The following is a 113,545-nucleotide window of genomic DNA, read 5'->3' as shown; positions in this document are numbered from 1 at the left end:
CGGCGGCAGGAGCCGGTGCCGGCTCTTCCTTCTTGCCGCAGCCGGCCAGGGCGGCCGCTGCCACGGCGGTCAGTGCCGCCATCTTGAACATCGAACGCTTGTGCAGATCAGTCATGGTTCATCCTAGATAAATGCAATGGAGGCATCAGGCGGCCCGGCGATCCGGCGGCCCGGCGTTCCGGCGGCCCGGCGATCCGGCGCGCCAATGGCTGGGCACGCCCTTGCCCTACACGGAATGTGTCAGCAAGTAACGTGCCCGCGCCGCATCACTTGTTGGCGCCCGGCACGGTGCCGTCGATGCCGGCCACGTAGAAGTTGATGCCGCTGAGGAAGGCATGGTCGCCGTTGGCGCCTTCGGCCAGCAGTTGCTTGCCGGTGTTGTCCTTGAGCGGGCCCTTCCAGATGTGGAAGCTGCCGTCCTTGAGGCCGGCCTTGGCGGCGGCGACCTTGTCCTTGAGCTCCTGCGGCACGTCGTCGGCAATGCTCACCAGGTCCATCGCGCCTTCCTTCACGCCCCACCAGTCCTGGCCCGTGCTCCAGGTGCCGGCCAGCGTGTCCTGCGTGATCTTGCGATAGTAGGGCAGCCAGTTGATCTCGGCCGAAGCCAGATGCGCCTTGGGCGCGTAGGCGCTCATGTCGGAGTCCTTGCCGAAAGCGCGCACGCCGCGCTCCTGGGCGGTCTTGAGCACCGCGGGGGAATTGGTGTTCTGGTAGAGCACGTCCGCGCCGCCGTTGATCAGCGTCGTGGCGGCTTCGGATTCCTTGGGCGGGCTGAACCATTCGTTGACCCAGACCACGCGCGCCGTGATCTTCGGGTTCACGCTTTGCGCGCCCAGCACATAGCTGTTGATGTTGCGCAGCACTTCGGGGATCGGCACCGAGGCCACGACGCCGATCTGGCCGGACTTGCTCATGCCGCCGGCAATGATGCCCGCGAGGTACGCGCCTTCATAGGTGCGCGCGTCGTAGGTGCGCACGTTGTCCGCGGTCTTGTAGCCGGTGGCATGCTCAAACTTCACGTCCTTGGCCTCGGCGGCCACCTTCTGCACCGGCTCCATGTAGCCGAAGCTGGTGGCGAACACCAGCTTGTTGCCCTGGCCGACCATGTCGCGCAGCACGCGCTCGGCGTCCGGGCCCTCGGGCACGCTCTCGACCAGCGAGGTCTCGATCTTGCCTGCGAACTCGGCCTGCAGCGCCTGGCGCGCCTTCTCGTGCTGGAAGGTCCAGCCGCCGTCGCCCACCGGGCTCACGTACATGAAGCCGATCTTCAGCGGCTCGGCCGCGGCAGCGGCTTCGGGCGCAGGCGCGGCTGCGGGCGCAGCGGCTTCTTCCTTCTTGCCGCAGGCCACCAGCGCGGCCAGGGCCACCGCCGACAGCGCGGCGGCCTTGAGAAGGGAGCGTTTGTGCAGATTCGTCATTCTGGTTTCTCGTTTGTTTTTGATGGAAAGGGGCGCGCGTCAGGAGCCTGGATGGAAGGGCTTGCCGAGCGAGGCCGGCATGTTCGCACGAATCCAGGCCGGATTGCGCGAGATCAGCACCAGCACGACGATGGTCGCGACATAGGGCAGCATGCTCAGCAGCTGGCTGGCCAGCTGCACGCCGGAGGCCTGCAGGTGGAACTGCAGCATGGTCACGCCGCCGAACAGGTAGGCGCCGAGCAGGATGCGCGCCGGGCGCCAGGTGGCGAAGGTGGTGAGCGCCAGCGCGATCCAGCCGCGCCCGGCCACCATGCCCTCGACCCACAGCGGGGTGTACACGGTGGAGATGAACGCGCCGGCCAGGCCGCACATCGCGCCGCCGAACATCACGGCCGCCAGGCGGATGCCGCGCACGTTGTAGCCCAGTGCATGCGCCGACTCGGGCGACTCGCCCACCGCGCGCAGCACCAGGCCGGCACGCGAGCGGTAGAGGAACCAGACCATGGCAATGGCCAGCAGCACCACGATGTAGACCAGCGGGTGGTGGCGAAACAGCGCGGGCCCCAGCAGCGGAATGTCGGCCAGGCCGGGAATCGCGTACTTCGGCAGCTCGGGCAGCTTGGCCTGCACATAGCCCAGGCCAGCAAACGCCGAGAAGCCCGCGCCGAACAGCGTCAGCGCCAGGCCCGTGGCCTGCTGGTTGGTGTTGAGCCAGATGACCAGCAGTCCGAACAGGCCCGCCAGCAGCGCCCCGACGGCCATGCCGGCGCCGAAACCCGCCCAGGTGTTGCCGGTGTGCACCACGGCCGCGAACCCGGCAATGGCGGCGCACAGCATCATGCCCTCGGCGCCCAGGTTGATGATGCCGGCCTTCTCGTTGATCAGCAGCCCGAGCGCGGCCAGCGCCAGCACCGTGCCGGCGCTCAGCGTGGAGCCGAAAAGCAATGCATACGACTCCATCACGCACCTCCCTTGATTGCGGGAGCGGCGCGGCGCCAGCGCAGGCGGTAGGCCACCAGCGTGTCGCAGGCCAGCAGCGCGAACAGCAGCAGGCCCTGGAACACGCCGGTGAGGGACTTGGGCAGGCCCAGGCGCGACTGCGCCAGCTCGCCGCCGATATAGAACATGCTCATGAGAATGGCGGAAAAGATCATGCCCACGGGGTGCAGGCGTCCGACAAAGGCCACGATGATCGCGGCGAAACCGTAGCCCGCGGGAACGTAGGGCGTGAGCTGGCCCATCGGGCCGGCGACTTCCAGCGCCCCGGCCAGGCCGGCCGCGCCGCCCGAGACCAGCAGCGCCGTCCACAGCGCGCGGCGCGAGGAAAAGCCGGCGTACAGCGCGGCTGCCGGCGCCAGGCCGCTGACCTGCTGCGCGAAGCCGGCGCGCGTGCGCGCCAGGAAGATCCACAGCGCGCCCGCGCCCAGCAGCGCGAGGATCACGCCGATATTCATGCGCATGCCGTCGATCAGCTTCGGAATCTGCGTCACGCGCTCGAAGGTCTTGCTCTGCGGGAAGTTGTAGCCCATCGGGTCCTTCCACGGGCCGTAGACCAGGTAACCCAGCACCAGGATCGCGACATAGACCAGCATCAGGCTGACCAGCGTCTCGTTGGCGTTGAAACGGTCGCGCAGGAAGGCGACGATCGCCGCCCAGAGCATGCCCCCGATGACCCCGGCCGCCAGGATCGCGGGCACGATCCAAGGCCCGGTGTCCTTGTCCGCCAGCAGCGCAATGCCGCCGGCGCACACCGCGCCAATGACGAACTGCCCTTCGGCGCCGATGTTCCAGACATTGGAGCGAAAGCACACCGCCAGGCCCAGCGCCACCAGCAGCAGCGGCGTGGCCTTCATGACCAGTTCGCCCAGCGCGTAGCCCGACTTGATCGGCTCCCAGAAGAAGGCCTGCAGCCCGCGCACCGGGTCCTTGCCCAGCAGCACGAACAGCGCGACGCCGATCAGCACGGTGATGGCCAGCGCCAGCACCGGCGAGGCATAGGTCCAGAGTTTCGAGACCTGGGGACGCGGTTCAAGCCTGAGCATGCTGCGCTCCTGCCGCGCCGGCCGGCGCCTCGTCATGCCACAGCCCGCTCATCCATTCGCCGATGCGCTGCACCGTGGCCTCGGCCCGGGGCACGGAGGGCGACAGCTGGCCCTTGGCCACCACATGCAGCCGGTCACAGATTTCAAACAATTCGTCCAACTCCTCACTGAGCACGAGCACCGCGCAGCCCGCGTCGCGCAGCGCCAGGATCTCGCCGCGGATCTGCGCCGCGGCGCCCACGTCCACGCCCCAGGTGGGCTGCGAGATGATCAGCAGCCGCGGCTTGGCTTCGATCTCGCGTCCCACGATGAATTTCTGCAGGTTGCCGCCCGACAGCGACTTCGCCACCGCCTGCGGCCCGCCGGCCTTGACCTGGAAGCGCTCGATGATCGCGCGCGCCTGCTGCTGCAGGGCATCCATGCGCAGCCAGCCGCCGCGGCCCACGGCGTCGTCGCGCGTGAGCAGCAAATTGTGCGCCAGGCTCATGGTCGGCACCGCGCCGCGGCCCAGCCGCTCCTCGGGCACGAAGTGCAGGCCCAGCGCGCGGCGCTGGCGCGGCGACATGCGCCCGGCATGATGGCCGGCCATCTGCACCATGCCCGGCGCCGCGCGCCGGTCCTCGCCCGAGAGGCTGTAGAGCAATTCCTTCTGGCCGTTGCCCGACACGCCGGCAATGCCCACGACCTCGCCCGCGCGCACCTCGAAATCGATGCCTTCCAGGTCCACCCCGAACTGGTCGGTGCGCGTCAGCCACAGGTCCTGCACGCGCAGCACCGTCTCCCCGGCTGCGACTTCGCGGTGCGTCAGCGCCGGCGGCTCGGCGCCGATCATCAGCCGTGACAGCGAGGCATTCGACTCCTCGCGCGGATCGCACACGCCCGTCACCTTGCCGCCGCGCAGCACCGTGCAGGTGTTGCACAGCGCGCGGATCTCATGCAGCTTGTGGCTGATATAGAGGATGCTGCAGCCTTCGGAAGCGAGCTTGCGCAGCACCACGAACAGCTTGTCGACGGCCTGCGGCGTCAGCACCGAAGTGGGTTCGTCGAGAATCAGCAGGCGCGGGCGCGTGAGCAGCGCGCGGATGATCTCGACGCGCTGCATCTCGCCCACGGACAGGGTGTGGACCGGGCGCTGCGGGTCGATGTCCATGCCGTAGACCTGCGCGGTTTCCTCGATGCGGCGCACGACCTCGGCCAGCGCGATCTGCTTGTCCAGGCCCAGCCAGACGTTCTCCGCCACGGTGAGCGTGTCGAACAGGCTGAAATGCTGAAACACCATGGCAATGCCCAGCTGGCGCGCTTCCTGGGGATTGCGCACCTGCACTTCCTTGCCATCGACCCGCAGCAGGCCCTCGTCGGGCTTGACCGAGCCGTAGATGATCTTCATCAGGGTCGACTTGCCCGCGCCGTTCTCGCCCAGCACGGCATGCACCTCGCCGGGCTGCACTGTCAGCGAGACGCCACTGTTGGCCACGACGGCCGGATAACGTTTGGTGATGCCCGTCAGTTGCAAGCGCGGCGGCGGGTGGCCGGGCGCGGAATTTGTTTCAGGGGGATTCATGGGCGCGATTGTCTCTCAATTGCCAAATACCTGATCCAAGAGATCCTGCAACGGCTTGACTGGCCTTGCCAACAAGCTCCCAAGTTGATAGCAGCAAAGCCTCGCTAGGCATTGTTCGGCGCAAGCTCCCAGCCCGCACGAGCAGGCTTTGTGAATCAGCCCTGCACCCTGGAGCATGCAGGAATGCAACGCCTGCGCGTGTCGGCGAATGCCCTGCAGCCGTGGGCAGCACCAGCCGGCGCCACCCGCACCAGCGCTCCACCCTGGCGCAGGGGCAGTCCCCCGCATGCTGGACGCGCGCCGCAGTCCGCATGAAAATTGCTACGCAGCTCTGTCGCCGGCAGTCCCACGGGAGCGCCGGCCGGCCCTGCCAATTCCCTATGAACAGCTGCTTCCACGATCACCCATGACCCTGCCAGTTCTGCAATTCGTCCGCCGCGGCCAGACCGTGACACTGCGCGATGTGCCGCCCGAGCGCACGCTTCTCGAAGTCCTGCGCGAAGACCTGGGCTGCACCGGCACCAAGGAAGGCTGCGCCGAGGGCGACTGCGGCGCCTGCACCGTGGTGGTGGGCGAGCCCGAGGGAGACACGCTGCGTTACTCGGCCGTCAACAGCTGCATCCGCCTGGCGCACTCGGTGCAGGGCCTGGCGCTGTGGACCGTCGAGGACCTGGCGCGCGACCCCCTGATCGAGCGCGAGGCGCCGGCCGTCATCCATCCGGCGCAGGCCGCCATGGTCAGCTGCCACGGCTCGCAGTGCGGCTTCTGCACGCCGGGCTTCGTCATGAGCCTGTTCGGCATGTACCAGAACCGCGTATGCCAGGGCCAGAGCGTCACGCGCGAGCTGGCGCAGCACGACCTGTCGGGCAATCTGTGCCGCTGCACCGGCTACCGGCCTATTCTCGACGCGGCCCAGCAGATGGAGCAATTGCCGCGCGCGCAGGTGAACGAGGCCGCGGTACTGGCGCAGCTGCAATCGCTGAAGCCGCCAGTGCTCGGAGATGCCGCCTATCTTGCGCCGCGCAGCCTGGCCGAACTGCTGCAGGCGCGCGCCGCGCACCCCCAGGCGCAGATCGTGGCCGGCGGCACCGATGTGGGCCTGTGGGTCACCAAGCAGTTCCGTGAATTCGGCCGGGTGCTGGATGTGACGCGCGTGGCCGAGCTGCGCGAGATCAGCGACCAGGGCGAGCATCTTGCGATTGGCGCGGCCGCCACGCTGACCCAGGCCTTCGAGGCGCTCCTGGCGCTGTGGCCGCAGCTCGATGAATTCGCCGCGCGCTTCGCCGGCCTGCCGGTGCGCAATGCGGGCACGCTGGGCGGCAACGTCGCCAACGGCTCGCCGATCGGCGACTCGATGCCGCTGCTGATCGCGCTGCGCGCGCAGGTGGTGCTGGCCAGCCTGCGCGGCGAGCGCCGCCTGCCGCTGGAAGAGTTCTATACCGGCTACCGCCAGAACCAGCTGGCGGCCGACGAACTGCTGGTGCGCATCGAAGTGCCCAAGCCGCGCGCCGGTGATCTGCTGCGCGTGTACAAGGTTTCCAAGCGCACGGACGACGACATCTCCGCGGTCTGCCTGGCGATCCAGCTGACGCTGCAGGGTGGCCAAGTGCAGGCGGCGTCGATTGGCGTGGGCGGCGTGGCCGCCACGCCGGTGCGCGCGCGCGCCACCGAGGCCGTGCTGACGGGCGCTGCCTGGAACGAGACCAGCGTCGTGCGCGCCGCCGATACGCTGCGCGGCGAATTCCAGCCGCTGTCCGACATGCGCGCCAGCAGCGACTACCGGCGCGCGCTGTTGGCCCATCTGCTCGAGCGCTACTGGCGCGAGAGCACCGATACCGCAAGCCAGCTGGCCACCCTTCGCCCCCTGGCGCAAGCTGCTGCCGTTCAGAAAGCCCTGGCATGAAATCCCTCCCCTCGCTCTTTCCCGAAGCCGCTGCCGCACTGGCGGCGGCCAGCCCCGTGCCGGCCATGGGCCAGTCGCATATCCATGAGAGCGCCCAGGCCCAGGTGCTGGGCACCGCCAACTACATCGACGACCTGCCCGAACTCAAGGGCACGCTGTATGCGGCGCCGATCCTGTCGCCCGTGGCCCATGGCCGGCTGCGCGGCGTCGACAGCCAGGCGGCCGAGGCGCTGCCGGGCGTGCGCGGCGTGGTGCTGGCGGCCGATGTGCCGGGCGACCCGATCCTTGCCGCCTTCGGCCATGACGAGCCGGTGTTCGCCATCGACAGCGTGCAGCATGTGGGCCAGGTCATCGGCCTGGCCGTGGCCGACAGCCCGCGCCTGGCGCGCCGCGCCGCGCGGCTGGTGGCCTGCGACATCGAGGCGCTGCCCGCGGTGCTGGACGTGCACACCGCGCATGCGCAGCAAAGCTATGTGCTGCCACCGGTGTTCGTGCGCCGCGGCGATGCCCAGGGCGCGCTGCTGCGCAGCCCGCACCGGCTCGAAGGACGCATGGAAGTCGGCGGCCAGGAGCACTTCTATCTGGAGGGGCAGATCGCCTACGCGCTGCCGCTCGAGCAGCGCCAGTGGCATGTCTACTCCAGCACCCAGCATCCCGGCGAGGTGCAGCACTGGGTCGCGCACGCGCTGGGGCTGGACAACCACGCGGTCAAGGTCGAATGCCGGCGCATGGGCGGCGGCTTCGGCGGCAAGGAAACCCAGGCCGGGCATCTGGCCGTCTGGGCCTGCCTTGCGGCGCACAAATTCGGCGCCCCGGTCAAGCTGCGCCTTGACCGCGACGACGACTTCATGGTCACCGGCAAGCGCCACCCCTTTGCCTATGAATACGACGTGGGCTTCGACGACACCGGCCTGATCACCGGCCTGCGCCTGGAGATGCTGGCCAACTGCGGCTTCTCCGCCGACCTCTCGGGTCCGGTGGCTGACCGTGCGATCTTCCATGCCGACAACGCCTATTTCCTCAGCGACGTGGAGATCGCTTCCTACCGCTGCAAGACCAACACCCAGAGCCATACGGCCTTCCGCGGCTTTGGCGGACCGCAGGGCGTGATCGTCATCGAGGCCATCATCGGCGACATCGCGCGCCAGCTGGGCCTCGATGCGCTCGAAGTGCGCATGCGCAATCTCTATGACGCCGACCCGCAAGGCCCGCGCAGCCTCACGCACTACCAGATGCGCGTCGAGGACAACATCCTGCACGAACTGCTGCCGGCACTCGCGTCCTCGGCCGACTACCACGCGCGCCAGGCTCACATCACCGAGTGGAATGCCGGGCAGCCGATCATCAAGCGCGGGCTGGCGATGACGCCCGTGAAGTTCGGCATCAGCTTCACCGCCACGCTGTTCAACCAGGCCGGCGCGCTGGTGCATGTCTATACCGACGGCAGCGTGCAGGTGAACCATGGCGGCGCCGAGATGGGCCAGGGCCTGAACACCAAGGTGGCGCAGATCGTGGCCGACGAGCTGGGCGTGCCGCTGGCGCGCGTGCTGGTGACGGCCAGCGACACCAGCAAGATCCCGAATGCCAGCGCCACCGCGGCCTCGAGCGGCACCGACCTCAATGGCCGCGCCGCGCAGTACGCGGCGCGCACCGTGCGCAACAACCTGGCAGCCTTCGTTGCCGGGCTCGACCATTGCGGCGCGGGCGCGGTGGACTTCGCCGGCGGCTGGGTGCGCACCCCCAAGGGTGAGCGCCGCTGGGAGGAAGTGGTGGGCGAGGCCTATGCCAACCGCATCCAGCTGTGGAGCGACGGCTTCTACCGCACGCCCAAGATCCACTACGACAAGCACACGCTGACCGGCCGCCCCTTCTATTACTTCGCCTATGGCGCGGCCTGCACCGAGGTCGCGGTGGACACGCTCACGGGCGAGAGCCGCGTGCTGCGCGTGGACATCCTGCACGACGTGGGCCACAGCATCAACCCGGCGCTCGACATCGGCCAGATCGAGGGCGGCTTCGTGCAGGGCATGGGCTGGCTCACGACCGAGCAGCTGGTGTGGAACGACAAGGGCCTGCTGACGACCCACGCGCCCAGCACCTACAAGATCCCGACGGCGGGCGACATACCCGCGCATTTCCGGGTGGACCTGTGGCACGAGGCCAACCGCGAGGACAACGTCGGCGGCAGCAAGGCCGTGGGCGAGCCGCCGTTCATGCTGGCCATCAGCATATATGAGGCGCTGCGCAATGCGGTGGCGGCCAGCCGGCCGGCGGAATTGGCGCGGCAGCCGCTGGTGTTGACTGCGCCGGCGACTGCGGAGAATCTGCTGCGGGCGATGGGCAGGGTTTGAGCCTGGGACGAACGGACAGTGCAAGTGTCAACCTGAGGGCGGCCGTTCATCCTTCGACGGGCTCAGGACGAACGGATAACCCCCGTTTGCCCCGAGCCTCACCCGCCGTTCGTGCCAAGCCTCACCCGCCGTTCGTGCCGAGCCTCACCCTCCGTTCGTGCTGAGCCTGCCTGGGCGGCCCCGTCGGGGCATGAACGGCCAAGCTCAAGAGAATGGGCGCAGCATGGGTTTGTCCACGGATCTCCTATCTGCATTTCATTCCGAGGCGATCTTCTCGACAACCTCGCAATGCTCATGCACCCCGCCCCTTCCCTGCCGCTTGGCCTCATAGCACGCCATGTCGGCCGCATGCAGCAAGGCCCCCACGCTGCTTTGCGCATCCAGCACCACCAGGCCGATGCTCACGCCCAGCCAGAAGCGCTGGCCGTGGTATGACGCCTCCCAGGCACTGACCGCGGCGCACAATTGTTCGGCCTGGGCGCGGCCCTCGCGCGCGCTGGCGTCGGGCAGCAGCACCGCGAACTCGTCGCCGCCCAGGCGCGCCACCGAGCCGGGCGGCGGCACCAGGGTCTCGAGCAGCCGCGCGAAATGGCGCAGCAGCGCGTCGCCCGCGTCATGCCCGGCCATGTCGTTGACGCTGGCGAAATGGTCCAGATCCAGGAACAGCAGCACCCCGCCCTCGCCCGGCGCCTTCCGGCGTTCGTCCATCCACTGCTGCAGCCGCAGCGCAAAGGCTTCGCGGTTGGGCAGCTGCGTCAGCGCGTCGTGCCGGGCCTGCCACTGGGGGTGGGTGCGCGCCTTGCGCTGGTCGGTCACGTCGCGCACCATCCAGACCATGGTCATGCCCGCGCCCTCGCGCGGCAGCGGCCAAGCCACGCGCCGGCCCTGCATGCGCAGCCAGGCGGAGCTGCCGTCCTTGCGCATCAAACAGACCTCGCCATTGAACTGGCCGTAGGCGCGCATCTCGCCATGGATGCGTTCCATCAGCCGGAGGTACTCGGCATCGCCCGCGCAGAGCTGGCGCACGGGATAGCCCTGCAGCTCGTGCGGCGCATAGCCCAGCAGCCGCGCAGCCTGCAGGCCCAGCAGCTGTACCCGGTCGTGGCGCGTGACCACGATGGCCACCGGGGCCTCCTCCAGGATGGTCATGGTCTGGGCCTGGAAACGCGCAGCGCGCCGGGCCTGGGTATCGCGCTGGCGCGACAGCGCATGCAGCGCGCGCCACAGCACCGCGACTTCGCCCCAGGCCTGCGGCAGCGCCGGCAGGCTGGCTGGCCGGGCCGCGTCAGGCCGGGCCGCGCCAGGCCCGGCCGGGCCGCGCTGCAGCAGCTGCGCGGCGCGCGCCGTGAGTTCCATCCAGGGATGGGCCAGCAGCACCATGGCCCCGGCCGCCAGCAGCGCCAGCAGGGCCGCGCCCAGCAGCGCTGCACTGCCCAATCCGGAAACGCCCCACAGCGGCGGCGCGTCGAGCGGCGTCACGCGCACCACGAACCACTGCGGCAGCGGCATGCCGGCCAGCGTGTAGAGATAGCCGTCGCGTGTCTCGCTGGTGCCGCGCAGCTGCACCGGCAACTGCTGCTGCAGCAGGCGCAGGAAGGGCAGCCCCAGGCCGGCCTCGTCGCGCACATGGCCCAGCCAGCGTGCGGGGCTGGAGTGGGCCATGATGCCGCCATCGGGCGCCACCAGCATCAGCCGGCTCGCGGACCAGCCGTCGGCGGGCGCGGGCGGCAGCAGCGCCTGCGACGACAGGCGCATGCCACCGGCCAAGACGCCCACCACCTCGCCCGCGGCGGTGCGCAGCGGCGCGGTGAACAGCAGCCGCAGATCGTTTTCCGCCGCCTGCAGCACGGTGCCCACCAGCGGCTTGCCGCCCGAGAGCGTGCGCCGCAGCAGGTCGCGTTCGCTGGGATCGAGCGACTCCAGCGGCAGGTCCTTGCCGGCGCGCGCGTAGGCCATGACGCGGCCGTCGGCCAGCGCCACGCTCAGCGAATCGAACCAGTCGGCCAGCGGCAATTCCCGGTGCAGCGCCCGGGACAGGCCTTCGCGGTCCTGCAGGCGGATGAGCGGAATGGCATCGGCCAGCGCCAGCAGCGCTTTTTGCTGCTGCTCGACGCGCGCCGCCAGCAGGCGCGCCACGAGCTCGACCTCCTCGGCCTGCTGCGCGCCGGCGCGCGCCTGCAGCTCCTGCGCCATGCCGCGCTGCACATACCAGGCGCTGCCCGCGCCGGCCAGAAGCACGGCCAGCACCAGCAGCAGCAACAGGCTGCGCAGCACGGGCCCGATGCGGGCACGCGGCGGTGGGGGGCCCTCTTCGGAGAAGCCAAGATCGGCGTCAGGGGCCATGGGGATGGAGCAAAGCCAAAGTGCTGCCAATATAAACAGCCGCCGCTGGCCTGCCCTAGGGGTTGAACCCCAGGGATGGAGGAAACGGTTTGTAAGCCCTGCGGGCCGCGCCCGTGCGCGGCGTCAGGAAGGCTGCGGCGCGTCGGCGCCAAGGATCAGCAGCGCACGGAAGTCATTCACATTGGTGAAGGTCGGCCCGCTGATCACGAGATCGTCCAGGCCGTCGAAGTAGCTCCACGCATCGTTGCGGTCCAGATGGTCCTGCACCGACAGGCCTTGCGCCTGCGCGCGCGCCAGCGTGTCGGGCGCGACCAGTGCGCCGGCATTGTTCTCCACGCCGTCGATGCCATCGGTGTCGGCCGCCAGTGCCCAGACGCCCGGCTGGCCCTGCAGCGCCTGCGCCAGGCCCAGGCAGAACTCGCCCGCGCGCCCGCCCCGGCCCCGGGCGGCACCCGGCGCGCGCGGGCGCACCGTCACGGTGGTCTCGCCGCCGCTGAGCAGCACGCAGGGTGCCGCGAAGGGCTGGCCGCGGCGCGCCACGGCGCGCCCCAGCGCCGCGTGCACGCGCCCGACTTCGCGCGACTCGCCCTCGATCTCGTCGCTGAGCACATACGCATCGATGCCGGCGGCGCGGGCGCGGGCCGCGGCCGCCTCCAATGCCTGCTGCGGCGCCGAGATCACCGCCAACGCATGGCCTTCGAAACAGGCGCTGCCGGGCTTGGGCGTTTCCAGCGCGCCGCTTTGCAACTGCGCGCGCACCGCCTCGGGCAATTCGATGCCCAGCCGGTCGATGATCGCCAGCGCGTCGGCGCAGCTGCCGGCGTCGGCCACCGTGGGCCCGCTGGCAATCGTTGCGGGGTCGTCGCCCGGCACATCGCTGATCGTCAGCGTCACCACCTGCGCCGGCGCGCAGGCCGCGGCCAGGCGCCCGCCCTTGATGCGCGACAGGTGCTTGCGCACGCAATTCATCTCGGCGATGTCGGCGCCGCTTTCCAGCAGCTGGCGGTTGATGCGCTGCTTGTCCTCCAGCGACAGGCCCTCGGCGGGCAGCGTCAGCAGCGAGGAGCCGCCGCCCGAGATCAGGCACAGCACCAGATCGTCGGCCGTCAGCCCCTGCACCAGTCCCAGGATGCGCCCGGCAGCCTGCATGCCGGCCGCGTCGGGCACGGGATGCGCGGCCTCGACCACCTCGATGCGCTGCGCCAGGCCCGCGGGGCGCTCGGGCACGTGGTGATAGCGCGTGACGACCAGGCCGCTCAGCGGCGCATCGGCCGGCCACAGCGCCTCGACCGCCTGCGCCATGGAGGCGCCGGCCTTGCCCGCACCGATCACCACCGTGCGCCCGCGCGGCGGCGCCGGCAGGTGCGCGGCCATCGCATGCAGCGGCAGCGCGCTGCGCACCGCCGTGGCAAAGAGGTCATGAAGGAAGGCGCGCGGCGCGCGGTGCGGATCGGGCTGCGCGCTTGTCTCTGGAGGATTTGTTGTAGTCATGGCCGGTGATTGTGCATGGGTTGCGGCCATGGGTCATCACCGCACGGGAGCGCCACCCTCGTACCAGCGCTTGACCAGATCGCGTTCCTCGTCGCTGAGCGCGCCCGGGTTGCCAAAGGGCATCTTGCGCAGCACCACGACCTGCTGGTGGATCTGCGCCGCATGGCTCTTGACCTCCTCGGGCGTGTCGAGCAAAACGTTCTTCTGTGCCATCGTCGCCGTGCTGTGGCAGACCACGCAGTGCTGGGTCAGCAGCTTGCCCATCGCGTCATAGCCAGGAACGCCGGCGGCAGGCGCGGCGCCGGCCGTGGCAGCGGCCGGGGCTGCGGCAGCCGGAGCCGCGGCAGCCGGGGCTGCGGCTGCTGGAGCCGCCCTTCCGGGCGCTGCCGCGGGCCTGAGCCAGATGGCCGTGGCGATCAGCACCAGCACGCCGGCCAGCGCATAGGGCCAGGGATGGGGGTTGCGTCCGAGCTTGAAGCCATGGCGCATGACGAAGAACTGGCGGATGGCCGCGCCGGCGAACATCATCAGTATCAGCACCAGCCAGTTCTGTTCGTGGCTGTGCAGCCAGCCATAGTGGTTGGACAGCATGGCAAACAGCACCGGCAGCGTGAAATAGGTGTTGTGCACGCTGCGCTGCTTGCCGCGCTTGCCGTGGATCGGGTCGACCGGGCGGCCTGCTTTGAGATCCTTCACCATGGTGCGCTGGCCGGGAATGATCCAGAAGAACACGTTCGCGGTCATGGTGGTGGCCAGCATCGCGCCCGTCAGCAGGAAGGCTGCCTGGCCCGGGAAGATATGGCAGGCCAGCCAGGCCGCGATGCAGACCAGCACCAGCACCAGCGCGCCGACGATGGCATCGCCACGTTCGCGCTGGCCGAAGACGCGGCAGATGCCGTCATACAGCAGCCAGAACACTACCAGGAACGCCAGCGCCGCGGCAATCGCCGCGTGCGGATGCGGCGCATTGGGGTTGGAGGGGTCGACCAGGTAGATATTGGCGTTCCACAGATAGGACACCGTGAGCAGCGCGAAACCGCTGAGCCAGGTCGTATAGCTTTCCCAATAGAACCAGTGCAGATGGCCGGGCAGCTTCGGTGGCGACACCGCGAATTTGACCGGGTGGTAGAAGCCGCCACCATGCACCGCCCAGAGCTCGCCGCTCACGCCCTGCTTCTTCAGTTCCTCGTCCTCGGGCGGCGTGAGGCTGCTGTCGAGGAACACGAAATAAAACGAGGAACCGATCCAGGCAATGGCGGTAATGACATGCAGCCACCGCAGCAGCAGATTGGCCCAATCGAGAAAGTAGCTTTCCATCGCTCTCAACCCTGGCAGCGTGGGCTGCCCTGAAGGTCCACTGCCCACCACTGCGGGCGCTCTGGGCAGAAGAAGATCGCGCACCGGCGGTGGCTGAGCCACCGGCATGGGCACCGCTGCGACCAAGTCTGTACTGCACCAAGTGTATACAAAAAGTCACGAAGTGCCGTTGCACCAGCCCGGAGCGATAGGCCCGGGCTTGGTGCAGCCGGACGCATCATATTGGTGCGCATAAAGGAGAATCGCCATCCCACCAAACAACAACCGACAGTAGGTGCTTACATCATTCCTGGAGGCAACTGCCAATAATAGCTTTTCGCTATTGAATGAAGAGACGTTCATCAGTCAAATTCAATGCCGCGCAGCCCTGGTTTTCATGCCTTTCCCGTATCATTAACGAAAATACCGAACGTAGTTCCAAAAAATCGAACAGAGACATCCCCATGAGTATTCTGGAAAACGTGCAGCGCCTGTTGACGGTGTATGCCCAGGGCGTCACCGACCTGAGCTTCAGCGAGGTGGCCGAGCAGCTCGACCTGCCCAAGAGCTCCGCTTCGCACCTGCTCAACCAGATGCACCGTTTCGGCCTGCTCGAGCAGAACCCGCAGACGCGGCGCTACCGCACCAGCGCGCTGCTGGCGCAGGCATCGCATGCCCACAACCACAGCAGCTCCTGGGACGCGCAATGCTGGCAGGTGCTGGAGCAGCTGTCCGAGCGCACCGGGCTCACCGCCTATCTCTCGACCCTCAGCGGTGCGCAGACCATGGTCATCCAGCGCCTCGACGGCCGCTCGCCGGTGCAGGTGGTGTCGCCGCCCGGCTCGCTGCGCGCCGCTGGCGACACGGCCATGGGCCGCGCCCTGCTCTCGCGCCTCACGGCTGCCGAGTTCGAGCTGCTCTACGGCAGCGATGCGCAGCAGTTGCTCGAGCCGCCCAGCCAGGCCGGCCTGGCAAATACCGGTGCGCTGGCCGAGGAGGTGGCGCTGGCCCGGCGCCAGCAGCATGCGGTGCTGGTCGATGCGGCGCTGCCCGGCGTCGGTGCGATTGCCGCCGCGGTGCGCCATCCGGTCAGCGGCGAGCTGCGCGGCTTCTGCCTGTCTTTCGTCGCCGGTGTCCATGCGCCCATGGATGCGCCCTCTCTCAACCAGTACCGCCAGCTGATGCTCGACGAGGTCGGCGCACTGGGGCGCCGCGTCAGCGACCGCTACTGGAGCGAACCCGCACTGCCTGCCGCGCAGTGGTCCACTTCCCTGTGAAGCCTTTCACCATGCAACTTCTTCTTCTGAGCAACTCCAGCAGCCCGCAGGGCTTCCTGACCCACGCGCTGCCCGACATCCGGCAATGGGCCGGCCCCGCGCCCGAGAACGCCAGCGTGCTGTTCGTGCCCTATGCCGGCGTCACGCGCACCTGGGACGAATACGAGACCCTGGTCGCCGATGCGCTGCGCCCCACGGGCCTGGCCGTGCGCTCGCTGCACCGCGAAGCTGCGCCCCTGGCGGCCATTGCCGGCGCCACGCATATCGTGGTGGGCGGCGGCAATACCTTCGCCCTGGTGCGCCAGCTGCGCCAGACCGGCCAGCTGGCCGCCATTGCCGAGCGCGTGCGTTCGGGCGGCGCACGCTACCTGGGCTGGAGCGCCGGCGCCAACCTCGCCTGCCCGCGCCTTTGCACCAGCAACGACATGCCGATCGTCGATCCGCTGGGCTTCGACACGCTGGGCCTGGTGCCATTCCAGATCAACCCGCACTACACCGAAGCCCACCCCGAAGGCCACCGCGGCGAGACCCGCCAGCAGCGGCTGCGCGAATTCGCGCTGCTCAACCCGGGTGTTCCGGTGCTGGGCCTGCCCGAAGGCACCGGCGTGCGCATCGACGGCGACAGCCGCACCCTGCTGGGTGACCCGCAGACCCCCGCCCGCTGGTTCACCGGCGTGCAAGCCCCGGCGCTGCTGCCCATGGGCTCCTGGAAATCCTGAAATCCTGAAGATCCGATCCATGAAATACGTCTCCCAATTCATCGACCTGCTGTCCAGCCCCCAGGTCAGCGGCGAAAGCATTGCCGAATACCTGCGCGGCTTCGGCATCGGCAGCATCACCGTCACTCCGGTCAGCCAGGACGGCCTGTCCACCGACTTCATCCACATCGAGATCCCCGGCAGCAACCCCGAGGCGCCGCGCCTGGGCATTGTCGGCCGCCTGGGCGGCGTGGGCGCGCGCCCGAGCGTCACCGGCCTGGTCTCGGACAGCGACGGTGCCGTCGTGGCGCTGGCGGCCGCCGCGCATCTGATGGAGATGCACAACCGCGGCGACGTGCTGGAAGGCACCGTGGTCGTCACCACCCATATCTGCCCGCGCGCCGGCACCCGCCCGCACCACCCGGTGCCGATGATGAAGTCGCCCTTCGCGATGCGCGAAATGATGCGCCATGAGGTCAGCGCGCGCATGGACGCGATCCTGGCCGTGGACACCACGCGCGGCAACCGCCTGGTGAACCAGCGCGGCGTGGCGCTGACGCCCGTCGCCAAGCAGGGCTACCTGCTGCCCATCCCCGATCTGATGCTGGACCTGATGGGCTGGGTCAGCGGCGAGCTGCCGCTGACGCTGCCGCTGACCACGCAGGACATCACGCCCTATGAAAACGGCCTGCCGCATGTGAACTCGATCATGCAGCCGACCATTGCCACCGATGCCCCCGTGGTCGGCGTGGCGCTCACGGCCCAGACCACCGTGCCGGGCTGCGCCACCGGCGTGACCAATGCCTGGGACACCGATGTCGCGATGCGCTTTTGCATCGAGGTGGCGAAGATGTTCGGCGCGGGCAAGCTGCCTTTCGTGCATGCCGAGCACTGGGCGCAGCTGCAGGCGCGCTACGGCTCGCTGGCGCACCTGCAGACCGTCGGCAATGCGCCGGCCGGCGCCTGAGGAGAGCGCGATGTCCCGCCGCATTGCCTTCTTCACCATCGGCGAATCGCCGCGCTCCGATGTCGTGCCCGAGATGGCGCGCTGCCTGGGCGAGCATGTGCACATCGACGAGTTCGGCGTGCTGGACGGCCTGGACGAGGCGCAGCGCGCCGAGCTCGCGCCGCGCGCCGGCAGCCACCGCTTCGCGACGCGGCTGCGCAGCGGCGCGCAGATCGAGCTCGATCACCACAAGACCGAGGCCAGGCTGGCAGCGCTGATGCAGCAGGCCGACGACAAGGGCTATGACGTGCTGGTGCCGCTGTGCACCGGCACCCTGATCCCGCGCATGCGCAGCCTGGTGGTCGAGCCGCAGCAGGTGGTGGACCACCATGTGGCGGCGCTGTCGGCGCACTGCACGACGCTGGGCCTGATCGTGCCGCTGGCCGCCCAGGTCGAGACCTTCCACCTGGCCCAGCCCGTGGCCTGCGCGGTACAGACCGTGCATGCCTCGCCTTACGAATCCGACCCCGTGGCCGCGGCCGCAGCGTTCGACGCCGCCGGCCGCGCGCTGGCCGGCTGCGACCTGATCGTCATGCACTGCATGGGCTACAGCCAGGCCATGCGCGAACGCGTGGCCCGGGCCAGCGGCCGGCCGACGCTGCTATCCAACCGCATCGTGGCGGATGCGCTGGGGCAGCTGCTGGCTTGAGCAAAACGTTCGTGGTGAGCCTGTCGAACCATGAAGGGCCTGGTTTCCTTGAGAGCCGGCCTTTCATCCTTCGACAAGCTCAGGACGAACGGACCAAAACGTTCGTGGTGAGCTTCGTCGAAACGGAAAAGGCCCGCACTCTTGAGAGCCGGCCCTTCATCCTTCGACAGGCTCAGGACGAACGGACCAAAACGTTCGTGGTGAGCTTCGTCGAAACAGGAAAGGCCCGCACTCTTGAGAGCCGGCCCTTCATCTTCGGCAAGCTCAGGGCGAACGGATGAAAACGTTCGTGGTGAGCCTGTCGAACCATGAAGGGCCTGCACTCATGAAAGCGCGCCCTTCATGCATCGACAGGTGAGGACGAACACATTTCCCCCTGTTTTTTCACTGTGAGCCTTGAGGAATTCCTTATGTCGATTCGTCCCCTGATCCACGCCGGCGTCTGCGCCCTGACCCTGGCCACCACCGCCCTGGGTTCCACCGCGGCCCTGGCCCAATGGAAGCCAGAGCGGCCCGTCAAGCTGCTGGTCGGTTTCGCACCGGGCGGCTCCGCCGACACGCTGGCGCGCCTGATCGCCGATCCGCTGAGCCGCAAGCTGGGCCAGCCGGTGGTGGTCGAGAACATTCCCGGTGCGGGCGGCAACATCATGGCCCAGCGCCTGTCCACCGCGCCCGCCGACGGCTACACCCTGGGCATGGGCGCCGCGGGTTCGATGTCGGTGACCTTCCACCTGAACCCCTCGGCCACCAAGTACAAGCCCGAGAGCTTCGCACCCGTGACGCTGCTGGCGACCCAGCCGAACGTGGTCATCGTCAACAACAACGTGCCCGCAACGAACATCAACGAGCTCAAGAGCTACATCCAGAAGAACCCGCAGGCCAGCTATGGCATTGCCGGCATCGGCATCTCCAACCACCTGATCGCCGAGTCGATGCTCAGCCGCATGGGCGTGAAGATGGAAGCCGTGGCCTACAAGGGCGCCGCCCCCGTGATCACCGACCTGCTGGGCGGCCACATCGCCATGACCGTCGACAACATCACCACCGCGGCTGCCCTGGTCAAGGAAGGCAAGGTCAAGGCCGTGGGCGTGACCACCGCCAAGCGCGCGCCCCAACTGCCCAGCGTGCCCACGCTGCAGGAGCAGGGCATCGCCAACTTCGACATGCCGACCTGGCAAGGCCTGTTCGCGCCCGCCGGCCTGCCTGCGGACGTGATGAAGACCTACTACCAGGCCGTGCAGGAAGTGCTCAAGGACCCCGCCACGCATGAAAAGATGGCGCTGCTGGGCTCCGAGCCCGTGCCTGGCGTGTCTTCGGCGGACTTCGTGAAATATCTGGCGAAGGACCGCCAGCAGTGGGCGCAGACCATCAAGGCCGCCAACATCCAGCCCCAGTGATCGTCAAGACTGCGAGCAAAAACCGTTCGTGGTGCGCTTGTCGAACCATGGACGGCCTAGTCTCAAAATAGACCACAGGCCCTTCATGCTTCGACCGGGCCGCGCAGGCAGGCTCGGCACGAACGGATATCAGGGGCTATTAGTTCGGTCGCCGCTGCAATAGCTGCGCTGCCACCGCCACCGCGATCACCTCCGGCTCCTTGCCCGTGATTCCCGGCAGGCCGATCGGGCAGGTGACCTGATCGAGTTCCTGTTCGGTGAAGCCGCGCTGCGCCAGGCGGCGGCGGAATACCGCCCATTTGGTGGCGCTGCCGATCAGGCCGATGAAATCCAGGTCGGCGCGTTGGCGCTGGCGCTGCAGGCAGGCGGCCACCACCTCCAGGTCCTCGGCATGGCTGAAGCTCATGATCAGCACCTGCGAATGCGGTGCAAGGCCGGCCACCGCGCCTTCCACGGGCGCCGAATGCTCGCAGGCCACGCCGCTGCCCTCCTGCAGCCAGCGCGGCGCGAACACCGCGTCGCGGCTGTCGATCCACATCAGGCGGCAGGGCAGCCGCGCCAGCAGTTCCACCAGGGCATGGCCCACATGGCCGGCGCCGAACAGCGCCACCTGCAGCGCGGGCGCCAGGCGTTCGGCACTGCGTGACGCCAGCGCGCGCAACGCGCCGGTACCGCCCTGCGCCAGCGGCGTGAAGCGCAACCACACCACGCCGCCGCAGCACTGGCCCAGGCTCGGGCCCAGCGCAAAGCGCTGCTCGAAGCCATCCCCGCCCTGGGCCACCAGCGCACGCGCCTGCGCCGTGGCGTCGAATTCCAGATGCCCGCCGCCGATCGTGCCGGCCAGCGCGTCGGCCGTCACCAGCATCCAGGTCCCGGCCTCGCGCGGCACCGAGCCTTCGGTGCGGATGACCTCGACCCAGCAGCCGGATGCTTTGGCCAGATGTTCGCAGGCTGTATTCAATGTACTCAACTGAAAATCCTTCCCGGCTTTGCCAGCGCGGTGCATGGTCTTGCCTGACTTTGCCCTGGACTGCCAGGCTTTCAGGATAACCTTGCAGCATGCCCGATCAGCGTTCCTCTTCTTCGCCCTCCTCCCCACGCAAGCGCCCCTGGCTCTGGGGCAGCCTGATGGCCGCCGTCGCCTCGCTGGTGGCCGGCTGCAAGTCGCCCTCCGCGCCGCGCGCGCCTGCGCCAAGCCCCGCGCAACAGGGCCAGGCCAGCGGCCGGCCCGCGCCTTCCGATGCCGCCACGCCGCGCGCCTATCGCCAGGATGGCGCCAGGCACCTGTATGCGCTCAACGCGCAGCGCATCTACAAGGGCCAGCTGCCGCCGGTCCTGTATGCCGTGGGCACGCTGGAAATCGACATCGACCGCCAGGGCCGCGTGCAGCGCCTGCACTGGCTGCGCGCGCCGCGCCACGCGCCGGAGGTGATTGCCGAGATCGAGCGCACGGCGCGCGCCGCCGCGCCCTATCCGGTGCCGGCACGGCTGGGCAAGGTCACTTATATCGATACCTGGCTTTGGGACAAGTCGGGGAAGTTCCAGCTGGATACGCTGACGGAGGGGCAACTCTAGAGGACAGGACGCTCACCCTTCGATCCTTCGACAGGCTCAGGATCAGGGCGAACGGTGTCTTATCCGTTCGTCCTGAGCCTGTCGAAGGATGGACGGCCCCACCTCAAGAAAATACTGGGCGCCAATCAAAGCCCTCAGTACATCTCAGATCACGACCCCCTGTAAGTCGAGTAACTCCACGGACTCACCAGCAGCGGCACATGGTAATGCTGGTCCACATGCGCCACGCCGAAATCCAGGCTCACACGGTCCAGAAAACTCGGCTCCGGCAGCGCCACGCCGCGCGCCTTGAAATACGCGCCCACATCGAAACTCAAGCGGTAGGTGCCGGCTTCCAGGCTGGCGTTGTCCACCAGTGGCCCCTCGGTGCGCCCATCGGCGTTGAGCACGAACTGGCGCAGCAGCGTCGCCTGCTCGCCCTCGGTGCGGTAGAAGGAAACGGCCATGCCGGCTGCCGGGCAGCCATGCATGGTGTCGAGAACGTGGGTGCTCAGGCCCATGGGAATCTCCAGAAAGGCAAAGGCCCTGCCGGTCGGCGGCCCGCTGCGCAAAATTGTATACAATTTTCCCATGCCATCCACGCCCACCCTCAGCATCGCGCAGGCGCTGACCCGCGCCATCGTGGAGCACCGCCTGCGTCCCGGCATGAAGCTCGGCGAACAGAAGCTGGCCGACCACTTCGGCGTGTCGCGCACGCTGGTGCGCCAGGCGCTGTTCCAGCTCACGCAGAACCGGCTGGTCACGCTGGAGCCGGCGCGCGGCGCCTTTGTCTCCACGCCCTCGGTGCAGGAGGCGCACGAGGTGTTTGCCGTGCGCCGCATGCTCGAGAGCGAAATGACACGCGCCTTCGTCGCCGATGTCACGCCCGCGAAGATCGCCGCGCTGCGCGCCCATGTGGCGGCGGAGCAGACAGCGCTCGATGGCAGCGATGCCAGCGAGCGCACCGAGCTGCTGGGCGACTTCCACGTGCGCATGGCCGAGCTCATGGGCAACGAGGTGCTGGCGCAGTTGCTGGGCGACCTGAATTCGCGCTGCGCGCTGATCATGCTGATGTACCAGTCGGCCTCGGCCGCCGCGCACTCGCACGAGGAGCATGCGCAGATCGTCGAGGCGCTGGCGGCGCGCGACGCCGACCTGGCCGTGCGCCTGATGCAGGAACATTTATTGCATGTCGAGGCCGGCCTGGCCTTCGACCACGAACTGCCGGCCAGCGACCTGCCCCTGTCCTCTCTTTTGCCCTGAACGCATGCTGTACGACGCCACCGCCCCCTATCCCCGTGACCTTGTGGGCTACGGCCGCAAGCCGCTCCATGCCCAGTGGCCGGGCCAGGCCCGCATCGCGGTGCAGTTCGTGCTGAACTACGAGGAAGGCGGCGAGAACAGCGTGCTGCATGGCGACCCGGCCAGCGAGCAGTTCCTGTCGGAAATGTTCAATCCCGCCGCCTATCCCGAGCGCCACATGAGCATGGAGGGCATCTACGAATACGGCTCGCGCGCCGGCGTGTGGCGGCTGCTGCGCGAGTTCGAGAAGCGCGGCCTGCCTTTGACGGTGTTCGGCGTGGCCAGCGCGCTGCAGCGCCACCCGGACGTGACCCAGGCCTTTGTCGAATTGGGCCACGAGGTGGCCTGCCACGGCCTCAAGTGGATCCACTACCAGGGCGTGCCCGAGGAGATCGAGCGTGCCCATCTGCGGCAGGCGATGGAGATCTTCCAGCAGCTGTTCGGCAGCCGCGCCGAACACGGCCTGGGCTGGTACACCGGGCGCGACAGCCCCAACACCCACCGCCTGGTGGCCGATTTCGGCGGCTTTGCCTACGACAGCGACTACTACGGCGACGACCTGCCGTTCTGGATGAAAGTCGCCAAAAGCGACGGCAGCACGGCGCGCCAGCTGATCGTGCCCTACACGCTGGACTGCAACGACATGCGCTTTGCGCTGCCCCAGGGCTACTCGCATGCCGACCCGTTCTTCCAATACCTCAAGGACAGCTTCGACGTGCTCTATGCCGAAGGCGACCCCGAGGGCGACAACGCGCCGAAGATGATGAGCATCGGCATGCACTGCCGGCTGCTGGGCCGCCCCGGGCGCATCACGGCGCTGCAGCGCTTTCTCGACCATATACAGCAGCACCGGAACGTCTGGGTCTGCCGCCGCATCGACATCGCCCGCCACTGGGTCCAGGCCCACCCTTGCCAAGATTGAATCTCATGCCCCTGACGCTGGAACAACTGAACCAGGCCGATCCCGCTTCGGCCCTTGCATTGCTCGACGGCCTGTACGAGCACTCGCCCTGGATTGCCGCGGCGGCGCTGGCCGAGCGGCCCTTCCGCTCGCTGGAGCATCTGAAGCACAGCATGGCCCAGGTGCTGGCGGCCGCGTCGCCGCAGGCGAAGCTGGAACTGATCCGCGCCCACCCCGAGCTGGCGGGCAAGGCCATGGTCGCGCGCAGCCTCACGGCCGAATCGACCAATGAGCAGAACCGCGCCGGGCTCACGCAATGCTCGCTGGAGGAATTCACGCGCATCCAGCAGCTCAATGCCGACTACAACGCGCGCTTCGGCTTTCCCTTCATCCTGGCGGTGCGCGGCCCGCGCGGCCAGGGGCTGCGCAAGCAGGAGATCATCGACACCTTTGCGCGGCGCCTGCAGCACCACCCGGACTTCGAGCGCGAGGAGGCGCTGCGCAATATCCACCGCATCGCCGAGATCCGCCTGAACGACAAGTTCGGCGCCGAGCCCGTGCTGGGCAACGATGTCTGGGACTGGCAGGAAGCGCTGGCCGAATACTCCGACCCTGGCTTTGCCGAAAAGGGCCAGCTCACCGTCACCTATCTCACCGACGCGCACCGCGCCTGCGCCGAGCGCATCGCCGGCTGGATGCGCGACTGCGGCTTCGACGAGGTCGGCATCGACGCCGTGGGCAATGTCGTGGGCCGCTACCACCCCAGCAGCGCGGACGGCCGCTATCTGCTCACCGGCAGCCATTACGACACCGTGCGCAACGGCGGCAAGTACGACGGCCGCCTGGGCATCGTGGTGCCCATGGCCTGCGTGCGCGCGCTGCACCGCCAGGGCCGGCGGCTGCCCATCGGCATCGAGGTCGTGGCGTTCTCCGAGGAGGAAGGCCAGCGCTACAAGGCCACCTTCCTGGCCTCGAGCGCGCTGATCGGTGCCTTCAAAGCCGAATGGCTGGAACAAAAGGATGCCGACGGCATCACCATGCGCGCGGCCATGCTGCACGCGGGCCTGAACCCCGACGACATTCCCGCGCTGCGGCGCGATCCGGCGCACTACCTGGGTTTTGTCGAAGTGCATATCGAACAGGGCCCGGTGCTCACCGAGCTGGACCTGCCGCTGGGCGTCGTCACCTCGATCAACGGCGGCGTGCGCTATCTGTGCGAGATGACCGGCATGGCCAGCCATGCGGGCACCACGCCGATGAACCGTCGGCGCGACGCGGCCGTGGGGGTGGCGGAACTCGCGCTCTATGCCGAGCAGCGCGCCGCGCGCGACGGCGACTCGGTCGCCACCATCGGCCAGCTGCAGGTGCCCAATGGCTCGATCAATGTCGTGCCGGGGCGCTGCCTGTTCAGCCTGGACATGCGCGCCCCCACGGACGCGCAGCGCGATGCGCTGGTGGCCGACATCCTGGCCGAGATGGAGTCCATCGCCGCGCGCCGCGGCCTGCGCAGCAGCTGCGAGCGCGCGATGGCCGTGGCCGCGGCGCCCAGCGATCCGGGCCTGCAGCAGCACTGGGAGCGCGCCGTCGAGGCGCTGGGTCTGCCGGTGTTCCGCATGCCCAGCGGAGCCGGCCACGACGCGATGAAGCTGCATGAAATCATGCCCCAGGCCATGCTGTTCGTGCGCGGCCTCAATGGCGGCATCAGCCACAACCCGCTGGAAAGCACGACGGCCAACGACATGCAGCTGGCGGTCGATGCCTTCACCCATGTTCTCGAACAACTGAGCCAGGAAGCCCCATGAGCCACGCCACGACCTACGCCGCACTCGACGCCTGGATCGACCAGCATTTCGACGAGCAGGTGCGGTTCCTGCAGGCGCTGGTGCAGGTGCCCACCGACACCCCGCCCGGCAACAACGCGCCGCATGCCGAGCGCACCGCCGAGCTGCTGCAGGACTTCGGAATGCAGGCCGAGAAGCACGCCGTGCCGGCCGAGGAAGTCGAGGCCTATGGCATGCAGTCGATCACCAATCTGATCGTGCGCCGGCCCTACGGCCCCGAAGGCTCGGGCCGCACGATTGCGCTCAATGCGCATGGCGATGTGGTGCCGCCGGGCGAAGGCTGGAGCCGCGATCCCTATGGCGCGCAGATCGAGGACGGCAGGCTCTATGGCCGCGCCGCCGCTGTCAGCAAGAGCGATTTCGCCAGCTTCACCTATGCGGTGCGCGCGCTGGAGGCCGTGGCCCGGCCGCCCAAGGGCACCGTGGAGCTGCACTTCACCTATGACGAGGAATTCGGCGGCGAACTGGGCCCTGGGTGGCTTTTGAAGAATCAGCTCACCAAACCCGATCTAATGATTGCCGCAGGCTTCAGCTACGAGGTGGTGACGGCGCACAACGGCTGCCTGCAGATGGAAGTCACGGTGCACGGCAAGATGGCGCACGCCGCCGTGCCGCATACCGGCGTCGATGCGCTGCAGGCCGCGGTGGCCTTGATGAACGCGCTGTATGCCGAGAATGCGAAATACAAGCAGATCACGTCTGCCGTGCCAGGCATCACCCATCCCTATCTGAACATCGGGCGCATCGAGGGCGGGACCAATACCAATGTCGTGCCGGGGAAGGTCCAGCTCAAGCTCGACCGGCGCATGATTCCCGAGGAGAACCCGCAGGAAGTCGAGGCCAGCATCCGCGCGGTGATGGTCCGGGCCGTGGCCGATTTCAACCAGTTGCAGGGCCTCGAAGGCGAGGATGCCGTGCGCATCGATATCAAGCGCCTGCTGCTGGCCCAGGCTATGACGCCTCTGGCGGGCAACCAGCCGCTGGTCGACGCGCTGCAGCAGCATGGCGAGGCCGTGTTCGGCGAGAAGCCTCCCGCCGTGGGCACGCCGCTCTATACCGATGTGCGCCTGTATGTCGCACATGGCATTCCCGGCGTGATCTATGGCGCCGGGCCGCGCACGGTGCTGGAATCGCACGCCAAGCGCGCGGACGAGCGCCTGGAGCTTGAGGATCTGCGCGGAGCGACCAAGGTCATTGCGCGCAGCTTGCACGATCTGTTGGGGTAAGAGTGCAGCAGGCCAGGGCACTGGCCATCCCATCTAGGCGGGCGCAGTGCCGCGCCTGCCGTGGTCAGTGCTCTATATACCACGCCCTGCGGCACGCGCTGGAATCTACGGTTTCCTAGGCTCGATAGCTGTTATCTCAGTGTATTCGCACGCTTCCTATCAATCCGCCCCGGCTTGGTTTCGCGCAGCCATCCATTCAAGCCTCATTCGGATATAGAACCTTTCTTCTATCTTCCTCTTGCTTTGAAACAAGAGCATCCAACTCCTTACACGCTGATTTCAGCGCTTCAAGTGAAGCTGCCTTTGAATTATCGGCAGAATCGGCTTTTTCATTGGATGTATTCATCCACTTCGCAGACCAATCCTGCAACTCGGCTCTTTGTTCTGTTATCAACCCTGCGACCTTAGCATACTCATCACTCGTCAATCTATCGTATCTTCCATTCATCAATACATAACCCGATGGAATATTCAAGTTATCCATCAACGTTTTTGCAATATCTTTCGTAATTTCCAGCTTACCGCCTTCCCTCCTTTTAATCTTTTCATAGGTGCTTACCGGATCAGGAATCTTCACATTTTCTGCCGAAGAAATCTTTACATCCACTCCGTCGAACTGCCTTTCCATATCAGCGATCTTTTTCTCCACCAAAGCGATCGTTCTTTCATTGCTTCCTATATTCTCCCAATTCGGAAGTACGGATTTCTGGCTTGACGCCGGGGCAAATTGATTCGCCTGAATTGATGGACCGGACGATGAAATCAAGCTCATGATGGAACTCCTTCAAAAAAATTTCAAATCCTGGAAATAATCCTTCGAGCAGTATTTTTTGATACGTTCCCATTGGAATGCCTGGCCATACGGTATTGAACATCCTGCTCGATCGCACGCATCCTTTGCGCGGCATTCGCCTCGATCCTGGCAATCTGTTCATCCGATATCCGGTCTGCCAGTAACGCGCTGGCATTTTCCGGGTTCAATCCACTGCCTTGAAGCAAACTGCGCCTTTCCTCCTCCAGCTTGCGCAACTCCTCCTTGTATTCCTCCAGCATCCTGGACAAATGAAGTTTCCTTGAATCGCTCATGGCAGGTTCCTCAATGGACGGGAAGCTGCGGGATGAGCTTCCAATACGTTTCGTAACAATCGGTCAGATGCAGTTCCAAGACGAGGAATTGGAAAAAGGGCTATCGAACGTGCCATCGGCAGGTATGACAATGATTCACAGTGCGAGTGCATGCTCCAGATCGCCACTGTCTGGGCTGCCGACAGACGTTGCGCGCGCAACGCAAGGCACGGGAGATGAGACCCCGTCATCGCAATATGGCATTCCAGGGCGTAGGACGCGGCGCCATCAGTTAAGCTCGCACAAAGCCATTTGTTGACGAGACTTTTCGCATGACCCAGAACCTGTCCACCGCCGAGCAAGCCCTGCGCGATGCTGCGCGCGAATACCACCGCAGCCCGAACAAGGGCAAGATCTCGGTGACCCCGACCAAGCCGCTGTCCAACCAGCGCGACCTCTCGCTGGCCTACTCCCCGGGCGTGGCCTATCCCTGCCTGGACATCGAGGCCGATCCCTCGCTGGCCGCCGAGTTCACGGCGCGCGGCAACCTGGTCGGCGTGGTCACCAACGGCACCGCGGTGCTGGGCCTGGGCGACATCGGCCCGCTGGCCAGCAAGCCGGTGATGGAGGGCAAGGGCTGCCTGTTCAAGAAGTTCGCCGGCGTCGACGTGTTCGACATCGAACTGGCCGAGCGCGATCCGGACAAGCTGATCGAGATCATCGCCGCGCTCGAGCCCACGCTCGGCGGCATCAATCTCGAGGACATCAAGGCGCCGGAGTGCTTCTATATTGAGCAGGAGCTGTCCAAGCGCATGAACATTCCGGTGTTCCATGACGACCAGCACGGCACCGCCATCATCTCCAGCGCCGCGCTGCTCAACGGCCTGGAACTGGTGGGCAAGGAGATCGACAAGGTCAAGATCGCGGTGTCGGGCGCCGGCGCCGCGGCCATTGCCTGCGTCAACGTGATGATCGGCCTGGGCGTGAAGCGCGAGAACGTGTTCATGTGCGACTCCAAGGGCCTGATCTACGAAGGCCGCCCCGGCGGCTTCGACGCCTCCAAGGCACAGTACGCGCAGAAGACCGAAGGCCGCACGCTGGCCGACGCCGTCAACGGCGCCGACGTGTTCCTGGGTTGCTCGGCTCCGGGCGTGCTCACGGCCGAGATGGTCAAGACCATGGCCGACAAGCCGATCATCCTGGCGCTGGCCAACCCCGAGCCGGAAATCCGCCCCGAGCTGGCCAAGGCCATCCGCCCCGACTGCATCATCGCCACCGGCCGCTCGGATTATCCGAACCAGGTGAACAACGTGCTGTGCTTCCCCTACATCTTTCGCGGCGCGCTCGATTGCGGCGCGACCAAGATCACCGAGGAGATGAAGCTGGCCTGCGTGCGCGAGATCGCCAACCTGGCCAAGGCCGAGATGAGCGACGAAGTCGCCGCCGCCTACCAGGGCCAGGAGCTGGCCTTCGGCCCCGACTACATCATCCCGACGCCCTTCGACGTGCGCCTGATCCTGCGCATCGCGCCGGCCGTGGCGCGCGCCGCCGAAGCCTCGGGCGTGGCCACGCGCCCGATCGCCGACTACGACGCCTACCGCGAAAGCCTCTCGCGCTTCGTCTACTCGACCAGCATGTTCATGCGCCCGGTGTTTGCCGCCGCCAAGCAGAAGCTGCAGCGCGTGGCGTATGCAGAGGGCGAAGACGAGCGCGTGCTGCGCGCAGTGCAGGTGGCCGTGGACGACGGCCTGGCGCTGCCGATCCTGATCGGCCGCCCCGCCGTCATCGCGGCGCGCATCGCCAAGGCCGGCCTGCGCCTGCAGCCGGGCAAGGACGTCGAGGTCTGCAACCCCGAGGACGACCCGCGCTTCCGCCAGTACTGGGAGACCTACCACCAGCTGATGGGCCGCAACGGCGTCACGCCCGAGAACGCCAAGGCCGCGGTGCGCCGCTCCAACACGCTGATCGCCGCGCTGATGGTGCATCTGGGCGATGCCGATGCGATGCTCTGCGGGCTGGTCGGCCGCTTCGACGGCCACCTCGAGCACATCGAGAGCGTGCTGGGCCTCAAGGACGGCGCGCCGGGCTTCGCCACGGTGAACGCGCTGATGCTGGAAAGCCGCACGCTGTTCATCGCCGACACCTACATCAACGACAACCCCGACGCCGAGCTGCTGGCCAGCATCGCGCAGATGGCGGCCGAGGAAGTGCAGCGCTTCGGCCTGCCGCCGAAGGTGGCCTTCCTGTCGCACTCGAACTACGGCACATCGACACGCCCCTCGGCGCTGAAGATGCGCGCCGCGCGCGAGCAGTTCGCGAAGAACGTGCCGAACGTCGAATGCGACGGCGAGATGCACGGCGACGCCGCGCTGTCGCCCGAAGTGCGCGCCCGTGCGCTGCTCGACAGCCCGCTCAACGGCGAGGCCAACGTGCTGATCTGCCCTAACCTCGACGCGGCGAACATCCTGTTCAACGTGCTCAAGACCACGGCCGCGCATGGCACCACCATCGGCCCGATGCTGCTGGGCTGCTCGGCCGCCGCGCATGTGCTCACGCCTTCGAGCACGGTGCGCCGCGTGGTGAACATGACGGCGCTGGCTGCGGCGCAGGCGCAGACGGTGCACGCTGGTTGATCGACCCGATCACCGCTGCAGGAAGCACGCCCTAGGGCGTGCTTTTTTTGTGTACGACACATGGTCGAACCATGAGGGATCCGCTCTCATGGCTTGAGTGCGGGACGTTCATCCTTCGACAAGCTCAGGACGAACGGTGATGCCGACAAGCTCAGCGCACGCCGCCAATCCGTTCGTGGTGAGCCTGTCGAACCATGAACGGCCTGCCCTCAAAAACCGTGTCCTGCTCCCACCCATCCACACGCTCGGTGTGAATGGCACCTGAGCTTAAATCTCATCGATCGCCGTACTCGCCTGCGCTGCCTGGGTCTGCTCCGCCGTGATCGCAAACCGGTCCCGGCAAGTCACATAGAAGCTCGCCCCGAAGCGCCCCACGGGAAAATAATCCTGCAGCGACACCCGCCACTTCTCGGTGTCCACCAGCCCGTCGCGCACCGCGAGCCAGACCACGCGGCCAATGAACACATAGCGGCTGTCGGTTTCCATGACTTCGTGCAGCTGGCACTCGAAGGCCACCGGCGCCTGCGCGATGCGCGGCGGCTTGACGCTGCGCGAAGGCACGGCGTCGAGCCCCACGTGCACCAATTCGCTCTCTGTCACTAGCAACCGGTCACCACAGCGGTGCATGGCTTCGGCAATCGCCTCGTCGGCGATGTGCACCACGAATTCGCGCGAGCGCAGGATATGCGCGGCCGTGTCCTTGAGATGGCCGTCGCTGAGCTTGTTGATGCTGACCATGACGATGGGCGGGTCCTCGCCCACCATGTTGAACATGCTGAAGGGCGCGGCATTGACGGTGCCGTCCTCGGCCAGCGTGGTGATCAGCGCGATCGGGCGCGGCACGATCAGGCTGGCCATCAGCTTGTAGCGGGCGTAGCTGTCTATCTGGGTGAAATCGATCTCGGTCATGGCGCGGGCCCTGCAATGCGGAAACTCAAAAGGCCGCGCCGGGATGGGCGCGGCAGCTGCGGGGATTTTTGCAATAAGCATGCCGCGGGCAGCCGCTGCCAGGCCACGCAGGCGCACCAACTCGGCGCAGCGCCACGGGGCGCCTGCGGGGCACGCCGGCGCGCGCACCGCATCGGTGCAGGCGTCGCCGCACAGCGGCCCGTCCCGGCCTTTGCAAGCTGGCATTGTTTTTGCGCTGTCATGTGCATTACCTGCCAATCCTCTCAAGGACCTCCATGCAAAAGCGTTTCTTCCTGAAGGCCGGCGCGGCCGCCCTGGCCCTGTCGTGCGTTGCCGCCCATGCGGCCGACACGCCGATCAAGTTCCAGCTGGACTGGCGCTTCGAAGGCCCGGCGGCATTCTTCCTGCACCCCGTGGCCAAGGGCCACTTCAAGGCCGAAGGCCTGGACGTGCAGGTCGATGCCGGCAGTGGCTCGGGCGGCGCGGTGCAGCGCGTGGCTTCGGGCACCTACGACATGGGCTTTGCCGACCTGGCGTCGGTGATGGAATTCCACGCCAACAATCCCGATGCGCCGAACAAGCCCGTCGCGGTGATGGTGGTCTACAACAACACGCCATCCTCGGTGATGGCGCTGAAGAAGAGCGGCATCAAGACGGCTGCCGACCTGTCGGGCAAGAAGCTGGGCGCGCCGGTGTTCGATGCCGGGCGCAAGGCCTTCCCGCTATTCGCGGCCGCCAACAAGATCAGCAACGTCACCTGGACGACGATGGATCCGCCGCTGCGCGAGACCATGCTGGTGCGCGGTGACATCGACGCGATCGCCGGCTTCACCTTCACCTCGCTGCTCAACCTCGAGGCGCGCGGCGTCAAGCCCCAGGACGTGGTGGTGATGCAGTACGCCGACCATGGCGTGAAGCTCTACGGCAACGTGATCATCGCCAGCAGCAAGCTGATCCAGGAGAACCCCGAAGCGGTGCGCAAATTCCTGCGCGGCTTCGCCAAGGGCGCCAAGGAAGTGATCGCCAAGCCCGCCGATGCGATCGCCGCCGTCAAGGCGCGCGACGGCATCGTCAACGTGCCGCTGGAAACGCGCCGCCTGCAGCTGGCCATCGACACCGTCGTCAACAGCCCCGACGCGCGCGCCGAAGGCTTCGGCCAGGTCAATGCCGCGCGCCTTTCGCTGATGGCTTCGCAGGTATCGGACGTCTACGGCACCAAGCAGCGCGTGCAGCCCAACGTCGTCTGGAACGGCAGCTTCCTGCCTGCCGCCGCCGCGCTCGACGTCCTGCCGCGCAAGTAAGCGCTGCGCGCCGCCCCAACCTACCTGGAACTTCCCGTGATCAAACGCTCCTTCCTGCAGACCGCCCTTGCCGTGGCGTCGCTGACCGCCTCCGCCTGGAGCATCGCCGCAACGCCCGCGCTGACGCCGCTGAAGTTCCAGCTGGACTGGCGCTTCGAAGGCCCGGCGGCCTTCTTCGTGCACCCCGGCGCCAAGGGCTACTTCCGGGAGCGCGGCCTCGACGTGACGGTGGAGGCGGCCAGCGGCGCGGGCGCGATCCAGCGCGTGGCCTCGGGCACCCATGACCTGGGCTTCGCCGATCTCGCGGCACTGATGGAGTTCCACGCCAACAACCCCGATGCGCCGATCAAGCCGGTGGCCGTGATGGTGATCTACAACACCACGCCGGCCTCGGTGATGGCGCTGAAGAAAAGCGGCATCAGGACGGCTGCCGATCTCACGGGCAGGAAGCTCGGCGCGCCGGTGTTCGACGCGGGCCGCCGCACCTTCCCGATCTTCGCGCAGGCCAATGGCGTGGGCGAGGTGCAATGGACCACGATGGACCCGCCGCTGCGCGAGACCATGCTGGTGCGCGGCGACCTCGATGCCGTGACCGGCTACACCTTCACCAGCCTGCTCAACCTGGAGGCGCGCGGCGTCAAGCGCGAAGACATCGTCGTGCTGCCCTATGCCACCCACGGCGTGAAGCTCTACGGCAACGTCATCATTGCCAGCCCCAAGCTGATCGCCGAGAAGCCCGAGGCGCTGCGCGCTTTTCTGCAGGCCTTTGCCAAGGGCGCCAGCGAAGTGATCGCCGATCCCGCGGCCGCGATCGCCTCGCTCAAGGCCAGGGATGGCCTGGTCAACACCGAGGTGGAGATCAAGCGCCTGCAGCTGACCATCGAGACCGCCATCGACAGCCCCGGCGCGCGCGAGGAAGGCTTCGGCCAACTGCGCCTGCCGCGGCTGCAATTGATGGCCGAACAGGTGGCCAAGGCCTACGGCACGAAGAACCCGGTGCCGGCCAGCGCCGTCTGGAACGGCAGCTTCCTGCCCCCGGCCGCCGCGCTCGACGTGCTGCCCAAGAAGTGATCCCCAAGGAAATGAACCGCATGACGGACACCGCTCCTCCCTTTGTCGACTTCCGCAATGTCTGGCTGGCCTACAACGACGAGCTGCGCGCGAAGAACCACTTTGCCGTCGAAGCCATCGACCTGCAGCTCACGCGCGGCGAGTTCATTGCCATCGTCGGGCCCTCGGGCTGCGGCAAGTCGACGTTCATGAAGCTGGCCACGGGCCTGCGCATGCCGTCCATCGGCCGCATCCTGATCGACGGCGAGCCCGTCACCGGCCCGCTGAAGATCTCCGGCATGGCCTTCCAGGCGCCCTCGCTGCTGCCCTGGCGCACCACCGTGGAGAACGTGCTGCTGCCGCTGGAGATCGTCGAGCCGCACCGCAGCCAGTTCAAGGCGCGCCGCGCCGAGTACGAGGAGCGCGCGCGCCGGCTGCTGCAGAAGGTCGGCCTGGCGGGCTATGAAGACAAGTTCCCCTGGCAGCTGTCGGGCGGCATGCAGCAGCGCGCCAGCATCTGCCGCGCGCTGATCCACGAGCCCCAGCTGCTGCTGCTCGACGAGCCTTTCGGCGCGCTCGATGCCTTCACGCGCGAGGAGCTGTGGTGCATCCTGCGCGACCTGTGGACCGAGCAGAAATTCAATGTGATCCTGGTCACGCACGACCTGCGCGAGTCGGTGTTCCTGGCCGACACGGTCTATGTGATGAGCAAGAGCCCGGGGCGTTTCGTCGTCAAGCGCGAGATCGAACTGCCGCGCCCGCGCGAGCTGGAACTGACCTACACCAAGGAATTCAGCGACATCGTGCATGAGCTGCGCGGGCACATTGGCGCGCTGCGCCACGCTGCGCCCAGCACGGCAGCAGCCGCCTGAGTACGCCATCGCAAGAAAGCCGATCCATGAAAGTCACCCCCCGTTTCCAGCGCTGGTCCCCCTGGCTGCTGATGCTGGCCATCGTCATCCTGTGGCAGGTCATCTGCATGGCCTTCCAGGTGTCGGAATTCATCTTTCCCAGCCCCTGGCTGATCCTCACCCAGTTCATCGAGTTCGCCGGCGTGATCGGCATGCACGCCTGGCGCACCTACTGGGTGACCATGGCCGGCTTCGGCCTGGCGATCGTGGTGGGCGTGCTGCTGGGCTTCCTGATCGGCAGCTCGCGATTGGCCTATGCCGCGCTGTACCCGCTGATGACGGCCTTCAACGCGCTGCCCAAGGCGGCGTTCGTGCCGATTCTCGTCGTGTGGTTCGGCATCGGCGCGGGCCCGGCCATCCTCACGGCCTTCCTGATCAGCTTCTTCCCGATCATGGTCAACATCGCCACCGGCCTGGCCACGCTCGAGCCCGAGCTCGAGGACGTGCTGCGCGTGCTGGGCGCCAAGCGCTGGGACGTGCTGACCAAGGTCGGCCTGCCGCGCTCGCTGCCCTACTTCTACGGCTCGCTGAAAGTCGCCATCACGCTGGCCTTCGTCGGCACCACGGTGTCGGAAATGACCGCTGCCAACGAAGGCATCGGCTATCTGCTGATCTCGGCCGGCTCCTCGATGCAGATGGGCCTGGCGTTTGCCGGGCTGCTGGTGGTGGGCGCGATGGCCATGGCCATGTACGAGCTGTTCAGCTGGATCGAGAAGCGCACCACCGCCTGGGCGCACCGCGGCGCGCAGAACCACTGATGCCTGTCCGGGGAGACACGACTTGACGCTGCCCAGCCACGGCCCCCATTCCGGGGCACCACTGCCCGCGCCTGCATTGCAGGCCAGGGATACAGACTGGCTGCGGCTGGCGATCCAGTGGGCGGCCACGGCGCGCGCGCGCGGCAACCGGCCGTTCGGCGCGGTGATCGTCTCCTCGGACGGGCTGCTGCTGGCCGAGGCCTACTGCAACACCAGCGAAAGCGGCGACTGCACGGGCCACCCCGAGATCAATGCGCTGCGCCAGCTGCGCACCCCGGCGCAGCTCGAATGCCTGCCGCATGCCACGCTCTATACATCGGCCGAGCCCTGCATGATGTGCGCCGGCGCGATCCTGTGCAGCGGCATCCGGCGCGTGGTCTTCGGCATCTCCAACGACCGGCTGCGCCAGCTCTGCGGCCAGCGCATCGACGCTTTTCGCAGCAGCGTGGCCGCCGTGGAGCTGCTGGCGCTCGCGCCCCAGCCCATTGCCTGCGTCGGTCCGCTGCTGACCGACGAAGCGCTCGAGGCGCATGCCGGCTACTGGGGCCATTGAGCTTCGCCTGCGGCAGGCGTACCTGCGCGCAGGCATATCCCTGAATCCATTGGAATCCGCCGCATGGCCTGGCTTGCAAGACTTGAAATGGACTATGCCGTCTCGCACGGCCGCAGCGTGGTGCATCACCGCCACGACGGGCCGCTGCGCGTGCTGCGCAGCCTCTACCCCGAGGGCGGCGCGGTCTGCCACAACGTGCTGGTGCATCCGCCGGGCGGCCTGGTGGGAGGCGATACGCTGGACATCCGCGCGCATGTGGCGGCTGGCGCGCATGCGCTGGTGACCACGCCCGGCGCCACGCGCTTTTATCGCGCCGAGGGCGCTTCAGCCGTGCAGCAGACGCAATTGACGCTGGAAACCGGGGCGCGCATGGAATGGCTGCCGCTGGAGACCATTGCCTACAGCGGCTGCGAGGCGCACAACCGGCTGGAACTGCAGCTGGCGCCCGGCGCCGAGCTGATCGGGTGGGACGTCACCGCGCTGGGCTTGCCGCATGCAGGCCTGCCCTTTGTCGCAGGCAGCTATAGCCAGCACATGGCGCTGCCCGGCGTGTGGCTCGAGCAGGGCCGCATTGCCGCGGGCGATACCTGGCTCATGGACGGGCCGCTCGGCCTGGACGGCCAGCGCTGCCTGGCTTCGCTGTTCTTCGTGACCGGCAGTCCAATGGCGCGCGAACGCCGCGACGCGGCACTGGAGCTGACGCGCGCGCTGCTCGAGGCCCACCCGCTGGGCGCGCGCTGCGGCGTGACCAGCCCGCAGGAGCAGGTACTCGTGCTGCGCGCCATCGCGCCTCTGGTCGAGCCGGTGATGCAGCTGTGGCAGCAGGTCTGGCACCTGTGGCGCGCGCATTTCTGGGGCCTGCCCGCGGTCGCGCCGCGGATCTGGTCCATGTAGCCGCCCGGCGCCTCAATGGGCGCCTGCCCGGGGGCTTTGCAGGTAGCTGTTCAGCTCGGCGCACTTGGCATCGAGCCGGCGCTTGGCCTCATCCACCCGGGCCTGCGCTGTGCTCGACAGGAGCATCTCGTCGCGGCGCGCGCCCTGGTCCAGCGCCATCAGCACGATCCGCGAATCCTCGGCATTGCGCGCGATCAGCTGCTCGATATGGGTTTTCTTCAACTGGCTGATTTCCCCATTGAGCTTCTTGATGCGGTGCGCCACCTCCAGCACCTGGCGGATTTCCGCCGCCATCAGGGGCTGGCTGCTGTTGGTGACTGCACCGCCGAGCCGCAGCGCGTGCGCGGCGCTGTCCTGGCCCAGGTAGAGCTCGAGCGCAGCCTGGAAGGCGCCGCGCGTGGCCTGGTTGATGTCGCTGGCTGAAATCCTCAGCAAGCCCAGGCGCTGGGTTTCACATTGCCGTACCGGCGCGGCCCTGAGCCTGCCGCCTCTGAGCGCCACCGCTTCTGCTTTATCCATCAGGCCACCGAAATCGACAATGCTGGGCGCTGATCTCTGAATGCCAAACATCGCATGCTCCTTGAAACTGCGTTAAGACAGCGTTGACTGCAGCCAGGCGCTCTTGCGCTATACAGCGGAGGCGCCTGCAAGCTTTCGCCTCACATGGAATCTTCCCTGTTGCTGTCGGAAAAAGCCGCGAACCACGGAAGTCCATGCCCGTATGTAACGACGGGTTCATGGGGGTTCCGAAAAATCCCATCGCTGTTACAAACGCAGCGTCTGGGAGAGAATGCAGCTCCTTTCCCATCCATTTGCCATGCGCCCTCACTCCCACAAGATGCGCGTCGCCCTGCTGACCGGCGGCGGCGACTGTCCCGGCCTCAATGCGGTGATCCGCGCCGTGACCAAATCATTGATCCACCACGGCCATGCCGAGGTGCTGGGCATCGCCGACGGCTTCGAAGGCCTGATGGGCGAGAACCCGCGCGTCAAGGCGCTGGCCTGGGACGAGGTGTCGGGCATCCTGCACCAGGGCGGCACCATTCTCGGCACCAGCAACAGCGCCAACCCGCTGCGCGACGCGGCCACGCTGGCGCAGACCGGCGAGAACATCCGGCGCCTGGGCCTGGATGTGGTCGTGGCGATCGGCGGCGACGGCACCATGAGCCTGGCGCATGGCCTGGAGCAAGTGGGATTGCGCTGCGTGGGCGTGCCCAAGACCATCGACAACGACATCGCCAACTGCGATCGCAGCTTCGGCTTCGACACCGCCGTGGCCACCGTCACCGAGGGGCTGCGCCGCATCGAGAGCACGGCCATGAGCCACCACCGCGTGATGATCGTCGAGACCATGGGCCGCCATGCGGGCTGGCTGGCGCTCGAGTCGGGCATTGCGGGCGCGGCCGACATCATCCTGCTGCCCGAGATCGACTACGACCTCCAGGCCATCATCGACGTCTGCCGCGCGCGCGAGGCGCGCCAGCGTTACACCATCATCTGCATCGGCGAGGGCGCCAAGGAAAGCGGTGCCAGCCAGACGGTGCGCGAGCATGTGGCGCACAGCCCCGACCCGGTGCGCCTGGGCGGCGTGGGCCATGTGCTGCGCGAGCGGCTGCAGCCGCATCTCAGGAGCGAGGTGCGCACGACGGTGCTGGGGCATCTGCAGCGCGGCGGTGACCCTACGCCCTTTGATCGCGTGCTGGCCACGCGCTTCGGGCACCACGCGGCGCAGTTGGTGATCCGCGGGGAGTTCGGGCGCATGGTGACGCTGCAGGGCGGAGAGATCGGGAGCGTGGAGATTTCGCGCGTGGCGAATGTGCAGCGGACCATTGGGTTGGATAACGGGCTGCTGGTGATGGCGAGGGATATTGGAATTTCGCTGGGGGAGGCGGTTTGATGGGGACATGACCGCCATTGACGGTTTTTGCGTCATGCCTTTGCCGCGGGCAGGAGCCGGGTTTCGGCCCGGCAGCCGACCTCCTTTCTTGTCTCGCAACAAGAAAGGAGGCAAAGAAATGCGGCCCAGCTGTCTGCGACCCTTCGCTGCGCTCCGGGCAACCTGCCGTGCTCGGTCCGGGGCTGCACCGCGGAACTCGCTACGCGCTTACAGCGCTCCGCTCGGACAACCGCGGTGAGTCAGATTACGAAGCCTCCGTGTCCTTCGGCACTCCGGCCAGCCCCGGCCCTGTGCGCGGCAGGCGCAGCCAGATGGGCGGGGACCGGGGCCCAAATACCGGACACCGGATACCGGATACCGGAATAGCTTCCTTGGGACGTGAAAGATATTTACGTGATCTCTAACGCGCCCTTGCGGGTCCAATGACCGTTGGTAAACCGTTCGTCCTGAGCTTGCCTGGGCGGCCCCGTCGAAGGATGGACGTCCACCCTCCAATGGAGTGACACGGCTTTAAAGCCCTAAAGAAGCTATCCCGCTCCCGGCCCCGCCCTTCTGGCTGCGCCTGCGACGCGCGAGGCCCGGGCTGGCAGGTGTGCCGAAGGACACACCTGCTTCGTAAACTGACTCACCGCGGTTGTCCGAGCGCAGCGGCGAAGCCGCGTAGCGAGTTCCGCGGTGCAGCCCGGGACTTGTGCGGCGCAGGTTGCCCGCAGCGCAGCGGAGGGTCGCAGACAGTAGGGCCGCTTTCTTTTGCTTCGTTTTCTTGTGCGTACAAGAAAATGAAGTCGGCTGCCGGGCCGAGACCCGGCCCCTGCCCGTGGCAACGGCATGCAGCAAAGATCGTTAAGCCACCCTAAATCGCCACCAGATCCCGAATCCCCTTCTCCTTCATTTCCGAACCAGGACCTTGCGCAATCACAGCCCCGCGCTGCATCACCAAATATTGATCGGCAAGCTCCTCCGCAAAATCGTAATACTGCTCACAAAGCAGCACCGCCATCCCCCTCTCCCGCGCCAGCATCCGGATCACCCGCCCGATATCCTTGATGATGCTCGGTTGGATCCCTTCAGTGGGCTCGTCGAGGATCAGCAGCTTCGGACCAGGAGCCAAGGCACGTGCAATGGCCAGCTGCTGCTGCTGCCCACCGGACAGATCCCCGCCCCGCCGCTGCAGCATCTGCTCGAGCACCGGAAACAAGACAAACAGATCGTCGGGAATCGGCGCCTTCGCGCTGCAATACGCCAACCCCATGCGCAGATTCTCCTGCACCGTCAGGCGCGGGAAGATCTCGCGCCCCTGGGGCACGAAGCCGATGCCGGCGCGCGCGCGCTCGTAGGGCGTGAGGCCGGCGATCCGGCGGCCCTGCCACTCGATGGAGCCGCTGCGTATCGGCACGCGGCCCATCAGGCTCTTGAGCAGCGTGGTCTTGCCCACGCCGTTGCGCCCGAGCAGCACGGTGACCTGGCCGGGCTCGGCCTGCAGGCTCACGTCGCGCAGGATATGCGAGCCGCCGTAGTACTGGTGAAGGTTCTGGACTTTCAACATGATTTTTAGCGCCCCAGATAGACTTCGACCACGCGCTCGTCGGCCTGCACCTGGGCCAGGGGGCCCTCGGCCAGGACCGCGCCGTCGCACAGCACCGTCACCTTCTCGGAGATCGCGGCAATGAAGGACATATCGTGTTCGACCACCATCAGCGAGTGCCGGCCCTTCAGGCGCAGGAACAGCTCGGCGGTGCGCACCGTTTCCTCGTCGGTCATGCCGGCCACGGGCTCGTCGAGCAGCAGCAGCTTGGGCTCCTGCATCAGCAGCATGCCGATCTCGAGCCACTGCTTCTGGCCGTGGCTCAGCACGCCGGCCAGGCGCGTCACCGCATCGGCCAGGTGAATGGTGTGCAGCACCTCGGCGAGGCGGTCCTTCTGCGCGCTGTCGAGGCGGAAGAACATCGCGTGGCGCACGCCCTTGTGGGTCTTCAGCGCCAGCTCCAGGTTCTCGAACACCGTGAGGTTCTCGAAGACCGTCGGTTTCTGGAACTTGCGGCCGATGCCCAGCTGCGCGATCTGCGGCTCGTTGTGGCGCAGCAGATCGATGGTGGAGCCGAAGAACACCGTGCCGCGGTCGGGGCGCGTCTTGCCGGTGATGATGTCCATCATCGTCGTCTTGCCCGCGCCGTTCGGGCCGATGATGCAGCGCAGCTCGCCCGGCGCGATATCCAGGTTCAGGCCGTTGATGGCCTTGAAGCCGTCGAAGCTCACATGCACGTCTTCGAGGTACAGGATGCGGCCATGGGTCACATCGACCTCGCCGGGCACGGCCGCGCGCGCGTAGCTCGCGCTGCGCCCGCCCGAGTCGCCAGGGATCTGCGCCGCGCGGCGCGCTTCCAGAGCCGCCAGGCGCTCGGCGCCGGCTTCCATCTGATCGGGGGTCATGGCAATTCTCCAGCTTCGGGTTTGGAGCGGCGCAGGCCGCGCAGCTGCCGCACCAGTCCCACCACGCCTTGAGGCAGGAACAATGTCACGCCGATGAACAGCGCGCCGAGGAAATACAGCCAGAACTCGGGCGCGCTCACCGTGAGCCAGCTCTTGGCGCCGTTGACGATGAAGGCGCCGGCGATCGGCCCGATCAGCGTGGCGCGCCCGCCCACCGCGGCCCACACCGCCATCTCGATGGAGTTCGCCGTGCTCATCTCGCCCGGGTTGATGATGCCCACCTGCGGCACATAGAGCGCGCCGGCGATGCCGCACATCATGGCGCTGATGCACCAGATCGTGAGCTTGTAGGGCAGCGGCGAGTAGCCCGAGAACATCACGCGCGTCTCGGCGTCGCGGATGGCCTGCAGCACGCGGCCGAACTTGCTCTGCACCAGCCAGCGCGCGAACAGGTAGCAGCCCAGCAGCACGCAGCCGGTGAGCACGAACAGGAACATGCGCATCTGCGGCGTCGCGATCGCCACGCCAAGAATCCGCTTGAAATCGGTGAAGCCGTTGTTGCCGCCCAGGCCCGTCTCGTTGCGGAAGAACAGCAGCATGGCAGCATAGGTCAGCGCCTGCGTGATGATCGAGAAGTACACGCCCTTGATGCGCGAACGGAAGGCGAAATAGCCGAACACGAAGGCCACCAGGCCCGGCACGGCCAGCACCAGCAACAGCGTCGCGATGAAGCTGCCGCTGAGCTGCCAGTGCCAGGGCAGTTCCTTCCAGTCGAGGAACACCATGAAGTCCGGCAGCGCGCTGCCCGAGTTGCCGTCGGCGCCGATCTGGCGCATCAGGTACATGCCCATCACGTAGCCGCCGAGCGCGAAGAACAGGCCATGGCCCAGGCTCAGGATGCCGGCGTAGCCCCAGATCAGGTCCATGGCCAGCGCGCAGATCGCATAGCACATGATCTTGCCCAGCAGCGATACCGCGTAGTCGGACAGGTGCAGGGCGCTGCCCGCCGGCACCCACAGATTGAGCAGCGGCGCGATGGCGCAGATGGTGACCAGCGCCACCAGGAACACCGCCCAGCCGCGGCCGGACAGCAGTGGCTTCGGGGCCGGCAGCACCAGGGGAGGAATGGAAGAATTCAACTGCATTTTCAAGCCTCCGCGCTGCGGCCTTTCATTGCAAAAATGCCTTGAGGACGCTTCTGGATGAAGACAATGATGAACACCAGCACCGCGATCTTGGCCAGCACCGCACCGGTCCAGCCCTCGAGGAACTTGCCCAGGATGCCCAGGCCCAGCGCCGCATAGACGGTGCCCAGCAACTGGCCCACGCCGCCCAGAACCACCACCATGAAGGCATCGACGATGTAGCTCTGCCCCAGGTCCGGGCCGACGTTGCCGACCTGGCTGAGCGCGCAGCCCGCCAGGCCCGCGACGCCCGATCCCAGCGCGAAGGCCATGGTGTCGACGCGCGCCGTGTTCACGCCCACGCAGGCGGCCATGGCGCGGTTCTGCGTGACGCCGCGCACGAAGAGGCCCAGGCGGGTGCGGCCGATGGTCCAGGCCATCGCCAGCAGCACCGCGGCGGCAAATACGATGATCACCAGGCGGTTGAGCGGCAGCGTCAGGTTCGGCAACAGCTGCCAGCCGCCGCTCATCCAGATGGGGTTCTCCACACCGACGTTCTGCGCGCCGAACAAGGAGCGCACCGTCTGCATCAGCACCAGGCTGATGCCCCAGGTGGCGAGCAGCGTTTCCAGCGGACGGCCGTAGAGAAAACGCAGCACCGTGCGCTCCATCAGCGCGCCCACCGCGGCCGCGGCCAGGAAGGACAGCGGCACGGCCGCCAGCAGATACCAGTCGAAGGCGCCGGGGAAATAGGCCTGGAACAGGTTCTGCACCAGATAGGTGGCATAGGCGCCGATCATCATCAGCTCGCCATGCGCCATGTTGATCACGCCCATCAGGCCGTAGGTGATGGCCAGGCCCAGCGCCACCAGCAGCAGGATCGAGCCCAGGCTGATGCCGGTGAACACCACGCCCAGGCGCTCGCCCCAGGCCAGGCGGTCATCGACCTGAGCGAGCGAGCGGCGCAGCTGCGCCTGCACCGTCGCGTCGCTCTCTTCGGACAACTGCGTCTGCAGCAGCAGGCGCGCCTGCGGCGAGGCGCTTTCGCCCACGGTGGCGGCGGCTTCGCGGCGCTGCGCCGGGTCCTCGCTGCCCAGCAGCGCGGCCGAGCGCGCCAGCTCCAGCGACTGGCGCGTGAGCGTGTCCTTTTCCTCGGCCAGCGCGCGGTCGAGCAGCGCAATGCGTTCGGGCGAAGGCTGCTTGAGCATGGCCTGCGCGGCCTCGCGCCGGCGCAGGGTGTCGGGCGCAAACAGATCGAGCGCGGCCAGTGCGCCGGCAATCTCGCCGCGCATGCGGTTGTTGTTCATGACCTCTTCGGCGCCCTCGGGCAGCGCCGCGGAGGCGCCCGTCACGGGGTCGCTGGCCTGGCCACTTTGCACGACAAGCGCGCGGCCTTCGGCGACCACCACGGCGTCATCGGCCATGGCGCGCAGATAGGCGTCCAGTTTTGCGTCGGGTTGCTGCAGCGCGGCGGCGATGGCGGCAATGCGCGATTCCGAGTCGCCCTGCGCCATGGCCAGCGCCTGATCGGGCGTGAGCGCCTGTGCGGCCGTCGCGCCCAGCAGCGCGCAGGCCAGCGCGGCGCGGCGCAGGCCGGTGGTCAGTAAGTGTCCAAGCATGGTGGTGGCGATTTCCGATAAAGACGCGCGGCCTGCACTGCAGGCCACGTCGATTGAGGGGCCGCAGCGCAGTGCCGCGGCCGGGTTTCACCCGATCACTTTTTCTCGGGTTCGTCTTTCTTCTTGTCGTTGCCGGGGATGTAGGGGCTCCACGGCTTGGCCTTCACGGGCGCGGGCGTCTTCCACACCACATTGAACTGGCCGTCGGCCTTGATCTCGCCGATGAACACGTTCTTGTGCAGATGGTGGTTCTTCTCGTCCATCTTGCTGACGATGCCGCTCGGCGCCTTGAAGGTCTGGCCGGCCATCGCGGCAATCACCTTGTCCACGTCGGTGCTCTTGGCCTTCTCCACGGCCTGCTTCCACATGTGGATGCCGATGTAGGTGGCTTCCATCGGGTCGTTGGTCAGCGGACGGTCCTTGTGGCCGGCGATGTTCTTGGCCTTGGCGTAGTCGCTCCACTTCTTGATGAACGCCGTGTTCTCGGGGTTCTTGATCGACATGAAGTAGTTCCAGGCGGCCAGGTGCCCGACCAGCGGCTTGGTGTCCACGCCGCGCAGCTCCTCCTCGCCCACCGAGAAGGCGACGACGGGCACATCGGTGGCCTTCAGGCCGGCGTTGCCCAGTTCCTTGTAGAAGGGCACGTTGGAGTCGCCATTGATGGTCGAGACCACGGCGGTCTTGCCGCCCTGGCTGAACTTCTTGATGTCGGCGACGATGGTCTGGTAGTCGCTGTGGCCGAAGGGCGTGTACTTCTCGTCGATGTCGCTGTCCTTCACGCCCTTGGACTTGAGGTAGGCGCGCAGGATCTTGTTGGTGGTGCGCGGGTACACGTAGTCGGTGCCCAGCAGCACCCAGCGCTTGGCGCTGCCGCCGTCCTTGCCCATCAGGTAATCCACCGCGGGAATGGCCTGCTGGTTCGGCGCGGCGCCGGTGTAGAACACGTTCTTCGACAGCTCCTCGCCCTCGTACTGCACGGGGTAGAACAGCAGGCCGTTCATTTCCTCGACGACGGGCAGCACCGACTTGCGGCTCACGCTGGTCCAGCCGCCGAAGATCACGGAGACCTTGTCCTGGCCCAGCAGCTGCTTGGCCTTCTCGGCGAACAGCGGCCAGTTCGAGGCGGGGTCGACGACGACCGGCTCGAGCTTCTTGCCCAGCACGCCGCCCGACGCATTGATCTCGTCGATGGCCATCAGCACCGTGTCCTTGAGCACGGTTTCCGAGATCGCCATGGTGCCCGACAGGCTGTGCAGCACGCCCACCTTGATGGTGTCCGCGGCCCACGCCGGCATGGCGCCCAGGCCGAGACCAGCGATCGCTGCCGCGGCAGCCAGGGATTGAAGGGTGAAACGACGGTGCATGGTCAGCGGCTCCTGGGGTGGTTGGGCAGGTGCTGCAAATGCCCTCGGCTTTGGTCAGCACCTTGGGGACAATGCTATGGATGGGAGGGGGTTTGGGATATACGCCGGATGGCGTATGAGGGGCGGGAGGATGCGCTGCAGGAGCACTATTGCGCAGGCCGTTCACCCTTCGACGGGGCCGCCCAGGCAAGCTCAGGGCGAACGGTTTTTTGCCGCTTGCCCCGAGCAGACGCCTGCAGCTGGCGCAGGCCTCAGCAACCGTTCGTCCTGATCCTGAGCTTGTCGAAGGATCGAAGGATGGACGGCCTGTCGTCAAAAAGTACAACGAGCCGCCCCTACGGCACCGCTTTGCCACTTTAGAAGAACACGCCCTCCTCCGGCATGCCCCACCTCCCCCACCGGTTCAGTATTCAGGTCGATGGTATTTCGCAACCCGCGCTTCCTCTGCGCCCTGGGCCTCACCCTGACTCAGCAATTGCTCCTGGCCCTCTCCACCTACTACATAGCCCAGGCCGGTGCCGCCCTGTCCGAAGGAGAGATCGATCACGTACTGAATCACATCTCGCTGTTCTTCATCTACGCACTTCTGGGCTACATCGCCAGCTCGATGGCGACTTCCTTCACCACCCGCGCGGCTAATCAAATCTGGCAGGAATATTCAACCCACCTGCTTTCCATCTGCACGACAAGCAGGCAATACGCATCGCAGAACAACAAGAAATCCATTGCCCAATGGCTGGCCGGCGAGGCGCAGTCGACCATCGCGCATGCCTGCCATGGCGCTGCGCCGCAGGATCGAAGGCACGGCCGGCGAGATGCAGCAGCGGCGGCTGAAGGCGCTGCTTTGCCTGGAGCCCACCTGGAACGCGGCAATGTTTGGCAGCCCCAAGATGCGCGCGGCGGGGTTTGGCAGGCTGGATGCCAAGCTGCAGCGCTATTTTTCGCAGGTCAACCGCCATGTGCTGCTGGAGCAGATGGTGGCCTGTTGCCCGATTGTGATTTCAACGCTGGCCTTGCTGGGCCTGCTGCAGTTCGCCGAAATTTTCACGGCGTCCTTGGCCGGGGCCCTCGTCGCGATGCTGCCGCGCAGCCTGCAGGTGTTTGGCAATGTGCATTCGCTGAGCATCCATCTGAGCCAGTTCTTTCTGGTGCGGGCCAGGCTGCGCAATCTCGATGGTTTTTTCTCGGCATTGGAGAGATACGAGATGCATGGGACGCCATTGCAGGGCATTTCCATTCACGAGAAGGAAACGCAATGGCAGCCCGGTGAACTCATCGTTGCGTTGCAGGGCAACGAACTTGCTTGCGGGCGATTCAGCGTCACGGGAGCCAATGGTTCAGGCAAGTCCACCCTGTTGAAAATCATCAAGGACCTGGTGCCTGATTCGCTGCTGCTGACTCCGGAGATTCATTTTCTTGATTCCTCCAGCGGGCTTTCGACGGGACAGGGGCGCATCAAGGAAATCGAAAACGCGCTTTCGCTGGCGCCGGGATTGCTGATGCTGGATGAATGGGATGCGAATCTGGATGAGGGGAATTGCGAACGAATCGATCGGGTGCTGGAGGAGGCGTCTCGGCGGATGGTGGTTATTGAGGTGCGGCATCTAAGGCCGGGGGTGTGATGGAGGGCTGGCCGTCCATCCTTCGACAGGCTCAGGACGAACGGTTAAAACTCCGTTCGTCCTGAGCCTACCTTGGCGGCCCCGTCGAAGGATGAAGGTCCTGCGCTCCAAGCCAAAAACGCTTGCCTACCCCCTTAAAAACCCCGCCGCCTCCTGCGCCCCCATCGCCAGCGCGCAGTCCAGCGGCGTCGCACCCCGGGCGTCGCGCGCATCGGTGCGGGCGCCGCGCGCGATCAGCAGCTGCATGATTTCCACCTGGTTGAACATCGCCGCAAACATCAGCGGCGTGCGGCCATCGGGCGCAGGACTGTCGACATCCGCGCCGTGGCTCAGAAGCAGCTCGGCCATCGCTGGATCGCCCTTGAAGGCCGCGCCGGCCAGCGGGGACAGGCCGCGCAGGTTGACCAGCGCCGCATCGGCGCCATGCTCGAGCAGCAGCGCGGCCGCCTGTGCATGGCCGTGGTAGCTGGCGAGCATCAGCAGGCTGTCGCCCTGGGCGTTGCGCAGATCGGGCGCCAGGCCCGCGGCCAGCCATTGCGCCAGGCTTGCGGTGTCGCCGTTGCGTGCGGCGTCGAATACCTTGTCGGCAAAGGCCAATGTGTCGTCGCCAAGGCCTGCGGGCTCGGAGGGGGAGGAGGAGTTTTGCTGCGTCATGCCGACCAGTGTAGGCAGGACGGCAGCGGCCGTGGGTAGGAAATCTGGATGTCTTGGATTGCCAATTCCGATCACCCTGGCAGCCGTGCCATCGCCATCGCCGCCGCCGCGGTGCGCGTCTCCACCCCCAGCTTGGCGAAGATGCGCTCCAGGTGCTTTTTCACCGTCGCCGGGCTGCTGCCGACGATATCGGCGATGTCGCGATTGATCTTGCCCTGCGCCAGCCAATACAGCACCTCGGCTTCCTTGGCGGTGATGCCGAAGGCCAGGCGCAGCGTCTCGCGCGCCGCGAGATCGGACTCCTCGCGCATGACCAGCAGCAGCTCGCCCTCGTCGGCCTCGGGCGATGGCGGGTGCAGGCGCAGCACGACCGGGCCGTGCCCATGATTGAAAGTCCAGCGCGGCGGCTCGGGCTGCAGCGCAAGCGTCGGCTGCTGGCGCTGTATCCAGGCGGTGATGTCATCGGGAAGCATGGCGCGCAACCCCTCGATTCCCAGGTGGCGGCGCAGCAGTTCGCGCGCCAGCGGGGTCTGCCACAGCACGCGGCCGTCGGCGACGCGCACCGTGAGGCTGGCATAGCCAAACGCATCGAGCGCGCTGCGCGCCTGCACGGCCTGCTGCTGCTGGGCCTGCGCGCGCCGCGCCGTGCCCAGGTGCACGCCCATGCGCGCCAGCACCTCGGCGGGCTTGATCGGCTTGGTCACATAGTCGACGCCCCCCGCCGCCAGCGCGGCAATCAGATGCTCGGTTTCTGTGAGCCCCGTCATGAAGACGATGGGAATCTGGGCCGTCTGCGCATCGGCCTTGAGCCGGCGCGCGACCTCGAAGCCGTCCATGCCGGGCATCAGCGCGTCGAGCAGCACGATATCGGGCCGGGCCTGCGCGGCGCGCGCCAGCGCCGCCTCGCCGCTGGTGGCGACCAGCACGATATAGCCCGCCGCGTCGAGCGCGTCATGCAGCATTGCCAGGTTGTCGGGCACGTCGTCGACGATCAGCACCAGGCTGGCGCCGCGCGCGGGCGAGGGGGAGAAATCCATCATCGGGCCTTGTCTTTCAATTGCGCTGTAATCGCCTCGAACTGGAATTGCTGCGCCTGCGCCTGCATCCGTTGCCAGACGGGCGCGGCCTGCGGGTGGTCCTGCGCCAGCTGCGTCAAAGCCTGCGCCACGCCGCGCATATAGCCCCAGTCCAGCGACTGGCGCAGCGCAGTGAGCGCTGCCTCGGGTACGCCTTCGAGTCCGGCTGCTGTCTGCACTGGCGCAACGGGTGCGGCTGCGGGCGCAGTGCGCCAGACCAGCTCCAGCCGGTCTTCCAGCCACTGCAGCAGCTCGCTGTGGCGGACCGGCTTGACCAGAAAGTCCTGCGGCCGGATGCCCACGTCATTGGGCATCTCGCGGTCGAAGGCGTTGGCCGAGACGATCGCGCAGGCGACCTCGCCCAGCGGCATCTCGCGCACCTGGCGCAGGCATTCCCAGCCGTCCATGCCGGGCATCGCCAGGTCCATGAAGATGGCATCGGGCCGATAGCCCGCGGCCAGCAGCGCCAGCGCCTCGGCGCCGTTGGCCGCGTGCTGCAGCGCGAAGCCCAGCGGCACCAGCAGCTGCGCCAGCAGCTCGCGGTCGGCCTCCTCGTTGTCCACCACCAGCAGCCGGCGCGTCGCGCCCAGATAACCCACGGGGCGCGGCGCCACGGGCAGCGCCGCCGGCCCGCGCTCCAGCGATGGCAGGAACAGGCGGATCTCGAAGGCCGCGCCCTGCCCCGCCTGGCTGCGCACGCTGAGCGCGCCGCCCATCAGCTCGGTCAGCATCTTGGCCATGGTCAGCCCCAGGCCCGCGCCTGCGCTGGAATGCGCGCCCGAGCCGCGCGCAAAGGGCTCGAAGATCTGCGCCTGCTCGTCGGCGCTCAGGCCCGGGCCGGTATCGATCACCGATACATGCGCCATCTGCCGGCTGTGGCGCACGCGCAGCGTGACCGAGCCGCGCACGGTGAACTTGATCGCGTTGCCCAGCAGATTGAACAGGATCTGGCGCAGGCGCTTTTCATCGGCGCGCACCCATTCGGGCAGCTGGCCCTCGGGTTCGTAATGGAAGGCCAGGCCCTTGGCCGCGGCCTGCAGCTCGAACATGCCGGCCATCTCGCGCAGGCCCGCGGCGAACTGCATCGGCTGCACCTGCAGCGCCAGCTTGCCTGACTCGATGCGCGCGATATCCAGCGTGCCCTCGATCAGCGACAGCAGATGCTCGCCGCCGCGCCGTATCACCGCCACCGCCTGGCGCCGGTGCGGCGGCACGTCGGCGTCCTCGCCCATCAGCTGCGCATAGCCCAGGATGCTGTTGAGCGGCGTGCGCAGCTCGTGGCTGATGGCGCTGATATAGCGGCTCTTGGCCTGGTTGGCGAGATCGGCCGCGCGGCGCGCGTCTTCGGCCACGGTGCGCGCATCCTCGGCGGCGCGCCGCGCCTGCTGCAGCTGGCCGTCGGTGGCGCGGTGCAGCGCGATCTCGCGCACCAGCAGCCCGGTCTGGCGGTTCGACTCCTGCTGCGCCACCTTGCGGCTGTGCTGCGCCAGCACCAGCCACCAGGCGACGACGCCCGAGACCAGCAGCAGGCCCACGCCGACTTTCAGCAGCACGCCCTGCAGCACCGCCTCGGCCCCGGGCAGCGCATTCGCCGGCAGGCTGCGCCCCAGCGTCTGCAATTCCAGCAGATAGAGCAGCCCGGTCACGGCCGCGAGCGTGGGCACGATCAGCAGCATCAGCAGCACGTAGTGCAGCAGCCCCTTGTCCAGCAGCCGCCACATGCGCTGCGGCAGCAGCCGGCGCAGCAGCACGCGCCACTGCACGGCCAGGTGCGCCTGGGGCCGGCACATATCGCCGCAGCGCGCATCGAGCGTGCAGCACAGCGAGCAGATGCCGCCCTGGTAGGCCGGGCAGTGCACCATGTCGGGCGCCTCGTATTCCCGCTCGCAGACCACGCAGCGCTGCAGCCGCAGCGGTTGCCCCGCGGCGCAGGCCGGCGCCGCGGGCGTGGGCACCAGGTAATAGCGCCCGCGCGTCCACCAGGCAAGCAAGGGTGAAGCGACCAGCGCCACGCCCATGGCGATCACCGCCGAGAAGGCCTGCGCCAATGGCCCGAAGGCGCCCAGGTGCGCCGCCACCGACAGCAGCGACGACAGCGCCATCGCGCCCACGCCCACCGGGTTGATGTCGTAGAGCCGCGCGCGCTTGAACTCGATGCCGCGCGGCGACCAACCCAGCGGCTTGTTGATCACCAGATCCGCCACCACCGCCATGATCCAGGCAATCGCCAGATTGGAGTACAGCCCCAGCACCTCGCCCAGCGCGCGGAATACGTTCATCTCCATCAGCATGAAGGCGATCAGCGTGTTGAAAACCACCCACACCACGCGGCCGGGATGGCTGTGCGTGATGCGCGAGAAGAAATTGCTCCAGGCCAGCGACCCCGCATAGGCATTGGTCACATTGATCTTCAGCTGCGACAGCACGACGAACAGCGCCGTCGCCGCCACCGCCCAGCCATAGTCCGGGAACACATAGTTGTACGCCGCCAGGTACATCTGGTTCGGATCCACCGCATGGTCGGGCGGCACCGCCTGCGAGATCGCGAGATAGGCCAGCAGCGCCCCGCCCAGCATCTTCGCCACCCCCAGCAGCACCCAGCCCGGCCCGCCCAGCAGCACCGCGCCCCACCAGCGCCAGCGGTTGGCGCGCGTGCGCACCGGCATGAAGCGCAGGTAATCGGCCTGCTCGCCCATCTGCGTGATCAGCGCGATGCCCACCGTGAGCCCCGCACCAAACAGAGGCAGACTGAAGCCGGCCATCCGGCCCTCGCTCGCACCGGGATAGTGCATCACCTCGGAAAACACCCCAGGCTGGTGCATGAGCACGAACACGAAGGGCACGACCAGCATCAGCAGCCACAGCGGCTGTGTCCACACCTGCAGGCGGCTGATGGCCGACACCCCATGCGTGACGAGCGGAATCACCACCAGCGCGCAGATCAGATAGCCCCAGCGCGGCGGAATGTCCAGTGCCAGCTCCAGCGCATAGGCCATCACCGCAGCCTCGAGCGCAAAGAAAATGAAGGTGAAGCTGGCGTAGATCAGCGAGGTGATGCTCGAGCCGATGTAGCCAAAGCCCGCGCCGCGCGTCAGCAGGTCCATGTCCACGCCATGGCGCGCCGCGTAGACGCTGATCGGCAGGCCCGCGGCAAAGATGATCAGTCCCGTGCAGACGATGGCCCAGAAGGCATTGAGAAAGCCGTACTGCACCAGCAGCGTCGCGCCCACGGCTTCCAGCACCAGGAACGAGGCCGCGCCGAACGCGGTATGCGCCACGCCCCACTCCGACCAGCGGCGCGCGCGCTGCGGCGTGTAGCGCAGCGCATAGTCCTCGAGCGTCTCGGTGGCAACCCAACGGTTGTAGTCGCGCCGCACCTTCACCACGCGCTGCTGCGCGGGCGCATGTTCGGTCTCGGGGTTGCGCTCGACGCGAAGGGAATGTTCCATGGCGGCAGATCCGCGTGCAGCTTCTGTGCCATGTCGCGGCTTGGCAGCCACATGGCACGCACCTTGCTGCAAATGCGCCATGGAACTCACTCCGCGCGAAAAAGACAAGCTGCTCCTGTTCACCGCCGCCCTGCTGGCCGAGCGGCGCAAGGCCCGGGGCCTGAAGCTCAACTACCCGGAAGCCGTGGCGCTGATCAGCGCGGCCGTGATGGAAGGCGCGCGCGACGGCAAGACCGTGGCGCAGCTGATGAGCGAAGGCCGCACGGTGCTCACGCGCTCCGACGTGATGGAGGGCATCGCCGAGATGATTCCCGATATCCAGATCGAAGCCACCTTCCCGGACGGCACCAAGCTGGTGACCGTGCACGACCCCATCGTCTGAACCCCTTTTTCCTTGCCATCGCCATGCAAATCAAACCCCTGATCGCCGCCGCCGGCGCCGCCCTTGCGGCCCTGCCCTTCGCCGCGCTGGCACATCCCGCCGCGGACGGTGCCCACACCCACGGCTTTTTCGATACCGCGCTGCATGCCATGGCGCACCCCTTCACCGGCGCCGACCATCTCGCGGCCATGGTCGCGGTGGGCGCCTGGAGCGCAGTCACCGTGCGCCCCGCCTGGCGCGCGCCCGCGGCCTTCGTCGCGCTGCTGGTGGCTGGCGCGCTTGCCGGTTTCGCCGGCCTGGCGCTGCCCGGTGTCGAGCCGATGATCGCCGCCTCGGTGCTGGTGCTGGGCCTGCTGCTGGCGCTGCAAAAGAAAATGCCCTGGGGCGCGGCGGCCACGCTGGCCGGCGTGTTCGCGTTCTTCCATGGCGCGGCGCACGGCTATGAACTCGCGGGCGACACGGGCCTCGCGGCCGTGGGCGCGCTGGCCGGCATGGCCGTTGGCTCGGCCGTGCTGCATGTGGCCGGCATGCTGCTGGGCCGCGCCGTGCTGCAGCGCCATCGTCTGCTGACGGCGCTGGCCGGCGCCGGCACCGCGGCGCTGGGCGCCTTCATGCTGACCCGCCTGGCCTGAAGGAGCTATCGCCATGGTGCCCGGTGAACTGCTACTCGAAGCGGGCGAACACGCCCTGAACACAGGCCGCCGCTGCACCACGCTGCTGGTGCGCAACGCCAGCGACCGGCCGATACAGGTCGGCTCGCACTACCACTTCGCGGAAACCAACGCGGGTCTTGATTTCGACCGCGCCGCGGCACATGGCATGCGCCTGAACATCGCCAGCGGCATGGCCGTGCGCTTCGAGCCCGGCCAGCAGCGCACGGTGGAACTCGTCGAATACGCGGGCGACCGCCTGGTCTACGGCTTTCGCGGCCTGGTGCAGGGCGCGCTCGACACAGAACCCCAAGGAGCCCGCTGATGGCCACGATGGAACGCCGCGCCTACGCGGAAACTTTCGGCCCGACGACGGGCGACCGCGTGCGCCTGGCCGACACCGAGCTGCTGCTGGAAGTCGAGCGCGACTACACGCTGGCCGCGGGCAGCTATGGCGAGGAAGTGAAGTTCGGCGGCGGCAAGACCATCCGCGACGGCATGGCGCAGAGCCAGAAAAGCCGCGCCGAGGGCGCCATGGACACGGTGCTGACCAACGCGCTGATCGTCGACCACTGGGGCATCGTCAAGGCCGATATCGGCCTCAAGGACGGGCGCATCGTCGCCATCGGCAAGGCGGGCAACCCCGACACCCAGCCCGGCGTCGATATCGTCATCGGCCCCGGCACGGAAATCATCAGCTGCGAAGGCTCGATCGTCACCGCCGGCGGCGTGGACACGCACATCCACTTCATTGCCCCGCAGCAGATCGAGGAGGCGCTGACCAGCGGCATCACGACCATGATCGGCGGCGGCACGGGCCCGGCCACGGGCACTTTCGCCACCACCTGCACGCCCGGCCCCTGGCACATGGAGCGCATGCTGCAGGCGGCGGATGCCTTCCCGATGAACCTGGGTTTCCTGGGCAAGGGCAACGCCAGCCTGCCCGCGGGCCTGCGCGAGCAGATCGGCGCCGGCGCCATCGGCCTCAAGCTGCACGAGGACTGGGGCAGCACGCCCGCCGCCATCGACAACTGCCTGAGCGTGGCCGAGGAAACCGACACCCAGGTGGCGATCCACACCGACACGCTCAATGAAAGCGGCTTCGTCGAAGACACCGTCGCCGCCTTCAAGGGCCGCACCATCCACACCTTCCACACCGAAGGCGCGGGCGGCGGCCATGCGCCCGATATTCTCAAGGTGGTGGGCCTGCAGAACGTGCTGCCCAGCTCCACCAACCCGACCCGGCCCTACACCATCAACACGCTCGACGAGCATGTCGACATGCTGATGGTCTGCCACCACCTCGACCCGGCCATTGCCGAGGACCTGGCCTTTGCCGAGAGCCGCATCCGCAAGGAAACCATTGCCGCCGAGGACATCCTGCACGACCTGGGCGCGATCAGCATGTTCAGCTCCGACAGCCAGGCCATGGGCCGCGTCGGCGAGGTGATCCTGCGCACCTGGCAGACCGCGCACAAGATGAAGCTGCAGCGCGGTGCCCTGCCCGGCGACACGGCGCGCAACGACAACTTCCGCATCAAGCGCTATATCGCCAAATACACCATCAACCCGGCCATCGCGCATGGCATCAGCCATGAAGTCGGCAGCCTGGAAGTGGGCAAGTGGGCGGATATCGTGATCTGGAAACCGGCGTTCTTTGGCGTCAAGCCCGCGCTGATCCTCAAGGGCGGCAGCATTGCCATGGCCGCGATGGGCGACCCGAACGCCTCGATCCCCACGCCGCAGCCCGTGCATTACCGCCCGATGTTCGCCTCCTTCGGCGGCGCGCTGGCGCGCAGCTCGCTGACCTTCGTGTCGCAAGCGGGCCTGGCAAACGGCATCGGCGAGCGCTTCGGCCTGGCCAAGACGCTGTCGGCGGTGAAGGACATCCGCGGCATCGGCAAGCGCCACATGCTGCACAACGACTACGCGCCGGCGATGGAAGTCGACCCGCAGACCTACAGCGTGCGCGCCGACGGCCAGCTGCTGACCTGCGAGCCTGCGGTGTCGCTGCCGATGGCGCAGCGCTATTTCCTGTTCTGAGGTACTTGCCGTGACGGGTTCAACGGGCCTGCTTCGCCCACCACTCGAGCCAGTCATCGGCGTCGATCATCGCGCGCCCCTGCAGGTGCGCCGGCTGCGCCACGTAGATCATCACCTGCGTCGGCTGGGGCGGGCCGCCATCCAGCGGCAGCAGCTCCACATCGACGATGTGCTTGGCGTATTCGCCGATATCGACCGGCCAGATCTCCTCGACCCGGTCGAGCTCGCGCTCCAGGTCTGGCGTGAGCGCGTAGACCTCGGCCAGCACCTTATAGCTGCCATCGAGCACCAGCCCCGGATAGGGCCCGAAGTCATAGAGCTGCCCCGGCAGCCGGCAATGGCCGAGCCAGTGCACCTCGGGCTGCCAGCGGCGGATGTCGTTGGAGCCGCCGCGGCGCAGGGTGCCGTAGACGGCGACCTGCTGGCAGCCGCAGGGGATATGGGGAGTAGGATTCAAATCAGTCTGAGCCGTCATGGGGCCATCCTAAAAGGTTTTGCACGTAACGCCCTGAAACGCCTTTCGACAGGCTGCCCTGCGCCAGGCTCAGGGCGAACGGTAGTGGGGCACTGAGCCAGACGCAGCGCATCGGCGTTAACCGTTCGTCCTGAGCCTGTCGAAGGATGAACGTCCCGCCCTCAATCTCACCAGCGCCCTAACCACAGATCCACCACTGCAAAAAATGCTCCCCCTCCACAAACTGATCCCCCAAGGCAAAGGCCTTGCCCGCGTCCTCCTGCAGCGCGCCGCCACCATCGAACTCGACTGGGACCTGCGCCAGAAAAGCCGCTTTGCCGCCACCGACTCGCAGGGCCGCGCCCTCGCCATCTTTCTGCCGCGCGGCCAGGCCGTGCGCGGCGGCGATGTGCTGGTGGCCGAAGACGGCTCGCTGGTGCGCGTCATCGCCGCGCCGCAGAAGGTGCTGCACATCACCACCTGCCCCACGCATGGCACGCCCTTCGACCTGATGCGCGCCGCCTACCACCTCGGCAACCGCCATGTGCCGATCGAGCTGCAGCCCGACCACCTGAAGATCGAACCCGACCATGTGCTGGCCGACATGCTGCGCAGCATGCACCTCACGGTGGCCGAGGCCGAGATGCCCTTCGAGCCCGAAGGCGGCGCCTATGGCGGCCATGTGACCAACGACGGCCACAGCCACCACGGGCATGGCCACGCGCACAGCCATGGGCACGGGCACAGCCACGATCATGTCCACGGGCCGGGCTGCAACCACGACCACTGATCTCCATGGCCCTTCGCCCTCCCCGCCCCAACGCCGCGCGCACTCCGCTGCCCTGGCGCCGCCGCCAGGAAGCAGCCGCCGCTGCCCAGGCCGCGCCCGCCGTCGCCCCGCACAGCCTGCTGCAGCTGATGTGGCTGGCCTCGCCCGCGCTGCCGATCGGCGGCTTCTCCTATTCCGAGGGGCTGGAAGCCGCGATCAGCAGCGGCTGGGTCCAGGGCGAAGCCGATGCCGCGCGCTGGCTGGTGCAGCAGCTGCAGCTCACGCAGGCACGCGGGGACATGGCCGCCATCGCGCAGGCCCTGCCCGCCTGGAATGCCGGCGATCGCCCGCGCATCGCCGCCCTCAACGCCTGGGTGCGCGAGACCCGCGAAAGCAGCGAGCTGCGCCTGCAGACCGAGCAAATGGGCCGCTCGCTGATCGCCTGGCTGCGCAACCAGCATGCCGATCACGCGGCGCGGCTTGACGCCATCGAATGGCTGGCCACGCAGGACGCCAGCTACCCCCTGGCCTTCGCGCTGGCCGCGCATTTCAGCGGCGCCAGCGCCCGCCCCGCGCTGCTGGCCTATGCCTTCGGCTGGGCCGAGAACATGGTCCAGGCCGCCATCAAGGCCGTGCCCCTGGGCCAGAGCGCCGGCCAGCGCATCCTGGCGCAGCTGGCCACCCATATACCCGCCGCCGTGGACCACGCACTGGCCCTGCCCGATGCGCAGCGCCAGGCCTTCTCGCCCATGCTGGCCATCCTCTCGGCCCAGCATGAAAACCAGTACTCACGACTGTTTCGATCATGACCTCGCCACTCCACCACATCCCCAACCGCAGCAAGAAGCTGCCCCCGCTGCGCGTAGGCATCGGCGGCCCCGTGGGCTCGGGCAAGACCACCCTGCTGGAAATGCTCTGCAAGGCCATGCGCGACGATTACGACCTGGTGGCCATCACCAACGACATCTACACCAAGGAAGACCAGCGCCTGCTCACCGTGAGCGGCGCGCTGCCCGCCGAGCGCATCATGGGCGTCGAGACCGGCGGCTGCCCGCACACCGCGATCCGCGAAGACGCCTCGATCAACCTCGAAGCCATCGACCGCATGCTGGCCCAGTTCCCCGATGCCGACATCGTCTTCATCGAGTCGGGCGGCGACAACCTGGCCGCCACCTTCAGCCCCGAGCTGTCCGACCTGACGATCTATGTGATCGACGTCGCCGCCGGCGAGAAAATCCCGCGCAAGGGCGGCCCCGGCATCACCAAGAGTGACCTGTTCATCATCAACAAGACCGACCTGGCGCCGCATGTGGGGGCCAATCTGGAGGTGATGCATGCTGACACGGTGCGCATGCGGACCACGCCCAAGGGGCTCAAGCCGTTTGCGATGACCAACCTCAAGACCCAAGAGGGGTTGGCGCAGGTGATTGGGTTCATTGAGACACAGGGGTTGTTGAAGGCATAGCCGTGCGATCTGTGTGAAGTTCAGCTTCGTGTGCTGGAAGGACGCGCAAAACTGTTGCAGGACACTGACTACGAGGTTTCTTAACTTACAATTCGACAGATGGAGAGCTGGCAGAGTGGTCGATTGCACCGGTCTTGAAAACCGGCAGCCCGTAAGGGCTCCAGGGTTCGAATCCCTGGCTCTCCGCCAAGCAACGCTACGAGAACGGCCCGCGAACGCGGGCCGTTCTTTTTGATGGTCGGATGCGTCAGCTCTCCTTTCCAGATTTTTCAGCCACATATCACCAATGTCGAAATCCCCCAAAGATTCCTGCGACACATCTCCCCACTGATTTAGTGCTGCGCGCCCTTCGGCATGGCCGTTTCAAGACCACGTCGAGCTTAATGCGGCCGTGATGAAGCGAGCGCTTCGAGCGGATTCATCCCCCACCCTGCCCCGTTGGCCTTGCCACGGGGCTTTTTTTGGAGCCCCTATGAGCAAGCCCCTGCCCGTCGAAGATTGCCTACCAGCCCAACCGTAGGGAATTACATCTCGCTCCTGACGACCTACAGCCGCCCGCGCGTGGTGCAGGGAACCCTTGAAACTATTGGAATACGGGCTGCGCGAGACTACTGTCTTGGCCTCTCCCTCCGCCGTGCGCGCCTACCTGCACCTTTGGCTTGGTGACCGACCCCATGAGGTCTTTGCTATCGTTTTTCTGAATGCGCAGCACCAGATGATCGACACGCTCGAACTCTTCAGAGGCACGCTGACGCAGACGTTTATACAACATTAGAGGAACAACTTTCTGATACCTTAATCGTTTCCAAATGTGTCAGAATCACAATTGAGGGTGTGATGACGAGGGAAGGTCATTTTGTAAAGTGCCACCTGATCAACCGATGTCAAGCCCGGCGATAGCGATATATAGACCATCCAAATGCTCTTTGTAGAGTTGATATCCATGACCAAAACTCAAGCCCCCCTACTTCGTCGATTTACACTACGTGGTTTACACGGTTACAAGGATCTCAGCATAGTCTGCTCTGACGCAGCCTCCATAGTTCTTGCCGAGAATGGAGTTGGGAAAACCACATTACTCAACACAATGTATGCATTACTCTCGGGCCGCATCTCTAGACTAGCTTCGATTAACTTCGAGAGTGCAATCTTGGAGTTCAGTGATCGCACCATGGAGTTTTCTCGTGAGCAGGCTTTTAATACAATGGATCAAAAGAAGAACACGAGGCTGTTCGAGCGCAGCTCTGCGCAAGATATTCTGATGTACATCTCCCCAAAGGAGTTGGACAACCTATTAAATATTTATGCAAGTGGTGGTTTACGGTCAGAGGTGCGAAGAAATCCTATACTTCAACGCCTATACCGAGTTTGCCCTTGGGATTATGAAGAGATATTTGAGCGCTTAGATCTTCTAAAGACCCACATGTACAACGGTCCTTATATTGAGAACTTCAAGAAAAAGGTTTCGGAAGCAATGGGTAAGACAAATGTTTTGTACTTGCCCACCTATCGCCGTATTGAAGCCACCTTTGACGATTTCGCGCTTCGCCAAGCATCTCCCAAAAGAACAGGATCTACCAATGAAGAGACGGAAACAGATCAGCTTATCTATTTTGGTTTAAGTGACGTCGAGGAAAAACTTGCTGCGATGACAAGTTTCATCCAGCAATCTATGTTCGAAGCATATTCCCGATTAAGTGGCAATATGTTAGATGTTTTACTTGGAATGCGTCAGTTCGAACTTCCACTAGAACGGCCATTTGACATTGAACTTGTGCGAGTAATGCTTGGTCGTCTTGGCAAGAGCAACAGTTTAACTGACGTCGAACTTGAACGCACATTGCTAAGTACAGATGTTAACTCTGAGCGATATCGCCCACTGACATATTTCCTCCGACAACTTCTGACTAGCTATGAAGCGTCCAGACCGCAAGAGATTGCGCTTGAGACGTTTGTAAACGTGATCAATGGTTATTTTGAAACAGCCGAAACAGATAAGAGACTTAGGTTTGACAAAGAGAAATTAAAAGTGGACGTATGGCATGACGCACTCAATACGTCGCTCCCATTTGGCAGCCTCAGTTCAGGAGAAAAACAAGTCGTAAGTGTTTTCTCAAGGCTGATTCTGGATTCGGGAAAAAGTTATTTGATTCTTATCGACGAACCTGAGCTTTCGCTGTCTATCGAATGGCAGCGGCGGTTTTTGCCAGACATTCTAAAGACAGACAGCTGCCACCAGTTAGTTGCGATCACTCACTCGCCATTTGTCTTCGAAAATGAACTGGACATGTGTGCTCGCTCTATTCAAGTTGTTAACAAGTCTCGCTCTAATTGATTATGGATCGAGTTGACCAATTGCGCGCCGCGCGCAGCTCACCTCATGTGAGTTTTACTGAGTACCTTAAGCTTCGAGCGAAGTCGACGGGAATTTTTCTTATTTTCGAGGGAAAGCAGTGCCCAACAGTGTATGTTGGCTGGCTACGACAATTACTAAAAAAATGCACCGAACTGGGCGCACAAATTATAGCCAGAGGAAAGAAAAATGTTCTCAGCCTTCGGGAGTTAATACTCAAAAACCCGGAAACAGCAAAAGATAATAATTTATACTTTGTCGACAGAGATTACGATGTCGAACCAAAATCCGGATCCTTACCGGATGTTTACGTCACGCGCGGTTATGCCATTGAAAACGAGCTAATCGATTGGAATATTATCGAAAATTTCATAAGAGCATATTTCGATATTGCTGACTACTACGACAACGAAGCTTTAGAAATTGCAAAAAAAGGATTTTTAGCAGGATTTAACGATTATATTAAAGAGACTCAGGAGCTTCACCACGCAGTCTACCTATGTCGAATCAAGGGTGTTGAATGCTACCCGGGAGAATCAGCGTTATCTTACATACAGATTAACTGGGATACAGGGGTAGCTGAACGGTTATACACGAATACTGGCGAGCTATTAGCAAAATTAAAAATCGATGCAAGCGAACATGAAAATATAGCTAAAGCCTTGACCTCTAGCCACAGTTTCATGGAATTGGATCCTGTGACCGACTGGAGAGGGAAGTATCATTTCAGCATTATCAGAAGCTTTTTGACCTACCTGAAGGACAAGCGAATAGACGGAATACATCCGTTTAAAAGAGCTTCGAAGCTCAATGCGGATCCATCACATCCGGCACTAATTGGCTTACTTGGAAGTATGTCTCCCTGCCCAACATGCTTAACCTCTTTCATTAAAAATTGGCCCTGATAAGCCTCGATAGAATTAGGAAAATTAAAAGTTCATTCCAGGAGATCAAAGTCGGGGGCACAAAATTTGCGAAAGAGAATTTCACGAAATGGTCATTTATTCTTGCTCGTTGGCCTATACATCGTTGAGGTATCTATATCTGAAGGTGTGCCCTAAATGAGAGACCTCAAAGCGATGTGTTGATAGTGGTTTTCCTCCTCTCTTGCCCGGATCTATGTCCGGGCTTTTTTGCGTCTAACAGCAGTCTCATCTTTTAAGGTGGTAGAGTGGGCAGGGAGCGTTTGACACCGGCACGACAATTAATCTGGGAGCATAGAGAATTGGTCAACATGAGCCGCAGCAGTGGGAGCCTTGGGTCCCAGTTGAGACGAATAGCTTGGCGAAGAAGATGTGTGGAAGCGAATCCCGTGCTCCCGAACCAAAAGGGCCGGCGATTCAGGTATGGAAAGCTATCTCCCTAAGAGTTCATACCGCCTTGCTCACCGCTCATTGGGATAGAGGCAACCGTCAAGTACAGGCCCTGCGGACTAATCAACATGAGAAAATTAATGCCGGACTACACAGCGGTCTCGCAGAACGGAAGGAGCGTCTACAAGATAGACGCACCCAACTTCGCGCGGTGCTCCAATACATAGTTCGGCACGAAAGGAAGGCGTCTTCAATGCTTTAATTCGCTGGGGACCACGGGACGGGTACCTCAAGAATTCCCAGTAGAACTCGCCGGGTTCTTCAACTCATTCGGTCAAAGCCTTCAGTACGATGAGTTTGTAGAGCTGGGGTATGGCAGGGCTAAACCGGTCCGCTACGATACTTTCATTCGAAAGAAGATTGTTCTCTCAAGAGAAACTACCTACGAAAATGCGGTAGACGATCAGTTTGTACTCAACGGCGGTGTAACAGCGACCGGGACAATCCACGTGCTGCACGCAAGTGGATTGAATTACGACTTCCAACCGACGACTGAATTCGAGTTCAAAAAGACATACCACCGCGCAACGGAAGCTGTGCGCCTCGTTGGCACAGGCCTTTGCGACAAGAGCGAGCGACTCAAACGCCTCATCGCTGTGACCGTTATTTACAGCGAGGGCGGAGCAACTCAGCCTTTCGAGTATAGGCTGGAAGAAATTGCCTCTATACCTAGCGGATGGTATGACGGCGAGAATTCGGCGCCCACCCCCGCAGCTGTTGGAGCAATGCGTCAGTTCTTGGAGGATGTCTCATTGCTCTCTTCGCCGCTCCCTCACCTCTATCCGATCCCTAGTGGGGGAGTTGTGGCCGAGTGGAGCTTGGGATATCGGGAAGCAAGCGCGGAAATTGATCCCAGTGGTGATCAGTTAGGGCTGAACGCCGTCAACACAGTGACAGCAGACGAATTGGATATGCTGATTGCTCTGAACAGCCCTAACTTGATGAGAGAGTTCAAGTCTTTTATGAGCACCATCTCTTCGGAGGAGGATCGTCCGATGCCAGTTGACAGCCAGTACCGTCTCCCTACCTCAGACGAGCTGCTCATGCGACAAGTTCATCCGAGTCAAATCACTGAGAAGCGTCCGTCGTCTCGGTGCTTTACATCTACAGGAACTGACAAAGGCCACCTGTCTGCGGATCGCGAGAGCCTTTTGAGTCCGAGAGAAGCGTACGAACAGTACTTGCAGCGGAAACAGCTTTCCGAAGGTGGCGGAACCTGGGGAGTTTCAATTGCAGAATTCGGACAACTCGGGCTTCTCAGCTGCTCAGATCCCTTGTCTGAAAACGAGTCACATGCACTCGTCGACTTCACTTCAGCAGGTGAAAATAAGAAGCAGCTCACGAAGGGCAAGCTCGCGTATGCGAAAGCGATAGCACGGAAACGGCTGCATCCACTATCTGCTGCCGATCTATAACGCTAAAAGCCGACTTCTTGCGATTGAGCAGGCCACCGTGATTGCCGGTCGCCTCGTATGCAGTAAGCGTGGTCGCTTTTCAGCCCCAGCTAAACCGTCTCTAAGCGTCATAAAATTAAATTACTGGCTCGCGACAAGGCTGGCAGACTGAGCGTCGTACACCATGCCAGTAAGGGTACCGTCCACCAGCCGTTGCACTACCTCATCAATCACGTGCAGCGGGACAAGGAACCATTCACGCGGCTTCACGGGTTTGCCAAAGCGGTCCGCGATGGTGAGGTCCAGTTGCGCTGCACCAAACAACCGATGGAATAGACTTTCCAGCTTCACCCGATTGATGTTGTGAAGTTTGTAAGTTGCGACGACCTCCACACCCGCCAACAAGTAGGTCGAATGGTTCTCAGCGCCCGCAATCCGAGCTTCAATCCTCCCTCCGGTCACTCCGATTTTGTGAATCAACTCGCGATGCTGCGACACGAACGGGTGGTCAGACCTGCTTCGCAGGACATAAATCGTCCCTGCCGCAATATCCTCTGGCTCAACTTCAGCACTGAACAGCGGCCCCATATCGGGATCGGTAAGTCGTCTGCCTGAATTGTCTTTGTAGAGTGCGCGCTGAAGCGAACGGCGAAGCAGATTGCTCTCTGTACCGTTGGCGTAGATAACGCGTAAACGTGCATCGTTTTCACCATTCGGTGCTTTGATCGTCTCACCGACCTCTGCCACATAGGCCAGTTGACCACCCAGAATGAAATAGTTGCCATCGGCCACGCTGGCATCCCTTCCGAATCGCAGCGCCTTGCGCACGCCCGACTTCAAGTCTTGCTCCACTTGCTCGAACAAAAGGCGGAATTGTTCAAAGTCCTGGCAGGCAGTCCGATCGGCAACTTCCTCTGCGGCGCGTTTTTCTGTGCTGGATCGGACATGCCGCAGCACGGTGATATCGCCCTCTTCGGTAGGCAAATCACCAATACCTAACTCCGCAAGCAGCGCATCTTCGTCGAGTGCGTCCACATCCACCGCCGCGACTGCCTTGCCTTCAAGCAGCCTGGGCGTGTCCAACTCTGCCAAAAGGGTTTTGGCTTCAGGCAGCTTTCGTAGCTGATCCAGACGCACGGCATACAGGCGCTCAAAGATGTCGCGGCCCTCGCCATGCTGAGGGCCGCGACCATGGGTTTGATGAAACCGCAGAATGTCCTCAAAGCCCGCGATGATGCGTTCCTCCCGCTGGGTACGGATGGACGCTTTCACAGGGGCAACTTCTACGCCAAGAGCATGCAGCAGCTCGTCATCGTCGATATCAGCCATTGTTCAGTACTCCTTGCGCCTGGGCGGATTTTGCCAGTGCGCGGTACCTCGCAAGAGCCGCTACTCCTTCACCCATGCGTTTTTCCCAGGCATCCGCAGAGTTGATATCCGGCAGGCGGCCACGCTCGTTTTTGAACTGCAACGCACGCTTGGCGAGGTCACGCGCCTCTTCCTCAGTTAAGCTCACCTTCTTGGCTGCGATGGCGGCTTGCACTTGACGCAGTGACTTCTCATCCATGGCCTTGGCAAGCACTGCATAAGCGGCCTCAAATGGGTTGATGCGGTCGATCAGGTCGATATCCAAGTCCTTCACATTGACGAACTTTCGAACGCCGTCGATCAGTGCAGTGCTTCCTTGCCCAGTGCCACTACCGCTGGCATCCGCCTGAGCCAAAGCCAGTTTTGCTTGCTGGGTGATGTTCATAGCTGCAATAGCGTGCTGACGGATGGCTTCTTGATCGGCATCGCTCAGTTCGGGATAACGCTCCCGCACGATCTTGCCCATGCGCAGTTGGGTCAGCTCCTCTGGCAGCGTGTTTTCCTTATCGAACAGCCCGCGTTCGAGCGCTGTCTTATCTTGCAAAAAGCTCGTGACCACCTCGTTCAAGTCTTCCTTGCAGATACGAGTTGCTTCTGACGTCTCAGGCTTGGTCAGGCCCGCGATCTCCAAGTGAATCTGACCCGTATCCTTGTTCACCCCGATGTTATGCCCACCCTCCTTGTAGCCCTCGTCACCATAGTCGAAGCCTTTTTGTGGACCGGCATTTTTCGGGGTGAATTCGTAGCGGGGAGCCAGCACCTGTTCCATCAACAGGCTTGCCGAAATGGCTTTGAGCATGTCGTTCACCGCCTCGGCCACCGCTGATCGCTCTGCGGTCGGTTCCGCGATCAGGTTAGTGAACCGTGACCGCTCTTTGCCCTTAGCGTCACGGGTTGCACGGCCAATGATCTGCACGATTTCGGTCAAGCTGCTACGGTAGCCAATGGTCAGTGCATGCTCACACCAAATCCAGTCGAAGCCCTCTTTAGCCATGCCCAACGCGATGATCACATCCACATGATCACGGTCGTTTTTGTGGGCTGGATCTTTCAATGCCGACAGCACGCGAGAGCGCTTGGCCGGATCACTGTCATCGACAAGATCCGCCACCTTCAAAACACGGCCTTGCGGAGACTCGACGAGGTGGAACCCGGTGTCAGGGTCCACGCCCTTCCATGTACCCAGACCGTGCATGATTTCGTCTACCTCGCGCTGCTTGTCTTTCAAGCTCTCACGCGCATTCACGTTGGGAATATGGACGATGGTTTTAAGGGACGGGTCCAGCACCTTGTTGACCGCATCGACATAGGCGCCGGTATAGAAGAAGTAGCCAATGTCCAGCGATTTGAGCCACCGGTAGCCGTTGAGCTGCTCATAGTAGGTGTAAGTCACCGTATCGAACCGGGACTCGTCCGCAGGGCCCAAAACGGCTTCACTGTCACCACGGAAGTACGAACCCGTCATCGCCACCAAGTGAACCTTGTCTCGTGCAATGAAGGCGCCCAACTGGCTGCCCAGTTTGTTGTCTGGGTTGCTGGAAACGTGGTGGAACTCGTCAATCGCAATCAGGCGGTTGTCGAAGGCGGTGATGCCCAGCTCCTCCACGGCAAAACGGAATGTGGCATGGGTGCAAACCAGCACCTTGTCATCGCTAGCCAGAAAATGGCGCACAGCTCCGACCTTGGACTTGGCCATGCTTGGCTCGTCCCCGCCTGGTGCATTGCACAGGTTCCACTGCGGGGCCACCTTCCAGTCGCAATAAAAGCCGAAATGGGTCAAAGGCTCGTCGGCGAAACTGCCGCCAATGGAGCGTTCGGGCACCACCACGATGGCCTGTCGCAAGCCCTGGTTATTCAGCTTGTCCAGCGCAATGAACATTAGGGCACGGGACTTGCCAGAGGCAGGGGGAGACTTGATCAGCAAGTATTGCTCACCCCGCTTGGCGTAGGCGCGCTCTTGCATGGCACGCATACCTAACTCATTGGCCTTGCTCGATGCGCCAGTGCGTGCGGTGGTGATGGACACCGATGGCACAGTGTACGCATTGGTCGGGTTGCTTGCTTGATCGCTCATACGGTTTTCTTCCTCCCTCGGGTTGCCTTGGCCGCAGACTTGGCCTTGTCTGCGGCAGTCATCTTGGTGTACAGCTCAAACAGCTTTTCCAGCCGCTCGGTGTCGTTCTTGAATCGGCGACCTATGTAGATGCGCTCTAACACCTCGTCATTGCGCTCGTGGGCATGCCGCAGGTTGTCCGGCATGGTTTCCGGGTCGTACAGATCGGCGATGGTGCCCGGGAAGTGGGCCTCGCGAGCCAGCAGAATGTCCTCTGCGCATCGGGTTAGGTCGGCCTTGTTTTGCTCGGTGAGCAATGGAACGGGGAAGGTGTTCCAGCCAAGAGTGTTTGAATAGCGATATCGTGTTTCCAGTTTGCCGCAAACTGTAGCGATCCAGATCAGGTGCAGCCGAGAGGCAATAAGCGCCATATTCCAGAGTGGCGCATCGAAGAGCGCAAAAGCTTCACTGGTTACAGTGCTTCTTGAGTCAATTACACCGGTTGGTAAGTAAGGCCGCGCCTCAGAAGAGGTCCTGGGAACAGTGATGATTAAATTTTCAGCAATGTTCATTTCCCGCATCTGATGCGCACGAACTGCCATGTCCCGTGCACTCTTATCGGAGCTCGCCAAGCGCATGCTGCGAACCCGCTCAATACGCTGCGCAATGCCTTCAACAACGAGAGCCTCCTTCAAAGCAGCATCCTCAATCCAAAGGCAGTAACGCTCCAAACCTCGAATGAACTCAGCTGACCCGAAAATGCGGCGAACGAAGCGATCTTTTTGCTGGGGAGTCAAACGTAGGGCCGCGAGTTCATCACGTGACAACAGCAGATTTCCACCGTCCACCGGCTTGTTGCCAAAGCTCATTTCGGACAGTCCGCTCAATGGACGAGTAGCTTTGCCCACCACGACATTGGCGCCCGGAACCAAGTAGGCGTTGATGTAGGGCACATCCTTGATCACCGTTTCCCCAACTTCGTTCATAGCGAACAACCGTCGTACTTTGGGCGCCGGGTTGCCGATCGCCACAACCGCTACCGTCACGCCAGCGTTATGGCTTGCCAAGTTGTTCCACTTGAACGAGGTGTGGGCAAAAGCAATGTCATGTCCCGAAGCAAAGACCAGCGGCCATAGAATGGGAACTTGCTGTCCTTGGCAAATGGAGTTGGTGGAGACAAAAGCAGAGGTGCACGGTGTGCGCTGACCGTAGTCAGCGGCCTTCATGAACCAGCCAGACACGTAGTCGAGCGACTTCCAGCTTTTGCACCGGTGATCGAAGATGGCTCGCAGGTCGTCTTTTTGCTCTGCACTCTGCCAAGTGCTACCCAAGTACGGCGGATTTCCACAGATGTACGTCTCACCGCCTTCGTTGGCAAAGTCAATTTCCTTTTGATCCAAAGGCGTGAGGAACAGGTCATCTGCAACTACCTTAACGCCAGTGCCTGTGGGCGGACAGATAGACAACCAATCCAGCCTCAAAGCATTCCCACAGATGATCCAGTTTTGCGCATTCAACGGCAGGAACTCAGCCAGCGCATCCTTCTGCCCTCGATAGAGCACATCGCATTGGAACTCCGCAATGATGAGCGCCAAGCGTGCAATCTCAGCGGGGAAGTCGCGCAGTTCAATCCCCCGAAAATTGGTCAGCGGTATCTCGCTTCGCAAGTGCAGCTCGTCCCTGCGCCGGTTGATCTCCGCTTCTATCTCGCGCATCTGCTTGTACGCGATGACCAAAAAGTTGCCCGATCCGCAAGCGGGATCAAACACCCGAATACGGGCCATGCGTTTGCGCAGATTCAGCAGCTTTCGTTCGTTGTCGTCAGCATCGGCCAGTGCAGCGCGCAGGTCATCCAAGAACAGCGGGTTCAGCACCTTCAAGATGTTGGGCACACTGGTGTAGTGCATGCCCAGGGCGCCACGCTCATCGTCGTCGGCAACTGCCTGAATCATGCTGCCAAAGATGTCGGGGTTGATTTCCCGCCAGCTCAATGCACCCGCATGCATCAGGTACGTACGGGCCATGCGTGTGAATCGGGGCACCTCTGTGCTTCCGGAAAACAGCCCCCCGTTCACATACGGAAAGCCATTGGCCCAGTTAGGCAGGCGCAGATCCGAATTGGCACGCTCGGACACCTTGATGTTCATGGCGCGGAAGATTTCAGACAGCACCTGATGGGTGTTGCTTCCATCATTCGCACTCATCTGATCCACCGTCTGGGTGAACAGCCCCTTGCCATTGAAGATGTCAGTGTCTTCGGCAAAGAAGCAGAACACCAGCCGGGCCATGAAGTGATTCATGTCACTGCGTCGGTCTTCCTTGGCCCAGTCAGGGTTCTCACGCAGCAGTTCGACGTAAAGCTTATTCAGACGCCCCGTGGCTCGAACGTCGATGGGGTTGTCCTTGATCTCCTTGATAGTGGAGATGCCCGCTAGCTGCAGCAGGAACCCGAAATGATTCGGGAAGTCCTCAAAGGCGCATGCGATGGTCTCACCGCTGACCAGCTCTTCGGCCTCAAGCGTCTGTCCGTCAGTCGCCAGAATGAACTTGGCTTTTGCCTTGGTTGTGGCGGAGCTGTCTCGCAGGGTGCGGAGCATGTTGCCAACAATGCCAGCATCGCACACAGCGATGTGAATGTTGTTGCGCAGGAGAACCCCGCCAGGCACGTCCGAGGCGTTGTTGTTGCCGGTGCGAAGGCGTTTGAGCGTCGTTTCCTTGTTGCCAAAGGCAGCCAGGAAGGCGTAGGGAAATTCGGCAGCGTCAAAGGGTTGGGCAGCGAGATCCGATACGGCGGACTCGATTTCGACCGCGTTCATGGTTTTTCAGGGAAGGTTTTCATGCTCTCGGAATAGTAGCGTAGAGCTATGGCCGTGGCGGCTTGGTGTTGCGCGCAAAGCCCAATTGGCTCAATTCCTGACTGGCCGCAGCAGCCCATGCCTTCTTGGTTAAACCGTCGCTGCATCGCTGCCGTCGACCCTAGAGCAAGTCGGGCATTCCACCTAACTTCTCTTTGCTATGTCCAGCTTTCGGTGAACCAGCGATGCCAACGTCAAAATGTCCAACGCATCCTGCTCCGACATAGGCCACTCCACCTTCGCGTTATGCGCAAGGGGGTTGCGGACCGTGCCAAAAAGGCCAACAAGCAGATTGGCAAAGCCTCGCTGCTCACCACGTTCAGTCTCTGTCTGCAAGCGGTTGATGGCCAATGCCGCGACACCGTCTTTGTTAACACCAAATGCGCGCTGAACAAGTTCGGCGCCATCACCATCCAACCCGGACATTCTTCGCACCTTGGCGGCAATGCTCTTGGTGGCTTCGAAAACAGCGTGGAAGTAGTTCTCATCCAACAGCTCGGCACGGCAAAACTGCAGGACATCCGCATGCACGCCTCGTGCCGCCAGCGCTGCGGAAAGCCTACTGGCACGCTGCATGGCCTCGCTCAAGGTTTTCGCGGGTTGGGTACGGCCTACACGGCCATCATCTCGCACGTGATAGCCTGTCAACAACAGCACAGCATTCAAGCGCTGCCGCCTACTATCGAACAGTTGCGGATTTCCGGTGTAGCGCACTGGCGCCATCGCCCGGACGACCACCATGATGAGGTAGTTCCCAATCCCCTTATCGTTTTGTACCGAGGCAATCGCGTTATACAGGCGCTTCCACTTGGTGTTTGCTGCGTCTACATCGGGAATGCTCGCGTCTCCCAAGATGAAGGCAATCTCCTGCCCCGTAAGGCCATCGGCCGTGTCCCCTAGTACTCGAGCAACGGCTTCAATTTGCTGAGAAGAAAAGGGTTGAATTTTGTCCATGACACTACCTATTTAGCCGACTAATTACATATCTGCGTCAAGGCCGCAATGCTGCGACGCGTTTACCTATAGTGTGTTGACTGCTGCGCCCCAGTGGGCTACCCCTCGTCGAGCTTTTGACCTACACAATGAACAGCCCCGGGATTTGGCGAGGCTGTTTGGTTTAAGTCAGGCCACCACCTCGGTGTTCTGACTAGTGAGTTGCCGGTCGTAGTTTGCCTCAGCCTCGGCGGGCAGGATATAGCCTTGGCTGGTGCCTCCGCCAGGAAGCCCCACGCAAGCCATTCCACTCCAGCCCGGGAATACCCCATGGCAAAAAGCCCAAAAATCTATAAATTCACGCCCAGGCATTTGTAATGACAAATGTGCAAAACGAACAATTCATTCAAGGACGAGCCATGCCAGACCAAGTTGACGTTGCCAAGAAGCGTATCCGGGCCTCCTACGGCCGCTACCTTGAGGACTTCGCTGTCGGTGAGATCTACGAGCACCGTCCGGGCCGCACGATCACCGACAACGACAACATCCAGTTCTCGCTGATGACGATGAATTCGCATCCCATGCACTGCGATGCCAACTACGCGGCCAAGAGCGAATTCGGCCGCCTGCTGGTCAACAGCGGGCTCACGCTGGCGGTGGTGCTGGGCATGACGGTGAATGACGTCAGCGGCAAGGCCATCGCCAATCTGGGCTGGAAGGACATCCGCCTGACCGCGCCCGTCTTTGGCGGAGACACCCTGTACGCGGAGTCCGAAGTGCTGGAGGTGCGGCCTTCCAAGAGCCGCCCCACGCAAGGGATCGTGACGACACGCACCCGGGCCTACAACCAGAACGACGTGCTGATCATGGAGTTCGTGCGCATGTCGCTCGTGCCGCGCCGCGGCCACGGGGTCGACGACCTCTGAGGCTGCGCCACCGGTTTCCTGCAAGCGCACGAAGAGGCGCGAACCACTACAAACCTGGAGACAAGAGCATGAGAAACATCAAGGTATGGAAGGCAGCGGTTGCAGCCGGCCTGGCGGCAATGGCCAGCGCGTCATATGCGGCCTACCCCGACAAGCCGATCCGCATCATCGTCGGCTTCCCTGCGGGCCAGGCGACCGACGTGATCGCGCGGATGGTCGGAAAGAGCCTGCAGGACGCCCTGGGGCAACCCGTCATCGTCGAGAACAAGCCCGGCGCCTCGGGGATCATCGGCAGCGAGTTGGCCGCCAAGGCGCCGGCGGATGGCTACACCCTGCTGGTCGGCTCCAGCGGCACGATGTCGATCAACACCAGCCTGTTCACCAAGCTGCCCTACCACCCGCTGCGGGATTTCGAGCCGGTCACCATCCTGGCGAACGTTCCGCTGTTCCTGGCCGTGAACCCCAAGGTTCCGGCACAGACCGCTGGCGATCTTTTGAAGCTGGCGAAGCAGTCTCCAGGCAAGCTGAACTACGGCTCGGGCGGCAGCGGAGTGACCAGCCACCTGACGATGGAGCTGCTCAAGCACCAGCAGGGCGTCGACATCACGCATGTGCCCTACAAGGGCAGCCCGGCCGCCATCACGGACCTCATCGGCGGGCAGATCAACGCCATGATCGATACCGGCGCCGCCCTGATCCCGCATGCGCGCGGCGGCAAGCTGCGGCTGCTGGCGGTGGCGAGCGCCGAGCGCAACGCTGCGGCGCCCGAGGTGCCCACCATGATCGAGGCCGGCATGGGCAACTTCGTCGCGCCGGCCTGGATCGGCCTGGCGGTGCCCAAGGGCACGCCCAAGGAGGTCATTGCCACGCTGAACCAGGCGCTGGCGAACTCCTGGGCCAAGAACCCGGCGATCAAGGAACAACTGGCGGGCATGGGCGCGGAAGCTGCCGTGATGACCCCCGAGCAGTTCTCGAAGTACATCCAGTCCGAAATCGACAAGTGGGCGGTTGCCGTCAAAGTCTCTGGTGCAAAGGTGGATTGAAGCCATGACCGTATCCGATACCCAAATGATTGAAACCATCCGCATCTCGGAGCACCTGGCGGACTTCGCCCTGGGCTTCGATCTGGCAGCCGTGCCCAGTGAAGTGCGCACGCGGGCAACGCATCTGATGCTCGATGCCTTCGGCATTTCCCTGGCATCCACCCAGTGGGACTTCGCCCGGCAATCGCTGGCGGGCCTGCGCGAGCTGGCCGGCGATGGCGGCGACGTGCCCGTCATCGGCTACGGGCAGAACCTGCCGCTGCGCGACGCCGTGGTCATGAATGCCATCCTGATCCACGGCCTCGACTACGACGACACGCACCCTGCCGGCGTCATCCATGCGACCACCTCCGTGCTGCCTTCGGCGCTGGGCCTTGCCACGCGGCTGAAGGCCGATGGCCGGGCGGTGCTGCAGGCCTACCTGCTGGGCATGGAGACCGCGACGCGCATGGGCGCCGCGGCCAAGGGCGGGTTCCACCAGGTAGGCTTCCACCCCACCGGCTTGATCGGCACCTTCGGCTGCACCTTCAGCGCCGCCAATCTGCTGGGCCTCGATGCCAATGCCCTGGTGAATGCGCAGGGCGTCGCGCTGTCGCTGGCCTCGGGCAGCCTGGAGTGCCTGGAAGACGGCGCCTGGACCAAGCGCCTGCACCCGGGCTGGGCTGCGGCCTCGGGCATCACGGCGGCCACGATGGCCAAGCACGGTTTCGTCGGCCCGCGCGCCGCCTACGAAGGGCGCTTCGGCCTCTACCCCAGCCATCTGGGTGCGCTGAGCCAGAACTGCGACCTGTCGATGATCACGGCAGGCTTGGGAAGTGTCTGGGAAACCATGAACGTGGCCATCAAACCCGTGCCCGCATGCCATTTCACCCATGCCTTCGCGGATGCGGCCAGCATCCTGTCGAAGCAGTGGCACGGCTCGCCCATCGCCCGCATCGTGGCCAAGGTGCCGCCAGGCGCCATGAAGGCCGTGTGCGAGCCCGACGAGAAGAAGAAGCGCCCCAGCAACGCCTACGAGGCCCAGTTCAGCGTGCCCTATTCCGTGGCGACGGGCCTGCGCTTCGGCCGCTTCTCGCTCGATGCGCTGGACCCCGAGGCCTGGCAGGAGCCCGAGACCCTGGCGCTGGCGGCGCTGGTGCAGTGCGTGCCGGACCCCGAGGCCGACTTCCCGCGCTATTTCGGCGGCGAGGTCATCATCGAACTCGCCGACGGACGCATCCTGCAGCACGCGGAGCCCATCAACCGCGGCGCCCCCGGCCGCCCCATCAGCAACGAAGACATCGTCACCAAGTTCCACGAGAACGCGGCACGCGCCGTCAGCCGCAGCCATGCGGACAACGTGCTCAACGCGGTGCTCGGCATCGAGAAAACCACGGCAGTCCACCTGGCCGCCCTGCTCGGCCAGAAGGCCAAATAAGGAGATCATCCAATGAACGCACGCCCCCCCATCAGCCAGGACCTGGAACAGGAAGCCCTGATCCTGGAAATGCTCGACCGCTTCCTGGCGTCCGAGGTCAAACCCCATGTGCACCGGCTGGAGCAAGAGGACATCTACCCCACGGAGATCGTGGAGAAGATGAAGGAAATGGGCCTGTTCGGCTGCATCATCGATCCGGAATACGGCGGCCTGGGGTTGTCCACGACCACCTACGCGAAGATCATCGAGCGCATGTCCGCGGTCTGGATGTCGATTTCCGGCATCATCAATTCCCACCTGATCATGGCGATGGCGGTGCAGCGCTTCGGCACCGAGGAGCAGAAACGCGAGTTCCTGCCGCGCTTCGCGACCGGCGAGCTGCGCGGCGGCGTCGGCCTGACCGAACCCGATGCCGGCACCGACCTGCAGGCCATCCGCACCACCGCGAAGCTCGAAGGCGACCACTATGTCGTCAACGGCAGCAAGATGTGGATCACCAACAGCATGTACGGCAACTGCCTGGCGCTGCTGGTCAAGACCGATACCCAGGCGCAGCCGCGCCATAAGGGCATGAGCCTGCTGATCGCCGAAAAGGGCGAAGGCTTCATCGTCAGCAAGAAGCTGCCCAAGCTCGGCTACCGCGGCATCGACACCTGCGCGCTGAACTTCGACAACTACCGCGTGCCGGCCAACCGCCTGGTGGGCGGCATCGAAGGCCGTGGCCTGCAGCAGGTGCTGGGCGGCCTGGAGCTGGGCCGCATCAACGTGGCGGCGCGCGGCCTGGGCGTCGCGCAAGCCGCACTGGACGAGGCGGTGGCCTACGCCCAGGTGCGCAAGACCTTCGGCAAGCCGATCGCGGAGCACCAGGCGATCCAGCTCAAGCTCGGCGAGATGGCGACCCGCACGCAGGCGGCGCGGCTGCTGGTGTATGCGGCGGCCGAGGCCTTCGACCGTGGCGAACGCTGCGACATGGAAGCCGGCATGGCCAAATACTTCGCCACCGAGGCCGGCCAGGAGAACGCCCTGGAAGCCATGCGCATCTTCGGCGGCTATGGATACTCCAAGGAATACAACGTCGAGCGCCTGTACCGCGACGCCCCCTTGCTGCTGATCGGCGAGGGCACGAACGAACTCCAGCGCATCATCATCGCCAAGCAGCTGATCGAGAGGAACCCCGTATGAATGCCTTCGATGCCTCCCTCAAGGAAGCGGCTGCGGCCGCCGAAAAGAATGCCGCCCCCCTCCCGCTGGCCGGGGTGCGCATCATTGCCGTCGAGCAGTACGGCGCCGGCCCCTTCGGCACGCAGCACCTGGCGGACCTGGGCGCCGAGGTCATCAAGATCGAGAACCCCAAGGATGGCGGCGATGTGGGGCGCAGCGTCGGCCCGCATTACTTCGGGCCGGGCGACAGCCACTTCTACCAATCCTTCAACCGCAACAAGAAGAGCATCACGCTCGACCTGAAGAAGCCCGAGGGCATCGCCGTGCTGCAACGCCTGGCCGCGAATGCGGACGTGGTGTTCAACAACCTGCGCGGCGACCTGCCGGCGAAACTGGGCCTGACCTACGAGCACCTGAAGGCCGCCAACCCGCAGCTGGTCTGCGCCCACCTGTCGGCCTACGGCCGCACCGGCTCGCGCGCGGCCTGGCCCGGCTATGACTACCTGATGCAGGCAGAGGCCGGCTACCTGTCGCTGACCGGCGAGCCCGACGGCCCGCCGGCGCGCATGGGCCTGTCCATCATCGATCTGATGACCGGCACCACCGCCGCCATGGGCCTGCTGGCCGGCATCGTCGGCGCGCGCGCCTCGGGCGTCGGGCGCGACATCGATGTGAGCCTCTTCGACGTCGCACTGCATAATCTGGCCTATGTCGCCACCTGGTACCTCAATGCCGGTGTCGCCATCCAGCGCGAGCAGCGCTCCAGCCATCCATCGCTGACTCCGAGCCAGCTCTACAAGACGCAGGACGGCTGGATCTTCCTGATGTGCAACAAGGAGAAATTCTTCGACGTGCTGGCCGAATGCATAGGCAAACCGGAGTGGATCGGCTCCGCGCAGTACAAGGGCTTCAAGGAGCGCCTTGCCAACCGCGATCAGCTGACCCGGGAACTGGACGAAGCGCTGCAGCAACGCACGACCGAGGAATGGATGAAGGTGTTTGCCGGCAAGGTGCCCGCGGCGCCCGTCTATGACGTGCAGCAGGCGCTCGACAGCGGGTTCGTGCAGGAGCAGGAGCGCGTGCTGGAATTCCAGCACGGCAGCGGCCCGATCCGCATGGTGGCCTCTCCGGTGCGCGCTGGCGAACACCCCACGAGACCGGCTCCCGACATGGGCGCCGATACCGAGGAAATCCTGCAGAAGATGGGCTACGACGCCCAGGCCATCACGCGATTGCGCGACAGTTCCGTCATATGACATCCACCGCCTTGCCATCCATTTCCAGCTCCGCCGTCGTTCTGCGCAGCCAACCTCGCTATGTGCAGCTTGCGCAGACGCTGCTGCGCGATATCGAGAGCGGCCGCTACCCCGTGGGCAAGCAGTTGCCCACCGAGTTCGAGCTGTGCGAACAATTCGGCGTCAGCCGCTCCACCGCGCGCGAAGCCGTGAAGCGGCTGGTGGATCTGGGACTGGTGGTCAGGCAACCCCGCCTGGGCAGCATCGTCCAGGCGACCAAGGTGGTCACGGGCTACAGGCACAGCGTGGCCGAGGTCAGCGACCTGTACCAGTACGCCAACGAAACCACCCTGGTCATCGAAAGCCATGCCGAGGTCGCCATCGATCACCAGCTGGCGCAACTGGTCGAAGGAACCCCGGGAGAGATGTGGCTGCACCTGCGGGGCGTGCGCCATACCGACATGCAATCGCCGCCGATCTCTGTCACCCAGCTCTGGATCCACCCTGCATTCCGCTCGGTGCAAGGGCTCGTGGGCCCCTTGAAGGGTGCGGTGCATGCAGCCATCGAGCAGCAGTTCGGTGAGGTGATCACCGAGGTCCAGCAGGAAATCCAGGCGGTGCTTCTGACCCGGGAACAGGCCGACGCCCTGGGCGCCGAAGCGGGAAGCGCCGGCCTGCAGGTGACGCGGCGCTACCGCAACCGCCTCAACAAGCTGGTCGAGGCAGCGGTCAGCGTGCATCCCGCGGACCGCTTCAGCTACACCACCGTCTTGCGCCGCGAGTGGGGTGTTCCAGCCAACAAAGCCACCCAGCAGCCATGAAGAGCTGGCTGCCCCTGGCCATTACCCTTGCCATCCAGGCGATGGTGGCGATGGCACTGCTGACGCTGCCGGTGATGGCGATCGAGGTGGCCCAGACCCTGAACGTCAAGCCCGCCCTGGTCGGCCTCTACGTGGCGATCGTCTACATAGGCGCCATGGCGGCCAGCCTGGCTGCGGGCACTGCCGTGAAGCGATGGGGCGCCATCCGGGTCAGCCAGCTGGGGTTGCTGCTTTGCGCCGCCGGGCTGGCGCTGTGCATGCTGCCCCATCTGCCGGCCATGGTCGTGGGCGCCTTCCTGATCGGCCTGGGGTATGGCCCGATCACTCCGGCCAGCTCCCACCTGCTGGCGAAAACCACCAGCCAGCAGCACATGTCGCTGGTGTTCTCGGTCAAGCAGACCGGCGTGCCGCTGGGCGGCGTCCTGGCGGGAGCCGTCGTGCCGTCGCTGGCGGTGCAAATCGGCTGGCAGGCCGCATTGCTGTGCGTGGCGGCAGCCTGCCTGGGCTGCATCGCGCTGGCCCAGCCGCTGTGCAAGAGCCTCGATGACGACCGGGACCCGGGCCAGCGCCTGGGTTTCGGGAATCTGGCGGACCCCATCCGCCTGGTCTTGCAGCACCCTGCCCTGCGCAGGCTTGCCGCCTGCTCCTTCATGTTCTCGATGGTGCAGCTCTCGCTGACCACGTATCTGGCCACCTACCTGAACCTGACGCTGGGCTATGGCCTGGTGGCGGCAGGCGCCGCGCTCTCCTTCGCACAGGTCGGCGGCATGTTCGGCCGCGTGCTCTGGGGAGGAGTCGCCGACCGATGGACGGGCGCCCTGCCGATGCTCGCCGGGTTGGCCGTCCTCATGGCCGCCGCGGCACTGGCCACGGCCGCGCTGGGCCCCAGCCTGCCCTCCTGGCTCATCCTGCTGGTGCTGGTGGTCTTCGGCATGACGGCCATTGGCTGGAACGGCGTGTACCTGGCCGAGGTCGCGCGCCAGGCACCGGCTGGCCTGGCGGGAGTGGCCACGGGCGGCGCGCTGGCGATCACCTTCCTGGGCGTGGTGCTGGGGCCCCCGGTCTTCGGCGCCATCGCCGAGATCGCGGGCAGCTACCGCGCCGCCTATGCGGCGCTGGCCGTGCCCACGCTGCTGTGCGCGCTGAGCCTGGTCAGGAGGCGCCGCGCGGCGCCAGCGGTTCAGACCCCATGAAAAGGGCGGCACGCCCACGCCCCAAGCCATCCAAGGAGACAAGATGCCAGACCGCAGCTACCTATTCGTGCCCGGCGACCGCCCCGATCGCTTTGAAAAAGCCCTGGACACGGGAGCGCACGCCGTCATCCTGGACCTGGAGGATGCGGTCCAGCCCGAGCGCAAGGATGCCGCGCGGCAGAAGGTGGCCGAATGGCTGGCCGGCGCGGGCAGACCGGTCTACGTGCGCATCAATGCATTCGGCACGCCATGGCACATGCCCGATCGCGAGCTTCTGAAGCATGCCAGTGTCCGCGGCGTCATGCTCCCCAAATCCGAGGATCCCGGCCAGCTGCAGCAGCTGGCCTCCCTGCTGCAACCCGGCCAGACCCTGCTGCCACTGATCGAGACGGTGGAAGGCTGGTTCAACATCCAGGCGATCTCCCAAGGTCCCTGCGTGGAGCGCCTGGCCTTTGGCTCCGTGGATTTCATGGCGGATTCCGGCATTCAGGGCGACGGTGCGGAACTCGATGCCGTGCGCACCCTTCTGGTCCTGCATTCCAGGCGCGCGGGCCTGCTGGCGCCCATCGACGGGGTGTCCCTTGCCATCAACGACCAGGAACGGCTCAGGGCCGATGTCCTGCGGTCCAGGAAATGGGGATTCGGCGCGAAACTGTGCATCCACCCGGGCCAGATCACTGCCGTTCACGAGGGCTTCGCGCCCAGCGAGCAGGAAATCCAGTGGGCCCGCAAGGTTCTGCAGGCACTGGAAAAGGGCCAGGCAGGCGCCATTGCGGTCGACGGCAAGCTGGTCGACAAGCCCGTGATACTGCTGGCGCAAAGCATTCTGGCGGAGTGAGCGGCTGCCACCCAGGCCAATTGCCACCAGACACAGTCTCCGCCTGAGCCGGACCATCCCTTCGGGCGGCAAGGCACACGCGCCTGCATCGTTTCGCATCCCCGTGCACGCGCAGCACACCGCCTCTCTTCCAGGGATCGGCGGCTGTCTTTCCCCCTTGCATGCCTGGCACGGGCCGACGAATGCCTGCGCCACTATGCAGCGCCGTGTTCTTCCCACGGGAGGCGAACGCATCGCGACGCCGATGGAGTGGGACGGGCCACGGCTTCTGGCAGCGTCCATCTTGCCCAGCGGAAACCAATGCGTGTCCGGCAGCGCCTCCTGGCTGTATTCGTTTGGCCTGTCCGGCAGGGGCACGCATGGCGAACTGTTCAGCGACAGCACGCTGATCGTCGGCTTCGGCTTGGCCACGAACGCCAAGGGCGCGCCCAAGATCCTGGTGCGGACCAGCGGCAATGCAACCCAGGTCAGGGACGGCACGGGCCTGGGCGGCGCGCCCATCGTCAAGCCGGCGCGGCGCGTTTCCTGGCGGGAACTGCATTAGCGCGATTCACAGGAGGGCGATGCCAGCGCGGGAAGAGATACCGGCGGTGGCACGAGGACAACACAAGGAAGCAATGCACTTCATGAATCTTTACAATTGAATATAATTGAGATTGATTCTCAATCATTAACCCAACTGCGCAATGGCGCAGGACCGCATGGCCTTCCCCGGATCCGCTTCACCGATCGAAGCGCTATACAACAATCACCACTCCTGGCTGCTGTCCTGGCTGAGGCGCCGTCTGGGGGATGCGGGCGATGCGGCGGATCTGGCGCATGACACCTTCCTGAAGCTGCTGGCGTCCTCGCGCGGGGCGGCGCTGGGCGATGAGCCGCGCGCATTCCTCACCCATGTGGCCAAGGGACTGGTGATCGATCTGTGGCGCAGGCGCGAGCTCGAGCGCGCGTATCTGGAGGCGATCGCCCATCTTCCCCAGGCGCATGCACCCTCGCCCGAAACGCAGATGCTGGTCGTCGAGGCCCTGCTGCAGATCGACCGGCTGCTGGCAGGGCTGGCGCCGCGCACACGCGAAATATTCCTGCTGGCGCAGCTCGATGGCCTGACGCTGCAGCAGATAGCCGGGCAGATGGCCATGCCGGTGATCACGGTACGCCGCCATATCCACAAGGCCCTGGTCACCTGCATGAGCGCCCTGTGATGGCCGAAGCCGCCAAGGACCAGATCCTGCTGGGCGAGGCCGCGGACTGGCTGATCGCCCTGCACTATGAGAAGCCTTCGGCGCAGGACATGGCCGCGTTTCACCGCTGGCACGCGCAAAGCGGCGCGCATGGCGCGGCCTGGAGCCGGGCGCAGGCGATGCTTGGAGCCTTCGCGCAGGTGCCGCCGGAAGTCTGCAGGAAGGCGCTGGCCAGCCGGCCGCGGCCGGACCGGCGCAAGAGCCTGGGCCTGCTGGGCGCGCTGCTGGTCGCGGCGCCGGCCGGCTGGCTCGCATGGAAGGAGCTGTACTGGCGCGACTGGATGGCGGACCAGGTCACGGCCACCGGCGAGCAGCGCACGCTCGCCCTGCCGGACGGCTCGCAGCTGACGCTGAACACGGCCAGCGCGGTGGCCATCCGCTTCACCGGCGAGGCGCGGCGCGTGCGGCTTCTGGCGGGCGAGATCCTCGTCACCACGCATGCGGACCCATCGCCCAGCCACCGGCCGTTCCTGGTGCAGACCCGCCAGGGCACGCTGCGGGCGCTGGGCACGCGCTTCAGCGTGCGCCAGCTCGACCAGCGCAGCACGCGGGTTGCGGTCTTCGAGCATGCGGTGGCCATCAAGACGGTTCAAGGCGGGGCCGCAATGGTTCCCGCAGGCCAGGCCGCGGACTTCGGTGCCGGCGATATCGGCGCCTTCACGGCGGTGGAGCCCAGCGCCGCGCTGTGGGAGCGCGGCATGCTGCTGGCCAGGAACATGCGCCTGGCCGACGTGGTGGCCGAGCTGGCGCGCTTTCGCAGCGGCGCCGTGCACTGCGCCCCGGCCGTGGCCGGGCTGCGGGTGTCGGGCGCGCTGTCGCTCAAGGACACCGACGCCAGCCTGGCGCTGCTGGCGCAGTCGCTGCCGGTACGCATCATGTTCCTGGCTGGGGGCGCCATCGGCGTGGGGCCGCGCCAGTAGGAATATTTGCGCCGGGGGTGATCACTTTTGCGCTCTCGTCCGGTGTACATGGCAACGGCACTTCGAAAGCAAAGGCCGGCATCCCCAATCACAAGGACGAGAAGCAATGAGACCCCTGCAACAACGCAGCCCCTGGCCCAGCGAGCGCTTTGCGCTGGCCATCCTCACCGGCGCCCTGCGCGCCGCACTGGGCAGCGCCGCCATCGGCATGACGCTGGCCGCGCCCGCGGCGCTGGCAGCCGAGCCCTCCGCCGGCGCGCAGCACCATGCCATCGCGGCAGGCCCGCTGTCCGACGTGCTGGCGCAATACGCCGCGGCCACCGGCGTGCAGCTGGTCTTCGAGCCGGCCCTGCTCGCCGATCGGCGCAGCGCCGGGCTGCAGGGCCGCTACACCGAGGCCGAGGGCTTCGCGCAGCTGCTGCGCGGCAGCGGCTACGAGGCCGTCCGGCAAGGCCAGACCGGCTATGTGCTGCGCCGCTCGGCCACGCCCGTTGCATCCACCACCACGCTGGATGCCGTCACCGTCACCGCCGCGGCAGTGCCCAGCGGCACCACCGAAGGCAGCGGCAGCTACGCGGCGCGCAGCTCCAGCACCAGCAGCAAGCTGAACCTGTCGCAGCGCGAGACGCCGCAGACCCTCACGGTGATCACGCGCGAGCAGCTGGACGATGCCGGCCTGACCACGGTGGACGACGCGCTGCGCGCGGTGAGCGGCGTTTTTGCATTGGACGGCGGCAGCATCGGCAGCAATTTCTACAGCCGCGGCTTCAGCCTGCAGGCCCAGGTCGACGGCATGAACACGCCTGCCGGCATCGACAGCGGCAACCGCTCGCCGCTGTATGACACGGCCTTCGTGGACCGCGTCGAGGTGCTGCAGGGCGCGGCCGGGCTGCTGACCGGCGCCGGCAGCCCGGGCGGCACCGTCAACATGGTGCTCAAGCGCCCCACCAGCAGCTTCCAGGCGCAGGCCGAGGTGCAGGTGGGATCGTGGAACGAACGCCGCGTGGTCGGCGATGTGTCGACCCCGCTGACGGAGTCGGGCCACGTGCGCGGCCGCCTGGTGGCGCTGGCGGACAAGAGCGACTCCTTCACCGACTATGTCTACCGCGACCGGCAGGCGCTCTACGGCATCGTCGAGGCGGACCTGACGTCCACCACCACGCTCAGCGCCAGCGTGCTGACGCAAAAGGACGAGAGCCGCGGGCATTTCGGCGTGCCGTTCGCGGCCAATGGCAGCGATGCGGGATTGTCCCGGTCGTCGTTCTGGGGCGATGCCGACCACCGCTCGGTCCGCGACTACACGATCTACACCGTGGGCCTGACGCAGCAGCTGGGCGACGAGTGGAGCCTCAAGGCCAACTACTCCTGGCAGAAGACCGACAACGACATCCACCACTTCAGCAGCCTCTCGGGCGGGCTGAACCCCGCCACCGGCGCCGGCCTGTCCATCGGCAGCCGCCAGACCGATTATTTCTCGGTGCTGCACAGCAACGTCGTGGACGTGTATGCCTCCGGCCCCTTCGAGCTGCTGGGACGCAGGCATGAGCTGACGGTGGGCCTCAACGGCACCAGCGTGCGCGACGAGAACAACGGCACCGGCTACTCCGGCGCGACGCCCATCAATGTCAACACCTTCGATCCCGCGGCGCTGGGACCGATCCGGGGCGGCACGCCCTCGCGCGCCCATACCAAGACCCGGAACCTGGGCATGTACGGCGTGGCGCGCTGGAGCCTGACGGACGCGCTCAAGCTGATCACCGGCGTGCGCGTGAGCGACTACCGGCGCACCAACGTCGTCACCGGCGCCGTGTCGCCCCAGGAGACCGGCGAGGTCACGCCCTATGCGGGGCTGGTCTACGACATCAACGCGCAGTACTCGGCCTATGCCAGCTACTCGGACATCATGAATCCGCAGGCCAACCGCAGCAAGGACGGTGAAGTGCTGCAGCCCGTGACGGGCAAGAACTACGAGCTGGGCGTCAAGGGCGAGCTGCTGGACAAGCGCCTGAATGTGTCCGCTGCCGTGTTCCACCTGGCGCAATCGGGCCTGGCGGTGGTGGACGATTCGGTGCCGAACAACCCCAGCAATGCCTGCGGCGGACGCTGCTACACCGCCGCCGGCAAGGTGGTGAGCCAGGGGCTGGACCTGGGTGTGAACGGGCAGATCCGCCCCGGGCTCAACCTCGCCGCCGGCTACACCTATACCAGCGCGGAATATATCGAAGGCCCGCAAAAGGACCAGCGCTTTCGCACCGAGCAGCCGCGCCACAGCTTGCGCGTGGCGGCCAATTACCAGCTGCCCGGCACGCAATGGTCGGTGGGCGGCAATGTCGCGGCCACCGGCAGGAGCTACAAGAGCGGCGGCACGGGCGCGGCGGCCTGGACCATCGAGCAGGGCTCGCTGGTGCTGCTGGGCCTGCAGGCGAAATACCGCATCACGCCGCAGACACAGCTGAACCTGGCGGTCAGCAATCTGGCGGACCGCAGCTACCGCCATCTCTACGGCCGCGAGTACGCGCCCTACGGCGAGCCGCGCAAGTTCACGGCCAGCCTGCGGCACGACTTCTGATGGCGGCCATGATGAGGAACACCAGGGCCGTGGCCGCGGCGCTTCTTGCCGGAGCGCTCACCTTCGGCGCCTGGGCGCAGGAGGCGCAGCCGGCCGCACCTCAGCCGGCCACGCCTCAGCCGGCCGCGCCCGGCTACGTCATGCCCTCGACCCAGGTCTGGGACATGGCTTCCGCCAGCGGCGAGATGTACCGCATCTTCGTCTCCGCCCCATCGGGCGGCGAGCCGCCCAAGGGCGGTTATCCGGTGCTGTACGTGCTGGACGGCAACGCCTATTTCGGCTCCTTTGCGCAGGCGCGCTGGGTGCAGGAATACCTGCCGGTGGGCAAGGCGATCGTGGTCGGCGTCGGCTACCCCGGGGACAAGGCCTGGGACGTGCGCCGCATGAACGACTACACGGCGCAGCTGCGCGATCCGCCGCCGCCCGAAACCCGGGCCTTCGCGAAGTACGGGAGCGGCGCGCGCAAGGAGTTCCTGGACTTCATGACCGGGCCGCTGCGCGCCGAGATCGCGCGGCGCCATCCCGTCAACCCCGAGCGACAGTCGCTGTTCGGCCACTCCTTTGGCGGGCTGTTCGCGCTGTATGCGCTCTACGAGCGTCCCGAGGCCTTCCAGGCCATCGTCGCGGCCAGCCCGTCGATGGAGTGGAATGCGCAGAACATCCTCGATGACGAGCGCGCGTTCACCGAGAGGATGATGGCGGGAAAGATCGCCAGGACCAGCCGCCTGATGGTGGTCGTGGGCGACCGCGATGCCGATGGCGACCCGGAATCGGGGCGGCTGCTGGCAGACCGGCTCGAGCGCCTGTCGGGCTGGGGCCTGCGCGTGCGCCTGCGCCGCTACCCCGAAGAGGTGCATGCCAGCGTGCCCGCGCAGTCGGTCAACGACACGCTGCGGTTTGCCTTCGAGCTGCGCTGAAGGCCCCGTGCAGGGCGCCCGGCGCGGGCTCACTGCACCAGCTTGAGCACCTCCTGCAGCTGTTCCAGCCCCACCGGCTTGACCAGATGCGCGTCCACGCCGGCGTCCATGGAACGCTGGCGGTCCTCGGGCTGGCCCCAGCCGCTGACCACCACCAGGGTGGGGCACTGCGCGCCATGGGCCGCGCGCAGGCGGCGTGCCAGCTCGTAGCCGTCCATGTCGGGCATGCCGATGTCCAGCAGGACCAGGCCGGGAGTGAATTCGGCAGCGGCCTTCAAGCCCGAAGCGCCGTCATGCGCAGTGCGCACCTCCATGCCCAGCAGGTCCAGCAACATGCTCAGGCCCTCGGCGGCATCGACGTTGTCGTCCACCACCAGCACGCGTCTGCGCTCCAGCGCGGGCACGTCAGCCGGCCCCAGGAACGGGGCTGGCGGCTCGGGCAGCGCGGGCGCCAGCAGCAGCGGCAGGCGCACGGTGAACACGCTGCCCTGCCCCGGGCCGGCGCTTTGGGCCTCCACGCTTCCACCCTGCATCTCGACCAGGCCGCGCACCAGCGTCAGGCCGATGCCGATGCCGCCCTGCGCCATGTTGGAGGTCTGCGCCGCCTGGGCGAAGAGGTCGAAGATGCGCGGCAGCATGTCCTGGGAAATGCCCCGGCCGTTGTCCTCGACGACGATCAGCGCATCGTTGCCGTCGCGCTCGGCGCGCAGGCAGATGCGCCCGCCCTGGTCGGTGTATTTGGCGGCGTTGTTCAGCAGGTTGGCGATGATCTGGGACAGGCGCACCGGATCGGCATGCACCCTCAGGACTTCGCCCGGCAGGTCCAGCACCAGACGGTGGTGGCGCGCGTCCAGCAGCGGCCTGCAGGTATCGACCGCGCCATGCAGCGCCGCGGCCAGCTCCACCGGTTCGGGCCGCAGCTCGACCTTGCCGCCGGAGATGCGCGAGACCTCGAGCAGGTCATCGACCAGGCGCACCATGTGGTCGACCTGGCGCTGCAGCATCGGCAGCAGCCTGGCCACGGTGGCGGGGTCCCCCTGCGACAGCTGCAGCACGTTCAGGCCACTGCGCACCGGCGCCAGCGGGTTGCGCAGCTCGTGCGCGAGGATGGCGAGGAATTCATCCTTGCGCTGGCTCGCCTGGCGCTGCTCGAGCTCGAAGCGCTGGCGCTCCGAGATGTCCTTGAACAGCACCGCCACCTGGTGCTCCCCGGGCGCGCCGATGCGAAAGGCATAGACGTCGTAATAGCGGTTGAGCGCCTCGGCGGGGAACTCGAAGCGGCGCGATTCGCCGGTCTTGGCGATCTCGCCATATACCTCGAACCACCATTCTTCGTGCTCCGGCGCGATGGCACGCATCGAGCGTCCCACGGCGTCCTGGATGCCGGTGTGCCGCTCGAATGCCTGGTTGACCTCCAGGAAGATGTAGTCGCTGCCCTTGCCTTCGGCATCGAACTCCATGCGGATGACGCAGTAGCCCTCGTCGATGGAGTCGAAGAGCGTGTGGTAGCGCTGCTGGCTCAGGCGCAACGCCTGTTCGGCCTCCTTGCGCGCCGTGATGTCGCTGGCCGCGCCGAACCATTCGACCACTTCGCCGTCGGCATCGAGCACCGGCATGGCGCGCGAATGCGCCCAGCCCATGCTGCCGTCGACGCGGATCACCGGGTGCTCCATCTCGAAGACGCTCTTTTGCTCCACCGCCTCGCGGATGGCCTGCCGCACCGCGGGCTGGTCCTGATCCGGGATGTACCGGCCCATCCAGTGGTCGGTGGGCGCATGCACGTCGGGCAGGAAGCCGCGCCCCTGCAGGTGCCGGATCTCGCTCCAGTCCGGGCCCATGCAGTAGACGACCTCCGAGGTGGCCCCGAGAAAGAGCCGCAGGCGTTCCTCGTTCTCGGCCACGGCTCTGTGGTAGTCCTGGCGCTCCAGGTAGTCGCCCGCCTGGTGCGCCAGCAGCTGCAGGATGCCGATTTCGGCCTCGCCGGGCATGGCGGTCCAGGGATAGAACAGCGCCAGCATGCCCAGCAGTTCGCCCGTGCGGGTACGCAGGGGCAGCGACACCACCGACTGCAGCCCGGCCTCGCGCAGCAGCTCGAGCCATGGCCGATGTGCGGCAGGAGCCTCGTCCAGGCCGTCGAGCCGGGGGGTATGCAGGTGGGATTGCTGCAGGGCGGCCGCGGCAAGGGCCGCCGCGTCCCTGGCACACGGCGAGCGCAGCAGCGCGGCGGCAGCGGCGTCGAGCTGGCAGTCCAGGAACTCGGGAGTGTCGCGTTGCGCACCGAAGACATGCAGGCTGCCGGCGCCGGCATAGGCCAGGGTGGTGGCGGCCTCGAGCACGCGCTGCAGGCAATCGTGCCGGTTGCTGGACTGGCGCGCGCAGTAGATCGCCACCTCGTGGAACTTGGTGATCACTTCAAGGGCGCGCTCGGTGGCGCGCAGACGTTCATACATGCACAGACTCCTGGGGGGCATGAAGGGCCGGCGCGTCCCATGACATCTCGCGGGCATTGAACCGGATTATCCATGGATGTAAACCCTTAGCGCTTGCCCCGTGCACTGCCCTCGCGCAAAGGGCATCCGTGCCTACAGCAAGGCCGGCGGCCACAAGCGAGCGTACGGCGGCTGCGGGACCCCCTAGAATCCAGGCATGCAAATCTACTGGGCGCTCTGGGCAGGTGTCTTGGCTGCGCTCATCGCGGCCGCCACCTGGATCGAATACAACGGCATCGTGCGCCGCATCGACGGCGCCAACGGCTTCATTTTGCTGATGATCGGCATCACCTGCGCCATGACGCTGCCGCTGGGCGGCGCCATCGCCTGGTATTTCGAGGGCTTCGCCACCGCCGCCAAGGTGGTGCTGATCACCGGCGCCGGGCTGGGCGCGGCGTTCTGGGTGGCGCTGCGCTGGCTTGGCGCCCGCGCCAAGCGGCCCCATTGACAGCCGCTCAACAGCCCGTGCCCGGGCGGCGCAACAGATAGATATCCATGATCCAGCCATGCTCCTGGCGCGCCTGCGCGCGCCGGGCGCTGATCTCGGCCGCCGCCTGCGGCAGCCGGCCGTGCAGCAGGATCTGCTGCGGCATGCCCAGATAGGCGCCCCAATAGATTTCCACATCGGGCAGGTGCACCTGCTCATAGGAGCACTGCCCGTCCAGCATCACCACCAGCGTGCCGATGCACTCGGGCCAGCCCTGGTCGCGCAGCTGGCGGCCCGTCGTGACCAGAAAGGGCGCGCCGATCTCATTGAGCGCGATGCCATGCGCGCTGCACAGCACCTGCATCGAGCTGATGCCCGGCACGACGCGCACCTGCGCCGCAGCCAGCCCCAGGCGCGCGGCAATGCGCAGGGTGCTGTCGTAGAGCGCCGGGTCGCCCCAGACCAGCAGCGCCACGCGTCCCGTGCCCGCGGGCAGATGCGCGCTCAGGCTGGCCTGCCAGCGCCGGGCGATGGCGTCGTGCCATTCATCGACCTGCTGGCCATAGTCGTCTCCCTGCTGGCGCCGCTGGGGCATCTCGAAATGCGCGATGCGCTCGTCGCCCACGCCCAGCTGCTGCAGCATGGTGAGGCGCACCTGCGCCAGCTCGGCCTTGTTCGCCTCCTTGTGCGGCAGCAGCACCAGATCGGCGTTGCGGATCGCGTTCTCGGCTTCGCGCGTGAGGTGATCGGGGTTGCCGGTGCCGATGCCGACCAGGAACAGCTCCAGCATCAGAGGCCCTCGCCGGCCGTTGGAAACCGCGGCGCCTCGCCGCGCGGGCGGTAGCGCCGGTCGTAGTCGTTGGCGTAGAGGCGGCTCAGGCCGAAGCCCTCCTGGCTCAGCGTGGAGCCGACCAGTATCAGCGCGCTGCGCTGCAGTGCATTGCCCTGCGCGGCCGCCGCAATCCCGCCGACACGCGTGCGCACGATCACTTCATCGGGCCACGAGGCGCGCCAGACGATGGCCGCCGGGCAGTCCGCGCCATAGTGGTCCAGCAGCTCGCGCTGCACCTGATCGGCCACATGCACCGACAGGTGGATGGCCAGCACCGCGCCGGTGGCGGCAAAGGCCGCCAGGGTCTCGCCGCCGGGCATGCTCGACGCGCGCCCCGAGGTGCGCGTGAGCACCACCGACTGGCACGACCCGGGCAGCGTCAGCTCCGCGCCCAGCGCCGCCGCGGCGGCGCTGAACGAGGGCACGCCGGGCGTCACGGTATAGGGAATGCCCTCCTCGCGCAGGCAGCGCAGCTGCTCGCCCATCGCCGACCAGATGCTCAGGTCGCCCGAATGCAGGCGCGCCACGTCCTGGCCCCTGGCATGGGCTTCACGCATTTCGGCAACGATGTTCTCGAGCGACAGCGGCGCGGTATCGACCAGATGCGCGCCCGGCGGGCAGTGCGCCAGCAGTTCGGTGGGCACCAGCGAACCGGCATAGAGGCACACCGGGCTCGCGGCCAGCAGGTCCCGGCCGCGCACGGTGATGAGATCGGCGGCGCCCGGGCCGGCGCCAATGAAGTGGACTGTCACGGATGAACTCCTGTTTCTGAATATTCTTGCGGCAGCGCCAGGCCGGCGATGGCCAGCGTGGCTAGCCGGTCTGCCGACACGATGCGTCGCAGCAGCAGATGGGCCTGCGCTCCCTGCTGGCGCGCGGCATGCAGCGCCAGCGCCTCGCAGACGCTGCCGGTGGCAAAGCGCGCCACCAGGCGGGGCGATGCCGAAGGCGTATCGATGGACGCAATGGCGTTTTCGGGCCAGGCACTGCAACCGGCCTCGGGTACCGCGGCGCTGCGCCAAGCCTCGAACTCGTGCCAAGCCGGGGTCTCGCGCCTGGATTGCAGCAACGCGAAATGCCATTCGCCCTGCGATGGCTGCGCGCAGGCCTGTGCCCAGCAGCTGGCAAAGGATTGCCGCTGCGCCGCGGCGCGCCAGCCCCAGCCGGCGAAAAGCGGCCTCATCGCTGCCACACCCACTGCACGACGGGCCGTGCCGCCTGCCACGATTGCATGCTGCCCAGCGGCACCGCCTCGCTCCACTGCAGCTGCAGCAGCTGCCCGCCGCAGGTGCGGTGCAGCGCCATCAGCAGCGCCTGGGTTTCCAGCGCCACGGCATTCACCACCAGGCGCCAGGGTGCCTGCAGTTGCGCGCACAGCGCATCGAACAGCGCGCGGTCAAAGCCGCCGCCCACGAACACCGCCTGCGGCGCGGGGCCGAGCCGGGGCAGCAGCGCCAGCGAGTCGCCCTGCAGCACCTGCAGATCCACCGCGTGGCGCGCGGCGTTCTGCGCGATATTGGCGACGCGCGCCGCATGCTGCTCCACGCACACTGCCGTGCCGCCCGCCAGGCACCATTCGACGGCCACCGAACCCGAACCCGCGCCCAGATCCCACAGCCGCTCGCCGCGGCGCGGCGCGAGCGCCGCCAGCGTCATCGCGCGCACGGGGCTCTTGGTGATCTGGCCGTCATGCGCAAAGCTGTCGATGGAGCGGCCCGGCACCTGCACGAAGCCCTGGCCGCCGCGCGCGTCGAAGGCCGCGGCCACGGGGGCTTCTACCCGAGCGCCCACAAGCTCCTGCGCCCTGCCTTCGCGCACCGTCTGCGCATCGCTGCCGGCCTGCGAGACCAGCCACATCGGGCTCTCGCCCCAGCCCTGCTGCTGCAGCCACGCGGCCAGCTCCGATGCCGCCGCGCCGTCGCGCAGCAGGCAGATAAAGCGCTGCCCCGGCGCCAGCAGCGGTGTGAGATGTTCGAAGCTGCGCGCATGCAGCCCCAGGCAACGGGTTTGCTCCTGCGGCCAGCCCAGGGTGCCCGCAATCCACGAGAATGTCGAGGGCTGCGGATGGTTGCGCCACTCGCCGGGCGCAAGATGCCGGGCCAGCGACGTGCCCGCGCCGAAATGAAAGGGATCGCCCGACACCAGCACCGCGACGCGCGCCTGATGGCGCAGCTGCAGCACCGGCGCGGCGCTGAAGGGCACGGGCCAGGCCTGGCCGCGCGCGCCGACCCCGGCCAGCGCGAGGTGGCGCGGGCTGCCGAACACCACGCTGGCCGCATCGAGATCGCGCCGGGCGGCGGCGCTCAGGGCCTCCAGGCCGGATGGATGAATACCAATGATTGAAAGCCACGCATCGGCCATGCCACAGGTTCTCCTCTTAGGGGGCACGCTGGATGCCCATGTTCTGTCGACGCTGCTGCAGGCCGCGGGCGTGCGCGCCATCTATTCCTATGCGGGCGTGACGCAGACGCGCCGCACCCCGGCGCTGCCCACGCGCGTCGGCGGCTTTGGCGGCGTCGAGGGGTTGGTGCAGTATCTGCGGGAGCAGCGCATCACGCAGGTGATCGACGCCACCCACCCCTTTGCCGCGCAGATGAGCCGCAACGCCATCGGCGCCTGCGCAGCGCTGGGCATTCCCCTGCTGGCCATGGAGCGCCCGGCCTGGCAGGCCCAGCCCGGCGACCAGTGGCAGCATGTGCCCGACATGGCGGCCGCGGCCGAGGCACTGGCCCCGCATATGCAGCGTGTGTTTCTGGCCATCGGCCGCAAGCAGCTGGCGGCATTTGCACCGCAGGCCGCGCCGCGGCGCTTCGTGCTGCGCATCATCGACAAGACCGGCGAGCCCCTGCCCCTGCCCGCATCGAGCTACGAACTGCTGATCGCGCGCGGGCCGTTCGCACTGGCCGACGAACGTGCCCTGCTGCAGCGCCATGCGATCGACTGCATCGTCAGCAAGAACGCCGGCGGCGCCGACACCTACGCCAAGATCGGGGCCGCGCGCGAACTGGGCGTTCCGGTCGTGATGGTGGACCGCCCGCAGCTGCCCGCGCGCCTGCGCTGCGAAACGCCGCAGCAGGCCATGCAGTGGCTGGCCGGCCAGCGCTGAGGGTTCAAGCATCGGGATAGCTGCGCGGCGTGTAGACATGGCGCCCCACCCTGCGCGTCAGGCTGCTGCCGACGATCACCACCGTGCGCATGTCGGCCATATCGGCTTGCACCTGCGCCAGCGGCAGCACGTCGAGCGTCTCGTCGGCCCGGCTGACATTGCGCGCGAAGCAGACCAGCCGCCCGGGCTCGCACTCCTGCTGCAGCACCCGCAGCGCGCGCGCGAAGCCCTCGGGCCGCGACCTGGAGCAGGGGTTGTAGAACGCCATGGCGAAATCCGCCTGCGCCGCCAGGCGGATGCGCCGCTCGATCACGGCGGCCGGCTTGAGGTTGTCCGACAGGTTGATGGTGCAGAAGTCATGCCCCAGCGGCGCGCCCAGGCGCGCGGCCGCGGCCAGCATGGCGGTGATGCCGGGCTGCACCTCGATATCGACCGCAGCCCAGCGCTGGCGCTGCTCCGGCGTGGCCATGTCCAGCACCTCGAATACCGCGCTGGCCATCGCGAACACCCCCGGGTCGCCCGAGGACAGCATCAGCACCTGGCGCCCGCTGGCCGCCAGATCCAGCGCCTGCCGCGCGCGCCCGAGTTCCTCGCGGTTGTCGCTGGCATGCAGCCGCAAATGATCCATGCCGGCCAGCCGCTCTACATAGGGAAAATAGCCAAAGGCATCGGTGGCCGCGGCAATGCTGGCGCGCACCTGGTCGGTGACCAGCGCGGCATCGCCGGGGCCCAGGCCCACGACAGTCAGGCGTCCAGTCGTCATGCGTCGCGCCTCACATGTCATTGGCCGGGCGCCGGCCCTGGCCGTGCACGATCACGATGGAGAAATACGGACAGCGCTCGGGCGCCGCATGCAGCGGCATGACCTGCTGGTCGGCCATGGTGCCGTTGATCACCAGCCAGGCCTGCGCAAGCTTGCCCTGCTCGGCCAGCAGCGCGCGGATGCGCCCCAGGTGGCGGCCGACCTTCATGATGACCAGCGCGTCGGAGCGCGCAATGTGCTCGCGCAGCGGCGCGTCGGGCAGCGTCGCCGGCAGCACGCTCAGCACATCGTCGCCCCAGGTGACGGGAATGCCCGTCGCATGCCAGCAGCCGACCATGCCCGGAATGCCGGCCAGCACCTCCACCTCCGCCCCCGCCTGGCGCAGCCGCACATACAGGTGCATGAACGAGCCATAGAGAAAGGGGTCACCCTCGCACAGCACGATCACGTCTTCGCCCTGCGCCAGCTGCGTCAGCCGCGTCTGCCAGTCGAGATAGAAATCCGACAGCTGCGCGATGTAGCGCGGGTCGTCGTGCGGAATCTCGGTCGTGAGCGGGTACTCCATCGGGTACTCCGTCACTTCGGCATGCAGCATGCCGTTCACGAGCTGCCGTGCCTTGCCCGGGTGGCCGCGCTTGCGGAAATAGGCGACCTGGCGCGCATTGCGCAGCAGCCGGTCGGCCTTCACGCTCATCAGTTCGGGATCGCCCGGGCCCAGCCCGACGCAGATGATCTTGCCGCGGTTCATGCGCTGCTCCTCACTCGGCCGGCGAGGCCAGCGCATTGACCGCGGCGACGGTGATGGCCGAGCCGCCCAGGCGCCCCTGCACGATGGCAAAGGGAATGCGCCCCCACTCGCGCAACGCGTCCTTGGACTCCGCCGCGCCGACGAAACCCACCGGGCAGCCGATGATCGCCGCGGGGCGCGGGCAGGCCGGGTCCTCGAGCATGTTGAGCAGATGGAACAGCGCCGTCGGGGCATTGCCGATGGCCACCACCGCGCCACCGAGCCGGTCGCGCCACAGCTCCAGCGCCGCGGCGCTGCGCGTGTTGCCGATCAGCGCCGCCAGCGCCGGTACATGCGGGTCCTGCAGCGTGCAGACCACCTCGTTGCCGGCCGGCAGGCGCTTGCGCGTGATGCCTTCGCTGACCATGCGCGCATCGCAGAGGATGGGCGCGCCGCGCTGCAGCGCGGCCTCGGCGGCGGCGGCGAAATCGGGCGAGAAATGGATATGCGCGGCCAGCTCCACCATGCCCGCGGCATGGATCATGCGCACCGCCACGCGCTCTTCCAGCGGAGTGAAGCGCGCCAGATCGGCCTCGCTGCGGATGATGCGAAAGGATTGCCGGTAAATCTCTTCACCGCGCGTTTCATAGGTATGGGTCATGGAGCAGTCTTGTTATCTCCGCTGGCGCTCTGTCGGCAGCCACGGAGGAAATCGGGGTGCGGGGCGCATTGCCGCGGCTGATATGCAGCAGCGCCTTGCCACCGGCATCGGGGCCCGCGCAAAGCACGGCCGAGGCTTCGGCAGGCAGCGCGCAGAACTTGGCGCAGCCGCTGACATGCAGATGCCGGTGGCGCGGCACATCGCCGGCAAGCGCCAGTGCCAGGGTTTGCGCTGCCACCAGGCCCTGGGTGCAGCGCGGCGCGCCGGTGCAGGCGGACACGCGCAGGCGCGCGTCATCGGGACGGGTGATCCAGTGCGCAGCATCCAGCGGGGTGATGGCGCGATCGGCCAGCAGCAGCGAACGCCAGGGCGTGACGCGCAGTTCGGCATCCGCGGGCAGTTGCCTTGCCAGCTCCTGCATGGCCGCGGCATCGATGCGGCCCAGCGGCGCGCCCAGCACCTGGCCATGGGCGGCATGCGGGCCGGGGAGCAAGGGATCGGCGCGCTGCATCAGCGCCGCGTGCAACGGCGCCCCTACCTGCGGCGTGCGCTGGGCCAGCAATCCGCGCAAGCGCGTGGGCGCGGGCGCCGTCGTCATGCGTTCGCGCGCAAACCAGAGAGCCAGCTGCACGGCGGCATCCACGGCCTCTTCGGCGCGCGCAAAGCCATGCCATTGCGCCGTACCGCCCAACGCCAGGCCGTAACCCGCATCTTGGTCCACCCAGAGCTGAAGGTCCGCGCCAATGCTCTGCATGCGCCGCGCCGGATCGTCCACCAGCAGCCCGAATTTGCTGGGCAGCGCCTGCAGGCCGGCACGCGCCAACGCCGCCGGGCTCAGGTGTTCGATCGCGGCCTGCGACAACTGCCGCGCCAGCGCATGGGTGGCATCACCGCGCCGGTACAGGGCCGTGCAATGCACCGCCGGCGCGAGATCGGCATCGGCGTCGGCAGGCACCAGCCCGGCCTCGATCAGCCGTGCGCGCACGACCGGCAGCTGCGCCGTGCCCACGCCGCGCAGCTGCACATTGCCCAGCCGCGTCAGTTCGATCTGCGGATGCGCATGCGCCAGCGCCGATACCGCCAGCACGCGCCACTGCGCGGCGCTGACGGCCGCGCAGTGCGGACGCACGCGCACGATCCAGCCGTCCTGCGCGCGCATGGGCTGCCAGGCAGTGGGGCACCAGCCCTGGACCTGGATGGACTGCGTCATGGGGAAATGGGCGCGCCGTGCGGCGTATCGACGCCCGGCGCAGGTCCTGCCCATGCGGACGGACAGCCAGATGCTTGCTGCATGCAAAATCAATCGTCAGTCGGGCCGCTTCCCGGGCCGGATGGATGAATAGTGCAGAGGGAGAGAAATCGAGGGGCGCGGCTGCGGGCAGCCGGTCACCAGGCTACTGCATTCCCGCTGCGCCTTGGGTTCACACCAGGCCGGTCTCCGGACTCGCAGAGCTCAACCCGGGGGCCGAAGCCTCGACACGCCTTCCCGCTTGCGCAGTGGCTGCCCGGGCCGTGGGGCCGGGGCGTGCATCGAGGCACTCTGATTACCGTTGCGGGTGCAGTGCAGGCTTTGTGGCATGTCCACGCACCTGCTTCCCGTTTCATTCCAGGCGCGCAATGCGCCATGGAACACCTGTGATCGGGGCGGATTTTACGCGATGTCGGCAGCTTGCGCCCGGCGCGGCCGGCGAGGCGCGGCCGGCGAGGCGCGGCCGGCTAGGCGCGGGAGCTCAGCGCAGGAAGCGTTCGGCCAGCTGGCTCCAGAAAGCCGCGCCATAGGGAAGGTTGACGTCGTTGAAGTCGTACCTGGGGTTGTGCAGGCCGCGCCCGCCATCCGCGGGGCCGTTGCCGATGCGCACCAGCGCGCCCGGGCAGCGCTGCAGCATGTACGCGAAGTCCTCGCTGCCCATGAGGCGCGGGAAGTCGCGTTCCACGCCCTCCTCGCCCACCAGATCGGCCGCCACCTGCGCCGCCAGCTCCACGGCAGCGGCGTCGTTCACCACCACCGGGTAGCCCTCGACATAGTCGATCTCCGCGCGGCAGCCATGCCCCTCGGCCACGCCCGCGATCAGCGCGCAGATGCGCTCCTTGAGCAGCGCGCGCATTTCCGGGGAGAACGAGCGCACGCTGATGCCGATCTCGGCCTCGGCCGGGATCACGTTGAGCGCATCGCCGGCGCGCAGCCGGCCCACGGTGACCACCGCCGATTCCGCCGGATCGACATTGCGCGCCACCACGGTCTGCAAGGCGGTGACGATGGCCGCTGCCGCGACCAGCGGATCCACGGCCAGGTGCGGGCGCGCCGCATGGCCGCCGACGCCGATGATCTTCACGAACACCCGGTCGCCCGCGGCCATGAAGGCGCCGCTGCGCAGCAGAAACCGTCCTTGGGGAATGCCGGGATGGTTGTGCATCGCGTAGACCGCATCGCAGGGGAAGCGCTCGAACAGGCCGGCATCGACCATGGCCTTGCCGCCGCTGTCGAAGCCGCGCTCCTCGGCCGGCTGGAAGATCAGGTGCAGCGTGCCGCTGAAGCGGCGCTGGCGCGCCAGGTACCTGGCCGCGCCCAGCAGCATCGTCATGTGGCCGTCATGGCCGCAGGCATGCATGCGGCCCGGAACGCAGCTCGCGTGCGCCGCGCCCGTGGCCTCCTCGATGGGCAGCGCATCCATGTCGGCGCGGATGCCCAGGCGGCGCGCGCCCTCCCCCACGCGCAGCGTGCCGACCAGGCCGGTGCCGCCAAGGCCGCGCGTGACCTCGTAACCCCATTCCTGCAGCTTGCCGGCGATGAAATCGGAGGTCCCATGCTCGGCAAAGGCCAGCTCGGGATGGCGGTGCAGATGGCGGCGGATGGCGACCAGCTCCTGCTCGTAGGGCAGCAGCTGCTCGATGCGGGTGTACTGGGTCATTCGAGAACGATGTTGTTGGCCTTGGCGATGCGCTGGTAGAACTTGATGCGCTCGGCAATCTCCGCGCGGTAGGCCTGCGGCGTGACGTCTTCGGGGACCATCATGCCCTTTTCCACCCAGGTGGCCTGGGTCGCCGGGTCCTGCAGCACCTTGCGCGTGGCCTGGTACAGGCGCTCGATGATCGCCGGGGGCGTGTTGGCGGGCGCGGCCAGGCCGGTCCAGGAGGTCAGGTTCAAGTCGGGCAGCTTGAGTTCGGCAAAGGTCGGCACGTCGGGCAGCTGCGGCACGCGCTGCGGCGCGGCCACGGCCAGCGCGCGCAGCTTGCCGTTGCGGATGTTGCCCAGGTTCGACGACAGGTTGTTCCAGGTCAGCTGCACCTGCCCGGCGATCAGGTCGGTCACCGCCACGCCGGCGCCGCGGTACGGGATGTGCGTCATCGGCAGCTTCGCCTGGGTCTTCAGCAGTTCCATGCTCAGGTGCGAGACCGAGCCGGTGCCGGCACTGGCGTAGTTCAGCTTGCCGGGGTTGGCCTGGGCATATTTGACGAGTTCCGCGAAGCTGCGCACCGGCAGGTCGGCGTTGACCAGCAGCACGTTCGCCAGCCGATCGATCAGCGTGATCGGCGCGAAATCCTTGACCGCGTCGTAAGGCAGGTTCGGGTTCACCGCCGGGTTCACGACATGGGTGCTCTGCGAGGTCACGACCAGCGTGTAGCCATCGGGGCGCGCCTTGGCCACATGGACCGAGCCCATGGTGCCTCCGGCGCCGCCCTTGTTGTCGACGACCACCGGCACGCCCAGCTCGCGGCTCAGGCGGTCGGCCATCAGCCGGCCCGAATTGTCGACCGAGCCGCCCGGCGTGAACGGCACGACCAGCGTGATCGGCTTGGAAGGATATGCGGCTTGGGCATGTGCTGCCGCCAGCGGCGCCAGGGTGCCGGCTGCCGCCAGGCTTACGAATTCGCGTCGGTTGAATTGCATGGGTTTGCCTCGATGAAGATGGCGCGATGGTATGAACGCCGCAGCGCGCCGGCAAACGACAATTTCATCCAGAGCGATGACATGATGTAATCGCCGCATCATGAAGATCCATTCCCCCTCGCTGGTCGAGCTGCATGCCTTTCTCGCGGTCTGTCGCCAGGGCAGCTTTCGCCGCGCCGCCGAGGAGCTGTGCGTGACGCAGGCGGCGGTGAGCCGCGCGGTGAAGCGGCTGGAGGAGCATCTGGCCGGCGGACGGCTGTTCGAGCGGCTGGCCACGGGCGTGGCGCTCACGCCACGCGGAGTGCAGCTGCGCAAGCTCACCGAGCGGCATGTGCTGGCGCTTGAATCGGCGGCCGAGACCATGGGCCAGCAGGCGCAGCCCCAGCGCGTGCGGCTGAGCGTGATTCCCACGCTGGGCATCCAGTGGCTGATGCCGCGACTGCCCGGCTTCAACGCGCGCCATCCCGATGTCAGCGTGGAGCTGCGCCAGTTCAAGCACGACGAGGATTTCACGCGCGACGACGTCGATCTGTGGATAGAGGTCAAGAGGCCGCGCCGGCGCTGGCCCGACCATATCCACACGCGCTACCTGCTCGGGCGCGAGCTGATTCCGGTGTGCACTCCGCGCCTGAGCCAGGGCTTTCGCACGCCGCAGGACCTGCAGCACGCCAGCCTGCTGCACCACACCAACTTCCCGGACAACTGGGAGCGCTGGTTCGCCAAGGCCGGCGCGCCCTGCACGCCGCGGCTCGGGCCGGGCTTCGATCTGACGATGCATCTGATCGTGGCCGCCAAGGCCGGCATGGGCGTCGCGGTGGTGCCGGGCTGCGTGGTCGAGCGCGAGCTGCAGCTCGGCGAGCTGGTCATGCCCTTCGACATCGATGTCTATTGCGGGCGCGGCTATTTCATCTGCAGCAAGCGCGATGTTCCGTCCTTCGCCGCCCGGGACAGGTTCGCCCGCTGGCTCGACGAGCAGGCCAGCGTGCACCTGGGCGCGGCCACGGCGGTCTAGGCCCGCGCCCTGCGCCAAGCCGCTGGCTCAGGCGGCGCGGCGCATCCCCACGTCGAATGCCGCGTCCGGCACCCGGCCTATGGCGCGGAAGGCTGGCTTGGCAAACAGGTAGCCCTGCATCAAGTGGATGCCCGTATCCCAGAGGAAGTCGCGCTCCGCCGTGGTCTCGATGCCCTCCGCGATGACCTGGATGCGCAGCTCCTCGCACAGGCGCACCAGGCTGCGCACGATGGCCTGGCGCGCGCGGTGCGTGTCGATGTCGCGGATCAGGTCCATGTCCAGCTTGATGATGTCGGGCTGGAAGTCCGCCAGCAGCTTCATGCCGGCGTAGCCGGCGCCGAAGTCGTCGATGGCGGTCTTGAAGCCGCAGCGCTTGTACTCGCGCAGGATCTCGGCAAACCACGGACCGTCCTTCACGCGCTCGCCCTCGGTCACCTCGAAGATGATCCTGTCGAGTGGAAAGCCATGCGCCTTCGCCGCCGCCAGCGTGGTGCGGATGCACAGCTCGGGCTTGTAGATCGCATTGGGCAGGAAATTGATAGACACCGCCTGCCCGATGCCCAGCTCGGCCGCGCCCTTGATGGCCTTGACGCGGCAGGCCTGGTCGAAGCGGTAGCAGTTCTTCTCGTCGAGCTGCGACAGCACTGTCATCGCGCCTTCACCGCCGGGGCCGCGCACCAGGGCTTCGTGCGCGAACACCGTGCGGCTGGCCAGGTCCACGATGGGCTGGTAGGCGAAGTCGAACCGGAAGGGTAGGCGCTCCCCCCTGGCACAGTCTTCGCAATCCTGCGGCGTGCCGCTCAGCGCGATGAAATCGATGGGAAAGGACGCGGGGGCCGGGGTGGTGGGAAGCAAGTGCATGGCGATAGGGCGCAGGGCGGAATGCTACCAATGTAACGCCTCACTTTCATCCTGATTCACTTTAATTGCCGCCCCTACGTCGACATGGCGCACCGGCCTACGAATATGCCGCCATATGCCGATCGGGCGCTATCTAATGCAATCTTCTTCTTTGGATTCCTGCAGCGTGGAAGCTAGCATTGGCTGCAATGGAACACGCCTTCCGACAGGCCCTTCGCCGGTGCCTTCGCCAGGGCATCTTCCATGCGGTGCGGATCCAAGCAGCAAGCCCAGGACTCCTGCTTGGACCCGCACCGCGCCTTGCCGGGGGAGCTCAGTTCTCGAGCGTGATCTTCGCCGCCTTGATGCGCGCGCCCCAGCGTGCGGGGTCATCGGCCACGATCTTCTCGAAGTCCTTGCCATAGGTGCCCGTGGGGCTGTAGCCCAGCGTGACCAGGCGCTGGCGCACCTCGGGCACGCGCACCGCATCCGAGGCGGCCTTGCCCCAGGCGGCCACCTGTTCATTGGAGGTGTTGGCGGAGGTGACGAAGCCGATCCAGCCCACGAGTTCGTTCATCGAGGCAAAGCCCTGCTCGCCGAAGGTGGGCACATCGGGGAAGGCCTCGGAGCGCGTGGCGCCGGTCACGGCCAGCGCGCGCAGCTTGCCGTCCTTGCCCAGGTGCTGGCCCGCGGCGCCAAAGTCCGCCACCACCGAATCCACCTGGCTGCCCATCAGGTCGTTGAGCGCGGGTGCCGTGCCCTTGTAGGGCACATGCACCAGCTTGAGCCCGGCGGCGCTGCTGAAGGCTTCGCCCACCACGTGGCTGGCGGTGCCGGAGCCGTAGGAGCCGAAGCTCTGCGGATTGCGTTTGGACAGCGCGACATAGTCGGCCAGGTTCTTTGCCGGATGGTTCGCATTGACCAGCAGCACCAGCGGCGTCGTTCCCAGCTGCACCACCGGCTTGACATCCTTGACGCTGTCGTAGGGCACCTTCATCAGATGCGGCACGATGGCCACCGTCGAGCCCAGCAGCAGGCCGAAGGTCGGGTTGCCGGCCGGCGCGCGCACCACGTCGCCCAGCGCCAGCGTGCCCGAGGCACCGGGCTTGTTCTCGGCCACGATGGTGACGTTGAGTGACTTGCTCATCTCGTTGGCCACGGCGCGGCCCACGGTGTCGGAGCCGCCGCCTGGCGCCAGCGGCAGCACCATGCGCACCGGCTTGCCCGATTGCGCCAGCGCCAGGCCGGATACCGCCACCATGCCGGCGGCCACCATCATCTTCAGAACGTTGCGCTTGGAATCCATGTCTCGTCTCCCGTTGTTGTCGCTAGAAAAGTTCAGGCGTGCGCGGCCACCAGCTGCTGCGTCGATGCGCAGGCCGCGCGGTACTGCCGCGCCAGCTCCTCGATGAACGCGCCCGCGGGCTGGATCTGGGCGAGCGCCCCGATGCCCTGCCCGCAACCCCAGATGTCCTTCCAGGCCTTGGGCTTGGAGGTGCCAGCGGCCCAGTTCATCTGCCGCGCCTCGCCCTGCGGCAGGTTGTCCGGATCGAGCCCGGCGCGCGCCAGCGAGGGCTTGAGGTAATTGCCGTGCACGCCGGTGATCAGGTTGGTGTAGACCACGTCATTGGCCGTGCTGTCGAGGATCATCTGCTTGTGGCCCTCGGCCGCGTTGGCCTCCTGCGTGGCGATGAAGGCCGATCCCATGTAGGCCAGGTCCGCGCCCATGACCTGCGCCGTGAGGATGGCGCGGCCGCTGGAGATCGACCCGGACAATGCCACCGGGCCGTCGAACCACTGGCGGATTTCCTGCAGCAGCGCAAAGGGCGACTGCGCGCCCGCATGGCCGCCCGCGCCAGCCGCCACCGCCACCAGGCCGTCGGCGCCCTTCTCTATGGCTTTCCTGGCAAAGCGGTTGTCGATGACGTCATGCAGCACGATGCCGCCCCAGGCGTGCACCGCGTCGTTGATTTCCTTGCGCGCGCCCAGCGAGGAGATGATGATCGGCACCCTGAAGCGCGCGCAGACTTCCATGTCCTGCTCGAGGCGCTCGTTGCTGCGGTGCACGATCTGGTTGACGGCAAAGGGCGCCGCGGGCTTGTCGGGATGCTGGCGGTCGTGTTCCGCCAGCTCCGAGGTGATGCGCTCGAGCCAGACCTCGAGCTGGTCCGCGGGCCGCGCGTTGAGCGCCGGGAAGGAGCCGACGATGCCGGCCTTGCACTGGGCGATGACCAGCTCCGGCGTGGAGATGATGAACAGCGGCGCGGCGATCAGCGGCAGGCGCAGCTTGTCTTTGAGGGCGGGGGGCAGTGCCATGGGAGTCCTGTGATGTGGGTTTTCAGATGCGGCGGTCTGCGCCGGCCCAGTAGGGCTCGCGCAGCAGCCGCTTGAAGATCTTGCCGGTGTCCTCGCGCGGCAGGGCGTCGTGGAAGGTGATGGTGCGCGGAATCTTGTAGTTGGCAATCTTCTCGCGCAGGCGCTGCCCGATGGTGGCCGCATCCAGCGTACGGCCGGGCTTGAGCTGCACCGCGGCGGCCAGCGCCTCGCCGAACTCGGCATCGGGGATGCCGAACACCGCAACGTCGCCGACCTCGTCCATGGCCAGGATGCAGGCCTCGATCTCGGCCGGGTAGATGTTCACGCCGCCGGAGATCACCATGTCGGATTTGCGGTCGCAGATGAACAGGTAGCCGTCCTCGTCGATGAAGCCCATGTCGCCCAGCGTGACCAGGCCATCGCGGCTGATGCCGCGCCGGTCTTCTTCACGGCCTATATAGGTGAAATCCGGCATGGCCGGCTGGCGCACGTAGATCAGGCCGATCTCGCCGGGCGGCAGTTCCTCTCCGCCCTCGCCCACGATCGCCAGCTGCGCGCTGCCCAGCGCCCGGCCTGCCGAGCCCGGCTTGGCCAGCCATTCTCCGGCGGTGATGAAGGTGGTGTAGCCGGCCTCGCTCGAGCCATAGGCCTCGGTGACGACCGGGCCGAGCCAGTCGATCATGCGCTGCTTGAGTCCGCGCGCGCAGGGCGAGCCGGTGGAGGACACCTGCACCAGCGAGCGGATGTCGTACTTCGCGCGCACCTGCGAAGGCAGCGCCAGCAGCCGCTGGTACATGGTGGGCACGAGGTAGGCATGGGTGACGCGGTGCTGCTCGATCAGCTGCAGCGTGCGCTCGGCGTCGAAGCCGGGCTCGAGCACCAGTGTCGCTCCCACCGCGCAGGCGTGCGATGCAAAGGACATCGTCGCGCTGTGGTACATCGGCGCGCTCAGCAGCGCCACGGATTCGGGCGTGGTGCCGTAGACGGTTTTCGCCACCTGGGCTGCTTCGGCATCGACGCGCGCGCGCGCCTCGGGTGCCACCGGCAGGCGCCGCACGCCCTTGGGCCGGCCCGTCGTGCCGGAGGTATAGACCACGGAATTGAAGGGCACGCGCGGGCTGTCGGGCAGCGGCTCGCCCTGCTGGCCCGGCGCCGGCCATTCCTGGGTCGCCACGCCCTCGGCATCCTCGTGCAGCGGCGCCACCAGCAGCGCCACGCCCGCGGGCACGCCGGCGCGGATGGGCTCGACCAGGTCCTCGTGCACCACCAGCACCTGGGCGCCGCTGTCTTCGAGCAGGAACCGCACCTCGCCCGCCTTGAAGTGCCAGTTGAGCGAAACCAGGTAGACGCCCGCGCGCTTGCAGGCGATGACGGTGGCGACATAGCTCGGGCTGTTCCTGAGCATGACGGCCACGGTGTCCCCCTCCCCCACGCCCAGCGCGTTCAGGCTGCGCGAGATGCGCTCGGCCAGCAGCGCCAGCTCGGGCCTGCTCCAGTGCTGATCGCCGAAAACCAGGGAGGGAACCATTTTCTTGCGCGCCGCGCCCAGACGCCATGATTTGAACAGTGTTCAATTTACCCCATACAATGCGCCGCGGCCATCCCCTGGATGCTAGGGACTTCCCTGGTTTACCGCTATTAACAAAGTAGCAAACATGGGGCTTCAAGGGTGCAAGAAATTTCCATGGAAGCTGACAGATCCGGCGCCCCGCGCGTCAAGCCCGAGGGCCAGTGGCACCACGGCAACCTGCGCGAGTCGCTGGTGCAATGGGGCATTGCGCTGCTGCGCGAAGTCAGCCTCGAGCAGCTGAGCCTGCGGCAGATCGCACGCTGCGCCGGTGTGTCGGTGGGCGCGCCCGCACACCATTTCGGCGACAAGGACGGCCTGCTGGCGGCCATGGCGGCCCAGGGTTTCAGGCAGCTGGTGGCGCTGCGCCGCGGCTACCTGGCGCCGCTGCCGGCAGATGACCTGCGCGGCCGGCTGCATGCGCTGGTGCGCGGCTATGTGGAATTCGCCCAGGCCAACGGCCCGCTGTTCGAGCTGATGCTGGGCCCGGGCCTGGCGCGGCGCGGCCAGCACCCCGAGCTGGTCGAGGAAGGCCGTGCCTCCTACCTGTTCTTCTGCGAGGTGGTGCAGCCGCTGCTGCCGCCGCCGGAGCACTGCGCGATGTCGCATGCGGATGCGCTGCAGATGCTCTGGTCCTCGATCCACGGCCTGGCAACGCTGCGCGCGCACCGCCGCCCGGCGCCGGTCAAGGCCAGCCGCTCGCGGACGCTGGACCATCAGGTGGAGACCATGACCCAATTCTGTTTGGCGGCCATTGCAGGATTGCGCGTGCCTTGAGAAAAGCGGTGGCCAAGCGACAAAATAGCACAGAACTATCGAAAACCATGTTGCAATAAATTTTCACAAGCTTAAATTCCATGCATGTCCACTGCTGGAATCGCCATGCAACGTCGTTCTTCTCTTGTTTTTCTGGCGGCATTCGCGCCCGCAGCCTTCATTGCCGGCTGCGCCACTGAAACCTCGCAGCCGCTGGCCGTCACCCAGACCCAGGCCGCGGCCCGCAGCTACCAGGGCGTGCGCCGCCCCATTGCCGTGGGCAGGTTCGACAACCGCTCGAGCTATCTGCGCGGCGCCTTCTCCGATGGCGTGGACCGCCTGGGCAGCCAGGCCAAGACCCTTCTCGTCAGCCATCTGCAGCAGACCGGGCGCTTCGACGTGCTCGACCGCGACAACCTGGCCGAGACGCGGTTCGAGGCCGGCGTGAAGGGCACCGCGCAGCAACTCAAAGGCGCCGACTACGTGGTGACCGGCGATGTCACCGAGTTCGGCCGCAAGGAAGTCGGCGACCGGCAGCTGTTCGGGGTGCTCGGCCGCGGCAAGGCGCAGGTGGCCTATGCCAAGGTGAGCCTGAACATCGTCGACATCCGCACGTCCGAAGTCGTGCGTTCGGTGCAGGGCTCGGGTGAATACGTGCTGTCCAACCGCGAGATCGTCGGCTTCGGCGGCACCGCCAGCTACGACTCGACGCTCAACGGCAAGGTGCTGGACCTGGCGATCCGCGAAGCCGTGGACCGCCTGGGCGAAGCCGTCGATGCGGGGGCGCTGCCGGCGCTGTCCTCCGCCGCGCGTTGAAGGGCCGCGCCATGCGAGCGAACCTCTTGATGCCGACGGCCCCGACGCTGGCCCTGGCCGTGCTGCTGTCGGGCTGCGCCAGCAGTGCGCCGCAGCCGCTGTACCGGTGGGATGGCTACGAAAACCAGGTGTACGGCTATCTCCGCAGCACGGGCGCGACCCGCGCGCAGCAGATCCAGGCGCTGGAGCAAGGCCTGATAGAGAGCGGGGCGCGCAATGCGGCGCTGCCGCCAGGCTACCAGGCGCACCTCGGGCTGCTGTACCTCGATGCCGGCCGCACCGATGAGGCGCTGCGCGCCTGGGAAAGCGAAAAGGCGGCGTTCCCCGAATCGGCGCAGTACATCGACTACCTCATTGGCAACCTGAAGAAGGGAGGCTGACATGCCCGCACATCGTATTCGGCGCGCCTGGCTGGGAGGCGCCGGGCTGCTGCTGTGCGCGTGGCTCACGGGATGCGCCGCGCCGCAACGCACCCAGGACCACAGCGCCTTCATCGCGGCCGATCCGGCCTCGATCCTGGTGCTGCCCCCGCTCAACGATTCGCCCGAAATCGAGGCCGGCGCCAGCGTGCTGTCGCATGCCACCTACCCGCTGGCCGAGGCCGGGTATTACGTGATGCCCGTGGCGCTGGTGCACGAAACCTTCCGTCAGAACGGCCTTGAGATCGCTGCCGACATCCATGCGGTACCGGCGGCGCGGCTCAGGGAGATCTTTGGCGCCGATGCCGCGCTCTACATCACGATCGACCGCTATGGCACCACCTACCAGGTGATCGACAGCGCCACCGTGGTCAGCGCCCGGGCGCGGCTGGTGGACCTGCGCACCGGCAACCTGCTTTGGGTGGGACAGGCCTCGGCCTCGAGCAAGGAAGGCAGCAGCGGTGCCGGGGGAAATCTGACCAGCATGCTGCTCACCGCACTGGTCAACCAGATCATCCAGACCTCTACCGAGGCCGCGCACGGCGTTGCCGGCGTCGCGACCCGGCGGCTGCTGGCGGCGGGCGGACCGGATGGCCTGCGCTTCGGGCCGCGCTCGCCGCTGCACGGGAAGCCGTGAAGGGCCGGCGCCTCAGCCGCCGTGCCCCGGCGCGCGGTTGAGCAGCAGGTTGCGCTTGTCGGCGCTCAGCGACAGGTAGCGCTCGTAGTTGCGCAGGATGTCGGCAATCAGTTCCTCGTGCCGCAGGTATTGGATGTCGTAGCCCTCGCGGCCGTCGGCGAAGAAGGTGATGGGCTCGACCACATGGCGGCGCGCGTTCTCCTCCTCGTCGGTGACCTCGGTCAGGATGTAGCCGGGCAGCTTGCGCTTGACCGGCCGCACGCCATAGACGAAGTCGCGCAGCTCGGGAATGGGAATGACCAGCCGCACCGCCGCTGCGCCCTCCGGCTGTGCCTCGGCGCTGTCGTCGTGCACCACCGCGGGCACGCCCTGGCGCTTCATTTCCTCGGCCACTTCGCGCATCGCGGGCAGCACGGTCTTGTGCAGGAAGGCCTGGATGTCGAGGGCGTCGGGCTGGCGCACGATCAGCTCCAGGCGCTTGCGCCAGTGCTGGCCGTTCCAGAAGCTGGTCGCAGGGGCCCAGTCCTGCGTGGCGTTGCGCAGGTCGGCCTGCATGCCGCGCCACAGCCCTATGCACAGCACCGCCATGATCGCCGCCACCGGCAGCGCCGCCACCAGGGTCAGCGCCTGCAGCGCCTTGAGCCCGCCGGCGAGCAGCAGCGCGATCGCGGTGACGCCCAGCACGCCGGCCCAGAACAGCCGCTGCCACACCGGCGAGCGCGGATGGCCGCGCGAGGCGATGGCGTCGACCACATAGGCGCCCGAGTCCGCCGAGGTCACGAAGAACAGCGCGATCAGCACGATGGCCAGCCAGGACACGGCCTTGGCCAGCGGCAGGTACTCGAAGAAGCGGAACAGCAGCGCATCGACGTTGCTGGCGGACTGCGCCAGCGCGCCCTGCGCCACATGGGTGTCGATCCAGATAGCGCCGTTGCCGAAGGCCGTCATCCACAGCAGGTTGAAGGCCGTGGGAATGACCAGCACGCCGACGATGAACTCGCGCACCGTGCGCCCGCGCGAGATGCGCGCGATGAACATGCCGACGAAGGGCGACCACGACACCCACCAGGCCCAGTAGAGGATGGTCCAGTCGCCGAACCAGCCGGGGTCCTGCGCCGGCTCGTAGGCGAAGGTGCGCAGCGACAGCGCCACCACGCTCGACAGGTAGTTGCCGATGTTCTCGCTGAAGGCCTCGAACAGGTGCACGGTGGGGCCGAAGAACAGCACGAAGCCCAGCAGCACGAAGGTCAGGATCAGATTGGTTTCCGACAGCCGGCGCACGCCCTTGTCCAGCCCCGAGGCCGCCGACAATCCGGCCAGGCCCACGACGATGACGATCACGCCGATGCGGAAGGCCGTGGTAGTGGTGTCCCAGCCCGTGACGATGTTCAGGCCCGCCGCCAGCTGCAGCGCGCCATAGCCCAGCGTGGTCGCCAGCCCGGCAATCGTGCCGACCAGCGCGAAGGTATCGACACCGTGGCCGATCGGCCCGTCGATGCGCTGCTGCAGCAGTGGATACAGGCCCGAGCGCATGGTCAGCGGCAGGTTGTAGCGGAAGCCGAAATAGGCCAGCACCAGTCCCATGACGCCATACACCGACCAGGCATGGATGCCCCAGTGGAAGAAGGTGGAGGTGAGCGCCTCGCGCGCCGCGGCGGGCGTGCCCGCGGCCTGGGTGGGCGGGTTCAGGTAATGCTGCAGCGGCTCGCCCACGCCGAAGTACATCAGGCCGATGCCCATGCCCGCGGCGAAGAGCATCGCGCTCCATGACAGGAAATTGAACTCGGGCTTGGCGTCGTCGGGCCCGAGGCGGATGTTGCCGAAGCGGCTGAACGCCACCATCAACAGAAAGACCGGGAACAGCGACACGACCATGGTGTAGAACCAGTCGAAGTGCGTGATGACCCAGGCCTGTGCGCTGGAGAAGATGCGGTCCGCATGGAGCGGAAACACGCCGCACAGCAGCAGCAGCGCGCCCAGCACCAGCAGTGCTGGAATGACCACTGGCGCCGAGAAGGTCAGCCGCGGCGCGGCGGGTTGGGGGATGGCGGGTTGATCCATGGGCTTCCTTGGGTGGCCGGGTGCTGTCCGGCGGCAGCCTGCTGCGCCGGGTGACGGAAATGGTACCCCTGGTTGCCGCCCCGCTTTCCCAGGCATGGCAGCAAATTGATACATCACGTAAGTTGCACGTCAGGGATGCCCGGCAAAGCCGTTCTCCTGCACATGCCCTGGCGCAGGATGGTCGATTCGGGCCCTGCTTGAAATCACCCTTTCTATGAAAAAACAACCGCACGGATCAGGGCGATTTGCCATTAATCAAACGCCTGGCCCGGGCCCGTCAAATTGTCATACATTTAGTTACGCACTGTCATATGATTGCGGGCATTGCCTATGTACTGCCTATCCATCCCTCCTTTGAAGAGGCCAACCAGCCGTGGCCTGACGCTCATCGAGATCCTGGTGGTCGTCGCCATCGTGGCCATCGTGTCGGCGCTGGCGGCGCCCGATCTGAGCGCGCTGATCAAGAGCAATCGCGTTGCGGGAAAAATCAATGCCTTGAACGCGGACATCAGTTTCGCCAAGACGGAAGCCATCAAGCGCGGCGTCGCCGTCACGCTGTGCGCCTCCGCGGACCAGCTGACTTGCAGCCCGAGCTCCGATCTGGCGCAGGGCTGGATCGTGTTTGCCGACCCCGACGAGAACCAGGCGATCGGCATCGGCGAAGCCATCATCAAGGTGCAGGACAAGCTCAAGGGCGATGACCGCATCGTGCTTTCGGAGTCCCAGACCACGGTTTCCTTCAATCGCAACGGATACATCTACAACCTGCCGAGCTCGGGCATGCAGGTCATCAAGGTGACGACCAGCGATTCGGACCAGCGCAGCCAGCGCTGCCTGACGTTCCAGCGCATAGGCCAGGCCAAGGTCACCAAGGGCGGAGAGCAGACGTGCGCGTAGGATCCAGACAGGCCGGCTTCTCGCTGATCGAGGTCATGGTGTCCCTGGTCGTGGTGTCGCTGGGCATGCTGGGCCTGGCGGGCCTGCTGATCAATGGCGTCGCCGCCACCAAGACATCCCAGCTGCGCAATGCCGCCTCGCTGCAGGTCACGAGCCTGGCGGATGCGATGAGCGCCAACCGCAGGTTCTGGGGTGACACGGAGCTCGGCGAGATCAGCTTCACGGCGCAAGGCACGGTCATCGAATCCCAGCAGAACATCGATCTGGGTGTCTCTGCCGACTGCCTCAACGCCGCCTGCAGTGCCCACCATCTTGCGGCCTATGACGTCAGGACCTGGCTGGCGGCGCTGGACAACCAGCTGCCCGATGCAAGGTCGCAGGTGCATTGCAGCGTCAATTTCGATGCCAAGAACTGCCATGCCACGGTGAAGTGGAACGAGAAGTACTACTCCGGCAGCCAATCGGATGCGGCCGACAGCGCCGCCACTGGCGGCGAGCGCCAATACAGCCAGTTCATCACTCCCTGACATGCGCAGACGACAGCAGCACGGCGGATACACGCTGATCGAACTGATGATTTCGATCGCCATTGGCCTTTTCATTGCCCTGGGCCTGAGCGGTATCTATTTCGTCGCCAAAAGGAATTTCCTCGATCAGGATTCGCTGGGCGCGACGCTGGAAAACCAGCGCTTTGTGTTCACAGTGCTCACGGACCAGGTACAGACCGCCGGGTATTACCCCGAGCCCATGTCCAACAACAGCACGCTGGCGTTTCCCGCGGCCGCCAATTTCGCCGTCGGCAGCTTCCTCTTCGGCTCCGGCAATGCGACTGCAGCCAACGACAGCCTGACCATCCGCTACCAGGCCAGGGCGGCGGACAATCTCTCGAGCTGCACGGGCAGCAAGCACAATGCCGCAGCCGCGGCCACCTACAGCAGCCGATTCGAGGTGAACAGCAGCCAGCAATTGATCTGCACCGACTCGGACAACCGCCAGTCCGTCATCAGCGAGGATGTCGCCGGCTTCAAGGTTCTCTATCTGGCAGATACCGATGGCGACGCCGCGCCAGACCGATACCTCTACGCCAGCAGCGTGACCACCGCCGGTTTGTGGGCCAGCATCCACGCCGTGCAGATCAGCTACAGGAAGATCGATCGCGAAAAGAGCCGGGGAAACAACCTGGTCTATTTGCCCATGACATTCAAGAAGACCATTGCATTGAGAAACCAGGCATGAAGAATTCTCAGCAGGGTCTTGTATTGGTCACCAGCATCATCATGCTGGCCGTGACCACCATCCTGGTGCTTTTTGCTTTTCGCAATAGCTCCATGTATGAAAGGATTTCCGGCAACACCATGGAAAAGGGCCGCTCCTTCCAGGCCGCACAGAGCTCGCTGCGCTTTGCGGAATGGTGGCTGGAGAGAAACAACCTGGGCGAAATTTCCGATTGCGAAACCAGGAATACCGTCGAAAGCCTGGGGGACCTGCGTGTCTGCAGCACCGCGCTGGCATCGGGCACCACACTGCCATGGAGCGGCAGCAGCGTCTTCACCCCCAAGGCCATGGCCATTTCCACCGACGCGGGACTGAATACCGACTCAAGCAAGATCCCGGGCGATGCAAATTACTACGCCAGCCCGGAGTTCTATATCAGCGAACTGGGCAGTACACCGGGAGGCAGGGAAATGCTCTACAGCGTTTCAGGCGCAGGTTTCGGCGCCAATGCCAGCTCCGTCAGCATCGTCGAAAGCACCTTTGCCTTCAAATACCGCACCATCAATCTGGGAGGCCTGTGACATGCAGCCCCATCGCTTCAGCCGCAACCTCCTTGCCTGCAGCATCGCCCTTTCGTGCATGCCGGCCTTCGCGGCCCTGGTCATCGAAGACAACCTCAATGGCGCCTCCTCGAAGTTCGACTGGCAGAGCATCAACGGCGCCTGCCTGACTGCAGGCAACGGCACCGGCAGCATTCCCGCCTGCAAGGGCCTGGCCTATTACTCCGGAAAAACGCTGGTGGGCGGGGAAAAAGGCACGCTGCCCGATGATGTGGGTTCGGGTGCGCTGCGATTGTCCAATGGCGCGCCCAACAGTGGCGACAACGGAAACAACCAGACCGGCGCGGTCTATTCCAAGTTTTCCTTTCCCTCCAATGCGGGCGTGGACATCACCTTCAAGACCGTCACCTATGGCGGCAACAATTTCGAAGGCATCGGCGCGGACGGCATCGTATTTTTTCTCTCCGATGCGGACAAGACCGGTCCCATCGACCGCAACACCAAGGTCGGGGCATTTGGCGGCAGCCTGGGCTACAGCTGCGCCAACGGCAAGAATCCCAGCGACGGCCTTTATGGCGCGTATATCGGCCTGGGCATCGATGAATATGGAAATTTCTCCAACAAGGACGACAACACGTCAAGCGGCAACAACCGCCGCAAGAACCGCGTGACCCTGCGCGGAGCGGGCGACACCAACTGGACCTGGCTGAACAGGAATTATCCGGCCTACTACCCGAGCAGCCTGAACGACAGCAGCCGGGTCAGCGCGGTGCAGAAGGCCTGCGCCAACGGTTATGTCTACGACACCAGGGGCAACAGAAGGGAAGCGCTGCCATACAACTACAACTACATCACTGCCAAGGACCTGAGCGACCCCATCTCCAACCAGCAGGCCATCAGCCTGCCCAAGCGCGGCAATGCCAAGCCCATCACCTATGGGCTGAAGATCACCCAGGACGGGCTGCTGAGCCTTTCCTACAGCTACAACGGCGGCATCGAGACCCCGATCATCGAACGGCAGAGCATTTCCGCATCCAACGGTCCCCTGCCCCGGGCCTTTCGCTTTGGTTTCGCGGCGGGGACCGGCAGCGGCAGCAACGTGCATGAAATCATGTGCTTCAAGGCCGAGCAGATCACCGTATCCGCCACTTCGGCCGGCGCCAACACGCCGCAGTCCGGTCGCGTGCAGGTGGGCTCGCAGCTCTACCTGGCCAGCTACTATCCGAAGAACTGGTGGGGCCAGCTGACGGCCAACGATGTGCTGGTCGATGACGACACCGGCATGCTCACGCTGAGCAACCGCGCCAACTGGGACGCCAACTGCAGGCTGACGGGCGGCAGCTGCGGCGCCACCGGCGGCAACGTCGCGGTACAGGCGCCGGCGGACCGCAAGCTGTTCACCTGGAACGGCGCCGGCAAGGTGCTGAGCTGGCCCAACCTGTCGGCCGCGCAAAAAACTGCCCTGGATGCTTCGGCCAGCAATGCCAGCCGGTCCGACGTGCTGGATTTCCTTCAGGGCACGCGCAGCCAGGAGATGACGACTTCGGGCACGGGAAAGTTCCGCATGCGCGACAGCGTGCTGGGCGACATCATGAACTCGAGCCCGGTCTGGGTAGGCAAGCCCCAGGCGCCCTATGCCAAGGCGTTCGCCGACGCGCTGTATCCCACGGCCACGGCCGCCGAAGGCGCCAGCTACGCGGCCTACGTGAAAGCCAAGGCACAGCGCACCCATGTGGTCTATGTGGGATCCAACGATGGTTTCGTGCATGGTTTTCGCGCCGGGAAGTTCGATGCCAACGGTGCATTCGACAGTTCCCAGAACGACGGCCAGGAGCTGATGGCCTATATGCCGGCGCAGGTGCTGGAGACCATCAACCCTTCGGACAACGACAACCTGCGCTTCGCCTCCACGACCTATGCGCACAATGCCATGGTCGATGCCACGCCGGCCACCGGCGACCTGTACTACGGCGGCGCCTGGCACACCTGGCTGGTGGGCGGCCTGGGCGCGGGCGGCAACAGGACGGGCGTGATTGCCGACAACACCTCGATTGCCACGGGCGCCATCTACGCGCTCGACGTCACCAGTCCGGAGGATTTCCAGGGCACGAACGCGGCGCGCATCGTGCTGGGCGAGTGGAACAGCAGGAACCTGGTCTGCGCCACCGATACCCCGACCGAGAAATGCGCCGACCACCTGGGAAGCACCTATGGCACGCCGCTGATACGCCGCCTGCACAACGGGCATTGGGCGGTGCTGTTCGGCAACGGCCTCAACAGCAAATCGGGCAAAGCCGGCATTTTCGTGATGATCGTCAACAAGGACAGCGGGGCCAGGACCTTGCGCTACCTGAATGCCGGCGAGCCCACCAGAACCGGCAATGACATCACCTCGCGCAACGGCATCACCCAGCTGGCATCGGCCGATCTGGACCTGGACCACATCACCGATTACATCTATGCCGGCGACATGCTGGGCAATCTCTGGCGCTTCGACCTGAGCTCGAACAGCGAAAGCAACTGGCAGGCGCGCACCGCCCCGCTGTTCAGGACCGGCGGCCGGCCGATCACGACCGCGCCCACCGTCACCTCCAGCCTCAGCGGCTCGGATTACCGCGTGATTCTTTCCTTCGGCACCGGAAAGGTCTACCCCCAGACGCTCAATGCCTCTTCGTACGTCGTGCCGGGCAGCCAGTACCTGCTGGGCATCTGGGACCACGACCTCGACAGCTGGAACGCCAGGAGCGGCGTCAAATACAAGGCGCTGTCGGCCGGCAAGACGGCCGACTATGCGGATCTGCAGGCGCAGCAGATCACCGAGGTGGCCCAGGGCAACGCCGCCGTGGGCTACAGCCGCGTGCGCACCGTGTCGCAGAACCGCGTCTGCTGGCAAGGCGCCACCCTGTGCCCGAACGGCAACGACCGATACGGCTGGAAGATGGAGCTGCCCGCGGCCAACGAGCAGGTGATCTACAACCCCACCATCAGCGGCGGGATGCTGGTCGTCAACACCACCATTCCCGAAGTCACGCAGGTGCTGTCGTGCACCGCGCAATCCTCGGCCGGCTTCACCATGGCGCTCCTGCCCGATACCGGCGCGGCGCCCGCCCGATCGTACTTCAAGGGCATCACGGCCGATGGCGGCATCGTTGCCGGCCTCGGGCTCGGCGGCGTGGGCACCACCTCCAACCTGAGCAGCAGCAAGCAGGATTTCATCGTCACCAACACCAACGACGGCAAGGCCAAGATCGTGAACGTGGACAAGACCCTGAGCATCACCCCCAAACGACTGACCTGGATCCAAAGACGATGAGCCTCTTCCCGAACGCCCCGGCGCAGCGCGGCTTCACCTTGATCGAGCTGATGATCACCGTGGCGCTGGTCGGCATCCTGGCGGCCATCGCGCTGCCCGCCTACGACAGCTTCATCCAGAAATCGCGCCGCACCGAAGCCAAGGCTGCGCTGGTGGACCTGGCTTCGCGCCAGCAGAAGTACTACAGCATCAACAACAGGTACACCGCCAGCGCGGCCGACCTGGGCTATGCCGCGCTGCCGGCCAGCACCGCGTCGGGTCTGTACTCGCTGTCCCTGACGGCCGACAGCAGCAGCTACACGGC

At 65.8% G+C, this 113,545-nt stretch carries 102 protein-coding genes, 1 tRNA gene and 1 riboswitch (2 of these 104 cut by a window edge); of the genes, 60 read left to right on the top strand and 43 right to left on the bottom strand.

What is annotated here, in order from left to right; genetic code table 11:
* From M9799_RS12515 to M9799_RS12495, 5 genes are all read right to left on the bottom strand, one after another.
* On the bottom strand, positions 1 to 115 hold the 5' end (the start) of the coding sequence (locus M9799_RS12515) for a BMP family ABC transporter substrate-binding protein (protein ID WP_231042004.1). The gene continues 1,043 nt to the left of window position 1, outside the view; the window shows 115 of its 1,158 coding nt (coding positions 1-115); its start codon is at positions 113 to 115; its stop codon lies beyond the left edge, outside the window.
* A gap of 151 nt (positions 116 to 266) precedes the next feature.
* Positions 267 to 1,418 carry a BMP family ABC transporter substrate-binding protein gene (locus M9799_RS12510; protein ID WP_231042003.1) on the bottom strand — a complete coding sequence of 384 codons (1,152 nt, stop codon included), beginning with the start codon at positions 1,416 to 1,418 and terminating at the stop codon, positions 267 to 269.
* Between the two features lie 39 nt (positions 1,419 to 1,457).
* Positions 1,458 to 2,378, bottom strand: coding sequence for an ABC transporter permease (locus M9799_RS12505; RefSeq protein WP_231042002.1), 921 nt, complete (start codon positions 2,376 to 2,378; stop codon positions 1,458 to 1,460).
* Positions 2,378 to 3,460, bottom strand: a complete 1,083-nt coding sequence (locus tag M9799_RS12500) for an ABC transporter permease (protein WP_231042001.1) — start codon at positions 3,458 to 3,460, stop codon at positions 2,378 to 2,380. Before M9799_RS12500 ends, M9799_RS12505 begins: the two co-directional genes overlap by 1 nt.
* Positions 3,447 to 5,021 carry an ABC transporter ATP-binding protein gene (locus M9799_RS12495; RefSeq protein ID WP_231042000.1) on the bottom strand — a complete coding sequence of 525 codons (1,575 nt, stop codon included), beginning with the start codon at positions 5,019 to 5,021 and terminating at the stop codon, positions 3,447 to 3,449. Before M9799_RS12495 ends, M9799_RS12500 begins: the two co-directional genes overlap by 14 nt.
* A 406-nt stretch (positions 5,022 to 5,427) precedes the next feature.
* Between M9799_RS12495 and xdhA the strand changes: the two genes are divergently transcribed.
* Together xdhA and xdhB are read left to right on the top strand one after the other, a co-directional pair.
* Positions 5,428 to 6,924, top strand: coding sequence for a xanthine dehydrogenase small subunit (xdhA, locus tag M9799_RS12490; RefSeq protein WP_231041999.1), 1,497 nt, complete (start codon positions 5,428 to 5,430; stop codon positions 6,922 to 6,924).
* The gene (xdhB, locus tag M9799_RS12485) at positions 6,921 to 9,275 is read left to right on the top strand and encodes a xanthine dehydrogenase molybdopterin binding subunit (protein ID WP_377008172.1); all 2,355 of its coding nucleotides are present in this window, start codon (positions 6,921 to 6,923) and stop codon (positions 9,273 to 9,275) included. Before xdhA ends, xdhB begins: the two co-directional genes overlap by 4 nt.
* A gap of 255 nt (positions 9,276 to 9,530) precedes the next feature.
* On the opposite strand, the gene M9799_RS12480 is transcribed toward xdhB, so the two are convergent.
* From M9799_RS12480 to M9799_RS12470, 3 genes are all read right to left on the bottom strand, one after another.
* Complete coding sequence (locus tag M9799_RS12480; RefSeq protein WP_231041998.1) at positions 9,531 to 11,618, bottom strand: sensor domain-containing diguanylate cyclase; 2,088 nt, start codon at positions 11,616 to 11,618, stop codon at positions 9,531 to 9,533.
* Between the two features lie 123 nt (positions 11,619 to 11,741).
* Positions 11,742 to 13,109: a glycerate kinase type-2 family protein gene (locus M9799_RS12475; RefSeq protein WP_231041997.1), complete on the bottom strand. Its 1,368-nt coding sequence runs from the start codon at positions 13,107 to 13,109 to the stop codon at positions 11,742 to 11,744.
* Positions 13,110 to 13,145: 36 nt separating this feature from the next.
* On the bottom strand, positions 13,146 to 14,426 hold the full coding sequence (locus M9799_RS12470; protein WP_231041996.1) for a urate hydroxylase PuuD: 1,281 nt from the start codon (positions 14,424 to 14,426) through the stop codon (positions 13,146 to 13,148).
* 443 nt (positions 14,427 to 14,869) lie between these two features.
* Here M9799_RS12470 and M9799_RS12465 point away from each other — a divergent pair, with 443 nt between their 5' ends.
* The 6 genes from M9799_RS12465 to M9799_RS12440 all read left to right on the top strand — a co-directional run bounded on the left by M9799_RS12465 (position 14,870) and on the right by M9799_RS12440 (position 19,432).
* On the top strand, positions 14,870 to 15,682 hold the full coding sequence (locus tag M9799_RS12465; RefSeq protein ID WP_231041995.1) for an IclR family transcriptional regulator: 813 nt from the start codon (positions 14,870 to 14,872) through the stop codon (positions 15,680 to 15,682).
* 11 nt (positions 15,683 to 15,693) lie between these two features.
* On the top strand, positions 15,694 to 16,401 hold the full coding sequence (gene pepE / locus M9799_RS12460; protein WP_231041994.1) for a dipeptidase PepE: 708 nt from the start codon (positions 15,694 to 15,696) through the stop codon (positions 16,399 to 16,401).
* Between the two features lie 19 nt (positions 16,402 to 16,420).
* A complete protein-coding gene (locus tag M9799_RS12455; protein ID WP_231041993.1) occupies positions 16,421 to 17,347 on the top strand; it encodes a DUF1177 domain-containing protein in 927 nt (308 codons plus the stop codon).
* Between the two features lie 10 nt (positions 17,348 to 17,357).
* Positions 17,358 to 18,035, top strand: coding sequence for an AroM family protein (locus tag M9799_RS12450; protein WP_231041992.1), 678 nt, complete (start codon positions 17,358 to 17,360; stop codon positions 18,033 to 18,035).
* Positions 18,032 to 18,316 carry a hypothetical protein gene (locus tag M9799_RS12445; RefSeq protein ID WP_231041991.1) on the top strand — a complete coding sequence of 95 codons (285 nt, stop codon included), beginning with the start codon at positions 18,032 to 18,034 and terminating at the stop codon, positions 18,314 to 18,316. The genes M9799_RS12450 and M9799_RS12445 overlap by 4 nt, the downstream gene beginning before the upstream one ends.
* Positions 18,317 to 18,445: 129 nt before the next feature.
* Positions 18,446 to 19,432, top strand: a complete 987-nt coding sequence (locus M9799_RS12440; RefSeq protein ID WP_231041990.1) for a Bug family tripartite tricarboxylate transporter substrate binding protein — start codon at positions 18,446 to 18,448, stop codon at positions 19,430 to 19,432.
* Between the two features lie 139 nt (positions 19,433 to 19,571).
* On the opposite strand, the gene xdhC is transcribed toward M9799_RS12440, so the two are convergent.
* The gene (gene xdhC, locus M9799_RS12435; RefSeq protein ID WP_377008164.1) at positions 19,572 to 20,402 is read right to left on the bottom strand and encodes a xanthine dehydrogenase accessory protein XdhC; all 831 of its coding nucleotides are present in this window, start codon (positions 20,400 to 20,402) and stop codon (positions 19,572 to 19,574) included.
* 89 nt (positions 20,403 to 20,491) lie between these two features.
* Between xdhC and M9799_RS12430 the strand changes: the two genes are divergently transcribed.
* Positions 20,492 to 21,007, top strand: a complete 516-nt coding sequence (locus tag M9799_RS12430; RefSeq protein WP_231041989.1) for a hypothetical protein — start codon at positions 20,492 to 20,494, stop codon at positions 21,005 to 21,007.
* Positions 21,008 to 21,156: 149 nt separating this feature from the next.
* Here the strand turns inward: M9799_RS12430 and uraH are convergent, their stop codons facing one another.
* Positions 21,157 to 21,507 (bottom strand): hydroxyisourate hydrolase, encoded by a 351-nt coding sequence (gene uraH, locus M9799_RS12425; protein ID WP_231041988.1) that lies wholly within the window; start codon positions 21,505 to 21,507, stop codon positions 21,157 to 21,159.
* Between the two features lie 70 nt (positions 21,508 to 21,577).
* On the opposite strand from uraH, the gene M9799_RS12420 reads away from it, so the two are divergent.
* Genes M9799_RS12420 through M9799_RS12405 form a run of 4 tightly spaced genes read left to right on the top strand, consistent with a single transcriptional unit; the run spans position 21,578 to position 26,256 of the window.
* Positions 21,578 to 22,249 (top strand): GntR family transcriptional regulator, encoded by a 672-nt coding sequence (locus tag M9799_RS12420; RefSeq protein WP_231041987.1) that lies wholly within the window; start codon positions 21,578 to 21,580, stop codon positions 22,247 to 22,249.
* A 4-nt stretch (positions 22,250 to 22,253) separates the two neighbouring features.
* Positions 22,254 to 23,210: an allantoinase PuuE gene (gene puuE / locus M9799_RS12415; RefSeq protein ID WP_231041986.1), complete on the top strand. Its 957-nt coding sequence runs from the start codon at positions 22,254 to 22,256 to the stop codon at positions 23,208 to 23,210.
* A 5-nt stretch (positions 23,211 to 23,215) separates the two neighbouring features.
* A complete protein-coding gene (gene uraD / locus M9799_RS12410) occupies positions 23,216 to 24,991 on the top strand; it encodes a 2-oxo-4-hydroxy-4-carboxy-5-ureidoimidazoline decarboxylase (RefSeq protein ID WP_231041985.1) in 1,776 nt (591 codons plus the stop codon).
* Positions 24,988 to 26,256, top strand: coding sequence for a M20 family metallopeptidase (locus M9799_RS12405; RefSeq protein WP_231041984.1), 1,269 nt, complete (start codon positions 24,988 to 24,990; stop codon positions 26,254 to 26,256). Before uraD ends, M9799_RS12405 begins: the two co-directional genes overlap by 4 nt.
* Positions 26,257 to 26,452: 196 nt before the next feature.
* Here the strand turns inward: M9799_RS12405 and M9799_RS12400 are convergent, their stop codons facing one another.
* Positions 26,453 to 27,028 (bottom strand): hypothetical protein, encoded by a 576-nt coding sequence (locus M9799_RS12400; protein ID WP_231041983.1) that lies wholly within the window; start codon positions 27,026 to 27,028, stop codon positions 26,453 to 26,455.
* A gap of 23 nt (positions 27,029 to 27,051) precedes the next feature.
* A complete protein-coding gene (locus tag M9799_RS12395) occupies positions 27,052 to 27,342 on the bottom strand; it encodes a hypothetical protein (RefSeq protein WP_231041982.1) in 291 nt (96 codons plus the stop codon).
* Positions 27,343 to 27,653: 311 nt separating this feature from the next.
* Here M9799_RS12395 and M9799_RS12390 point away from each other — a divergent pair, with 311 nt between their 5' ends.
* Positions 27,654 to 29,954: an NADP-dependent malic enzyme gene (locus tag M9799_RS12390; RefSeq protein ID WP_231041981.1), complete on the top strand. Its 2,301-nt coding sequence runs from the start codon at positions 27,654 to 27,656 to the stop codon at positions 29,952 to 29,954.
* A 267-nt stretch (positions 29,955 to 30,221) separates the two neighbouring features.
* Here the strand turns inward: M9799_RS12390 and M9799_RS12385 are convergent, their stop codons facing one another.
* Positions 30,222 to 30,863 carry a flavin reductase family protein gene (locus tag M9799_RS12385; protein WP_231041980.1) on the bottom strand — a complete coding sequence of 214 codons (642 nt, stop codon included), beginning with the start codon at positions 30,861 to 30,863 and terminating at the stop codon, positions 30,222 to 30,224.
* A gap of 275 nt (positions 30,864 to 31,138) precedes the next feature.
* Here M9799_RS12385 and M9799_RS12380 point away from each other — a divergent pair, with 275 nt between their 5' ends.
* From M9799_RS12380 to M9799_RS12355, 6 genes are all read left to right on the top strand, one after another.
* A complete protein-coding gene (locus M9799_RS12380) occupies positions 31,139 to 32,164 on the top strand; it encodes an ABC transporter substrate-binding protein (RefSeq protein WP_231041979.1) in 1,026 nt (341 codons plus the stop codon).
* A gap of 36 nt (positions 32,165 to 32,200) precedes the next feature.
* On the top strand, positions 32,201 to 33,235 hold the full coding sequence (locus M9799_RS12375) for an ABC transporter substrate-binding protein (RefSeq protein ID WP_231041978.1): 1,035 nt from the start codon (positions 32,201 to 32,203) through the stop codon (positions 33,233 to 33,235).
* Positions 33,236 to 33,255: 20 nt separating this feature from the next.
* Complete coding sequence (locus M9799_RS12370; protein WP_231041977.1) at positions 33,256 to 34,086, top strand: ABC transporter ATP-binding protein; 831 nt, start codon at positions 33,256 to 33,258, stop codon at positions 34,084 to 34,086.
* A 26-nt stretch (positions 34,087 to 34,112) separates the two neighbouring features.
* A complete protein-coding gene (locus M9799_RS12365; RefSeq protein ID WP_231041976.1) occupies positions 34,113 to 34,883 on the top strand; it encodes an ABC transporter permease in 771 nt (256 codons plus the stop codon).
* A 22-nt stretch (positions 34,884 to 34,905) separates the two neighbouring features.
* Positions 34,906 to 35,436: a nucleoside deaminase gene (locus tag M9799_RS12360; protein ID WP_318530281.1), complete on the top strand. Its 531-nt coding sequence runs from the start codon at positions 34,906 to 34,908 to the stop codon at positions 35,434 to 35,436.
* 63 nt (positions 35,437 to 35,499) lie between these two features.
* Complete coding sequence (locus M9799_RS12355; RefSeq protein ID WP_231041975.1) at positions 35,500 to 36,330, top strand: urease accessory protein UreD; 831 nt, start codon at positions 35,500 to 35,502, stop codon at positions 36,328 to 36,330.
* A gap of 12 nt (positions 36,331 to 36,342) precedes the next feature.
* Here M9799_RS12355 and M9799_RS12350 read toward each other — a convergent pair whose 3' ends face one another.
* On the bottom strand, positions 36,343 to 36,849 hold the full coding sequence (locus M9799_RS12350) for a hypothetical protein (RefSeq protein ID WP_231041974.1): 507 nt from the start codon (positions 36,847 to 36,849) through the stop codon (positions 36,343 to 36,345).
* Positions 36,850 to 37,168: 319 nt separating this feature from the next.
* Here M9799_RS12350 and M9799_RS12345 point away from each other — a divergent pair, with 319 nt between their 5' ends.
* Complete coding sequence (locus tag M9799_RS12345; RefSeq protein ID WP_231042170.1) at positions 37,169 to 38,227, top strand: 6-phosphofructokinase; 1,059 nt, start codon at positions 37,169 to 37,171, stop codon at positions 38,225 to 38,227.
* Between the two features lie 853 nt (positions 38,228 to 39,080).
* Here the strand turns inward: M9799_RS12345 and urtE are convergent.
* The 5 genes from urtE to urtA form a co-directional block, all read right to left on the bottom strand.
* Positions 39,081 to 39,773, bottom strand: a complete 693-nt coding sequence (urtE, locus tag M9799_RS12340; RefSeq protein WP_231041973.1) for an urea ABC transporter ATP-binding subunit UrtE — start codon at positions 39,771 to 39,773, stop codon at positions 39,081 to 39,083.
* Positions 39,774 to 39,778: 5 nt separating this feature from the next.
* Positions 39,779 to 40,657, bottom strand: coding sequence for an urea ABC transporter ATP-binding protein UrtD (gene urtD / locus M9799_RS12335; RefSeq protein ID WP_231041972.1), 879 nt, complete (start codon positions 40,655 to 40,657; stop codon positions 39,779 to 39,781).
* A complete protein-coding gene (gene urtC, locus M9799_RS12330) occupies positions 40,654 to 41,802 on the bottom strand; it encodes an urea ABC transporter permease subunit UrtC (protein ID WP_231041971.1) in 1,149 nt (382 codons plus the stop codon). The genes urtD and urtC overlap by 4 nt, the downstream gene beginning before the upstream one ends.
* Before the next feature lie 2 nt (positions 41,803 to 41,804).
* Positions 41,805 to 43,400, bottom strand: a complete 1,596-nt coding sequence (gene urtB, locus M9799_RS12325) for an urea ABC transporter permease subunit UrtB (protein WP_231041970.1) — start codon at positions 43,398 to 43,400, stop codon at positions 41,805 to 41,807.
* 95 nt (positions 43,401 to 43,495) lie between these two features.
* Positions 43,496 to 44,764 carry an urea ABC transporter substrate-binding protein gene (urtA, locus tag M9799_RS12320; protein WP_231041969.1) on the bottom strand — a complete coding sequence of 423 codons (1,269 nt, stop codon included), beginning with the start codon at positions 44,762 to 44,764 and terminating at the stop codon, positions 43,496 to 43,498.
* Positions 44,765 to 45,540: 776 nt separating this feature from the next.
* Between urtA and M9799_RS12315 the strand changes: the two genes are divergently transcribed.
* Positions 45,541 to 46,386, top strand: a complete 846-nt coding sequence (locus M9799_RS12315) for an ATP-binding cassette domain-containing protein (RefSeq protein WP_231041968.1) — start codon at positions 45,541 to 45,543, stop codon at positions 46,384 to 46,386.
* A gap of 126 nt (positions 46,387 to 46,512) precedes the next feature.
* Here the strand turns inward: M9799_RS12315 and M9799_RS12310 are convergent, their stop codons facing one another.
* The 3 genes from M9799_RS12310 to M9799_RS12300 form a co-directional block, all read right to left on the bottom strand.
* Entirely contained in the window at positions 46,513 to 47,040 is a 528-nt protein-coding gene (locus tag M9799_RS12310; RefSeq protein WP_231041967.1) for an ankyrin repeat domain-containing protein, read from the bottom strand.
* Between the two features lie 71 nt (positions 47,041 to 47,111).
* The gene (locus tag M9799_RS12305) at positions 47,112 to 48,080 is read right to left on the bottom strand and encodes a response regulator (RefSeq protein WP_422688503.1); all 969 of its coding nucleotides are present in this window, start codon (positions 48,078 to 48,080) and stop codon (positions 47,112 to 47,114) included.
* A complete protein-coding gene (locus tag M9799_RS12300) occupies positions 48,077 to 51,565 on the bottom strand; it encodes a hybrid sensor histidine kinase/response regulator (RefSeq protein ID WP_231041965.1) in 3,489 nt (1,162 codons plus the stop codon). Before M9799_RS12300 ends, M9799_RS12305 begins: the two co-directional genes overlap by 4 nt.
* Before the next feature lie 79 nt (positions 51,566 to 51,644).
* On the opposite strand from M9799_RS12300, the gene M9799_RS12295 reads away from it, so the two are divergent.
* Genes M9799_RS12295 through ureC form a run of 4 tightly spaced genes read left to right on the top strand, consistent with a single transcriptional unit; the run spans position 51,645 to position 54,640 of the window.
* A complete protein-coding gene (locus tag M9799_RS12295; protein ID WP_231041964.1) occupies positions 51,645 to 51,947 on the top strand; it encodes an urease subunit gamma in 303 nt (100 codons plus the stop codon).
* 23 nt (positions 51,948 to 51,970) lie between these two features.
* On the top strand, positions 51,971 to 52,579 hold the full coding sequence (locus M9799_RS12290) for a HupE/UreJ family protein (RefSeq protein ID WP_231041963.1): 609 nt from the start codon (positions 51,971 to 51,973) through the stop codon (positions 52,577 to 52,579).
* A 13-nt stretch (positions 52,580 to 52,592) separates the two neighbouring features.
* Positions 52,593 to 52,922 carry an urease subunit beta gene (locus M9799_RS12285; RefSeq protein WP_231041962.1) on the top strand — a complete coding sequence of 110 codons (330 nt, stop codon included), beginning with the start codon at positions 52,593 to 52,595 and terminating at the stop codon, positions 52,920 to 52,922.
* Complete coding sequence (ureC, locus tag M9799_RS12280; RefSeq protein WP_231041961.1) at positions 52,922 to 54,640, top strand: urease subunit alpha; 1,719 nt, start codon at positions 52,922 to 52,924, stop codon at positions 54,638 to 54,640. Before M9799_RS12285 ends, ureC begins: the two co-directional genes overlap by 1 nt.
* Positions 54,641 to 54,659: 19 nt before the next feature.
* Here ureC and M9799_RS12275 read toward each other — a convergent pair whose 3' ends face one another.
* Positions 54,660 to 55,115 carry a gamma-glutamylcyclotransferase family protein gene (locus M9799_RS12275; protein WP_231041960.1) on the bottom strand — a complete coding sequence of 152 codons (456 nt, stop codon included), beginning with the start codon at positions 55,113 to 55,115 and terminating at the stop codon, positions 54,660 to 54,662.
* Between the two features lie 205 nt (positions 55,116 to 55,320).
* Here M9799_RS12275 and ureE point away from each other — a divergent pair, with 205 nt between their 5' ends.
* The 8 genes from ureE (at position 55,321) to M9799_RS12235 (ending at position 62,469) form a co-directional block, all read left to right on the top strand.
* Positions 55,321 to 55,884, top strand: a complete 564-nt coding sequence (gene ureE, locus M9799_RS12270; protein WP_231041959.1) for an urease accessory protein UreE — start codon at positions 55,321 to 55,323, stop codon at positions 55,882 to 55,884.
* A gap of 128 nt (positions 55,885 to 56,012) precedes the next feature.
* Complete coding sequence (locus M9799_RS12265) at positions 56,013 to 56,672, top strand: urease accessory protein UreF (protein WP_231042169.1); 660 nt, start codon at positions 56,013 to 56,015, stop codon at positions 56,670 to 56,672.
* Positions 56,669 to 57,328 (top strand): urease accessory protein UreG, encoded by a 660-nt coding sequence (ureG, locus tag M9799_RS12260; RefSeq protein ID WP_231041958.1) that lies wholly within the window; start codon positions 56,669 to 56,671, stop codon positions 57,326 to 57,328. The genes M9799_RS12265 and ureG overlap by 4 nt, the downstream gene beginning before the upstream one ends.
* A gap of 101 nt (positions 57,329 to 57,429) precedes the next feature.
* A tRNA-Ser gene (locus M9799_RS12255) sits at positions 57,430 to 57,517 on the top strand.
* A 445-nt stretch (positions 57,518 to 57,962) separates the two neighbouring features.
* Entirely contained in the window at positions 57,963 to 58,103 is a 141-nt protein-coding gene (locus tag M9799_RS12250; RefSeq protein ID WP_231042168.1) for a JAB domain-containing protein, read from the top strand.
* A gap of 168 nt (positions 58,104 to 58,271) precedes the next feature.
* The gene (locus M9799_RS12245) at positions 58,272 to 59,663 is read left to right on the top strand and encodes an AAA family ATPase (protein WP_231041957.1); all 1,392 of its coding nucleotides are present in this window, start codon (positions 58,272 to 58,274) and stop codon (positions 59,661 to 59,663) included.
* 2 nt (positions 59,664 to 59,665) lie between these two features.
* Complete coding sequence (locus M9799_RS12240; protein ID WP_231041956.1) at positions 59,666 to 60,586, top strand: DUF4435 domain-containing protein; 921 nt, start codon at positions 59,666 to 59,668, stop codon at positions 60,584 to 60,586.
* A 935-nt stretch (positions 60,587 to 61,521) separates the two neighbouring features.
* On the top strand, positions 61,522 to 62,469 hold the full coding sequence (locus tag M9799_RS12235; RefSeq protein ID WP_231041955.1) for a hypothetical protein: 948 nt from the start codon (positions 61,522 to 61,524) through the stop codon (positions 62,467 to 62,469).
* Between the two features lie 120 nt (positions 62,470 to 62,589).
* Here the strand turns inward: M9799_RS12235 and M9799_RS12230 are convergent, their stop codons facing one another.
* The 4 genes from M9799_RS12230 to M9799_RS12215 form a co-directional block, all read right to left on the bottom strand.
* Positions 62,590 to 63,777, bottom strand: coding sequence for a GIY-YIG nuclease family protein (locus M9799_RS12230; protein ID WP_231041954.1), 1,188 nt, complete (start codon positions 63,775 to 63,777; stop codon positions 62,590 to 62,592).
* Positions 63,770 to 65,890 (bottom strand): DEAD/DEAH box helicase, encoded by a 2,121-nt coding sequence (locus tag M9799_RS12225; RefSeq protein WP_231041953.1) that lies wholly within the window; start codon positions 65,888 to 65,890, stop codon positions 63,770 to 63,772. Before M9799_RS12225 ends, M9799_RS12230 begins: the two co-directional genes overlap by 8 nt.
* A complete protein-coding gene (locus M9799_RS12220; RefSeq protein ID WP_231041952.1) occupies positions 65,887 to 68,685 on the bottom strand; it encodes a class I SAM-dependent DNA methyltransferase in 2,799 nt (932 codons plus the stop codon). Before M9799_RS12220 ends, M9799_RS12225 begins: the two co-directional genes overlap by 4 nt.
* A gap of 183 nt (positions 68,686 to 68,868) precedes the next feature.
* Positions 68,869 to 69,678 (bottom strand): TIGR02391 family protein, encoded by an 810-nt coding sequence (locus M9799_RS12215; protein ID WP_231041951.1) that lies wholly within the window; start codon positions 69,676 to 69,678, stop codon positions 68,869 to 68,871.
* Positions 69,679 to 70,076: 398 nt separating this feature from the next.
* Between M9799_RS12215 and M9799_RS12210 the strand changes: the two genes are divergently transcribed.
* The 13 genes from M9799_RS12210 to M9799_RS12150 all read left to right on the top strand — a co-directional run bounded on the left by M9799_RS12210 (position 70,077) and on the right by M9799_RS12150 (position 83,938).
* A complete protein-coding gene (locus M9799_RS12210) occupies positions 70,077 to 70,583 on the top strand; it encodes a MaoC family dehydratase (RefSeq protein ID WP_231041950.1) in 507 nt (168 codons plus the stop codon).
* 68 nt (positions 70,584 to 70,651) lie between these two features.
* Entirely contained in the window at positions 70,652 to 71,626 is a 975-nt protein-coding gene (locus M9799_RS12205) for a Bug family tripartite tricarboxylate transporter substrate binding protein (RefSeq protein WP_231041949.1), read from the top strand.
* A gap of 25 nt (positions 71,627 to 71,651) precedes the next feature.
* Positions 71,652 to 73,043, top strand: coding sequence for an MmgE/PrpD family protein (locus M9799_RS12200; RefSeq protein ID WP_231041948.1), 1,392 nt, complete (start codon positions 71,652 to 71,654; stop codon positions 73,041 to 73,043).
* Between the two features lie 12 nt (positions 73,044 to 73,055).
* Positions 73,056 to 74,225: an acyl-CoA dehydrogenase family protein gene (locus M9799_RS12195; RefSeq protein ID WP_231041947.1), complete on the top strand. Its 1,170-nt coding sequence runs from the start codon at positions 73,056 to 73,058 to the stop codon at positions 74,223 to 74,225.
* Positions 74,222 to 75,460: a CaiB/BaiF CoA transferase family protein gene (locus tag M9799_RS12190; protein ID WP_231041946.1), complete on the top strand. Its 1,239-nt coding sequence runs from the start codon at positions 74,222 to 74,224 to the stop codon at positions 75,458 to 75,460. Before M9799_RS12195 ends, M9799_RS12190 begins: the two co-directional genes overlap by 4 nt.
* 11 nt (positions 75,461 to 75,471) lie before the next feature.
* Positions 75,472 to 76,260: a GntR family transcriptional regulator gene (locus M9799_RS12185; RefSeq protein ID WP_231041945.1), complete on the top strand. Its 789-nt coding sequence runs from the start codon at positions 75,472 to 75,474 to the stop codon at positions 76,258 to 76,260.
* Positions 76,257 to 77,453 (top strand): MFS transporter, encoded by a 1,197-nt coding sequence (locus M9799_RS12180; protein WP_231041944.1) that lies wholly within the window; start codon positions 76,257 to 76,259, stop codon positions 77,451 to 77,453. Before M9799_RS12185 ends, M9799_RS12180 begins: the two co-directional genes overlap by 4 nt.
* Before the next feature lie 43 nt (positions 77,454 to 77,496).
* Entirely contained in the window at positions 77,497 to 78,291 is a 795-nt protein-coding gene (locus M9799_RS12175) for an HpcH/HpaI aldolase/citrate lyase family protein (RefSeq protein ID WP_231041943.1), read from the top strand.
* A gap of 304 nt (positions 78,292 to 78,595) precedes the next feature.
* Positions 78,596 to 78,835, top strand: a complete 240-nt coding sequence (locus tag M9799_RS12170; RefSeq protein WP_231041942.1) for a hypothetical protein — start codon at positions 78,596 to 78,598, stop codon at positions 78,833 to 78,835.
* A 142-nt stretch (positions 78,836 to 78,977) separates the two neighbouring features.
* The gene (locus M9799_RS12165; protein WP_231041941.1) at positions 78,978 to 79,493 is read left to right on the top strand and encodes a sigma-70 family RNA polymerase sigma factor; all 516 of its coding nucleotides are present in this window, start codon (positions 78,978 to 78,980) and stop codon (positions 79,491 to 79,493) included.
* A complete protein-coding gene (locus tag M9799_RS12160) occupies positions 79,493 to 80,452 on the top strand; it encodes a FecR domain-containing protein (RefSeq protein ID WP_231041940.1) in 960 nt (319 codons plus the stop codon). Before M9799_RS12165 ends, M9799_RS12160 begins: the two co-directional genes overlap by 1 nt.
* 106 nt (positions 80,453 to 80,558) lie before the next feature.
* On the top strand, positions 80,559 to 83,021 hold the full coding sequence (locus tag M9799_RS12155; protein ID WP_231041939.1) for a TonB-dependent siderophore receptor: 2,463 nt from the start codon (positions 80,559 to 80,561) through the stop codon (positions 83,019 to 83,021).
* 8 nt (positions 83,022 to 83,029) lie between these two features.
* Complete coding sequence (locus M9799_RS12150; protein WP_231041938.1) at positions 83,030 to 83,938, top strand: alpha/beta hydrolase; 909 nt, start codon at positions 83,030 to 83,032, stop codon at positions 83,936 to 83,938.
* A 29-nt stretch (positions 83,939 to 83,967) separates the two neighbouring features.
* Here the strand turns inward: M9799_RS12150 and M9799_RS12145 are convergent, their stop codons facing one another.
* Complete coding sequence (locus M9799_RS12145; protein ID WP_231041937.1) at positions 83,968 to 86,388, bottom strand: hybrid sensor histidine kinase/response regulator; 2,421 nt, start codon at positions 86,386 to 86,388, stop codon at positions 83,968 to 83,970.
* A gap of 196 nt (positions 86,389 to 86,584) precedes the next feature.
* On the opposite strand from M9799_RS12145, the gene M9799_RS12140 reads away from it, so the two are divergent.
* The gene (locus M9799_RS12140; protein WP_231041936.1) at positions 86,585 to 86,875 is read left to right on the top strand and encodes a hypothetical protein; all 291 of its coding nucleotides are present in this window, start codon (positions 86,585 to 86,587) and stop codon (positions 86,873 to 86,875) included.
* Positions 86,876 to 86,882: 7 nt separating this feature from the next.
* Here the strand turns inward: M9799_RS12140 and cobF are convergent, their stop codons facing one another.
* The 4 genes from cobF to cbiE are packed head-to-tail and all read right to left on the bottom strand — an operon-like array spanning position 86,883 to position 90,047.
* Positions 86,883 to 87,644, bottom strand: a complete 762-nt coding sequence (gene cobF / locus M9799_RS12135) for a precorrin-6A synthase (deacetylating) (RefSeq protein WP_231041935.1) — start codon at positions 87,642 to 87,644, stop codon at positions 86,883 to 86,885.
* Complete coding sequence (gene cobM / locus M9799_RS12130) at positions 87,644 to 88,438, bottom strand: precorrin-4 C(11)-methyltransferase (RefSeq protein ID WP_231041934.1); 795 nt, start codon at positions 88,436 to 88,438, stop codon at positions 87,644 to 87,646. Before cobM ends, cobF begins: the two co-directional genes overlap by 1 nt.
* A complete protein-coding gene (locus tag M9799_RS12125) occupies positions 88,435 to 88,869 on the bottom strand; it encodes a cobalamin biosynthesis protein (protein WP_231041933.1) in 435 nt (144 codons plus the stop codon). The genes cobM and M9799_RS12125 overlap by 4 nt, the downstream gene beginning before the upstream one ends.
* On the bottom strand, positions 88,866 to 90,047 hold the full coding sequence (gene cbiE, locus M9799_RS12120; protein ID WP_231041932.1) for a precorrin-6y C5,15-methyltransferase (decarboxylating) subunit CbiE: 1,182 nt from the start codon (positions 90,045 to 90,047) through the stop codon (positions 88,866 to 88,868). Before cbiE ends, M9799_RS12125 begins: the two co-directional genes overlap by 4 nt.
* Here cbiE and M9799_RS12115 point away from each other — a divergent pair.
* The gene (locus M9799_RS12115) at positions 90,046 to 90,792 is read left to right on the top strand and encodes a cobalt-precorrin-6A reductase (RefSeq protein ID WP_231041931.1); all 747 of its coding nucleotides are present in this window, start codon (positions 90,046 to 90,048) and stop codon (positions 90,790 to 90,792) included. The genes cbiE and M9799_RS12115 overlap by 2 nt on opposite strands.
* A gap of 4 nt (positions 90,793 to 90,796) precedes the next feature.
* Here M9799_RS12115 and cobJ read toward each other — a convergent pair whose 3' ends face one another.
* From cobJ to M9799_RS12085, 6 genes are all read right to left on the bottom strand, one after another.
* Positions 90,797 to 91,555, bottom strand: coding sequence for a precorrin-3B C(17)-methyltransferase (cobJ, locus tag M9799_RS12110; RefSeq protein ID WP_231041930.1), 759 nt, complete (start codon positions 91,553 to 91,555; stop codon positions 90,797 to 90,799).
* Positions 91,556 to 91,565: 10 nt separating this feature from the next.
* Positions 91,566 to 92,303, bottom strand: coding sequence for a precorrin-2 C(20)-methyltransferase (gene cobI / locus M9799_RS12105; RefSeq protein WP_231041929.1), 738 nt, complete (start codon positions 92,301 to 92,303; stop codon positions 91,566 to 91,568).
* Positions 92,304 to 92,313: 10 nt separating this feature from the next.
* A complete protein-coding gene (locus M9799_RS12100) occupies positions 92,314 to 92,943 on the bottom strand; it encodes a precorrin-8X methylmutase (RefSeq protein WP_231041928.1) in 630 nt (209 codons plus the stop codon).
* Entirely contained in the window at positions 92,927 to 94,153 is a 1,227-nt protein-coding gene (locus M9799_RS12095; RefSeq protein ID WP_231041927.1) for a nitrite reductase, read from the bottom strand. The genes M9799_RS12100 and M9799_RS12095 overlap by 17 nt, the downstream gene beginning before the upstream one ends.
* A gap of 205 nt (positions 94,154 to 94,358) precedes the next feature.
* A riboswitch (cobalamin riboswitch) is annotated at positions 94,359 to 94,595 on the bottom strand.
* 78 nt (positions 94,596 to 94,673) lie between these two features.
* Positions 94,674 to 95,852: a M20 aminoacylase family protein gene (locus M9799_RS12090; RefSeq protein WP_231041926.1), complete on the bottom strand. Its 1,179-nt coding sequence runs from the start codon at positions 95,850 to 95,852 to the stop codon at positions 94,674 to 94,676.
* On the bottom strand, positions 95,849 to 96,832 hold the full coding sequence (locus M9799_RS12085) for a Bug family tripartite tricarboxylate transporter substrate binding protein (protein ID WP_231041925.1): 984 nt from the start codon (positions 96,830 to 96,832) through the stop codon (positions 95,849 to 95,851). Before M9799_RS12085 ends, M9799_RS12090 begins: the two co-directional genes overlap by 4 nt.
* A 100-nt stretch (positions 96,833 to 96,932) precedes the next feature.
* On the opposite strand from M9799_RS12085, the gene M9799_RS12080 reads away from it, so the two are divergent.
* Positions 96,933 to 97,844, top strand: a complete 912-nt coding sequence (locus tag M9799_RS12080) for a LysR substrate-binding domain-containing protein (protein WP_231041924.1) — start codon at positions 96,933 to 96,935, stop codon at positions 97,842 to 97,844.
* Positions 97,845 to 97,871: 27 nt separating this feature from the next.
* On the opposite strand, the gene M9799_RS12075 is transcribed toward M9799_RS12080, so the two are convergent.
* From M9799_RS12075 to M9799_RS12060, 4 genes are all read right to left on the bottom strand, one after another.
* Complete coding sequence (locus M9799_RS12075) at positions 97,872 to 98,705, bottom strand: EAL domain-containing protein (protein ID WP_231041923.1); 834 nt, start codon at positions 98,703 to 98,705, stop codon at positions 97,872 to 97,874.
* A 313-nt stretch (positions 98,706 to 99,018) separates the two neighbouring features.
* On the bottom strand, positions 99,019 to 99,990 hold the full coding sequence (locus M9799_RS12070) for a Bug family tripartite tricarboxylate transporter substrate binding protein (RefSeq protein WP_231041922.1): 972 nt from the start codon (positions 99,988 to 99,990) through the stop codon (positions 99,019 to 99,021).
* Between the two features lie 32 nt (positions 99,991 to 100,022).
* Positions 100,023 to 101,000, bottom strand: coding sequence for an NAD(P)H-dependent flavin oxidoreductase (locus tag M9799_RS12065; RefSeq protein ID WP_231041921.1), 978 nt, complete (start codon positions 100,998 to 101,000; stop codon positions 100,023 to 100,025).
* Positions 101,001 to 101,022: 22 nt separating this feature from the next.
* Positions 101,023 to 102,528: an AMP-binding protein gene (locus tag M9799_RS12060; RefSeq protein ID WP_231041920.1), complete on the bottom strand. Its 1,506-nt coding sequence runs from the start codon at positions 102,526 to 102,528 to the stop codon at positions 101,023 to 101,025.
* 156 nt (positions 102,529 to 102,684) lie between these two features.
* Here M9799_RS12060 and M9799_RS12055 point away from each other — a divergent pair, with 156 nt between their 5' ends.
* The 4 genes from M9799_RS12055 (at position 102,685) to M9799_RS12040 (ending at position 105,195) form a co-directional block, all read left to right on the top strand.
* Positions 102,685 to 103,344, top strand: coding sequence for a TetR/AcrR family transcriptional regulator (locus M9799_RS12055; protein ID WP_231041919.1), 660 nt, complete (start codon positions 102,685 to 102,687; stop codon positions 103,342 to 103,344).
* A gap of 105 nt (positions 103,345 to 103,449) precedes the next feature.
* Entirely contained in the window at positions 103,450 to 104,139 is a 690-nt protein-coding gene (locus M9799_RS12050) for a CsgG/HfaB family protein (protein ID WP_231041918.1), read from the top strand.
* Between the two features lie 11 nt (positions 104,140 to 104,150).
* Positions 104,151 to 104,519, top strand: coding sequence for a DUF4810 domain-containing protein (locus M9799_RS12045; RefSeq protein ID WP_231041917.1), 369 nt, complete (start codon positions 104,151 to 104,153; stop codon positions 104,517 to 104,519).
* A 1-nt stretch (position 104,520) separates the two neighbouring features.
* A complete protein-coding gene (locus M9799_RS12040; protein WP_231041916.1) occupies positions 104,521 to 105,195 on the top strand; it encodes a DUF799 domain-containing protein in 675 nt (224 codons plus the stop codon).
* Positions 105,196 to 105,207: 12 nt separating this feature from the next.
* On the opposite strand, the gene M9799_RS12035 is transcribed toward M9799_RS12040, so the two are convergent.
* Positions 105,208 to 107,256, bottom strand: coding sequence for a BCCT family transporter (locus M9799_RS12035; protein ID WP_231041915.1), 2,049 nt, complete (start codon positions 107,254 to 107,256; stop codon positions 105,208 to 105,210).
* 354 nt (positions 107,257 to 107,610) lie between these two features.
* On the opposite strand from M9799_RS12035, the gene M9799_RS12030 reads away from it, so the two are divergent.
* The 6 genes in view from M9799_RS12030 to M9799_RS12005 are tightly spaced (at most 41 nt apart) and all read left to right on the top strand, a layout consistent with a single transcriptional unit that may run on beyond the window.
* Positions 107,611 to 108,153, top strand: coding sequence for a GspH/FimT family pseudopilin (locus tag M9799_RS12030; RefSeq protein ID WP_231041914.1), 543 nt, complete (start codon positions 107,611 to 107,613; stop codon positions 108,151 to 108,153).
* Positions 108,144 to 108,680, top strand: coding sequence for a type IV pilus modification protein PilV (pilV, locus tag M9799_RS12025; protein WP_231041913.1), 537 nt, complete (start codon positions 108,144 to 108,146; stop codon positions 108,678 to 108,680). Before M9799_RS12030 ends, pilV begins: the two co-directional genes overlap by 10 nt.
* Position 108,681: 1 nt before the next feature.
* Complete coding sequence (locus tag M9799_RS12020) at positions 108,682 to 109,389, top strand: PilW family protein (RefSeq protein ID WP_231041912.1); 708 nt, start codon at positions 108,682 to 108,684, stop codon at positions 109,387 to 109,389.
* 41 nt (positions 109,390 to 109,430) lie between these two features.
* Positions 109,431 to 109,949 carry a pilus assembly PilX family protein gene (locus M9799_RS12015; protein ID WP_231041911.1) on the top strand — a complete coding sequence of 173 codons (519 nt, stop codon included), beginning with the start codon at positions 109,431 to 109,433 and terminating at the stop codon, positions 109,947 to 109,949.
* Between the two features lies 1 nt (position 109,950).
* Positions 109,951 to 113,241 carry a pilus assembly protein gene (locus tag M9799_RS12010; RefSeq protein ID WP_231041910.1) on the top strand — a complete coding sequence of 1,097 codons (3,291 nt, stop codon included), beginning with the start codon at positions 109,951 to 109,953 and terminating at the stop codon, positions 113,239 to 113,241.
* Positions 113,238 to 113,545, top strand: the 5' portion of a protein-coding gene (locus M9799_RS12005; protein ID WP_255662378.1) for a type IV pilin protein. It continues 124 nt past the right edge of the window; only the first 308 of its 432 coding nucleotides appear in the window; the start codon lies at positions 113,238 to 113,240; the stop codon falls past the right edge of the window. Before M9799_RS12010 ends, M9799_RS12005 begins: the two co-directional genes overlap by 4 nt.

The organism is Comamonas endophytica (assembly GCF_023634805.2).
Taxonomy (GTDB): Bacteria; Pseudomonadota; Gammaproteobacteria; order Burkholderiales; family Burkholderiaceae_C; genus Comamonas; species Comamonas endophytica.
The sequence above is the reverse complement of the archived record's forward strand: the minus strand, read 5'-3'. Positions and strand labels throughout refer to the sequence as shown.

What these genes read in the sequence shown, in the direction of transcription:
- M9799_RS12450 (WP_231041992.1), top strand. Translation starts at nt 17,358, where the DNA reads ATGTCCCGCCGCATTGCCTTCTTCACCATCGGCGAATCGCCGCGCTCC.
- M9799_RS12140 (WP_231041936.1), top strand. Translation starts at nt 86,585, where the DNA reads ATGCAAATCTACTGGGCGCTCTGGGCAGGTGTCTTGGCTGCGCTCATC.
- urtE (WP_231041973.1), bottom strand. Translation starts at nt 39,773, where the DNA reads ATGTTGAAAGTCCAGAACCTTCACCAGTACTACGGCGGCTCGCATATC.
- M9799_RS12300 (WP_231041965.1), bottom strand. Translation starts at nt 51,565, where the DNA reads ATGGAACATTCCCTTCGCGTCGAGCGCAACCCCGAGACCGAACATGCG.
- M9799_RS12290 (WP_231041963.1), top strand. Translation starts at nt 51,971, where the DNA reads ATGCAAATCAAACCCCTGATCGCCGCCGCCGGCGCCGCCCTTGCGGCC.
- M9799_RS12500 (WP_231042001.1), bottom strand. Translation starts at nt 3,460, where the DNA reads ATGCTCAGGCTTGAACCGCGTCCCCAGGTCTCGAAACTCTGGACCTAT.
- M9799_RS12055 (WP_231041919.1), top strand. Translation starts at nt 102,685, where the DNA reads ATGGAAGCTGACAGATCCGGCGCCCCGCGCGTCAAGCCCGAGGGCCAG.
- M9799_RS12085 (WP_231041925.1), bottom strand. Translation starts at nt 96,832, where the DNA reads ATGCAATTCAACCGACGCGAATTCGTAAGCCTGGCGGCAGCCGGCACC.
- M9799_RS12050 (WP_231041918.1), top strand. Translation starts at nt 103,450, where the DNA reads ATGCAACGTCGTTCTTCTCTTGTTTTTCTGGCGGCATTCGCGCCCGCA.
- M9799_RS12245 (WP_231041957.1), top strand. Translation starts at nt 58,272, where the DNA reads ATGACCAAAACTCAAGCCCCCCTACTTCGTCGATTTACACTACGTGGT.
- M9799_RS12035 (WP_231041915.1), bottom strand. Translation starts at nt 107,256, where the DNA reads ATGGATCAACCCGCCATCCCCCAACCCGCCGCGCCGCGGCTGACCTTC.
- M9799_RS12350 (WP_231041974.1), bottom strand. Translation starts at nt 36,849, where the DNA reads ATGGATAAAGCAGAAGCGGTGGCGCTCAGAGGCGGCAGGCTCAGGGCC.
- urtA (WP_231041969.1), bottom strand. Translation starts at nt 44,764, where the DNA reads ATGCACCGTCGTTTCACCCTTCAATCCCTGGCTGCCGCGGCAGCGATC.
- M9799_RS12230 (WP_231041954.1), bottom strand. Translation starts at nt 63,777, where the DNA reads ATGGCTGATATCGACGATGACGAGCTGCTGCATGCTCTTGGCGTAGAA.
- M9799_RS12345 (WP_231042170.1), top strand. Translation starts at nt 37,169, where the DNA reads ATGCGCGTCGCCCTGCTGACCGGCGGCGGCGACTGTCCCGGCCTCAAT.
- M9799_RS12470 (WP_231041996.1), bottom strand. Translation starts at nt 14,426, where the DNA reads ATGGAAAGCTACTTTCTCGATTGGGCCAATCTGCTGCTGCGGTGGCTG.
- M9799_RS12090 (WP_231041926.1), bottom strand. Translation starts at nt 95,852, where the DNA reads ATGACCCAGTACACCCGCATCGAGCAGCTGCTGCCCTACGAGCAGGAG.
- M9799_RS12095 (WP_231041927.1), bottom strand. Translation starts at nt 94,153, where the DNA reads ATGACGCAGTCCATCCAGGTCCAGGGCTGGTGCCCCACTGCCTGGCAG.
- M9799_RS12285 (WP_231041962.1), top strand. Translation starts at nt 52,593, where the DNA reads ATGGTGCCCGGTGAACTGCTACTCGAAGCGGGCGAACACGCCCTGAAC.
- urtD (WP_231041972.1), bottom strand. Translation starts at nt 40,657, where the DNA reads ATGACCCCCGATCAGATGGAAGCCGGCGCCGAGCGCCTGGCGGCTCTG.
- M9799_RS12240 (WP_231041956.1), top strand. Translation starts at nt 59,666, where the DNA reads ATGGATCGAGTTGACCAATTGCGCGCCGCGCGCAGCTCACCTCATGTG.
- M9799_RS12295 (WP_231041964.1), top strand. Translation starts at nt 51,645, where the DNA reads ATGGAACTCACTCCGCGCGAAAAAGACAAGCTGCTCCTGTTCACCGCC.
- M9799_RS12160 (WP_231041940.1), top strand. Translation starts at nt 79,493, where the DNA reads ATGGCCGAAGCCGCCAAGGACCAGATCCTGCTGGGCGAGGCCGCGGAC.
- M9799_RS12210 (WP_231041950.1), top strand. Translation starts at nt 70,077, where the DNA reads ATGCCAGACCAAGTTGACGTTGCCAAGAAGCGTATCCGGGCCTCCTAC.
- M9799_RS12020 (WP_231041912.1), top strand. Translation starts at nt 108,682, where the DNA reads ATGCGCAGACGACAGCAGCACGGCGGATACACGCTGATCGAACTGATG.
- uraH (WP_231041988.1), bottom strand. Translation starts at nt 21,507, where the DNA reads ATGGGCCTGAGCACCCACGTTCTCGACACCATGCATGGCTGCCCGGCA.
- cbiE (WP_231041932.1), bottom strand. Translation starts at nt 90,047, where the DNA reads ATGGCCGATGCGTGGCTTTCAATCATTGGTATTCATCCATCCGGCCTG.
- urtC (WP_231041971.1), bottom strand. Translation starts at nt 41,802, where the DNA reads ATGCAGTTGAATTCTTCCATTCCTCCCCTGGTGCTGCCGGCCCCGAAG.
- M9799_RS12495 (WP_231042000.1), bottom strand. Translation starts at nt 5,021, where the DNA reads ATGAATCCCCCTGAAACAAATTCCGCGCCCGGCCACCCGCCGCCGCGC.
- M9799_RS12430 (WP_231041989.1), top strand. Translation starts at nt 20,492, where the DNA reads ATGCCCGATCAGCGTTCCTCTTCTTCGCCCTCCTCCCCACGCAAGCGC.
- M9799_RS12165 (WP_231041941.1), top strand. Translation starts at nt 78,978, where the DNA reads ATGGCGCAGGACCGCATGGCCTTCCCCGGATCCGCTTCACCGATCGAA.
- M9799_RS12220 (WP_231041952.1), bottom strand. Translation starts at nt 68,685, where the DNA reads ATGAACGCGGTCGAAATCGAGTCCGCCGTATCGGATCTCGCTGCCCAA.
- M9799_RS12385 (WP_231041980.1), bottom strand. Translation starts at nt 30,863, where the DNA reads ATGACCGAGATCGATTTCACCCAGATAGACAGCTACGCCCGCTACAAG.
- ureG (WP_231041958.1), top strand. Translation starts at nt 56,669, where the DNA reads ATGACCTCGCCACTCCACCACATCCCCAACCGCAGCAAGAAGCTGCCC.
- M9799_RS12125 (WP_231041933.1), bottom strand. Translation starts at nt 88,869, where the DNA reads ATGAGGCCGCTTTTCGCCGGCTGGGGCTGGCGCGCCGCGGCGCAGCGG.
- M9799_RS12310 (WP_231041967.1), bottom strand. Translation starts at nt 47,040, where the DNA reads ATGACGCAGCAAAACTCCTCCTCCCCCTCCGAGCCCGCAGGCCTTGGC.
- M9799_RS12065 (WP_231041921.1), bottom strand. Translation starts at nt 101,000, where the DNA reads ATGGCACTGCCCCCCGCCCTCAAAGACAAGCTGCGCCTGCCGCTGATC.
- M9799_RS12370 (WP_231041977.1), top strand. Translation starts at nt 33,256, where the DNA reads ATGACGGACACCGCTCCTCCCTTTGTCGACTTCCGCAATGTCTGGCTG.
- M9799_RS12390 (WP_231041981.1), top strand. Translation starts at nt 27,654, where the DNA reads ATGACCCAGAACCTGTCCACCGCCGAGCAAGCCCTGCGCGATGCTGCG.
- M9799_RS12205 (WP_231041949.1), top strand. Translation starts at nt 70,652, where the DNA reads ATGAGAAACATCAAGGTATGGAAGGCAGCGGTTGCAGCCGGCCTGGCG.
- M9799_RS12440 (WP_231041990.1), top strand. Translation starts at nt 18,446, where the DNA reads ATGTCGATTCGTCCCCTGATCCACGCCGGCGTCTGCGCCCTGACCCTG.
- M9799_RS12200 (WP_231041948.1), top strand. Translation starts at nt 71,652, where the DNA reads ATGATTGAAACCATCCGCATCTCGGAGCACCTGGCGGACTTCGCCCTG.
- M9799_RS12145 (WP_231041937.1), bottom strand. Translation starts at nt 86,388, where the DNA reads ATGTATGAACGTCTGCGCGCCACCGAGCGCGCCCTTGAAGTGATCACC.
- M9799_RS12395 (WP_231041982.1), bottom strand. Translation starts at nt 27,342, where the DNA reads ATGAGCGATTCAAGGAAACTTCATTTGTCCAGGATGCTGGAGGAATAC.
- M9799_RS12275 (WP_231041960.1), bottom strand. Translation starts at nt 55,115, where the DNA reads ATGACGGCTCAGACTGATTTGAATCCTACTCCCCATATCCCCTGCGGC.
- M9799_RS12175 (WP_231041943.1), top strand. Translation starts at nt 77,497, where the DNA reads ATGCCAGACCGCAGCTACCTATTCGTGCCCGGCGACCGCCCCGATCGC.
- M9799_RS12015 (WP_231041911.1), top strand. Translation starts at nt 109,431, where the DNA reads ATGCTGGCCGTGACCACCATCCTGGTGCTTTTTGCTTTTCGCAATAGC.
- M9799_RS12400 (WP_231041983.1), bottom strand. Translation starts at nt 27,028, where the DNA reads ATGAGCTTGATTTCATCGTCCGGTCCATCAATTCAGGCGAATCAATTT.
- M9799_RS12075 (WP_231041923.1), bottom strand. Translation starts at nt 98,705, where the DNA reads ATGCACTTGCTTCCCACCACCCCGGCCCCCGCGTCCTTTCCCATCGAT.
- M9799_RS12380 (WP_231041979.1), top strand. Translation starts at nt 31,139, where the DNA reads ATGCAAAAGCGTTTCTTCCTGAAGGCCGGCGCGGCCGCCCTGGCCCTG.
- puuE (WP_231041986.1), top strand. Translation starts at nt 22,254, where the DNA reads ATGCTGTACGACGCCACCGCCCCCTATCCCCGTGACCTTGTGGGCTAC.
- M9799_RS12215 (WP_231041951.1), bottom strand. Translation starts at nt 69,678, where the DNA reads ATGGACAAAATTCAACCCTTTTCTTCTCAGCAAATTGAAGCCGTTGCT.
- xdhB (WP_377008172.1), top strand. Translation starts at nt 6,921, where the DNA reads ATGAAATCCCTCCCCTCGCTCTTTCCCGAAGCCGCTGCCGCACTGGCG.
- ureC (WP_231041961.1), top strand. Translation starts at nt 52,922, where the DNA reads ATGGCCACGATGGAACGCCGCGCCTACGCGGAAACTTTCGGCCCGACG.
- M9799_RS12455 (WP_231041993.1), top strand. Translation starts at nt 16,421, where the DNA reads ATGAAATACGTCTCCCAATTCATCGACCTGCTGTCCAGCCCCCAGGTC.
- M9799_RS12475 (WP_231041997.1), bottom strand. Translation starts at nt 13,109, where the DNA reads ATGACTACAACAAATCCTCCAGAGACAAGCGCGCAGCCCGATCCGCAC.
- ureE (WP_231041959.1), top strand. Translation starts at nt 55,321, where the DNA reads ATGCTCCCCCTCCACAAACTGATCCCCCAAGGCAAAGGCCTTGCCCGC.
- cobI (WP_231041929.1), bottom strand. Translation starts at nt 92,303, where the DNA reads ATGAACCGCGGCAAGATCATCTGCGTCGGGCTGGGCCCGGGCGATCCC.
- M9799_RS12315 (WP_231041968.1), top strand. Translation starts at nt 45,541, where the DNA reads ATGGCGCTGCGCCGCAGGATCGAAGGCACGGCCGGCGAGATGCAGCAG.
- urtB (WP_231041970.1), bottom strand. Translation starts at nt 43,400, where the DNA reads ATGCTTGGACACTTACTGACCACCGGCCTGCGCCGCGCCGCGCTGGCC.
- M9799_RS12465 (WP_231041995.1), top strand. Translation starts at nt 14,870, where the DNA reads ATGAGTATTCTGGAAAACGTGCAGCGCCTGTTGACGGTGTATGCCCAG.
- xdhA (WP_231041999.1), top strand. Translation starts at nt 5,428, where the DNA reads ATGACCCTGCCAGTTCTGCAATTCGTCCGCCGCGGCCAGACCGTGACA.
- M9799_RS12365 (WP_231041976.1), top strand. Translation starts at nt 34,113, where the DNA reads ATGAAAGTCACCCCCCGTTTCCAGCGCTGGTCCCCCTGGCTGCTGATG.
- M9799_RS12080 (WP_231041924.1), top strand. Translation starts at nt 96,933, where the DNA reads ATGAAGATCCATTCCCCCTCGCTGGTCGAGCTGCATGCCTTTCTCGCG.
- cobF (WP_231041935.1), bottom strand. Translation starts at nt 87,644, where the DNA reads ATGCTGGAGCTGTTCCTGGTCGGCATCGGCACCGGCAACCCCGATCAC.
- M9799_RS12045 (WP_231041917.1), top strand. Translation starts at nt 104,151, where the DNA reads ATGCGAGCGAACCTCTTGATGCCGACGGCCCCGACGCTGGCCCTGGCC.
- M9799_RS12060 (WP_231041920.1), bottom strand. Translation starts at nt 102,528, where the DNA reads ATGGTTCCCTCCCTGGTTTTCGGCGATCAGCACTGGAGCAGGCCCGAG.
- M9799_RS12180 (WP_231041944.1), top strand. Translation starts at nt 76,257, where the DNA reads ATGAAGAGCTGGCTGCCCCTGGCCATTACCCTTGCCATCCAGGCGATG.
- M9799_RS12265 (WP_231042169.1), top strand. Translation starts at nt 56,013, where the DNA reads ATGTGGCTGGCCTCGCCCGCGCTGCCGATCGGCGGCTTCTCCTATTCC.
- pepE (WP_231041994.1), top strand. Translation starts at nt 15,694, where the DNA reads ATGCAACTTCTTCTTCTGAGCAACTCCAGCAGCCCGCAGGGCTTCCTG.
- M9799_RS12100 (WP_231041928.1), bottom strand. Translation starts at nt 92,943, where the DNA reads ATGACCCATACCTATGAAACGCGCGGTGAAGAGATTTACCGGCAATCC.
- M9799_RS12040 (WP_231041916.1), top strand. Translation starts at nt 104,521, where the DNA reads ATGCCCGCACATCGTATTCGGCGCGCCTGGCTGGGAGGCGCCGGGCTG.
- M9799_RS12010 (WP_231041910.1), top strand. Translation starts at nt 109,951, where the DNA reads ATGCAGCCCCATCGCTTCAGCCGCAACCTCCTTGCCTGCAGCATCGCC.
- M9799_RS12480 (WP_231041998.1), bottom strand. Translation starts at nt 11,618, where the DNA reads ATGGCCCCTGACGCCGATCTTGGCTTCTCCGAAGAGGGCCCCCCACCG.
- M9799_RS12405 (WP_231041984.1), top strand. Translation starts at nt 24,988, where the DNA reads ATGAGCCACGCCACGACCTACGCCGCACTCGACGCCTGGATCGACCAG.
- M9799_RS12355 (WP_231041975.1), top strand. Translation starts at nt 35,500, where the DNA reads ATGGCCTGGCTTGCAAGACTTGAAATGGACTATGCCGTCTCGCACGGC.
- M9799_RS12505 (WP_231042002.1), bottom strand. Translation starts at nt 2,378, where the DNA reads ATGGAGTCGTATGCATTGCTTTTCGGCTCCACGCTGAGCGCCGGCACG.
- cobJ (WP_231041930.1), bottom strand. Translation starts at nt 91,555, where the DNA reads ATGACGACTGGACGCCTGACTGTCGTGGGCCTGGGCCCCGGCGATGCC.
- M9799_RS12115 (WP_231041931.1), top strand. Translation starts at nt 90,046, where the DNA reads ATGCCACAGGTTCTCCTCTTAGGGGGCACGCTGGATGCCCATGTTCTG.
- M9799_RS12070 (WP_231041922.1), bottom strand. Translation starts at nt 99,990, where the DNA reads ATGGATTCCAAGCGCAACGTTCTGAAGATGATGGTGGCCGCCGGCATG.
- M9799_RS12155 (WP_231041939.1), top strand. Translation starts at nt 80,559, where the DNA reads ATGAGACCCCTGCAACAACGCAGCCCCTGGCCCAGCGAGCGCTTTGCG.
- M9799_RS12190 (WP_231041946.1), top strand. Translation starts at nt 74,222, where the DNA reads ATGAATGCCTTCGATGCCTCCCTCAAGGAAGCGGCTGCGGCCGCCGAA.
- M9799_RS12150 (WP_231041938.1), top strand. Translation starts at nt 83,030, where the DNA reads ATGATGAGGAACACCAGGGCCGTGGCCGCGGCGCTTCTTGCCGGAGCG.
- M9799_RS12305 (WP_422688503.1), bottom strand. Translation starts at nt 48,080, where the DNA reads ATGATGGATTTCTCCCCCTCGCCCGCGCGCGGCGCCAGCCTGGTGCTG.
- M9799_RS12510 (WP_231042003.1), bottom strand. Translation starts at nt 1,418, where the DNA reads ATGACGAATCTGCACAAACGCTCCCTTCTCAAGGCCGCCGCGCTGTCG.
- M9799_RS12420 (WP_231041987.1), top strand. Translation starts at nt 21,578, where the DNA reads ATGCCATCCACGCCCACCCTCAGCATCGCGCAGGCGCTGACCCGCGCC.
- M9799_RS12225 (WP_231041953.1), bottom strand. Translation starts at nt 65,890, where the DNA reads ATGAGCGATCAAGCAAGCAACCCGACCAATGCGTACACTGTGCCATCG.
- uraD (WP_231041985.1), top strand. Translation starts at nt 23,216, where the DNA reads ATGCCCCTGACGCTGGAACAACTGAACCAGGCCGATCCCGCTTCGGCC.
- M9799_RS12195 (WP_231041947.1), top strand. Translation starts at nt 73,056, where the DNA reads ATGAACGCACGCCCCCCCATCAGCCAGGACCTGGAACAGGAAGCCCTG.